Here is a 111,140-nt window from a genome sequence, read left to right as displayed (position 1 = left end):
CGGCTTCGCCGGCGGCCGTGAGGACGTCTGGGAGCCCGAGGAGGATGTCTACTGGGGCAACGAGACCACCTGGCTCGGCGATGAGCGCTATGTCGGCGACCGTCAGCTGGAGGACCCGCTCGGCGCCGTGCAGATGGGCCTGATCTACGTCAATCCGCAGGGCCCGAACGGCAAGCCCGACCCGATGGCCTCCGCCCGCGACATCCGCGAGACCTTCGCGCGCATGGCGATGAACGATGAGGAGACGGTGGCGCTGGCCGCCGGTGGTCACACCTTCGGCAAGTGCCATGGTGCGGGTCCGGAATCGCATGTCGGTCGCGAGCCGGAGGGCGCCTCGATCGAGGAGCAGGGCTTCGGCTGGACCAGCAGCTTCGGCACCGGCAAGGGCAAGGACACCATCACCAGCGGCATCGAGGGTGCTTGGACCAACAACCCGATCGTCTGGGACAATGGCTACTTCGACAACCTGCTGGGCTATGAGTGGGAGCTGACCAAGAGCCCCGCCGGCGCCTGGCAGTGGACGCCGAAGGACGCCAAGGCCGAGCGCACCGTGCCCGACGCGCATGACCCGAACCTGCGCCACAAGCCGATCATGACCACGGCCGACATGGCGCTGCGCACGGACCCCGCCTATCTGGAGATCTCCAAGCGCTTCCACGCCAACCCGGACCAGTTCGCCGATGCCTTCGCGCGGGCCTGGTTCAAGCTGACCCACCGCGACATGGGGCCGCGCGCCCGCTACCTCGGCAAGCTCGTGCCGGCCGAGGTGCTGGTCTGGCAGGACCCGATCCCGGCCGTCACCGCCCCCGTGGTGGATGCCGCCGACATCGCGGCGCTGAAGGCGCAGATTCTGGCCTCGGGCCTCTCCATCGCGGACCTCGTCTCGGTCGCCTGGGGTTCGGCCTCCACCTTCCGCGGCTCGGACAAGCGGGGCGGCGCCAATGGCGCGCGCATCCGCCTGGCGCCCCAGAAGGACTGGGCGGTGAATGAGCCCGCCAAGCTCGCCCGCGTGCTGGGCGTGCTGGAGGGTATCCAGGCCGGCTTCAATGCCAAGGGTGCGAAGAAGGTCTCGATGGCGGACCTGATCGTGCTGGGCGGCGGTGCGGCGATCGAGCAGGCGGCCAAGGCGGCCGGCGTCTCGGTCGAGGTGCCCTTCACCCCGGGCCGCGCCGATGCGCTGCCGGAGCACACGGATGTCGACTCCTTCGCGGTTCTCGAACCCAAGGCGGATGGCTTCCGCAACTTCGTGGGCGAGGAGAGCGGCCTCTCCCCCGAGGAGCGGCTGGTGGACCGCGCGCAGCTGCTCACCCTGACGGCGCCGGAGATGACGGTGCTGGTGGGTGGCCTGCGCGTGCTGGGCGCCAATCACGGCAGCGCGCCGCATGGCGTCTTCACGACGCGGCCCGGCGCGCTCACCAACGACTTCTTCACCAACCTGCTCGACATGGGCACGGCCTGGGCGCCTTCGGCGGACATGCACGGACTCTATATCGGGCGGGACCGCAAGAGCGGCCAGGTGAAGTGGACCGCGACGCGGGTGGACCTGGTCTTCGGCTCCAACTCGCAGCTGCGGGCGCTGGCCGAGGTCTTCGCGGTGGATGGCTCGCACCAGGCCTTCGTGCATGACTTCGTGGCGGCCTGGACCAAGGTGATGAACCTGGACCGCTTCGACCTGGCGTAAGCCGGGGCTGAGACCTCCAGAACGGGCCGCCGGGGGAGACCCCGGCGGCTTTTTTTTCGCCCGGCATGCATGACTTGGAAGTCATGCCAAGGCATAAGGCGTTAGCCGCGCATGAAAGACGCCGCGGCGTGAACCAGGAGCCCGGCCATGCGGCTTTTGTTCGTCGTCCCCGTCCTGCTCGCCGCGCCGCTCGTCGCGGAGGCCTCGCTTCTCCAGCCCGATCCGGCGCTGCGCGGCCTTTTGCCAAGCTTCGTCTCCGTCAGCGTCTCCGCCAGCGCGGAGAACCGGGGGCGCTGCGCCCTGCCGGAGGAGCTGGCGGGGCCGCTCTACACCACGCTCGTTCAGGCCGCCGCGAGACTGGGCCTCACGCTGCCCGCCCTGGCGGAGACGGAACGGGTCACGGCGGAGTGGCAGATCGCTAGTGGCGGCACGACCCGGGCCGCGCCGGATCAGCCCCCGGAACTGCCGATGCTGAGCGTCAACCTCACGCTCCAGGGCGTGGGCGAGGGTCGCTGCTTCTTCAGCGGCCACGCGGAACTCTCCGTCACCGTCTCCGGCATGATGGTGACCGCGCAGGGGCCACGGCCGCTCCCCTCGGTCGCGACGATCTGGCGGCGCGAATTGTCGCTCTGGGCGGTCGCCTCCCAGGGGCAGCTGGCGCTCAACCAGAACTTCACCGTGCTGGCGCGGGATCTCGCCCAGACGCTGCTCCCCTGAGCGGGGCGGCCTGTCAGATCCGGCCGGCCGCCGCGAGCGTGGCGCGCGCGGCCGCCTCCACCTCCAGCGGATCATCCGGCGTGCTGCGCGGCACGCGGCGGAAGCTCGCGCGGCGGCCATCATGCCCATAGGGGTCGGGGTGGATCGCGATCCGGCCCTCGGCGTCCGGCCACGCGGTCATGTAGGCCAGCACCACCTGCGCCTCCTGCAGCGGGTGCAGCTCGATGGTGCGGCCCGTCGCCACCTGTTCGTTCAGCTCCTCCACCGGCATGTCGAGCACCCAGGCGCAGAGGTCACGGATCGCCTCCACCCGCACGCAGCCATGCGAGAGGGCGCGGGCCTCGCGCGCGAAAAGGCCCGGGCGGTTGGTGCCGTGCAGGAAGATGCCGTCGGAATTGAGCAGCCCCAGGCGCAGCGGCCCGAGCGGATTGTTCGGCCCGGGCGGCTGGATCAGCCGGTTGCCGACCGCCTGGAAGCCCGCCGTGCCGCCGGCGCGCACCTCGGCCAGGATGCTGGGCGGCACATGCCAGGGCGGGTTGCAGCGCACCGAGGTGGCGAAGCTCATCAGCTGCGGCGTGCGGTTGCGCGGCGTGCCGACGATGACGCGCGAGCGCATGACGGGCCGGCCCGCCTCGAAGGCGACCATCTCCGCACCCGCGATGTTCACCAGGATGAGGCGCGGCGCGGCCCAGTCCATATCCATCTCCGACAGGCGATCCAGCGTGCGTTCCAGCGCCTGGGTGGCGCGCGGATGGGCTTCGCCGTCCAATGCGCGGCGCAGCGTCTCGGGAATGGGCAGCGCGCGGGCGGGCGCGGCCAGCGCGAGGAAGGGGGTGGCGAGCAGCAGGCGGCGGGAAGGGTTCATGCGCGTGACGGACCGATGGATGTCCGGACATGCTAGGGAACGACGCATCTGAATCTCAATGAAAATATGCATATCCGTACATCCGGCCAGGGACACCCGGCATACGAATGCGCCATGTTGTCCTTCGTGGCGCGTGTTAGGCTCGCCGCGCAACGAGGCTGACAACAAGGAAGGACAAGACCAATGGCCGATCTCATCATCATCGCATACGACAATGTCGCCACCGCGCAGGCCGCGCGCGCCAAGCTCGTGGAACTCCAGGGCCGCTACCTGATCGAACTGGGCGACGCCGTAGTGGCCGAGCGCGAGGCGGATGGCGAGGTGAAGCTGCACCAGCCGGTGAACCTGACGGCGGTCGGCGCCGCCTCGGGCGGCATGTGGGGCGCCCTGATCGGGCTGCTCTTCCTGAACCCGCTGCTGGGTGCCGCGGTGGGCGCGGGTGCCGGCGCGCTGAGCGGCAAGTTCACCGACCTCGGCATCAACGACCAGTTCATGAAGGACACGGCCGCGGCGTTGCCCGCGGGCGGGGCGGCGCTCTGCATCCTCGTGCGCAAGGTGACGGCGGACAAGGTGGTGCCGGAGATGGCGCAGTTCGGCGGCCATGTGCTGCAGACGAGCCTGACGAAGGAGCAGGAGGAACAGCTCGACGCCGCGCTGAAGCACGGCTGAGGGCGCCACCCGCATTCCCTGGCCGGCGTCTTGCCTCGCCAGGGGATGACCCGGTATCGCTCCCGCCGGAAATGCTGGAGCCGCGCCACGCCGCGCGGCCGCGAAGGGAGAGAACCGGATGGCTTCATCGCATCGCCTGATCGGCCGCCGCGCGGCGCTTGCCGGCGCCGCGCTCATGGGCATGGCGCCCGCCGCGCGGGCGCAGGGCGCGCCCGACCGACCGGTGCGCCTCGTGCTGGGCTTTCCGCCCGGCACCGCGCCCGATGTGGTGGCGCGCCTGCTGGCCGATGCGCTGCGCGAGGTCTGGCCGGCCGGTGTGGTGGTGGACAACCGCGCCGGCGCCGGCGGCCATATCGCGGCGCAGGAGGTGGCGCGCGCCGCGCCCGATGGCACCACGCTCTTCCTGGGCGAGCTCGGCACGCTCGCCATGGCGCCTTCCACCCATGCGCGGCTGAGCTACGACCCGGCGCGGGATTTCGCGCCGCTGGGCGAGGTGGCCTCGATCGGCTTCGCCTTCGTGGTGCCGGCCGCGCTGCCGGTCACGGACATGGCGGGCTTTGCCGCCTGGGCGCGCGGCCAGTCCCAGCTCTTCATGGGGACTTTCGGCGCCGGCACGCCGGGCCACTTCGGCGCGGCCATGCTCGCCACCCGCCTCGGCGTGAGCGCCGAGCCCGTGCATTTCCGCAGCACGGGCGAGGCGATGACGGCGATCCTGGGCGGCAATGTGCAGGGGATGTTCGGCACGGTGGCCCTGGTGGCGCCGCATGTGCAGGGCGGGCGGCTGAAGGCGCTGGCCGTGACCACGGCCGAGCCGGTGGCGCTGCTGCCCGGCGTGCCGACGATGGCGCAGGCGGGGATCGAGGGGCTGGGCTTCGTCTCCTGGTTTGGCGTGGTGGCGCCGGCCGCGACGCCCGAGCCGGTGCAGGCCATGCTGGAGGCCGGGCTGCGCCGCGCCATGGCGAGCCCCACGCTGCGCGCGCGGCTGCAGGAGGCGGGCTTCCGCCCCGGCACCGGCGAGCGCGCGGCCTTCGCCACGCAGATCCGCGAGGAGACGGCGCGCTGGGCCGAGGTGGTGCGTGTGACCGGCTTCCGCGCGATCGAGTAGCTCAGACGGCGTGGATCGCCACGCGCACCGAATCCGGGCGGCGTTCGCCCAGGCCCAGGAAGAGGCTGCGATGCAGCCAGGCATGCGCCGGCGAGGCGGTCTCGAAGGCTGGCGCGGTGCGGAAATAGACACGCTCGGGCGGCACGGGCTCGCCGCGCAGCAGCCGCGCCATGTCCTCGGGCGCGGCGTGGCGCAGGCCCCGATTGACGATGTAGACCAGCGCGCCATCGGTGAGCTTCAGCGTGTAGCGCGCCTCGATCTCGGCCACGCCGTCATCGCGGATCAGCTGGAAATCGGCGCCGCCGGGCAGCACCTCTCCGTTCAGGCGGGGGCCTTCGATGCGCCCGCCCAGGATGGGGATGATGCGCCGCTCGCCGCCCGGCACGCGGCCCACGCTCAGGGGAGGGCCGACGGCGACCTCCACCGTGCCGATCCATTCAAAGCCGGGTTGCATGATGCCGCGCCGCTCCCTCTCTCTGTGCATGTCCGCCTGGCCGGGGCTGGCGCGCGGTCTGCGCGATTATCCGGCGACCGAGGGCGCGGGTGAAGGGGTGTCGCGGGGCCCGGGCATTCAGATCAGGATCGACACCAGCGGCGTGATCGCAAGGAGGAGCAACGAAAAGACCAGACCATAGGCGAAGACACCGGCCCAATTCGGGTCCGAGTTCTTATTGTTGGAAGGTTGTTCCTTCGGAGAAGGGGGCAGCATGGTGCATCTTCCGTTGGCGGTACTGGAGCCGAGGAATGGGGCGCCGTCCGGGATGTTTCAATGCCGGGTGTACAAAAGCGGATCTATGCAAAGAGGGGACCGCGCGTGCCGAGCCCATGCCGGCGCCATCCCGCATGGCCGGATAGGAGATCTGAAGTGCCGGTGCGGGAAAATGGTGGGCGATGTAGGGCTCGAACCTACGACCCGCTGATTAAGAGTCAGCTGCTCTACCAACTGAGCTAATCGCCCGCCGTGGGGCGCCTTCTAAACAGCTTCGCGCGCTTGTCCAGCCCCGCCACGCATACCGGCCATGCCGAGCGGAATTTTTCCCGCCCCCTCGGGCTGCTCCTGCACATAGGTGGGCCAGGCGAGGCCCGTGACCTGGCCACGCAAACCCCGCAGCAGAGAGAGCCCTTCCTCCACCGGCACATGGAAGCGCGCGGTGCCCGGCGCGGGGTCGAGCTGGTGCAGGTAATAGGGCTTCACGCGGTGGCGCAGCATGGCGCGGAACAGGGCCTCCAGCGCGGCCGCGCTGTCATTCACGCCGCGCAGCAGCACGGATTGGCCCAGCAGCACCAGCCCCGCGCCATGCAGGCCGCGCAGGGCGCGCGCCGCGTCCTCCGCGAATTCCGCCGCGTGGTTGGCATGGACGCAGAGATAGAGCGGGCGCTCCAGCGTCAGCGCCGAGAGCATGCCGGGCGTGATGCGCGACGGGTCCGCCACCGGCACGCGGCTGTGGATGCGCAGCGTCTCGATGTGCGGGATGGCGGCGAGGCGCGAGAGAATCCGCCCCAGCCGCCGGGGCGAGAGCATCAGCGGGTCGCCGCCGGTCAGGATCACCTCGCGCACGGCGGGGGTGGCCGCGAACCAGTCGAGTGCGGCCTCCAGTTCCGCCTCGGTCAGCAGGCCGCCATCGGGGCCCACCGCCTCGCGCCGGAAGCAGAAGCGGCAATAGACCGGGCAGGCCAGCAGCGGCTTGAGCAGCGCGCGGTCCGGATAGCGATGCACCACACCCTTGATGGGGGTGAAGGGCGCGTCCGCCGTCGGGTCTTCCAGCTCATGTGGCGCCGTGACCAGTTCCTCCGCCTCCGGGAGGTATTGCGCCGCGATCGGCGCGCCCGCCTCGCGGATCAGGGCCGCCATGGCGGGTGTGACCGCGATGGAATAGCGCTCCGCCACCGCGGCCAGCGCGGGCACGGCGGCGGGCGCGATCAGGCCGGCTTCGGCAAGCTCCTCGGCGGTGCGCAGCGTGCGGGTCATGGCAGGCGAGGCTCTGCCCTGGTAAGGGCTGGCGCGCAATGCCCCACCCCGTCTGGCACCCCGAAAGCCTGGCCGCGCGCCTGCCCTTCCTCGACGCCCGCGCGCGGCTGACCGCCGCCACCCGCGCCTGGCTGACCCAGCGCGGATACCGCGAGGTGGAGACGCCCTGCCTCGTTCCCGCGCCGGGGATGGAGGTGCATCTGCGCGGCTTCCAGAGCCATTACGAACCGCATCTGGGGCAGGGGGCGCGCCGCGCGCTCTGGCTGCGCACCTCGCCCGAATTGGCCTTGAAGCGCCTGCTGGTGGGCGGCGCGGGCCCGGTCTTCGAGCTGGCGCGCGTCTGGCGCAATGGCGAGATCGGCACGCGCCACGCGCCGGAATTCACCATGCTGGAATGGTACCGCCCGGGCCACACGCTCGACGGCCTGATGGCGGAGACCGAGGCGCTGGTCCGCGCCCTCTGCCCGCCCCTCGTCGCGCATGAGGGGGTCACGACGGACCTCACGCTGCCCTTCGAGCGCATCACCTGCGCCGAGGCTTTCGCGCGTTACGCGGGCCTCGACCTGCTCGCCAGCATCCGCCCCGACGGCACGGGCGATGGCGCCGCACTCGGTGCGCGCGCGGATGAGAGCTGGGAGGAGGCCTTCTTCCGCATCCTGCTGGACCATGTGGAGCCGCATCTCGGCCGCGGCCGCGCGAGCTTCCTCACGCATTGGCCCACCCCTCAGGCCGCGCTCGCCCGCCGTGATCCGCATGACCCCCGCGTGGCGCTGCGCTTCGAACTCTTCGCCGGCGGCATCGAGCTGGCCAATGCCTTCGACGAACTGACGGATGCCGAGGAACAGGCCGCGCGCTTCGCCCATGACGTGGCCGAGCGCGAGCGGCTCTACGGCGCCGAAGCATCCTGGCCGGTGGACGCGGATTTCCTGGCGGCCCTGCGGCATGGCATGCCGGCGGGCAGCGGCATCGCGCTCGGCTTCGACCGGCTGGCGATGCTGGCCAGCGGCGCGCGCCGCATCGAGGATGTGCTCTGGCTGGCCGGCTATCCCTACGGCTGAGGCCGGCCGCTCAGCGGCAGATGAATTGCAGCACGCCCTGAACCTGAGCGGGCGTCACGGTGGTGGTCGCGGGCAGGTTCAGCACGCTCTGGCGCCGCGACGCATTGGCGTCCAGCTCCGTCTCGCGGGTGCCGGCGAGTGGTGTGCCGGGCAACTGGCCGACGCGGATGAAGACCAGCATCCCCTGGTTCGTCAGGTTCCGCAGGCCCACCGAGAAGATCCGCCGCGGCTCATTGTACTCGCGCGTGGCCGGCGCCTCCGTCATCGTCACCGGTTCCACCTGCAGGCGGCCGTCGCAATGCACCCCCTGCGCCTGGGCGGGGAGGGCGAGCGCGGTGGCGAGGAGGCTGGCGGTGAGGATGGCACGCATGGGAAAGGTTCCTTCTGTGTGACGGACAGCCTGCCAGCCGGGCCCGCCTCGCGCCAATCGCCGGAGGCGATCACGGGGTTCCGTCAGGCCGATCGGCGCCGCTCAATCCGCGCGGATGCCGGCACGGCGGATCACCTCGCCCCAGCGCGCCGTCTCGGCCGCCTGGAAGCGCGCGAGTTGCTCCGGCGTGCCGGGCAGCAGCTCGAACCCCGCATCGCCCAGCCGCTGGCGCGTGGCGGGCGCGTTGAGGATGCGCACGATCTCGAGGTTCAGCCGCGCAATGGCGGCGGGCGGGGAACCCGCGCGGGTATAGAGGCCGCTCCAGATCGAGCTGACGAGGTCCGGGTGGCCGAGTTCCGCCGTGGTGGGAACCTCGGGCAGCGCCGTGTGCCGCGTCCGCGCCATGGTGGCGACGGCCGCGACGCGCCCGCCGCGCAACTGCCCCAGCACGTCGGAGATGGAGGGAAACATCAGGCCGAGCCGGCCGCCCACCAGGTCATTCAGCGCCGGCGCCTGGCCGCGATAAGGCACATGCTCGAGCCGGAGGCCCATGGCATGGGCGAACATCTCGCCCGCCAGATGCGTGGGCGAGCCGATGCCCGAGGAACCGTACAGACCGCGCGCGGGTTCGGCGCGCAGGCCTGCGACGAGGCCCGCGAAGTCGCGCGCGGCCGGCGCCGGCCAGTCCGGGCCGATGGCAATGCATTGCGCGTAGTCCGAGACCAGGGTGATGGGCGCGAAATCCGCCACGGGGTCATAGGCCAGGCGCGGATAGAGCGAGGGATTGGCCGAATGCGTGCCCGTGGTGGCCATGAAGAGCGTGAGGCCATCGGGGGCCGCGCGTGCGGCTTCCGTGGCGCCGATGGTGCCGCCCGCGCCGGGGCGGTTCTCGATCACCACGGGCTGCCCCAGCGCCTGGGCGAGAGGTTCGGCGATGAGGCGGGACTGCACATCGGCGCTGCCGCCGGCGGGGAAGGGGACGATGATGCGCAAGGGCCGGTCCGGCCGCCATTCGCCCTGCGCCAGGGCGGGGGCGGCCAGCGGGGTCAGCAGCAATGCGCGTCGCTTCATGGGGCCTCGCGGAGGAAGGGCAGGACGATGCTGTCGAAGAGCGCGGGCTCGGTGCGGGAGAGCGCATGCCCGCCGCGCGGCACGAAGACGGCATAGGCGCCTGGCACCAGCGCCGCCATCTCTTCCGAGAAGTAGCGTGGCGTCAGGATGTCGTCATCGGCGCAGAGCACCATGAGCGGCGGCCTGAGGCGCGGCAGTTCGGCCCGCGGGTCGAAGGCGAGGATGGCGTCCAGCCGGCTGCCCTGCACCACCGGGTCGCCCAGCGCGCCGGCGGCGGCCGCCTCGTCGGCGGCGATCCGCGCCTCATTGGCGTTGATCCAATAGGGCGGGTGCAGCAGCAGGGTGGTGTAGCGGGCATAGGCATCGGCGCCCGCGCGCTCCATCAGGATCTTGCGCAGCGCGAAGACGCGGTGGCGATAGGCGTCGCCATGCGTCGTGCTGGCATAGACGACCATGCGCGAGATGCGCTGCGGCTCGGCCAGCGCCAGCGCCACGCCGATCGCCCCGCCCGTGGAATGGCCGAGATAGGCGGCGCGCGGCATGCCGGCCGCATCCATGACCGCGGCGAGGTCGGCGGCCATCTGCTCGACGGAGGCGACCGGCACGCGGGAGGAATTGCCCGTGCCGCGCTGGTCGAAGACGAGCACGCGGAACTCCCGCGCATAGGCCTCGAGCTGCGGCACCCACCAGCCATGGGTCCCACCAAGCCCGGCCGCCAGCACCACCGGCGGCGCATCGGGCGCGCCGCGCACATCCCACCAGATCTCGGCGCCGTCGCGCTGGACCTTGGGCATCACCCGGGCGTCCAGACCGGCGGCGCGACCGAGCCCACCTGCTCCAGGATGCGGCCGTAAGCCTCGGGCCGGCGATGCGCCGCGAAGTTGAAGATGGTGGTGCGGCCGAGGGTGCAGTCGTCCAGGTCGCAATCGGCGGTGATGAGCTCGTCGCCCCAGCTCGTCGCCTGGGCCATGATCTCGCCCTGCGGGTTCACGATGATGGAATGGCCGAACAGCTCATGCCCATCCTCCGTGCCGCCCTTGGCGGTGGCGACGCCGAAGCAGGCATTCTGATAGCAGCCGGCGCGGATGGAGAGGTGCGAATGCTCGACGCGCAGGTGGTGCGCCTCGAAGCCGCGATTGTCCATGTTGAGCGAGGGCGTGTTGTAGCCGAGCATGACGATCTCGACCTGCTGCAGCCCCATGACGCGCCACGCCTCCGGCCACCGCCGATCGTTGCAGATCATCATGCCGATATTGGCCTGCTGCTGCCCGACCGGCGCGCGGATCACGGGGAAGCCCAGATTGCCCACCTCGAAATAGCGCTTCTCCAGGTGCTGCACGCGGCGGATCGGGTCGTATTCCTTGTGCCCGGGCAGGTGGACCTTGCGATATTTCAGCACGATCTCGCCCGAGGGGTGGACGTAGATGGCGGTGTTGTAGCGGTGCCCGTCCGGCGTCTTCTCGGCATAGCCCAGGTGGAAGCCGATGCCGTATTTCCGCGCCGCCTCGAAGAGCGGCGCCGTCTCGTTCGACGGCATCGCATGCTCATACCAATGATCGGCCTTCGCGATGTCCTCCTCGTACCAGCGCGGGAAGAAGGTGGTCAGCGCCAGTTCGGGGAAGACGACGACCTCGACGCCACGGCGATGCGCGTGCTCCATCAGCCGCACCATGCGGCCCACCGCCACATCGCGGCCTTCGGCCTTCTGGATCGGGCCCAATTGGGCGGCGGCGAGGGTGACGCGGCGGGGCATGGCATGGCTCCTGGAGATGGCGCGCGCAGGATTGCGGCGGATGCGCCCCGCTGCAAGGGCGACCTCGCCCCCTTTGGCGGATTCCACTTGCATGCCATGGCCACGGGAATTCACGCTGCGCCGTCGAAGCTGGAAAGGGTTCCGCCGCATGGCCATCCGCCGCCGCCATCTGCCGCTCGTCGCCGCCCCCGCGCTCCTCTCGCTCGAAAGCCGACACGCCATGGCGCAGGACCCGAGGCGCGTCATCCGCTCGGTGCCGATCGGCGATTTGCGCGCACTGGACCCGATCTGGACCACCACCTACCTGACGCGAAACCACGGCTATCTCGTGTGGGACACGCTCTTCGCGATGGACGCGCAGAACCGCCCGCAACCGCAGATGGTGGAGGAGTTCGGCGTCTCGGGGGACCAGAAGGGATGGACCTTCCGCCTCCGCCCGGGCCTGCTCTGGCATGATGGCGCGCCGGTGCGCGCGGCCGATTGCGTGGCCTCCATCCGCCGCTGGGGTGCCCGCGACGGAATGGGCCGGGCGCTCATGCGCGTGACCGAGAGCCTGGAGGCGCGGGATGACCGCGTCTTCGTCCTCAAGCTCTCGCGTCCCGTGGGCTTCGTCCTGGAGGCGCTGGGCAAGATCGACAGCAACGTGCCCTTCATGATGCCGGAGCGCCTGGCGCGGACGGACCCGAACACCGCCATCACCGAGGTCATCGGCTCCGGCCCCTTCCGCTTCCTCCGCGAGCAATGGAACCCCGGCGCCCGCGTGGTCTATGAGCGCTTCCGCGAATATGTGCCGCGCTCGGAGCCGCCGAGCCAGGCGGCGGGCGGCAAGGTCGCGAAGATCGATCGCGTGGAAAGCCTCTACACGCCCGATGCCGCAACAGCCGCGAATGGCCTCACGACCGGCGAGTTCGACCTGCTGGAAAGCCCCGCACCCGATCTCGTGCCCCGCATGGCCCGCACGCGGGATGTGGTTGTCACGCCCAATGACCCGCTGGGCTACACGCTCTTCATCGTGCTGAACCACCTGCATCCGCCCTTCGACAAGGTGGAGGCGCGGCGCGCGCTCATGTCCGTCATCAATCAGCGCGATTACATGGTCGCGACCGTGGGCAATGACATTCCGTCGCGCGAATGCGGCGCGAATTTCGGTTGCGCAGGAGATGAGCCCGCGCAGTTCGACACGCTGGGCTGGCCGCGCATGACCGACGCCCAGGCGGCGGCCGCCTTCCGCGCGGCGGGCTATGACGGGCGGCCCATCGTGGTCATGAACCCGGCGGACAACGCGACGCTCAGCCCCTCGGCCCTGCTGACGGCCGATGCGCTGCGGCGGATCGGCGCGAATGTGGACCTGATCGCCATGGACTGGTCGGGCCTGGTGCAGCGCCGCGCATCGCGCAACCCGCCGGCGCAGGGCGGGTGGAACTGCTTCGCCACCAACGCCACCATCACCGGCATCCAGAACCCGCTGCTCAACGTCTTCGTCGGGAATTGCGACAGCGGCTGGTTCGGCTGGCCCTGCGATGCGCGCATCCCGGCCCTGAACGACGCCTGGACCTATGAGAACGATCCTGCCCGCGCGAAGCAGATCCTGAAGGAGCTGGAGCGGGTGCATGTCGAGAATGTGACGAACATCCCGCTCGGCCAGTATCGCAGCGTCATCGCGCATCGGCGCAACCTGCGCGGGCTGCTGCCTGGGCCGGCCCTCTTCTACTGGAACCTGGAGAAGGTCTGATGGCCCAGCCTGTTTTCCTGCGCGGCGTCGCCTGGGCGGCGCTGTGGGACGCCGCCGCGCAGCGCCAGACCTATGGGCGCGACCTCGACATCCTGATCGAGGGCGGCAAGGTCGCCAGCATCGCGCCGCATGCGGGCGATGCGCCACCGCCCGAGGGGGCGGAGGTGGTGGATGCCCGCCGCATGCTGGTCATGCCCGGCCTGATGAACATCCACACCCACCCGACGACGGAGCCCGCCTATCGCGGCGTTCGCGACGACCACGGCGTGCCCGAGCAGTTCATGAGCGGCCTTTTCGAACGCTCGCAGAGCATGCGGCTCGACCAGGCGGGCCAGGCGGCGGCGATGCGCCTGGCCTATGCCGAGATGCTGGCGGCCGGTGTCACCAGCGTGGTGGACCTCTCGCGCCCCTTCCCGGAATGGCTCGGGATCATGGCGGAGAGCGGCATGCGTGTCTGGGCGGGGCCGGGCTATGCGGCCGCGCGCTGGGGCATGTCAGCGCCGCAGACCGTCACCTGGCTCTGGAACCGCGAGGATGCCGTCAGGCAATTCGCCGCCGCCAAGCAGGTGATGAAGGAGGCCGAGGCGCATGAATGCGGGCGCCTGACGGGCATCGTCTTCCCGGCGCAGATTGATACCGTCGAGGAGGAGATGCTGCGCGAGAGCATCGCCTATGCCGCCGAGACGGGGCGGCCCTTCACCACCCACATCTCCCAGGCGGTGGTCGAGATCCATGAGATGATCCGCCGCCATGGCGAGACGCCGATCCAATGGGCGTCGCGCATCGGGCTGCTGACGCCGCGCAGCATCCTGGGTCATGCCATCTTCGTGGATGAGCATTCCTCGATCCGCTGGCACACCCGCACCGATATCGGACTGATCGCGGATAGCGGGGCGAGTGTGGCGCATTGCCCTTCGCCCTTCGCCCGATACGGCGAGCATCTGCAGGATTTCGGCAAGTATCGCGCGCGCGGCATCAACATGGGCTTCGGCACGGATTGCGCGCCCCACAACCTGATCGAGGAGATGCGGCTTGCCGTCATCCTGGCGCGCAATGCGGATCGCAACCTGCATGCGGCGGATGCGGGCAGTGTCTTCCATGCGGCGACGGTGGGCGGGGCGGATGCGGTGGGGCGGCCGGATCTGGGGAGGCTCGCACCCGGCGCCACGGCGGATGTGACGCTGGTGGACCTGGGCCACCCGCTGATGCAGCCGGCGCGCGATCCAGTGCGCAGCCTTGTCTTCCACGCGGCGGATCGCGCCACGCGGCGTGTCATCGTGGGCGGCGAGACGGTCTGGAAGGATGGGAAGCCGACGCGGCTGGACGTGACGGAAGCCGCTGGAACCCTCGCCGAGTCCCAGGCGCGGATGCTGCGGGACGCGGCCAAGCACGACTATGCCGGCCGCGATGGCGATGCGATCGCGCCGCTGAGCCTCTCCATGTGGCACGGCCGGAATGCGGCGGTGAACTAGGCCTTCACCGGATAGTCCGCGAGCTCGGGGCGCATCGCCTCGAGCACCCAGTCCACGAAGGCCTCGGGCAGGTCGAGGTAGAATTCGCGGTCGGAATAGGCGCCGACATGGGCGTCCAGGCCGCGCGCCTGCGCCCAGGTGGCCAGCGCGCGCAACGCGGCCTCCGGCGTGTCGCTCAGGAAGGAGACCTGGGAGCGCAGCTTGTCGGCGTCGCGGTGCGCCGTCTCGCTCCGGCTGAATTGCAGGTCGATGTTGCCGCCGGGCTGGCGCAGCCAGATGGAGCGGTCCGTCCGGCGCAGGATGACGAAAGCGAGCTGGTCGACGAACATCTCGACCACGGCCTCAAAGTGGCGCGCGGCGACCCGATGCGCGGTGTGGTTGAACCTCATGTTGACGGCATGAAGGCTTCGCCTTGCTGCCCCTCAGCTGCCGTGCGGCCCGCCTCCGCGGGCCTTGGCTTCGCGGCATGGGCCGCGGCGAGCATTCCCGCTCTCGGCCCTGCAGGCCGCAGACCGGAGCTTCGCAAGCTGTGCTTCATGCCGCCCTGAGCCCCGGCGCCTCATGGCCGCTGCGCGCCACATATTCGGTATAGCCGCCGCCATATTGATGGATGCCCTCCGGCGTCAGCTCCAGCACGCGATTGGAGAGCGCCGCCAGGAAATGCCGGTCATGCGAGACGAAGAGCATGGTGCCCTCATACTGCGCCAGGGCCGTGATCAGCATCTCCTTCGTCGCGATGTCCAGGTGGTTCGTCGGCTCGTCCAGCACCAGGAAATTGGGCGGGTCATAGAGCATGCGCGCCATCACCAGCCGCGCTTTCTCGCCGCCCGAGAGCACGCGGCAGCGCTTGTCGATGTCGTCGCCCGAAAAGCCGAAGCCGCCGGCCAGCGCGCGCAGCGAGGCTTGCGGCGCGCGGGGGAATTCCGCCTCCAGCGCCTCCAGCACCGTGTGCTCGCCATCCAGCAGCTCCATCGCGTGCTGCGCGAAATAGGCGAGCTTGACGCTGCCACCCAGCGCCACCGTCCCCGCATCCGGCTCGGTGGCACCCGTGACGAGCTTGAGCAGGGTGGACTTGCCCGCGCCATTCACCCCCAGCACCGCGCAGCGCTCGCGCCTGCGGATCAGCAGGTCCAGCCCGTCATAGATCACGCGGCTGCCGTAGCGCTTGGAGACGCCACGCAGGTTCACCACATCCTCGCCCGAGCGCGGTGCCGGCTGGAATTCGAAAGACATGGCCTGGCGGCGCTTGGGCGGGTCCACGCGCTCGATCTTGTCGAGCTTCTTCACCCGGCTCTGCACCTGGGCGGCATGGGAGGCGCGGGCCTTGAAGCGCTCGATGAACTTGATCTCCTTGGCCAGCATCGCCTGCTGGCGCTCGAACTGCGCCTGCTGCTGCTTCTCGGCCATGGCGCGCTGCTGCTCGTAGAATTCGTAGTCGCCCGAATAGCTGGTGAGCGAGCCGCCATCGATCTCGATGACCTTGTTGATGATGCGGTTCATGAACTCGCGGTCGTGCGAGGTCATCAGCAGCGCGCCCTCATAGCCTTGCAGGAACTGCTCCAGCCAGATCAGGCTCTCCAGGTCGAGGTGGTTGGAGGGTTCGTCCAGCAGCATCACGTCAGGGCGCATCAGCAGGATGCGGGCCAGCGCCACACGCATCTTCCAGCCGCCCGAGAGCTTGCCGACATCGCCGTCCATCATCTCCTGGCTGAAGGAGAGGCCGGCGAGGACTTCGCGGGCCTTCCCCTCAAGGGCATATCCGCCCAGCTCCTCGAAGCGTGCCTGCACCTCGCCGAAGCGCTCCAGGATCTCGTCCAGCTTGTCGGCCTGCTCGGGGTCGGCGAGGGCCGCTTCCAGCTCGGCGAGTTCGGCGGCCACGGTGCTCACATCGCCCGCGCCGTCCATGACCTCGGCCACGGCGCTGCGGCCCGCCATCTCGCCCACATCCTGGCTGAAGAAGCCGATGGTCACACCCCGGTCCACCAGCACCAGCCCCTCATCGGGCGGCTCCTCGCCCGTGATCATCCGGAAGAGCGTGGATTTGCCCGCGCCATTGGGGCCGACCAGGCCGATCTTCTCGCCGCGCTGCAGGCTGGCCGAGGCCTCGATGTAGAGAAGCTGCTTGCCGTTCTGCTTGCTGATGTTGTCGAGGCGGATCATGAGGGGGCCTGGGCTGGTTGCGGCGGGCTTATGCCATGCCGCGCCCGTCCTGGCACCCGCTAGGCGGGTGCGATCTTCTTCCAGGCCGCCATGCCGCCTTCGAGGTGCACGGCCTGGCCCAGCCCCGCATCCTGCGCCGCCTGCACCGCCATGGCCGAGCGCTCGCCGAAGGCGCAGAAGAAGACCAGCCGCTTGCCAGTGGCCGTCGCCAGCTCATGCAGCACGCCGCCCGCGCCGATATTCTCCGCGAGGTCGGGGTAGGGGGCGTGCAGCGCGCCGGGGATGCAGCCATGGCGCTCGCGCTCGGACTTCTCCCGCAGGTCGATCAGCACCGCACCGGGTTGGCCGACCAGCGCCCGCGCCTGCTCGGCCGTGACGGCCCAGCCGCGGCGCGCCACCTCCTCCTGGTGCAGGCCCTGGCGGAGATTGGCGGGCACCGCCACGTCCATCATCTTGGGGTTGGGCAGGTTCAGCCCCGCCATCAGCGCCGCGTATTCCTCCACCGAGCGCACCTGCAGGCGCGGGTTGTGGCGCCGCTCCTCGCCGATCGTGCTCACCGTGTCGCCCTTGTAGTCATGCGCGGGGAAGACCAGCGTCTCGTCCGGCAGTTTCAGCAGGCGGTTGAAGATGCTGTCATATTGCGCCCGCGCGTCGCCATTCTGGAAATCGGTCCGGCCCGTGCCGCGGATCAGCAGCGTGTCCCCCGTGAAGACGCGGTCGGGCAGGGTGAAGCTGTAGCTGTCATCCGTGTGGCCGGGCGTGTAGATCACGCCGAGGCTGATGCCCTCGATCGAAAGCCGGTCGCCGTCGGACACACGCATGGAAACCACGTCCACGCCGCTCTGCTCGCCCATCACCGTGATGCATTTCGTGTGGTCGCGCAGCGCGCCGAGACCGGTGATGTGGTCGGCATGGACATGCGTGTCCACCGCCTTCACCAGCTTGAGGTCCAGCTCCTCGATGAGCCTGAGGTAGCGCTCCACGCGCTCCAGCACGGGGTCGATGATCAGCGCCTCGCCCCCCGGCCGGCTGGCCAGCAGATAGGTGTAGGTGCTGGAGGTGCTGTCGAAGAGCTGGCGAAAGATCATGAAAGCCTCCCCGTTTCCGGGGAGGCTAACAAGAAAGGCCGATGGCCAGGAAGGCTTCAGGCCGCCTTGGCGAGGCGGCGGTACTGGGTCAGCAGGAACTCGGTGTAGCCATTGGGCTGCGCGGCACCTTCCAGCACCAGCGCGCAGGCCGCCTTGAAGGCCACACCGTCGAAATTGGGCGCCATCGGCGTATAGGCCGCATCGCCCGCATTCTGCTTGTCCACGATGGCGGCCATGCGCTTCATCGTCTCCATCACCTGCGCCTCGGTCACGATGCCGTGGCGCAGCCAATTGGCGATGTGCTGGGCGGAGATGCGCAGCGTCGCGCGGTCTTCCATCAGGCCGACATCATGGATGTCCGGCACCTTGGAGCAGCCGACACCCTGGTCGATCCAGCGCACCACATAGCCCAGGATGCCCTGGGCGTTGTTGTCCAGCTCGGCCTGGAGGTCATTGGCCGGCCAGTTGGTGTTGCTGGCGACGGGGATGTCCAGCAGTTCCGAGAGCTTGCCGCGGCGGCCGCCGGCGGCGATCTCGGCCTGGCGGGCGGCAACGTCCACCTGGTGGTAGTGCAGCGCATGCAGCGTGGCGGCGGTCGGCGAGGGCACCCAGGCGGTGTTCGCACCCGCCTTGGGGTGGCCCACCTTCTGCTCCAGCATCGCGGCCATGGCGTCCGGCATGGCCCACATGCCCTTGCCGATCTGCGCGCGGCCGCGCAGGCCGCAGAGCAGGCCGATATCCACGTTCCACTCCTCATAGGCCTTGATCCAGGCCGTGCCGCGCATGTCGTTCTTGCGTATCATGGCGCCGGCTTCCATCGAGGTGTGGATCTCGTCGCCCGTGCGGTCCAGGAAGCCCGTGTTGATGAAGGCGACGCGGTCCGCCGCCGCCTTGATGCAGGCCTTGAGGTTCACCGTCGTGCGGCGCTCCTCGTCCATGATGCCCATCTTGAGCGTCGCATGCGGCAGGCCCAGGATATTCTCGACCCGGCCGAAGAGCTCGACCGCCCAGGCCACTTCCTCGGGGCCGTGCATCTTGGGCTTCACGATATAGACGCTGCCGGTGCGGCTGTTGAGGCGCTTGCCGTTCAGGTCATGCAGCGCGATGGCCGAGGTGATGAGCGCGTCGAGGATGGTCTCGGGCACTTCGGCGCCGTTCCAGGTCACGCAATCGGCCATCATGTGGTGGCCGACATTGCGGACCAGCATGACCGAGCGGCCGGGCAGGGTGAGGGTGCCACCGTTGGGCGCGGTGTAGCTGCGGTCCTCGTTCAGGCGGCGGGTGATGGTCCGCCCCCCCTTCTCGAGATCGGCCGAGAGCTTGCCCGTCATCAGGCCGAGCCAGTTGCGGTAGACATCCACCTTGTCGGCGGCATCCACGGCGGCGACGCTGTCCTCGCAATCCTGGATGGTGGAGAGCGCGGATTCGAGCACCAGGTCGGAGACGCCGGCCGCATCGGCCTTGCCCACCTCGGTCGTGCGATCGATCCGCAGCTCCAGGTGCAGGCCGTTATGCGCGAAGAGCAGCGCACTGGGGGAGGCGGCCTCGCCCACATAGCCCACGAACTGCGCGGGGTTGCGCAGCGGCACGGCACCGCCGCCCTGCAGGGTCACGCTCAGCGCGCCGTCCTTCACCTGATACTTCAGCGCCTCGGCATGGCCAGCGCCCATCAGCGGCACGGCCTGGTCCAGCACCTTGCGGGCGAAGGCCACGACCTTGGCGCCGCGCGTCGGGTTGTAGCCGCGGCCGCGCTCGGCGCCATCGGCCTCCGGGATCGCATCCGTGCCATAGAGCGCGTCATAGAGGCTGCCCCAGCGGGCGTTGGCCGCGTTCAGCGCGTAGCGGGCGTTGTTCACGGGCACCACGAGCTGCGGGCCGGCCACCGCGCCGATCTCGGGGTCCACATTGGTGGTAGTGACGGCAAAGTCGGCCGGCTCAGGCAGCAGGTAGCCGATCTCGCGCAGGAAGGCCTCATAGGCGGCGGCATCGATCGGCTTCTGCGCGTGGTCGCGGTGCCAGGCGTCAATCTTCGCCTGCAGCGCGTCGCGCTTGGCGAGCAGGGCGGTGTTGCGCGGCGCGAGGTCGGCCAGCAGGCCCGACAGCCCGTTCCAGAAGGCATCGGCGGCGATGCCGGTCCCGGGCAGCACCTCGGTCTCGATGAAGGTTTTCAAGACGGGCGCGACATGAAGGCTCATCACCAAACTCCGAAGCGAAAAGGTCGCGCGCGGTTTACGCCAGATATGGTGCGGTGCGGAAGGGGTGGGACCCGTCTTGCGGCGCGGCGCGGCGCATTGGAGCATGCGAGGAGGAAACCCGCAGGAAACGCCATGTCCCTCCCTCCGCATGTCTCCCAGCATTGGATCGTCCGCAAGCCCGCCGCGCGGGGTGAAGGCGGCATGGTCGCCAGCCAGTCGCGCGATGCGGCCGAGGCGGGCGCCGAGATCCTGCGCGCGGGCGGCACGGCGGCGGATGCGGCGGTGGGTGCGGCCTTCGCGCTCGCGACCGTCGAGCCCTGGAACAGCGGCCTGGGCGGCATCGGCTTCACCCAGGTGATGAAGCCGGGCGGCCCGGCCGAAACCTTCGATTTCGGCCCCGTGGCGCCGAGGGGCCTCGACCCCTCCGCCTATCCGCTCACCGGCAAGCTGAAGAACGACCTCTTCGCCTGGCCCGAGGTGGTGGGCGACGTGAACATCCATGGCCCCAAATCGGCGCTGATTCCCTCGGCCGTCGCGGGTTATGCCGAGCTGCACCGGCGGCATGGCCGCATGCCGATCAAGGATGTGATGGCGCCGGCCGTGGCGTTGGCGAAGCGCGGGTTGAGCCAGGACTGGTTCACCACGCTGAAGGTGGCCAACAGCGCCTCGGTGCTGCGGATGTATGACGAGAGCGCCCGCATCTACCTGCCGAACGGCCTGCCGCCCGTGCCGCCCTACCAGGGCACGCCGGGCTTCTTCCGGCAGGGGAAGCTGGCCGACACGCTGGAGCGGCTGCAGCATGCGGGCCTCGCGGATTTCTACACGGGCGATGTCGCGGCCTCGATCGCGGCCGACATGAAGGCGATGGGCGGCTTCGTCACCGCGGAGGACCTCGCCGCCTGCGCCGCCGTGGTGCGCCCCGCGCTGGAGCGGAAATTCCGCGGCCGCAGCTGGATGCTGGCGAACGGCCTGACCGCCGCCCCCACCCTCTCGCGCCTCATGGAGCTGATGGAGAGCGCCCCCTATGCGGCGATTCCCGATGCCGCCTGGTACGCCCATCTCGCCCGCTCGCTCCGTGCCGCCTATGCGGAACGCCTGGCGGGCCTCGGCGATGCCGAGCCGAAGGGGGCGGATAGCTGCACGACTCATCTCACCGTGGCGGATCGCGACGGCATGATGATCGCGATGACGACCACGCTGCTTTCCTCCATGGGCTCGCGCATGGTCCTCCCGGGGACGGGCGTGCTGATGAACAATGGCGTGATGTGGTTCGACCCGACGCCAGGCAGTGCGAACGCCATCGCGCCCGGCAAGCGGCCTCTCTGCAACATGTGCCCGGTGATCGCGCTGGACGCGAAGGGCATGCCGGAATTCGCGGGTGGCGCATCGGGCGGGCGGCGCATCATGGCGGCGGTGTTCCAGGTCTTTTCCTACGCGCTGGATTTCGCGATGGAGGCCGAGGCCGCCTCGCACCACCCGCGCCTGGATGTCAGCGGGCCCGAGGGCGTCACCGCCGACCGCCGCCTGGGCGATGCGGTGATCGCCGCGCTGGCCGCCGATGCGCCCGTGGAGGTGGTGGAGCATGCGGTGATGCCGGTGAACTTCGCCTGCCCCAACATGATCCAGCAGAAGGCGGGCATGCGTGTGGGCGTGACGGACACCATGTCCCCCTGGTCGGCGGCGGTGGCGGAGTGATCCGCCCCGATGGCCGGGGGGCCGCAGGCCCGCAGGACTGAATCGGAGGCGCAAATGACACCGCTGTCCCTGCCGGAGGAGATCGTCCTCCTCACCTTCGATGACGAGACGGGGCGCAGCATCGGCCGGCAGGGCATCGCCGCTTCCATCGCGCTGGCGGGCGCGGTGATGATGGAGCTCGCCCTGGCCGGGCGCGTGGACACGGACCTGCACCGGCTGGAGGTGCTGGATGACAGCCCGACGGGCGACCCGGTGCTGGATGCCGGCCTGCCGCTGCTGCGCAGCGCGCCCGATTCGCGTGGCGCGCTGATGCTCCTGGCGCGGGAGGAGACGGGGCTGCGCCCGCGGGTGCTCTCGGCGCTCATCGCGCGCGGCCTGCTGAAGCAGGTGGAGGGCCGCGTCCTCCTGGTCTTTCCCGAACGACGCTACCTGAAGCCCGAGGACCGGCCGGAGCCGCGCGAAGTGCGCGCGCGCCTGCTCCGCAGCATCGAGACGGATGACATCCCCGAGCCGCGCGAGGCGCTGCTGGCGGGCCTGGCCCGCGCCACCGCGCTGCTGCCCCTGCTGCTGCCGCCCGCGCTGCTGGCGGCGCGGCAGGAGCGGATCCAGCTTTTGAACCGCATCGAGGCGCTGAACCGTTCGGTCGCCGAGACGGTTGGGGACCTCTATCTCTACCGGTTGCGATCCGCTTGACCGCAGCCTTCCCCGGGGCGGAAGATGCCAGGGAAGGCAACGCAAAAGGCGGGCACCTGAATGATCAGCAAGCGCAGCTTGTTCGGGGCGGCCGCGGCCGGCGGGCTTCTCGCGCGGCCCCATCTCGCCATGGCCCAAGGCCGGCCCGGCATCATCGGCAGTTTCGAAGCGGCCGAGCAGGCCTTCGTCTTCGGCCTGCCCATCGTGATGAACTACACGGTGATGTACGAATTCGCGATCGACCGGAACAGCGGTCAGTTCAAGGCGCCGTTCAACCAGATCTGGAACGACGCGCAGGTCTTCACCTGGCGGGACACGGCGGTGCCCACGCCGAACAGCGACACACCCTATTCGATGTCCTGGCTCGACCTGCGGGCGGAGCCGGTGGTCATCTCGGTGCCCGACGTCCCGGCGGGGCGCTATTTCTCGGTCCAGGTCTGCGACGGCAACACCTACAATGCCGGCTATGTCGGCAGCCGCAGCACGGGGCAGGAGGCAGGGTCCTGGATCATCGCCGGGCCGGGCTGGCAGGGCGCCACGCCGCCCGGCATCAAGGGCGTGATCCGCTCCACCACGCAGTTCGCGCTGACCATCTTCCGCACGCAGCTCTTCGGCCCGACCGACATGCCGAACGTCGTGGCGGTGCAGCGCGGCTACCGGGTGGAGCCGCTCTCCACCTTCCTGAGGCAGGCCGCGCCGCCGCCGGCACATGAGATCCGCTGGCCGCGCGTCTCGGCGGACCTCGCGAAGCACCATTTCTTCGACTACCTGTCCTTCGCCCTGCAGTTCAACGCGGCCCAGCCGAACGAGGCGGCCATCCGCGCGCGGATGGCGACGATCGGCATTGATGGCCGCGGCACCGCCATGCCGCATTCCTTCCTGGACCGGGTCGAGCTGCTGGGCGCCGCCTTCGAGGGCAATCGCAAGGTGGAAGCCGCGGTGGCTGCCGCCGGCGCCGCCATGAATGGCTGGCGCGTGACGCCCATCCCCGGCAGCCTGGAGGGCTACAACGGGGACTGGATGCTGCGCGCCGTGGCCGCCAAGGCCGGCATCTACGGGAACACGACGGAGGAGGCGACCTATCCCTTCACCCGCACCACGGCGATGGGCGAGGCGCTGGACGGCAGCACCGGCCGCTACACCCTGACCTTCGGGCCGAACCAGCTGCCGCCGGTGAACGCCTTCTGGTCGGTGACGATGTATCACGGCGGCAACCAGCTGCTCGTGCAGAACCCGATTGACCGCTACCTGATCAATTCGCCCATGCTCCAGGGCATGCGGCGCAACCCGGATGGCGGGGTGACCATCCATGTCCAGAAGGATGACCCCGGCGAGGCGCTGCGCGCGAATTGGCTGCCCGCGCCCAATGGGCCGATCTACCTCGTCATGCGCCTGTACTGGCCGAAGACCGAGACGCCCTCGCTCCTTCCCATCGGGCGCGGCGCCTGGCGACCGCCCGGGATCGTGAAGGTCGGCTGAGGCACCGGCCGCGGCATGCCGCTTGCGTAACCCTCTCCTGGAACCGCTCACCACCGCCTGACTGCATGATTTTTGTGCAATATCGCGGCGGGAGCCTGACGGAGAGATTACAGATGATGCATCGCCGCCAACTCTTGGGCGCCACCGCCGGCCTGCTGGCCGCGCCCGCCATCGCCAGCGCGCAATCCGGCGCCTGGCCGACCCGCGCCCCGGTGCGCCTGGTCGCGCAGTTCCCGCCGGGGGGCCTGGTGGACACCATCACCCGCCTCGTCGCCCCGCAGCTTTCGGCGGCCATCGGCCAGAACGTGCTGGTCGAGAACCGGGCGGGCGCGGGCGGCGTCATCGGCACCGACTACGTCGCGAAGCAGCCGGCCGATGGCTACACCTTCCTCATGACGCATGCCTCGGTGATGGTCTATTCGGCCGCCACCCTGCCGCGCCTGCCCTTCGACCCGATCAACGACTTCACGCATCTGGCCCATCTGGTCGAGGCGCCCTCCGTGCTGCTGGTGCGCGGCGACAGCCCGATCCGCACCATGCAGGACTATCTCCAGGCGGCGCGCACGCGGCCCACGCGCTATGGCTCCTCGGGCATCGGCTCGGCGCCGCACATGCTGGGCGCCATGCTGGCCGGGCAGGCGAACCTCACGCAGCTCGACCACGCACCCTATGCCGGCTCCGCGCCCGCCATGCGCGATCTCCTGGGCGGCCACATCGAGAGCCTGATCGACCCGATCACGACCAATGTGGAGGCGATGCAGAACGGCACGCTGCGCGCGCTGGCCATCTCGACGCCGCAACGCCTCACCGCCTTCCCGAACGTGCCGACCTTCGTGGAGCTGGGCTTCCCCGCCCTGGTGCAGACCCAGTGGGTCGGCATCTCGGGCCCGAAGAACCTGCCCGCGCCGATCGCCGAGCGCATCATCCGCGAGATGCCGGGCATCATGCGTTCGCCCACCATCGTGACGCGCACGACCGAACTGCAGACCATGCCGCGCGCGACGCTGCCGACGGGCGCGGATTTCGTGAACATCATCACGACCGAACTGGCCGCCGCGCGCCAGGTGGCGCAGCGCTACAACATCCAGGCCGCGGCCTGAAGCTTGCTGCGAGGCTGATGCACGTCCCTGGCGATGCCGCCAGGGACGATCAGTCTCCAACGAAAGGGGCGGGGCGCTTCTGCGCCCCGCCCCTCCATCGCCTCCGAGAGGGCGGCCCGGCGACGGGCCGCCCTCTTTTCGTCCCGCCTTACGCCGCCAGCGGCATGCGGTCCTGCCGGCACTTCATCAGCGGCTGGATCTTCTGGCCGAAGTCATCCATGCCTTTGATGAAGTCGTCGAAGCAGAGCATGATCCCGGCCACGCCGGGCATCGCCGCCACTTCATCCAGCATGCGCGCGCAGGAGGCATAGCTGCCCACGATGGTGCCCATGTTGAAGTTGATGGGGGAGGGGTTGCGCTGCACCACCGCCGCCATCGAGGTGTCCTGCGTGTTCACGTCCTGCGCCGCATGGCCCAGCAGATGCGCGAGTGCGGCGCGGTCCGCACCCTTCTCGTAGCTGTCCCACTTGGCCATGGCGGCCGCATCCGTCTCGTCCGAGATCACCATGAAGAGCATGTAGGCGCCGACGTCGCGGCCCGTCTTCTTCGCATGCTCCAGCACACGGGCGGGGACGGAGGCGGATTTCGTCGGCTCGTTCACGCCCTCGCCCAGGCAGAAGTTATAGTCGCAGTACGTGGCGCCGAACTCCATGCCGCGGTCGGACTGCCCCGCGCTGACGATCTTCACCGGCTTGCTCGGGCGGGGGCTCAGCTTGCACTTGTCCATCTTGAAATAGTCGCCCTTGAAGTCGCTCTCGCCCGTCTCCCAGAGCTCCTTCAGGATCTGCACATATTCGGTGCTGTAGTCGTAGCGCTTGCCGAAATGCGCATCGCCCGGCCACAGGCCCATCTGGCTGTATTCCACCTTGTGCCAGCCCGAGACGATGTTGATGCCGAAGCGCCCGCCCGAGATGCTGTCAATCGTGGAGGTCATGCGCGCGACGATCGCGGGCGGGATGGTGAGCACGGCGGTGGAGGCGAAGAGCTTGATCTTGCTGGTGACGGCGGCGAGGCCCGCCATCAAGGTGAAGCTCTCGAGGCCGTGGTCCCAGAACTCCGTCTTGCCGCCGAAGCCGTGCAGCTTGATCATCGAAAGCGCGAAATCGAGGCCGTAGCCCTCGGCCTTCTGCACCACCGTCTTGTTGAGCTCGAAGCTCGGCATGTATTGCGGTGCGTTTTCCGAAATCAGCCAGCCATTGTTGTTGATGGGGATGAAGACGCCGATATCCATGGGCAGACTGCCTTTCGCCTGAGAGGATTCGAGGGGCCGGAACGCCCGGCCCTGCCGCATTGCCAGCAATTCATGTGCCAGCGGTTGCCCTGGACAGACGAAGCGGCTGCGAACAACATCGCGGCAACCGATCGGAGGCCCCGCCCATGCAGCTCACCATGCCCGAGGAGATCATCCTCCTCCTCCTCGACGACAAGACAGGCCGGCCCATCGGCCTGCCCGCGCCCGCCGGCGACTACGCCATCGCCACCGCCATCCTCATGCAGCTTTCGCTGAATGGCAGCATTGATACCGACCTCGAGAAGCTGATGGTCACCAGCACCAAGCCCTCGGGCGACCCGGTGCTGGACGCGGCGCTGACCATGATCGCGACCACGCCCGGCCAGCGCGACAGCCGCCACTGGATCGTCGAGATCGGCCGCAAGACGGACCGCTTCCGCTCGCAGCTGCTGGAGAATCTCGTCGCCAAGGGCGTGCTGCGGAAGGAGGAGGGCCGCTTCCTCTGGGTCTTCCCGGACCGCCGCTACCCCAAGGCCGCCGAGGGCGAGCTGGATGTGATGGAGGTGCGCGCCCGCCTGCGCGCCGTGCTGCTGAGCAATGAGATCCCCGAGCCGCATGATTCGCTGATGATCGGCCTGGCGCGTTCCACCGGCATCATCCCCTTCATCCTGACCGCGCCCGAGCAGGAGAAATTCGCCAAGCGCGTGGACCAGGTGGCTGACCTTGAGGAACTGGGCCGCACGCTCTCCAGCGTCACGCGCGAGGTCTATGCGATGATGCTGGCCTTCGCCGGCTCGCACTGAGTGTGATGTCGGGCGGGGTTTCGGCCCCGCCCCAAAAAAGAACAAGTCTGGGAGCGCCCATGCCGCCCACCGCGCGCAGCATCCGCACGGCATCTACCGCGCGCATCCGCACGACCGACCCCGCGCGCATCCGCACGACCGACCCCGCGCGCATCCGCACGACCCACACCGGCAGCCTGCCGCGCCCGCGCGCCCTGACGCGCCTGCACGCGCGCCGCGCGCGCGGCGAGGCGGTGGACGCGGCCGAGGTCGCCGCCGCCGCGGCCGCCGCCGTCGCCGGCATCGTGCCCAAGCAGCGCGAAGCCGGCATCGACATTCCCAATGACGGCGAGCAGGGGCGCGAATCCTTCGTGCTCTACCTGCGAGACCGGCTGACGGGCCTGGGTGGTTCCAGCTCGCGCGGCGGCTTCCAGGACATCGAGGCCTATCCGGAGTTCAAGGCCGAACTGCAGGCCAGCATGGCGGGCCGCGAAGCCGCCAGCGTCACCACCAACCTGCCCGCGGCCATCGGCCCCGTGCGCTACATCGGCGAGGCGGCGATGGCGGCCGAATGCGCCCAGTTCCGCACGGCCCTTGGTGATGCGGAGGGCTTCATGGCCGCGCCATCGCCCGGCATCCTCGCCGCCATCGTGCAGAACCAGCATTACGCGACGGATGACGCCTATCTGGAGGCGCTGGCCACCGCGCTGGGGGCGGAATATCGCGCCATCCTGGATGCCGGCTTCACCTTGCAGATTGATTGCCCCGACCTCGCGCTGGAACGCCACGGTGCCTGGCAGGACAGGCCGCTCTCCGACTTTCTCGCCTTCTCCGAACGCGTCGTCGCCGCCATCAACCGCGCCATCGCGGGGCTGCCCCGCGCGCGCATCCGCATGCATGTCTGCTGGGGCAATTACGAGGCGCCGCATGACAGAGACGTGCCCTTCGAGGACATCTGGCCCGTCATCCGCCAGGCCGAGGTGGGTGGCTTCGTGCTGCCCTTCGCGAATCCCCGCCACGCGCATGAGCACCGCGTCTTCCGCCGCCTGCCGCTGGCGGACGACCAGATCCTGGTCGCCGGCGTGATCGACACGCTCACCCATTTCGTCGAACACCCGGAGGTGGTGGCCGAGCGGCTGGAGCGCATCGCGGAGAGCATCGGCGATCCGTCGCGCCTCATGGCCGGCACCGATTGCGGCTTCGACACCTCGGCCGGGCGCGGCCGCGTCGCGGCCGATGTCGTCTGGGCCAAGCTGCGCAGCATGGCCGAGGGCGCGCGTCTCGCCTCTGGCCGGCTCTTCGGCGCAAGGTGAGCCCATGTGCTGGATCTGCTCCGCAACAGGGGCCGCCACCGGGAGGAAACACAAGATGAAGCGCCGCAACCTGTTGATCGCCTCGGGCGCCGGCCTTGCCGCACCGGCCCTCGCGCAATCCCCCGCCGCCTGGCCGGGCGGCCGGCAGGTGCGCATCATCATCACCTATCCGCCCGGTGGGACGACCGATTTCGTGGCGCGCGTCGTGGCGCAGCGCCTGGGCGAGCAGACGGGGGCCAATTTCGTCGTCGAGAACCGCACGGGCGGCGGCGGCGTGGTGGGCTGGACGGCGGCGGTGCGCTCGCCCAATGACGGCACGGCCCTGCTGCTGACAGACAATTCGCTCGCCACCGCGCCGCCGCTGCACGCCAATCTCGGCTTCGACATCATGGCGGATTTCACGCCGATCTCGCTGCTGGTGGACTACCCGACCGTCTTCGTGGTGCCGGCCAGTTCGCCGGTGCGTTCGCTGCGCGACTTTGTGGAGGCCGCCCGCGGCCAGCCGGCGGATGCGAATTTCTATGGCTCGATGGGTGCCGGTTCCTCGCCGCATCTGTACACCGAATACCTGCAGGACATCGCCGGCATCCGGCTGACGCATGTGCCCTATCGCGGCATGGGCCCGGCCTTCACCGATCTGCTCGCCGGGCGCATCGGGCTGCTCATCGCCGCGCCGCCGACGGTGCTGGGCGCCATCCGCGACGGGCGGGCGCGGGCGATCGCCATCGGCACCCAGGGCGGGCGCATTCCCGCGCTGCCGGATGTGCCGACAGCGCGCGAGCTCGGCATCAACTTCAGCTATTCCTTCTGGTACGGCCTGCTCGGTCCGCGCGGCATGGAACCCGCGCTGGTCGCCCGCATCCAGGAGGAGATCGGCAAGGTGCTGGCCTCGCCCGAGCTGCGCGACCGCTTCGTGCAGCAGGGCGGCACGCCGGTCGCGGGTGATGGCGCGGCACTCCGCGCCGTGATGGAGAGCGACCTCGCGCGCTGGAGCGAGGTGGTGCGGGCCAAGAACATCACGCTCCAGAACTGAGGGCGGGCCTCACTCCGCCAGCGTGACGGCGCCGGGCAGGGGGCAGGCCGCGCCGGGCTCGGCCAGGCCATAGGCGCGCAGCGTCGCCCCCGGGCCGGCCAGCGCATGGCCGGTCCAGCCCACGCGCGTGTCCGGCACGGCGCCGCCCGTGGCCCTTGGCACATCCAGCCGGCGCAGCGGGCCGCGTGCGAAGCCCACGACCGCGCCCGCATCATTCACCAGCAGGATGCGGCCGAGCCGGGTGCGGCGCCCGCCGTCCCAGGCCCAGCCGCTCACCGTGGCGAAGGGCGCGGGGGCGGCGCCTTGCAGCCTGGCGCGGTCGAAGACGCCGAGGCAACGCCCTTCCGGCAAGAGGCGGAAGAGCGACCCGATGGGGCGCCCCAGCCACTCCCCTTCGCGGCCCGCATGGATGGAGAGGTTCCGCTCGCGCAGGCCCCGCATGCCGGGCTCCACCGCCTCGGGCAGCGGATAGACGGCGCGGAAGGCGTCATCATCCCGCACGCCGAGGAGCAGCGCCGTCTCGGCCGGGTAGCGCGCCGCGACGAAATGCTCGAGCGCGAGGAGGGAGCGCGGCTGCTGCAACGTCAGCGCCGCCGCCGCCGCCACCAGGGCGGCGGAGGCGGCGAGTGCGGGGAGCTTCCCGCGCCGATGCAGGATCACTTGGAAGGAGAGCAGCAGCAGGCACCAGAAGAGCAGCGCGGGCGTGCCGTAGCGTGGGCTGGTGGCCTGGATGTAGCCGAAGCCGTGCCGCCCCGCCGCCGTGACGCCCGCCGAGGCGAGGATGAAGGCGAGGCCCGCCAGCAGCGCGAATTCCACGGGGCTCAGCGCGCGCCGCCACAGCAGCGCCCGCAGGCCGAGCCCGGCGGCCAGCAGCATCCCCGCGCCGCCGATCACGATGGAGGATAGGAGGCCCCCGCCATCGGCCGTGATCGGGTGGCGCAGCATCTCGGCGAGTGGCCGGCCGAGGAACACCGCCATATAGGTCGCGACCCGCCAGGGCACGCGCAGGGCATCGAGGGGCGAGCTGTGATGCTCCGGCGAGACATGGCCCGCGATGAAGACCCCGAGCAGCAGGGCGCTCACCGCCGCATAGGCCGCGACCTGGCGCCAGGGCCGCCCGGCCAGCAGCGCGAGGGCGGCGGCGATGGGCAGGACGAAGACGCCATTGGCCATGGTCAGCGTGGCGGCCGCGCCCAGCAGGCAGGCGGCGAGCGTGGCGGCGAGGCCGGTGCCGCCCAGGAAGACGACGGCGAAACAGGCTGTCGCCAGCGCGTAGACGCCCACGAACTGCGTCTGGAAGCCCCAGGCGAGGTTCTCGTATTGCAGGCTGGAGAAGCAGGCGCAGAGCGCGAGGCCGAAGGCCACCACATCCGGCCGGCGCCACTCGCGATTGCCCGCGGTGACCATCCAGCCGAGCAGCAGGGCGTGACCCAGCTGGATCAGCAGGATCGTGCCGATGTTCACGGCATTGCCGCCGCCGAGCCTGAGATCCAGCAGGAAGCCGAGCTTGGGCAGGAAGATCAGGTGCTCGTTGTGGCGATGGAACAGCGAGTCCCGGAGAATCCCGGCCGTCGTGTAGTCGAGCTGGTCCATGAAGGGCATGGCGGTGTGCGAAAGCCAGATCCCGCGCAGCACCAGGATAAGGGAGAGCGCGGCGCCGGCCAGCGCGGCCGCCGAAAGGGCCAGCGCGGGCAGCGTCCAGCCGTCGCGCAGCAGGCGGGGGACGAGTTGGCGGAGCGCGTTCATGCGTCGCCCTTGCGCCGGAAGGTGAAGGCCTTGTGCATCGCGTAGCTGGTCAGCACGGTGCTGCCGACACCCGCCATATGCGCCAGCGTCTCGGCCTGCCAGGACCAGCCCAGCGCGGGCAGCAGCCAGCGCGCCAGCAGGATGGACACCGCCCAGACCTGGGCGGCGGCCACCGCATTGACCAGGATGAACCGCCCCGCCTCCTCCCGCGTGCCGCGGCCGGATCGCTCGAAGACGAAGCGACGCATCAGCAGATAGGCGGTGAGCATGCCCACGCCATAGGCCAGGATGATCGCGGGCGAGTACGGCATCACCTGGCTGAACAGGATGCGCGCGAGCACATTGGCGGCCGCCGCCGCGCCGCCCGAGAGGACGAAGCGGAGCAGTTCGGGTGTCAGTTGCATGCGTCCTCGGCCATGCGGCGGCCGAGGCGGATGCTCTCCGCGATGCCGCGATCCTCTGGGTAGTAGTAGCAGGTGTCGGCGATCTGCAGGCCGAAGATGGGCGTCTGCACGGGCGGCAGCGTGTCCAGGAAATTCGGGCCGCAGACCGGCTGGGCGTGGCGCAAGCGGCCGACCCGCGCCTCCACCAGGTCAGCGCGCGTGACCGCCGGGTTCACGCGGGCGATGCAGGCGAGCGATTCCGCGATGAGCTCCTCGTCGCTCCAGCCCCAGCGCGGCTGCGTCACCGGCATGTAGTAGGGGACGTAGACGATCGCGTCCTCGCCAGCCGCGGGGCGGAGGTTGCTGAACTCGATGATGCCGGGGATGGGGATGTCGTCCTCGACGATGTTCACCCAGAAATGCGGTGTGACGCGGCGCTTGAGGCGCAGCAGCACGCAGCAGACGCCGATGTTCTCGATGGCCGCGTATTGCGCGCGGAGCGCCTCGGGCAGGTCCGGCACCAGGCGCGGGATGAGGGGGGTGGGCACTGTGGAGATGACGTGATCGGCCGGCACCTCGCGCCCCGCGGCGGTGCGCACGCCGGTGACGCGGCCCGCCTCGGTCAGCACCTGGGCGGCGGGTTCGCCCAGCGCCACGCGGCCGCCCTTGCCCGTGATGTCGGCCATCAGCGCATCCACGAGCGTCTGCGAGCCGCCCTCGATATGGCCCAGCTCCTCCTGGAAGATGGAGCGGCGGGAGCGGCCGATGCGCCGCACGCGCGTCGCGATCCAGGAGGCGGAGACATGGTCCGCATGCTCGTAGAATTTCAGCGCCATGAGGCGCTTCCAGAGCGTGTCGTAGACCTCGCGGCCCGAGCCCGCCTCGATCCATTGCCGCGCGGTCAGCCGCTCGATGGCGGAGAAGTCGTTCTGCTTCGTGGTTAGGAACATCTGCAGCCCGGTGCGGAACTTCGCCGCCCAGGAGAGATGCGGGAAGCGCAGCAGCGAGACGGGATCGCCCCAGCGATGCAGCCCGCCGCGCATGAAATAGGCCATGGAGGTCGGCACCCAGCGCATCGCGTCGCCGAGGCCCAGTTCGCGCAGCAGGGAGAAGGTGGGTTCGTCGCTCTTGCAGACGAAATGGTAGAAACGCTCGATCGAGACGCCGCCGAGATCGAGATGCGCCGCCATGCCGCCCGGTTCGCGATCGGCCTCGATCAGCTCGACATCGGCGCCGAGCGTCGCGGCGCGCTGTGCCGCGGCAAGGCCCATGGCGCCGGCGCCGAGGATGACGATGCTGGGCATGCTCAGAACTCCAGGACCACGTCGCGGTAGCGCGGATCGGTGAAGGTGCGGCGCAGCGCGGCCTCGAGCCGTGTCGGCGTCACGCCGAACTCCGCCGGCCAGTCGGTGACGGGGAAGGTTTCGGGGATGACCAGCGCCTCCAGCTGCTTCACGGTGAAGGGAGGGTTGCGGTCGAACTTGGCGTAGAGCCAGAGCAGCGCCCAGAAGGCCGAATAGGGGATGTTCACGATGCGCGCGTGCGGCTTCACGATCCGGTGGATCATGCGGATCAGCTCGCCATAGGTGATGGTCTCGAGGCCCGAGATGTCATGCGTGCCGCCATGCTGGTGCATGAGGCAGCTTTCGATCACCGCGCAGAAGTCGTCGGCGTAGAGCGGCTGGCGCAGGTAGTCGCCGCGGCCGGGGATGGGGAAGACCGGCGTGCGGTCCATGAAGCGGCGCAGCCAGCCCAGATGCTTGCGGTCGAACCAGCCGAACATCAGGGTCGGCCGCAGCACGGCGCAGGGGATGCCGCTCCCGAGGTAGAGCTTTTCCTGCAGCGTCTTGGTCTCGACATAGAGATCCTGCGCGCGGGAATTCACGACGGAGGAGGAGATGCCGACCATGTAGGGCACCTGGGCACGGGCCATGGCCTCCAGCACGCGCTCGGTCGCGGCCACGTTGTTGGCGATGTATTCGGCGCGGTCCAGGCCGCCGATCTGCGCCTGGTTGACCACGACGGCATCGGCGCCGGCGAAGGCTGCCTCCCAGGGGCCGGGTTGCGAGAGATCGGCCTCGATCACCTCCATCCCCGGATGCAGGCGGCGCAGGATGGCGGTGTTGGCCGGGTGCTTGTCCATGCCGACGAGCGTGAGCCCCGGCGTCTCGATGAGCCGCGCGACCAGGTTCTGCCCGACCAGGCCGGCCGCGCCTGTGATGATGATGCGCTGGCTCATTCAGATGTCGAGCCTGTTGAAGATGCGGGCGGGCAGGTGGCGGATGATGAGCATGATCAGCCGCCAGCGCCCGGGCGCATAGACGATGGGCCCGCCCTTGTCGGCCGCGCGGCGGATGATGCGCGCCACCTCCTCCGGCTCGGCCCAGCTGCCGCCCGTGCGGTCCATGCCGGCCGTCATGGCGGTGCGGGTTGGGCCCGGCTTCACCAGCACGGCGCGGATTCCGGGCGGCGCGCCGGGGCGGCCGAAGCGATGCGCGATGCCCTCCATCAGCGCCGCGATGCCGGCCTTGGCCGCGCCATAGACGAAGTTCTTGCGCCGTCCGCGATCGCCGGCGACGGAGCCCAGCACGACCAGGCTGCCACGCCCCTGCGCTTCGATCAGCGCGGCGGCGGCGAGCGCCCAGAGGGCGGCGGAGGTGAAGTTCACATCCAGCGTGCGCCGCGCCGTGGCCGGGTCGCGCTCATCCCCGGCCTGCGGGCCCATCAGGCCGTAGGCGAGCAGCACATCGTCCAGCCCGCCCAGCGCGTCGCGCATCTCGGCGAGGCGGGCGGCGGGATCGCTCTCGGCCGCGAGGTCGAGCATGAAGAGGGGGGCGGCGGCGGCGCCACGCGCCAGCAGATCCGCCGCCACCGCCTCCAGCCGCGCGGCATCCCGCCCGGCGAGGCCGATGACGGCGCCCTCGGCGGCATAGAGCCGCGCGGTCGCGACGGCGATGCCCGAGGTGCCGCCCAGGATGAGGATGCGCCGCGTCATGGCTGCGACACCCGGCGCCAGAAGGCCGAGGAGAAATGCGGGTCCATGTGCTCTTGGAATCCTTCCCAGGCGGGGTATCCGGCTTGGAACATGGCAGCCGGCATGCGGCCATCCTTGGCGGGGTAGAGGCGGCCGCCGGCCTCGCGCACGATGGCGTCGAGCCGCGCCAGCAGGGCGAGCGTCGGCGCGCCGCGATGGGCGAAATCCAGCGCCAGCGTGCTGCCCTCCATCGGGAAGGAGAGCAGGCCGGGCGAGGGCAGGGGGCCGAAGGTCTTGAGCACGGCGAGGAAGGAGCCCTCACCGGCTTCGGCGATGGCGCGGAGCATGGCGCGCGTCGCCTCGCGCTGGGCGGCGGGCGGCACCACGCTCTGGTACTGGAAGAAGCCACGCTTGCCATAGAGGCGGTTCCACGCGGCGATGCCGTCCAGCGGATAGAAGAAGGGCAGGTAGGGCACCTGCCGCGGCCGGCCGGAACGCCGCCGCCCCATGGCCAGGTAGAGCGCGTTGAAGGCGCCGAGCGTCAGCCGGTTGAGCGCGAAGCCCGGCGCGTCCATCGGCATGCGGAGCAGCTTGGGCGGTTCCAAGGCGGAGAGGCCGCCCGCCCCCGCATGCCGCCCGCGCGAGAAGATGCCGCGCCCGAGCGCCGCGCCCTTCGCCAGGCAATCCACCCAGGCAACCGTGTAGTCCCATCCGGCGGAGGCTTCGGCCAGGCGGAAGAAGCCGTCGAGATCCTCGAAGACCTCGTCCTCCACCTCCATCAGGGAGCTGGCGATGGGCAGCAGCTCCAGCTCCACCCAGGTGATCAGGCCGGTGAGGCCGAGGCCGCCCACGGTGGCGGCGAAGAGCGGATCGCCGGGCCGCAGCTCCCGCTCGGTGCCGTCCGAGCGCAACAGGCCCATGGCGCGCACCCAGCGGCCGAAGCTGCCCGCGCCATGGTGGTTCTTGCCATGCACGTCATTCGCGATGGCGCCGCCCAGCGTGACATGGCGCGTGCCGGGCGTGACCGGGAGGAAGAAGCCACGCGGCACCATCCAGGCCAGGATTGCGGCGAGGCTGAGCCCCGCCTCGGCCCGGAGGAGGCGCGTGGCGGGGTCGAATGCGATGGCGCGGTCCAGCGCGGCCGTCAGCAGCACTGCGCCTTCGGGGTTCAGCCCGCTGTCGCCATAGGAGCGGCGCAGCCCCATGGGCAGCACGCCATGCGCCGGCCGCGCCGCCACCGCCGCGCGGAGCGTGGCCGGCAGCTCATCCCGCCAGGACGGCGTGAAGGCGAGCTGCGGCGCGCGGAGGGTGCGGCCCCAGCTGGTCAGCGCCGATGTTTCGAGGCCGCGCGCCGTGCTCATAGCGCAAGCAGATAGGTGATTCCGACCGTGACACCCAGGCCCCAGCTCGTCCGGTCGCGGATGGCGAAGCTCACCGGGTCGTCCAGCATCTCGCCGCGATGGGAGAGCAGCCAGATGCGCCCCATCCAGATGGCGATCAGCAGCGGTTGCGCCCAGAGCCACCAGGGGTCGGCATAGGGAACACGCAGAAAGGCATCATGCATCAGGTAGAGCACGAGGATGATGAGCGAGCCCAGCGCCGCGGCGACGCCTGCCACCAGCGTCAGCTCCCCATCGGCCGGGCGGTACCCGCGCGCGGCGAGTGCCGCGGCCCCCTCGGGCCCCGCGCGCAGGATCTCGGTGTGGCGCTTCGCGGTGGCGAGCGAGAAGAAGAAGAAAAGCGCGAAGGTCATCAGGTAGCCCGAGACCGGCTGGCCGAGGGCGGCGACGCCCACCAGGATGCGAAGGCCGAAGAGCAGCGCGATGATCAGCGTGTCCAGCAACGGCACGCGCTTCAGCCCGAGGGAATAGGCGAGCGTCAGCGCCAGGTAGGCGGCAAGGCCCAGGAAGAGCGGCACGGAGACGAGAAGCCCCGCCAGCAGCGCGACCAGCACGCCGCCCACCCCGGCCAGGAGCGCCGTGCGGATCGGGATGCGCGCCCCCGCGATCGGGCGGTGGCGCTTGGACCAATGGGCGCGGTCGGCGCGCAGGTCCGAGAGGTCGTTCAGCAGGTAGGTCGAGGAGGTGAGCAGCAGCAGCAGGGCGAAGGCGAGCAGCGCCTCCATCACCTGCGCCATGTCGCGCCAGCCCTGGCCAAGGATGAGCGGCACGAAGACCATCAGGTTCTTGGACGCATGGTGGAGCCGACCGGCGCGCAGCCAGTCGCGCCAGTTGGCCGGTTCACCCGCGAATTCCGCGACCACGGGCGGGCCGAGCCGGCGCGCGGCCCCGGCGGTGCCGGGGGTGGCGCCGACCAGCACGATGCCCGACGCATGGCGCCAGACGGCGAGGTCGGCCGGGCTGTCGCCCGCATAGATGAAGCCCTGGGGGAAGAGTTGCACCAGGGCGGCGGCCTTCGCCTCGCCCTTCAGATTGTGGTCGCGAGAGCCGATCACGCTCTCGAAGAGGCCCAACTCCGCGGCCACGGCATCGGCCACCGATTGATGCGCGGCGGTGCAGAGATGCAGCGCATGGCCCTCGGCGGCGCAGGCGCGCAGCCATTCGAGGAGATCCTCGCGCACGGGCAGTTCGGCGACCTCGGGCGGCACGCCCTCGGCCAGGGCGGATTTTACCGCGAGCCGGCCGCGCGGCAGGGCCAGCAGGGCGGCGGCGGCGGTCGCGGGGCGGTGGAAGAGGGCGCGGACGAAGCTCTCATCCAGAGTGTCGGTGCGCAGCAGCGTGTGGTCCAGGTCCACCACGATGGGAAGCCGGTCAGACATGGCCGGGAAGCTCCGGCCTGCCGGATCGCGGCGCAGGCCTGGCCGCGCCGCGGCGCGACCCTGTCAGCGGACATGGCACGCCCTCGCGCCCAAGCGCGCCATGTCGTGGCAGGGTCATCATGAGATGACTTGCGTGTAGCTGTGTGGACTTCACGCCGTCAAGACGAGAAGTCCGCCGGGGCCGGGCCTCGGCTCGGGGCGCTCAGCCCCGGGGCAGTTCCTGTTCGACGAGGGCGCTGAAGAAGCCCACGCCATAGGGCGCCGCATCGTCGTTGAAGTCGTATTTCGGGTGATGCACCGGCACGCCGCCCTTCCCGTCGGGCGCCTTCTGGCCAAGCTTCACGAAGGCGCCCGGGCGCTTCTCCAGCATGTAGGAGAAATCCTCGGCCCCCATGATGGGCGGGCGCTTGCGGATGATGCCCTCGGGCGCGAAGACCTTCGCCGCGGCCTGGGCGGCCAGTTCCGTCTCGCGCTCATGGTTCACGGTCACCGGGTAGCCCGACTTCCACTCGACGGCGATCTCCGCCTCGAAAGCCTCGGCCACCGAAGCCGCGATGCGCTTGATGTGGCGCTCCATCGCGGCGCGCGTTTCCTTCTTCAGCGTGCGGATCGTGCCCTTGATCTCGGCCGTCTCGGGAATGACGTTGGACGCGCTGCCGGCGTGGAACATGCACAGGCTGAGCACCGCGCTGTCCAGCGGGTCCACCCGGCGGGAGACGATGCCCTGCAAGGCGACGACCAGTTGCGAGCCGATCAGCACCGGGTCGATCGCCATGTGCGGCCGCGCCGCATGGCCGCCCAGGCCGCGGATCCTGAAGGTGACCGTGTCGGCCGAGGCGAGGATGGGGCCGGAGACGATCGCCGTCTCGCCCAGCGCCAGCGAGGGGTCGTTGTGGATGCCGTAGACGCTGTCGCAGGGGAAGCGCTCGAACAGGCCCTCCTCGACCATGACGCGGCCGCCGCCCGGGCCTTCCTCGGCCGGCTGGAAGATGAAGTTCACGGTGCCGTCGAAATTGCGCGTCTCGGCGAGGTATTTGGCCGCGCCCAGCAGCATGGCTGTGTGCCCGTCATGGCCGCAGGCATGCATCCTGCCGGGCGTCTTGCTCGCATGCGGCAGGCCGGTTTCCTCCGTCATCGGCAGGCAGTCCATGTCGGCGCGCAGGCCGATGGAGCGGCCGGAACTGCCGTTCCGCAGCACGCCGACCAGGCCCGTGCCCGCGATGCCGCGATGCACCTCGATCCCCCAGGAGGCGAGCTTCTCGGCCACCAGGGCGCTGGTCGCGTGCTCCTCGAAGCCGAGTTCCGGATTCGCATGGATGGTCTGGCGCCATTCGGCGATCTCGGGTGCCATGGCGGCGATGCGGTTATTGAGCGGCATGGGGCGGGGTCCTTGTCTTTGCATGAGTGTCGGGCGCGCGTCCCATGACGTCAAACCCCGGTTGACCCCTCGGGCAATCCTTCCTCTCCTGCACCCCAAGATCGGGAGACGCCGCCATGTCCTTGCTGCTGGCCCTGGACCAGGGCACAACCTCGACCCGCGCCATCGCCTTCGACGCGACGCTGGCGCCGGTCGCCACCGCGCAGGTGGAGTTGCCTCAGCATTTCCCGGCCCCCGGCTGGGTGGAGCATGAGCCGGAGGACATCGCGGCGCATGGCCTTTCGGTGCTGCGAGAGGCGCTGGCCAGGACGGGCCGCCCGCTGCGGGACGTGGCCGGCATCGGCATCACCAACCAGCGCGAGACGACCCTGCTGTGGGAGCGCGCCACGGGCCGGGCCGTCGGCCGCGCCATCGTCTGGCAGGACAGGCGGACGGCCGCGACCTGCGAGGCGCTGAAGGCGGCAGGGCATGAGGCGCTGGTCCGCGCGAGGACCGGCCTGCTGCTCGACCCCTATTTCTCCGCCACCAAGCTCGCCTGGCTGCTGGACCACACGCCGGGCGCGCGGGCAGCGGCAGAGCGGGGCGAGCTCTGCTTCGGCACGGTGGAGAGTTTTCTCCTGTTCCGCCTGACGGAAGGACGCGTGCATGCGACGGACGCCACCAACGCCTCCCGCACCATGCTCTTCGACATCCACCGCGGCAGCTGGGATGCCGAGCTGTGCGACCTCTTCCGCGTGCCCATGGCGATCCTGCCGCAGGTGCGCGATTGCGCTGCACATCTGGGTGAGACGCGGCTGCTGGGGGGCAGCATCCCCATCCTCGGCGCGGCGGGCGACCAGCAGGCGGCCACCATCGGCCAGGCCTGCTTTGCGCCGGGCATGATGAAATCGACCTATGGCACGGGCTGCTTCGCCCTGCTGGTGACGGGGGAGGAGGCGGTGCCCTCCAACAACCGGCTGCTCACCACCGTGGCCTGGCAGCTGGGCGGCCGCCGCGCCTATGCGCTGGAGGGCTCGATCTTCATGGCCGGGGCCACGGTGCAATGGCTGCGCGACGGGCTCGGCATCATCCAGCAGGCGAGCGAGGCGGATGGCTGGGCCGCGCGCGCCAACCCGGCCGAGCGCGTGCATCTGGTGCCGGCCTTCACCGGCCTCGGCGCGCCCTGGTGGGATGCGGCGGCGCGCGGTGCGATCCTGGGCCTGACCCGCGCCTCCGGCCGCGCCGAGATCTGCCGTGCCGCGCTGGAGGCGGTGGCGCTGCAGACGGACGACCTGCTGGACGCGATGCGCCGCGACTGGCCGGGGATGAAGGAGACGGTGCTGCGTGTGGATGGCGGCATGGCGAAGAGCGACTGGACCATGCAGTTCCTGGCCGATCTGCTGGGCGCGCCGGTGGACCGGCCCGTGGTGACGGAAACCACCGCGCTGGGGGCCGCCTATCTGGCCGGCCTCCAGGCCGGGCTGCTGCCCTCGCCCAGCGAGGCGCCGACGCATTGGCGGCTGGAGCGGCGCTTCCAGCCGAACATGAGCCGCGCCGAGGCCGCCGAGCGCCGCGCCGCCTGGCAGGATGCGGTGCGCCGGACGCGATCCGCATGATCTTCGAACGCTTCGGCATCACCCCGATCATCAACGCCTATGGCACCAACACGCGCCTTTCGGCGGGCCCCCTCAGCGATGAGGTGGCCGGGGCCATGCGCGAGGCGGCGACGGCGAGCGTGGACATCCTGGACCTCCAGGCCGCCGCCTGCCGGGAGATCACCCGCGCCACGGGGGCGGAGGCGGGTTTCGTCACCTCCGGCGCCTCGGCCGCCCTGCTGCTGGCCGCCGCCGCCTGCCTTGCGCGGCTGGATGCGGGGGCGATGAACCGGCTGCCGGCGACGCGGGAGGGGCGCTGCGAGTTCCTGATCTCCCGCAGCCAGCGCAACATGTATGACCGCGCGATCGAGACGGCGGGCGGGCGGCTTGTCGATGTGGGCATCCCGGATCGCGTCTCGGGTGCCGGCGTGCGTGACGCGAGTGCCGCGGAATTCGCCGATGCCATCACGCCGCTGACGGCGGGCATCCTGCATGTGGCGCAGCCCCATGCGCAGCCGCCGCTGCCCGGGATCGTGGCCGTGGCCCGGGCGGCGGGCGTGCCCGTGATCGTGGATGCGGCGGCCCAATTGCCACCTGCGGAGAACCTCCGCCGCTTCATCGCGGAGGGCGCGGACCTTGTCGCCTTCTCCGGCGGCAAGGCGATCGGCGGGCCGCAGGCTTCGGGGATTCTGGCCGGGCAGGGGGCGCTGGTGGCCTCGGCGCTGGCGCAGATGCTGGACCTGGACCTGCCTGCGGCGCAGTTCCGCCCACCGGCCGAGTTCCCGGCGCTCTCGCAACTCGCCTTCTTCCCGCGCACCGGCATCGGCCGCTCCTGCAAGGTGGGGCGGGAGGAGGTGATGGGGCTGCTGGTCGCACTCCGCCGCTTCACGGAAGAGGATGCCGCAACGCGCCGCGCCCGCTGGCTGGCGCGGCTCGCCGCCGTGCGCGCCGCCTCGGGCCTGGAATTCGAGGAAGGCGCGTCGGGCGAGGTGCCGCTGCTGTGGCTGCGCGTGCCCGATGCGCCCGCCATCGAGGCGCGGCTGCGTGCGGGTCGCCCCGCCGTGCATGTGAACCCGGCGCTGCTGGCCGAGGGAATCCTCACCATCAACCCCATCAGCCTGCATGAGCGGGATGCGCCGCGTCTCGGCGAATTGCTGCGCGCGGCCCTTGCCGGGTGACGCGGGCCGGCGAAGACTGGCGCCCCAGGGAGATGACAATGGACCGCTTTCTCGTCGGCAATGGCGCGGGTTTCTCGGGCGATCGCGTGGATGCGCCGCTGCCGGTGCTGCGCACCCTGATCGCCAGTGGCCTGCCCTCGGCCATGTTCTTCGAGACGCTGGGCGAGCGCACCGTGGCACTCGCCCATCTGGAGAAGCGCCGCGACCCGGAGGCGGGCTACGAGCCCATGCTGGAGCGGCTGCTGGACCCCATCCTGGCACCCGCGAAGCAGCACGGCATCCCGCTGCTCGGCAATTGGGGCGCGGCCAATCCGCCCGCCGCCGCGCGCGCTGTGGCGAAGCTGGCCCTCGCCCAGGGGATGCCGGATCTGCGCATCGCCCTCGTCGAGGGGGATGACGTGACGGGCCTCGTCGCCGGCGGGCAATTGCCGGTGCATGAGGCGGATGCGGGCCTCGACATGGGCGCCTGGCACCTCATCGCCGCCAATGCCTATATCGGCGCGGAGCCGCTGGTGGAGGCGCTGGCGCAAGGCGCGGACGTGGTTGTCGCCGGCCGCACCAGCGACCCGGCCCTGGCCATCGCGCCGCTCGCGTATCACTTCGGCTGGCGCGCCGATGACTGGGAGAAGCTGGCGCTGGGCGCGGCCGCCGGCCACCTGCTGGAATGCGGCAGCCAGGTGACGGGCGGCGTCTTCTGGGACCCGGGCTTCAAGGACATCCCGGACCCCGCGAATATCGGCTTCCCGATCGCCGAAGTGACGGCCGAGGGCGGCCTTGTCATCACCAAGGCGGCGGAGACTGGCGGCCTCGTGGATCTGCGCACGGTAAAGGAGCAGCTTCTCTATGAACTGCATGACCCCGCGCATTACATCACGCCCGATGTGGTGCTCGACATCACCGGCTGCACGGCCGAGCAGGTGGGGAAGGATCGTGTGGCGGTGCATGGCCTGCGCGGCCATCCGCGCCCCGACACACTGAAGGTGACGGCGAGTTTCGAGGGCAGCTGGCTGGGCGAGGGCGAGGTCTCCGTCGCCGGCCCCAATGCGCTCGCCCGGGCGCGGGCCACCGCCGATGTGCTGCTCCAGCGCATGAAGCTGCGCGGTCTGCAGGTGCGGGCGCGGGTGGACCTGATCGGCGTCGCCAGCGTGCATGACAGCGATGATGGCGCGCTCTGGCGCGGCTATGACGGGCCGGAGCCGCCCGAGATCCGCATCCGCCTCGCCGTCGAGGCCCGCACGCGCGACGATGCCGACCAGGCCTCGCGCGAGGTGCTGGCGCTGCTCTGCTGCGGTACGGCGGGCACCGGTGGGGCGCGCTGGCGCGTGACGCCGCGCATCCTGACGCAGAGCCACCTGGTGCTGCGCGAGCGGGTGCCGGTGAAGGTTTCGGTGCGGACGGCGCGGGAGATCCTGGCATGATCGAGGTTCCGCTGCATGCCGTGGCGCACAGCCGCGCGGGCGACAAGGGCAACCGCCTCAACATGTCGCTCATTCCCTACCGGGCGGAGCTGTATCCCATCCTCGCCGAGCAGGTGACGGCCGAGCGCGTGCTGGAACTCTTCCGCCACCGCGGTGCCACGGGCTGCATCCGGCATGACCTGCCGCTGCTCCAGGCCTTCAACTTCGTGGTGGATGAGGTGCTGGAGGGGGGCGTGAATGGCAGCCTGAACCTGGATGGCCATGGCAAGACCCATTCCTTCCGCCTGCTGGCGCTGACGGTGCGCGTGCCCGAGGCGCTGTTGCGGCGTTAACCGCCCGCTAAGGCGCGCCCATCACTCTCGCCCTGCCGGCAAAAGGGCCGGCATGCGAGGGGCATCATGCGACCAGAACGGCTCGAGGCTTTGCGTTTCGCGGGATATGCGCCCCGCACCCTGCTCGATGTGGGGGCCCATCTCGGGCATTTCACGCAAGGCCTGCGGCAGGCCTTCCCCGATTGCGTGCCGACATTGGTCGAGCCCAACCCGCACTGCCTGCCGGCACTCTCCGCCACGGGGCATGAGGTTCTGGGCTTCGCCGCGAGCGACCAGGATGGCGAGGCGGAGCTGTTCCTGACGCGGGAATGGCTGCAATCCACCGGCACCTCCCTGTACCGTGAGAACACGCATTTCTTCCGCGACGAGGTGCTGCTGCGCACGCCCGTGCCCAGGCGCAGGCTGGATGACGTGCTGGCCGGCCGCCGCTTCGATCTGGTGAAGATCGACACCCAGGGGGCCGAGCTGGACGTGCTGCTGGGCGGCCAGGCGGTGCTGCGGCATGCGGACTACATCCTGATCGAGGTCTCGCTCGTCGAATACAACCAGGGTGGCGCGCGGGCGGAGGAGGTCTTCGCCGCGCTCTCCGCGCTGGGTTTCCGCAGCGCGGAGGTGGCCGAGTTTCACCGCCTGCGCGGCGTGCGGGACGGCGCGTTGCTACAGCTGGATTTCCTCTTTGAGCGCGAGGTGCCGCGCCCCTCCCAGGCGCTGCGCGGCCCGGTGGCGGGGCTGCCCGCCTGGCTTGCGGAGCGGCGCGCGCGCTGCGGCGATTTCAAGGTTCTGGCGGTGGGCGAGGGGGCGTTCGAGGCCGATGTGGCCTTCGGCGCGCCGGGCGCGCCGCTCATCATTGCGGGTGATCCGGCGCGGATGCGGGATTGGGAGGCGCTGCTGCGCCTGGCCGCCCGCCAGGGGCGCTTTCCTTATGCGGTGGCGCGGCTGCCGCCCGCGCGCATGGCCGAGGCCACGTTGCTGCTCGACATGCTGCCGCGCGTGGCCGCGGCCGGCGTGGTGGAGGCCGTGCCCGGCCAGAACTGGCATTGGGAGGAGGCGGAAGGCGGGCTGCGCCTCGCCCCAGGCCGGCGTGCCATGGCGCCGGTCCTGCAATGGCGCGGCGCGATCGGTTTCGAGGTGCCGGCAGTACGAAAGGCGGCGTGAGGCACGGAAAAAAACTTCGCGCGATTCACGAAATGTAAGCCTTCGCCTGGGAGTTTCGTGATGCGGGAGTGGTGTTTCCAGAGAGCACCCCTCGGAGAAGCTGACAGCAAGACGCTGTGTTCCGCTCTCTCTGGAAAAGGAATGCGCCATGTCCATCTCGCTGCTCTCGACCAACCAGATCCGCGCGCTGACGACCACTTCGGTGGCGGCGCTCTCGACCACGCAGATCAGCGCGCTGACCACGACCCAGATCGGTGCGCTCAGCAGCTCTGCCGTCGAGACGATGAGCGCCACGCAGATCGGCGCGCTCTCGACCTCGCAGGTGCGGGGGCTGACCGCGACGCAGATCCCCTATCTCGCCGCGCAGCTCAGCTTCAGCGGCGACCAGCTCGCCGTGCTGGGCGAGTTCCAGGTGCGCGCGCTGACGACGACGCAGCTCTCAGGCCTGGATGCGACCAAGGTCGCGGCCCTGACCACCTCGCAGATCCGCGCGCTGACGACGACGCAGCTGGGCGCCCTGACCGCGACCGACATCGGTGAGTTCACCAGCACGCAGGTGCGCGCGCTCACGGTGAGCCAGGTGGGCGCCCTGGCCTCCACCCAGGTCGCCGCGCTGAGCACGACGCAGCTGTCGGGGCTCACCGCGTCACAGGTTGGCGGGCTGACGGCGACGGGGGTTTCCGCGCTGGACGCGACGCAGATGGGTTCGCTGAGCACCACGCAGATCGGCGGCGTGACGGCGACGCAGATCCGGGGCCTGAACGCGACGGATGTCGGTGAGCTTTCGGCGACGCAGGTGGGCGCGCTGAACGCGTCGCAGATCGGGGCGCTGAGTGCGACGAACCTCTCTGCGCTGGACGCCACGCAGATGGGGGCACTGAGCGGTACGCAGCTGCGCGGTCTGTCCAACACGCAGGTGCAGGGTCTGACGACGACCGATGTCGGTGAGCTGAGCGCCACGCAGGTGGGCGCGCTGACCGCGTCGCAGATTGGTGCGCTGGGCGCGACGAACCTCTCTGCGCTGGATGCCACGCAGGTGGGTGCGCTGAGCACCACGCAGGTGCGTGGTCTGACCAACGCGCAGGTGGGCGGGCTGTCCACGACGGATGTGGGTGAGTTGAGCTCGACCCAGCTTGGTGCGCTGAGTGCCACGCAGCTGGGCGCGATGGGCACGACCAATTTGTCGGCTCTGTCGGCCACGCAGATGGGCGGGCTGACGGCCTCGCAGATTGGTGGGCTCTCCTCCACGGCGCTCTCGGGCTTTGACGCCACGCAGATGGGGGCGCTGAGCAGCACGCAGCTGCGCGGGATCACGGCGACCCAGATGGGCGGGCTGAATGCGACCGATATGGGCGAGCTGAGCGCCACGCAGGTGGGTGGGCTCGCGGCTTCGCAGATCGGCGGGCTGAGCGCCACGGCCTTCGCGGCGCTGGACGCGACGCAGATGGGTTCGCTGAGCACCACGCAGATCGGCGGCGTGACGGCGACGCAGATCCGGGGCCTGAACGCGACCGATGTCGGTGAGATTTCGGCGACGCAGGTGGGCGCGCTGAACGCGTCGCAGATCGGGGCGCTGAGTGCGACGAACGTCTCTGCACTGGACGCCACGCAGATGGGGGCACTGAGCGGCACGCAACTGCGGGGTCTGTCCAACACGCAGGTGCAGGGTCTGACGACGACCGATGTCGGTGAGCTGAGCGCCACGCAGGTGGGCGCGCTGACCGCGTCGCAGATTGGTGCGCTGGGCGCGACGAACCTCTCTGCGCTGGATGCGACGCAGGTGGGTGCGCTGAGCACCACGCAGGTGCGTGGTCTGACCAACGCGCAGCTGGGTGGGCTGTCCACGACGGATGTGGGCGAGTTGAGCTCGACCCAGCTTGGTGCGCTGAGTGCCACGCAGCTGGGCGCGATGGGGACGACCAATTTGTCGGCTCTGTCGGCCACGCAGATGGGCGGGCTGACGGCCTCGCAGATTGGTGGGCTGTCCTCCACGGCGCTCTCGGGCTTTGATGCCACGCAGATGGGGGCGCTGAGCAGCACGCAGCTGCGCGGGATCACGGCGACCCAGATGGGCGGGCTGAACGCGACCGATATGGGCGAGCTGAGCGCCACGCAGGTGGGTGGGCTCGCGGCTTCGCAGATTGGCGGGCTGACGGCGACGGGGGTTTCCGCGCTGGACGCGACGCAGATGGGTTCGCTGAGCACCACGCAGATCGGTGGCGTGACGGCGACGCAGATCCGGGGCCTGAACGCGACCGATGTCGGTGAGCTTTCGGCGACGCAGGTGGGCGCGCTGAACGCGTCGCAGATCGGGGCGCTGAGTGCGACGAACGTCTCTGCACTGGACGCCACGCAGATGGGGGCACTGAGCGGCACGCAGCTGCGCGGTCTGTCCAACACGCAGGTGCAGGGTCTGACGACGACCGATGTCGGTGAGCTGAGCGCCACGCAGGTGGGCGCGCTGACCGCGTCGCAGATTGGTGCGCTGGGCGCGACGAACCTCTCTGCGCTGGATGCGACGCAGGTGGGTGCGCTGAGCACCACGCAGGTGCGTGGTCTGACCAACGCGCAGCTGGGTGGGCTGTCCACGACGGATGTGGGCGAGTTGAGCTCGACCCAGCTTGGTGCGCTGAGTGCCACGCAGCTGGGCGCGATGGGCACGACCAATTTGTCGGCTCTGTCGGCCACGCAGATGGGCGGGCTGACGGCCTCGCAGATTGGTGGGCTGTCCTCCACGGCGCTCTCGGGCTTTGACGCCACGCAGATGGGGGCGCTGAGCAGCACGCAGCTGCGCGGGATCACGGCGACCCAGATGGGCGGGCTGAACGCGACCGATATGGGCGAGCTGAGCGCCACGCAGGTGGGTGGGCTCGCGGCTTCGCAGATTGGCGGGCTGACGGCGACCAGCCTTTCCGCGCTGGACGCGACGCAGATGGGTTCGCTGAGCACCACGCAGATCGGTGGCGTGACGGCGACGCAGATCCGGGGCCTGAACGCGACGGATGTCGGTGAGCTTTCGGCGACGCAGGTGGGCGCGCTGAACGCGTCGCAGATCGGGGCGCTGAGTGCGACGAACCTCTCTGCGCTGGATGCCACGCAGATGGGGGCACTGAGCGGCACGCAGCTGCGCGGTCTGTCCAACACGCAGGTGCAGGGTCTGACGACGACCGATGTCGGTGAGCTGAGTGCCACGCAGGTGGGCGCGCTGACCGCGTCGCAGATTGGTGCGCTGGGCGCGACGAACCTCTCTGCGCTGGATGCCACGCAGGTGGGTGCGCTGAGCACCACGCAGGTGCGTGGTCTGACCAACGCGCAGCTGGGTGGGCTGTCCACGACGGATGTGGGTGAGTTGAGCTCGACCCAGCTTGGTGCGCTGAGTGCCACGCAGCTGGGCGCGATGGGGACGACCAATTTGTCGGCTCTGTCGGCCACGCAGATGGGCGGGCTGACGGCCTCGCAGATTGGTGGGCTGTCCTCCACGGCGCTCTCGGGCTTTGACGCCACGCAGATGGGGGCGCTGAGCAGCACGCAGCTGCGCGGGATCACGGCGACCCAGATAGGCGGGCTGAACGCAACCGATATGGGCGAGCTGGATCAGACCCAGATCGGCAGCCTCGCGGCTTCGCAGATCGGCGGGCTGAGCGCCACGGCCTTCACGGCGCTGGATGCGACGCAGATGGGTTCGCTGAGCACCACGCAGATCGGCGGCGTGACGGCGACGCAGATCCGGGGCCTGAACGCGACCGATGTCGGTGAGCTTTCGGCGACGCAGGTGGGCGCGCTGAACGCGTCGCAGATCGGGGCGCTGAGTGCGACGAACGTCTCTGCACTGGACGCCACGCAGATGGGGGCACTGAGCGGCACGCAACTGCGGGGTCTGTCCAACACGCAGGTGCAGGGTCTGACGACGACCGATGTCGGTGAGCTGAGCGCCACGCAGGTGGGCGCGCTGACCGCGTCGCAGATTGGTGCGCTGGGCGCGACGAACCTCTCTGCGCTGGATGCGACGCAGGTGGGTGCGCTGAGCACCACGCAGGTGCGTGGTCTGACCAACGCGCAGCTGGGTGGGCTGTCCACGACGGATGTGGGCGAGTTGAGCTCGACCCAGCTTGGTGCGCTGAGTGCCACGCAGCTGGGCGCGATGGGGACGACCAATTTGTCGGCTCTGTCGGCCACGCAGATGGGCGGGCTGACGGCCTCGCAGATTGGTGGGCTGTCCTCCACGGCGCTCTCGGGCTTTGATGCCACGCAGATGGGGGCGCTGAGCAGCACGCAGCTGCGCGGGATCACGGCGACCCAGATGGGCGGGCTGAACGCAACCGATATGGGCGAGCTGGATCAGACCCAGATCGGCAGCCTCGCGGCTTCGCAGATCGGCGGGCTGAGCGCCACGGCCTTCGCGGCGCTGGACGCGACGCAGATGGGTTCGCTGAGCACCACGCAGATCGGCGGCGTGACGGCGACGCAGATCCGGGGCCTGAACGCGACCGATGTGGCGGAGCTGAGCGCCACCCAGGTGGGCGCCCTCAGTACGTCCCAGATCGGGGCGCTGAGTGCGACGAACCTCTCTGCGCTGGACGCCACGCAGATGGGGGCACTGAGCGGCACGCAGCTGCGCGGTCTGTCCAACACGCAGGTGCAGGGTCTGACGACGACCGACCTGGGTGAGCTCTCTGCGACGCAGGTGGGCGCCATGACGGCGTCGCAGGTGGGCGCATTGAGTGCCACCAGCCTCTCTGCACTGGACGCGACGCAGGTGGATGCGCTGAGCACCACGCAGGTGCGTGGGCTGACCAACGCGCAGCTGGGCGGGCTTTCCACGACGGATGTGGGCGAGTTGAGCTTGACCCAGATCGGCGCGCTCTCCGTCACGCAGCTGGGCGCGCTGGGCACGACCAACCTCGCCAGCCTCTCCGAGACCCAGATGGGCGGCCTCACCGCCTCGCAGATCGGCGGGCTGACGGCGACCACGCTCTCGGGCTTTGATGCCACGCAGATGGGGGCGCTGAGCAGCACGCAGCTGCGCGGGATCACGGCGACCCAGATGGGCGGGCTGAGCGCCACCGATATCGGTGAGCTGGATCAGACCCAGATCGGCAGCCTCGCGGCTTCGCAGATCGGCGGGCTGAGCGCCACGGCCTTCACGGCGCTGGATGCGACGCAGATGGGTTCGCTGAGCAACACGCAGATCGGTGGCGTGACGGCGACGCAGATCCGGGGCCTGAACGCGACGGATGTGGCGGAGCTGAGCGCCACGCAGGTCGGCGCGCTTGGCGTCTCGCAGATTGCGGCCTTCTCCGCCACCAGCCTTTCCGCCCTGGATGCCACCCAGGTGGGGGCGATGAGCACGCTGCAGCTGCGGGGCATCACCACCACCCAGGTGCAGGGCCTCTCCAGCTCGGATATCGGGGAATTCTCCGAGACCCAGCTCTCCTCGCTGAGCGCGTCGCAGATCGGCGCGCTCACCACCACGGTGATCGGCGCGCTGACCACGACGAACATGGAGCCGCTGACCTCGACCCAGATCCGCGCCCTGAGCACCACGCAGATCGACCAGCTCTCCACCACCAACATCGCGGCGCTGAGCGATACCCAGCTTGCCGGCTTCGATGCCACCCAGGTGGGCAGCATGTCGGATGAGCAGATCGCGGCCTATCTCCGCCTGTGAGGCTGAACAGAGGAGGACAGGATGTCCGAGACCATCGCCATGACCCTGGCAGCCCTGGTGGCGGAGGCGCAGCGCCTCGCCACCGCCGGTGAGCGCGCGGCGGCCAGTCGGCTCTATGCCGGCTGGATCGCGGCGCACCCGGCCGACCCGCAACTCTACATCGCCCGCTTCAACCATGCCTGCCTGCAAAGCGAGATGGGCGAGGCGGAGGCTGCGCGGGAATCGCTCCAGGCCTGCCTCGCGCTCAACCCCGATTTCCTGCCGGCCAGCATCAACCTGGGCGGCCTGCTGGAGCGCGCGGGCCAGGTGCCGCAGGCGATCGAGCAGTGGCAGGGGGTGGCGCAGCGCGTCGTCGCCGTCACCGGGGCGGCCATCGCCTACAAGCTGACGGCGCTGAAGCAGATCGCCCGTGTCTTGAGCGAGCACCACAAGCCCGCCCTGGCCGAGGCGACGCTGCGCCAGTGCCTGGAGCTCCAGCCTGAGCAGCGCGACGTGATCGAGCAGTTCATGGCGCTGCGCCTCGTGCAATGCGCCTGGCCGGTGCTGCCGCCGGGCGATGCGGCGGAACGGCGGCGCCTGCTGCGCGGGACGAGTCCGCTCTCCATGCTGGCCTATACGGACGACCCTTGGCTGCATCTGGGCCTCGCCCATCACTATGCCCGCTGCCTGGTGGATGAGACGCGTGATCTCTCGCGGCATGACCGCCGGGATGCGCCCATCGCGCTGCAAGGCCGGCGGCTGCGCATCGGCTATGTCTCCTCCGACCTGCGCGACCACGCGATCGGCACGCTGATGGCGGAAGTGTTCGAGCTGCATGACCGCGCGCGCGTCGAGGTCACGGCCTATTACTGCGGCCCGCCCTCCGCCGCGCCGCTCCAGGCGCGGATCAAGGCCGCCGTCGAACATTGGGTGGACATCCGCGACCTGGATGATGACGCGGCCGCCGAGCGCATCGCGGCCGATGGCATCGATATCCTGGTGGATGTGAACGGCTATACCCGCGATGCGCGCACCGCGCTTTTCGCGCGGCGGCCGGCGCCCGTGCAGGTGAACTGGCTCGGCTATCCCGGAACACTGGGCACGCCCTGGCACCAGTACATCATCGCCGATTCCTGGATCATCCCGCGTGAGGCGGAGGCGCATTATTCCGAACGCGTGCTGCGCCTGCCCTGCTACCAGCCCAATGACCGCAAGCGCGTGATCGCGGAGACGCCGAGCCGAGCTTCGGCCGGCCTGCCGGAGCAGGGCTTCGTCTTCTGCTGCTTCAACGCCTCGCAGAAACTCTCCCGTTTCACGCTGGAGCGCTGGATGCAGATCCTGCTCGCCGTCCCCGGCAGCGTGCTCTGGCTGCTGGATTCCGGGGAGGAGATGCGGGCCAACCTCCGCGCCTTCGCCGCCGCGCGTGGCGTGTCCGAGGGGCGCCTCGTCTTCGCGCCCAAGATCCACAATCCGGACCACCTGGCGCGCTATCGCCTGGCCGACCTTTTCCTGGATTCCGTGCCCTATGGCGCCCACACCACGGCGTCGGACGCGCTCTGGCTCGGTGTGCCGGTGCTGACATTGTCGGGCCGCGGCTTCGCCTCGCGCGTCTGCGGCAGCCTGGTGCGCGCGGCGGGCCTGCCGGAGATGGTCTGCGACACGCCCGATGACTATGTGCGCCGCGCCATCGCGCTCGCGGGTGACCCGGCGGCGCTGGCCCGCCACCGCGAGACCCTGGCCCGCAAGCGCGATCGCTGCGACCTGTTCAACATGGAGAAGCTGGTGAAGCGCCTGGAGGCGCTGTTCCACCAGGCCGCGCGGGCGCATCAGGGCAGCCGCACGCCGGAGCCGCGGCTCGACAATCTCGACGCCTATCTCGAGATCGGCGCCTCGCTCGACCATGAGGCGGAGGAGATGCTGGCGCTGCCTGATCTGGACGGCCTGTATCGCGCGCGGCTCGCCCGCCGCCATGCGGTGCGGCCCATGCCGGCGGATGGGCGGCTCTGGTCCTGATCAGGCCGCCGTCGGCAGGCTCGCCATGTCGAAGCCGTGGAAGAGCGAGAGGAAGAGGAACGGATTGGGCTGCCAGCGCGGATACATCACGTTGTTGATGTCGGCAGTGGTGTCGAACCAGCCGAAGCGCGCCGGGCTCGCGTTCCAGCAGGCCTGGAGCCCGCATTGGTCGATCCAGCGCGTGACATGCGGCGCGGCCAGGGCCGCTTCGAGATAGGCCTGCAACTCGGCCAGGTAGGCCCGGCCGCCTTCGGTCGGGAAGGCCAGCAGCAGGTTTGCGGTGATGTGGCTGCCGAAGGCGGTGCTGGCCTCATTGCGGTTGAGCACGATGTCGCAGCCCTCGAAGCGGTCGAGAAGCGCCGACACGCCGCGCTGCAGGACGCTGTCAATGTCGGAGACGAGGACGGGCAGGCGCAACTCCGCCAGCACGCGGCGCGTCAGGGCGAAGCGCGTGCATTGGAAATGGGCCACCGGCAGGGCGCGCGGACCGCCGCTGTCATGGCATTGCGTGGCGACGCGGGCGGGCGCGAAGTCATCCGCGCTGTAGAGGATGCGGGGGTCGGGCATGTCCATCAGCCGGATCAGCTCGGTCAGCTGTCCGGCGCCGCCGATCACATGCACCAGGATCACGCAGGGAAGATCGGCGTGCCGGAGGATGGAGCCGAGATAGGCGCGGCCATAGAGGCGGAGATAGGCGGGGTCGGCGGCCACCAGGAAGGCGAGCTTCGCGCCGCGGGCCTGCCGCCGCGCCCGGGCCCAGTCGAGCGGTACGCCTTCGGCCCGGTGCAGCTTGCTGACGGGCGGCAGGGGCGTGTCGCGGCCGAGCAGCGCGGCATCGGCCGCCTCGGCGAGGTGGCGGTAGTGGCGCGCCCAGTGGCGCGGCTCGCCCTCGGGCAGTTCCATCGGATCGACGCCCCGCGCGGCGGCGACAAGCGCCTGCACGGCGGCGCGCCCGGTGGCATCCAGCGGGTGGAGCAGATGCAGGCTGATGGCGCGGTGCGCCTCATGCAGGCGGCGCAGCGGATGGACCGTGCCCGGGGGAGCGAGGGCGAGGGCGCTGCGCGCGGCCCGTTCCGCCGCGGCGTCGCCCTCCGCCTCGGCCTGCTCGAGGCGGATCAGGTTGGCGCCCACATGGGCGGGGTCGCAGGCCAGCAGGGCGCGGGCGAAGCCGGCGGCGCGGGCCGTCTGGCCAAGTTGGCGGTTGCAGGCCATCGCCGCTTCCAGCACGGCGCTGTTGTCCGGCTGGAGATCTGCCAGCGCCGTGGCGAGGCGCTCGGCCGCCGCGATGTCGCCCGTCGCGATGGCCAGGTTGAAGTCCTGCAGCGCGCCCATGGCCGCGCCGGCGCCGCCCAGCGCCAGGGCCTCAGCCCAGGCCTCGTCCCCGATGAGGCGCTCGATCAGCGCCGCACGGGCGGGGGGATGCGTGGTGGCCAGGAGGCGCCGCAGGGCCAGCGCCTCGGCGGACGGGAGGGTGGCGGCGAGGGCCTCGAGGGCCGCCGCATCCTGGAGGGGCAGCGCGTCGGGTGCGAGGCGCCGCGCCAGGAGGAAGCCTGCCAGCGGGGCCAGCGCGTGGCCGGCGAGCCGCCGCGCGACATCCGGCGGGAGCGGCGCCTCGCGCGGCCAGGCGATCCAGCGCGCGTCGAGATCGGCCTCCTCCAGGGCGGAAGGGTCGCTCAACCAGACGAGGTCGGCCGGGGTGCCGGCGGGGAGGCTGGCTAGTCCCGGCGGTGCGGGGCCGCGCCGCGTGACGCGAGGCGGGTGGTCAAGCCGCGCCAGGAGGGGCGCAAAGGGGCAGGGGGGTGGGACGGGTTCGGCCATCCTGGCGCTTCTCCTCGGCTTCTGTGCGGGAGAGGATGGCAAGGCGCGGTTAATGAAGGGCAAAGGCCGGGCGGCAAGGCTTTCTTTACCGCGATGTCCCTATGCAGGCGGCATGACGCTTCGTCCGCCCCGATCGCCCGTGCCTGGCCTTGCGGCCTGGGCGGGGGCAGCGCTGCCGCTCCTCGCCGCACGCCCCGCCGCCGCCTCGCCCTGGGAGGCGATCCCGCCGGAGGCGTTGGCCATGGGGCTGGGCGGGTTCTGCTTCCTGGCGGGCGTGGTTCTGACCTTGCTCGCGCTGCGCCGCCGCCACACGCCGCCGGGCCTGAGCCCCGCCGAGCTGGAGGAGATGCGGCGTTCCGTCACCGCCTTTGCCGGCACGTTGCGGGAGGGCACCGCGGTGCTGTTGCAGCAGCAGCGCGAGACGCTTGCTGCGGTGGAGCAGGTGGCGGCGCACAGCCAGCAGCTCATCGCCCTGATCGCCACCGCGGAGGAGCGCAGCGCCAATGCCACGGCGCGCGCCGAAATCCTCGCCACGCGCGTGGCCCGCAGCGCCGCCGCCGAGGTGAAGGCGAGCGTGGAGAGCCTGACCGCCATCTCCGCCCGCATCGAGTACCAGGCGCGCGGGCTGGAGGAGGCTATTCGCCCCCTTGGCTCATCTTTTGGCGCTCGCGCAGCTTGAGGCGCTCCATCTCGGGCACGGCCTGGCCGGCGGCGACGAAGGCCTGCTTCAGCGCCTGGAGATTGGGCGCGAAGATGCCCTCGCGATTCTGGTAGCACCATTCGCGGCTCTCGGCCGGCATGCGCAGCGAACCCTGGAAGCGCGGCATGACCCAGCGGGCAAACAGCTCGTAGCTGCGCAGCGTCTGCTCGCGATCGGCCCATTCATGGCTGCGGAAGAGGATCCCCCCCGCGCCGCCCTCGCTGAAGCCGATCAGCCGCTCGATGCCGCGGGCCACCGTGTCGGGGCTGCCCACCAGTGTGGTGCCGGCCTTGAGGCCATCGCCCAGCGGGTCCTCGGTGCGCGTCGGCGGGCGGCCCAGCGTCTCGCCGAAATAGGTCTCGGTTTCCAGGCGCTCGCCCACGCGGCATTCGCGCATCGCGCGTTCGTCATCCTCGGCGCAATGCATGTTGACGACGAGGCGCCAGTTCTTCCGGTCCATGGTCTGGCCATGCTTGGCCGCCTCGGCCTCCGCCATGCGCCATTGCTCGGCGAGCTTCTGCGGCCCGCCCGGCAGGCCGGCGCCGAGGGAGATGAGGCCCAACCCATGCCTGGCGGCGGCCAGCGCGCCGGAGGGCGTGGTGGATGAGGCGACCGAGATGGGGAAGCGTGGGTAGGTATACGGCGCCAGGTGCAGCCGCGCCTCGCGCAGCTCGAACCAGTCGGTCTTCATCGTCACCGGGCCATCGCAGGCGAGCAGCCGCATGATGGCCTGGAGCGATTCCTCCATGCGCGGGCGCTGCGTGTGCGCCTCGATCCCCATCATGTAGGCGTCGCTCACCAGTGCGCCGGGCCCGCAGCCCAGCATGACGCGGCCGCGCGTCATGTGGTCGAGCTGCACGAAGCGCTGCGCCACCAGCAGCGGGTGGTGATAGGGCAGGCTGGTGACGCCGGAGCCAAGCCTGATGTGCTTCGTGCGCTCGGCGGCGGCGGCGATCATGATCTCGGGGCTCGCGATCGTCTCCCAACCGGCGGAATGATGCTCGCCGATCCAGGCCTCGTCATAGCCGAGCTGGTCGAGCGCCACGAGCAGGTCGAGGTCGCGGCCTAGGGCCAGCGTCGGGTTGTCGCCCAGGCGGTGGAAGGGGGCGAGAAAAATGCCGAAATTCAAGCCTGCATGGGCCATGGGAGGTTCCTCGATCGTTGGGCGGAGCGTGGCGCGGCGCTTACCGCTTGGCAACCACCAGGGCCACGCCAATGACCGCCACCGCCGTGCCCGCGATGGCGAGCCAGGCCATTTCGTCGCCCAGCACCATCCAGGCGATGAAGGCGGCCAGCGGCGGGACCAAAAAGAAGACGGATGAGGCGCGCGCCGCTTCGCCATGGCGGAGCATGGCAAACAGGATGGAGAGCGAGATCAGCGAATTGACGAAGACCATGTAGCCGAGGCCGATGAAGAGCTCCGGCGCCCAGTCCACCACCATCGTCTCCGTGACCCAGGCGACCGGAATGCTCGCCGCCAGCGCCACGCTGCACATGACGAGGTTGGCGGTGACGAGATGTGTGGGGCGGCCCGATTTGCGCTCCAGTAGCGCGCCGGCCGTCATCACCGAGAGCGCCAGCAGGGCAAATCCCAGGCCGATCCAGCCGCTCGCCGCGAAGCCGGAGCCTGAGCTGATGACCATGGCGGCCCCTGCCATGCCGAGCATGAGGCCGATCCAGCCGCGCAGCCCCACCGGCGGATCGCCCACCACGGCGGGGGCCAGCAGCGCCACCAGCACCGGCTGCAGCCCGATGAGCAGCGCGATGGTGCCCGGCCCCATGCCATTCGCCATGGCGAGGTTCATCGCGGCGAAATAGGCGAACTGCACCAGGAGCCCCATGCGGATGAGGTGCATGAGCGTGGCGCGCTCCAGCCGGGGCGGGCGCAGCACCGCCCAGAGCGGCAGCAGCACCGTGACCACCGTCAAATAGCGCATGACCTGGAGCGTCATGGGCTCCGCATGGGGCAGGCAGAGCTTGATGGCGGTGAAGCCACCCGACCAGAGCGAGACGAAGAGGAAGGGCGCCGCGGTCAGCCAAGCCGGCCGCGGAGCCTTCTCGGTCGTGGCTGGACTCAAGGTTGCGCCGTGCGCAGCGCCGAAGGCCCACCCTCCACCGCCACGCGGCCCGGCAGCGGCGTCAGGCGCTGGCCGTCGAATCCGAAACCTTGGATCTCGCGCTCGATCATGTTCTGAACATAGACACGCGTGCCGTCGCGGTTGAAGGCCACCCCCTGGCCCCAGCTGCCCATCTCGGCCTCGGCCACGCGCACGAGGCGCCCCTCCTCGATGCGGAGCATGACAAGCTTGCCGCGGCCGTAGAGCGGGTGGCTGGTGGCGCGCGCCGAGCCGTTGATCACCACCACCGCCACATGGCGGTTGTCGGGGCTGACCTGGATGCCCTCCGGCGTCGGGCCCACGCTGATCGTGTCTGTGACACGGAAAGGCTCGGCGGTGAGGGAGATGAGGCTCACCGTATCGGCATCGCCCGAGACACGCCCGAGATTGGCCACCGCCGCCCAGCGGCCGTCACCCGTGATGCCGAAGCCGTAGGGCCGGATGCCGACGGTGATGTCGCGGCCAGCCAGCGTCACGTTCTCGCCCTCCACGCGCAGCACGCTCACCATGAAGTCGCCGTCGCGTGTGACGAGGGCGTGGCGGCCATCGGGCGTGAACTGCACATGGCTGACGCCCGAGGCGGCGGGGCCGATGGTGACCGTGCCGATGGGGGCGAGCCGTCCATCGGCGATGCGGAAGACGCTGACCGTGCCGGCATTGCGGTTCGCCACCAGCGCGAGGTTCCCCGCGCGGTTCACCGATACGCCCGAGGCGCCGGCGCCGGCTTCCAGGGTCTGCACCACGGCGGGCGGCGTGGCGCGGAGGTCGATCACCGAGAGGCGGTTATCGGGGACAGTGCGCGCCGGATTGGCCGGGTCCAGCTTCTGCGCCGAGGCGACGAGGCCCAGGCGCTCATCCGGCGTGATGGCGACCGAGGTGGGCGGGCCCACCACCGAATGCGGCGCCGGCACCGTCGCCACCACGCGGGGCGGATGGCTTCCCAGATCGAGGATGGTCACATTGTCGGCCGGCGGATTCGGCACGATGCGGACCGCGCCATTCTGCGACACCGCCTTGCTGTCATTGCCGGAGAGGGCGAGCTGCGCGAGGGCGGGCGGGGCCGCGAGCGTCGCCGCGCAAAGGGCGGCGAGGGTGAGCTGCTTCATCTCTGTTCCTCCTCTGGGGTCTCTCGCCCCATCCGGGGAGCCTAGAGCCGGATCGCGGGGGAGCGCCACTGCGCTTGACGCGGCGGTCCCCTGCAGCGGCATGATATGCCGCATGCGCCAGATCGCCCTCGGCCTCGCCGCCTTGCTGCTCCTAGCCCCGGCCCCCGGAGCGCGCGCCAATGACAGCATGGCCGTGATCGGCATCGGTGGCCTCGCGCTCCTCCGCAGCGAGGCGGTGCGCCTCGACCGGCAGGAGCTCTTCATCAGCCGCGAGCGGGTGCGGGTGGACTACCTCTTCACCAACACGACCGATCGCGACATCGACACGCTGGTGGCCTTCCCGCTGCCGGACTTCACCCATTCGCCGGTGGAGCGCGTGCCCGACTACCGGCGGGCGCTGGATTTCCGCACCCTGGTGGAAGGCCGGCCCGTCACCTACGAGCTGGTCCAGCGGGCGCATTTCCAGGGCCAGGACATCACCGGCCGACTGCAGGCGCTGGGCCTGCCGCTGGTGGGTGGCGACGAGTTCGAGCGCCGCGTGAACGATCTGCCCGAGCCGCAACGCGCCGCCCTGCTGCGGGAGGGGCTGGTGCAGGGCGCCTTCGAGCAGGGCCGCGCGAATATCGACGAGCCGCTCTGGACCGTCAGCACCAGCGTCACACGCCGCCAGGTGTTTCCGGCCGGGCGCAGCCTTGCGGTGCAGCACAGCTATGTGCCCTTCGCCGGCGGCACGGTGGATGCGCGCTTCGCGCCCGCGCGGCGTGCCTCGCCGGAATTCCAGGCGCTCCGGGCGCGGTATTGCGTGGAGGACGGGTTCCTCGCCGCCTTCGACCGCCGCACCCGCCCGGGCGGGCAAGCCGGCCTCTATGGCGAGATCTGGCTGCAATACCGGCTGACGCCCGGCGCCAATTGGGCGGGGCCGATCGGCGAGTTCCGCCTTGTGGTGGACAAGGGCGATCCGCGCTGGCTCGTCAGTTTCTGCGGCGAGGGGGTGCGACGGCTGGATGCCCGGCGCTTCGAAATGCGACGGACCAATTTCACGCCCATGCGCGACCTCGACATCCTCATCGTGGACTTCCCCTTCCCCTGAGACGGCGCCTCCGCGGCAGCGGGAAAGCCCTTGAGCGGGCGCGGGGTTCAGGGCAGAAGGTTCCGAGGAAACAAGCTCCAGGGAGGCCCCAAGGCCCATGACGACACGTCGCACCACGCTGCTGGGCGCGCTCGCCGCCCCCGCGCTCGTCGCGGCATCTCGCGCCGGCGCGCAGACGCCCGAGATGACGCTCCGGCTGCACCATTTCCTCCCGGCCGTCTCCAATGTGCATCGCCATTTCCTGATGCCCTGGGCGCAGAAGATCAGCGCGGAAAGCCAGGGCCGGCTGCGCGTGCAGGTCTTCCCCGCCATGCAGCTGGGCGGCGCGCCGCCGCAGCTCTACGATCAGGCGAAGGATGGCGTGGTGGACATCATCTGGACGCTGCCGGGCAATACGCCCGGCCGCTTCCCCTCCATCGAGGTGATCGAGCTGCCCTTCGTCGCGCACAAGCGGGCCAGTGTGAATTCGCGCGTGGTGCAGCAGCTCTACGAGACGCGCTTCCGCCAGGAATTCGCCGACACGCACATCATCTGCGCCTGGGCGCATGATGCGGGCGTCATCAATTCGCGCCGCGAGGTGCGCCGGCAGGAAGACCTGGCGGGGATGAAGCTGCGCTTCCCGACGCGCCAGGCGGGCGAGGCGCTGCGCGCGCTGGGGGCAGCCCCCATCGGCCTGCCCATCCCGCAGGTGCCCGAGGCGCTGGCGCAGGGCGTGATCGACGGCGCGGTGGTGCCCTGGGAGGTGGTGCCCTCCATCCGCCTGCACGAGACGCTGCGCAACCACACGGAATTCGCGGGCAGCCCGACCTTCTATGTGGCGAGCTTCGTGCTGGCCATGAACAAGACGAAGTATGACGGCATGGCGCCTGACCTGAAGCGCGTGCTGGACGCCAATTCCGGCCAGGTGGCCGCCGCCATGGCCGCGAAGGTCTGGGACGAGCAGGGCCCGGTGGTGGAGGAGATGGTCCGCCGCCGCGGCAACGCCATCATCGAGCTCTCGGCCGAGGAGACGCAGCGCTGGCAGCGCACGACGCAGCCCGTGGTGGACAATTGGGTGCGCGCCATGGGTGAGCGCAACATCCAGGGTGCGGCCCTGCTGGAGGAGACGCGCGCGCTGATCGCCCGCTACGGGCAGGGCGTGACCTGAGCCAGGCGCCTTCCACCCGCGGACCCGTCGGCCGGCTCGCCGCCACGCTTGCCATCTGCGGGGGCGTGGTGCTGCTGCTGACGGCCTTGCTCACGGTGGTCTCCGTCACCTTGCGCTGGCTGACCAGCCAGCCGGTGAAGGGGGATTTCGAGCTGGTCTCGCTGGGCTCCGGCCTCGCGGTGCTGAGCTTCCTGGCCTGGGGCAGCGTGACGCGGGCGAATATCCTGGTGGACAGCTTCACCACCTGGCTGCCGGCGCGGCTGAACGGCGTGATTGATGCCTTCTGGTCACTCGCCTGGGCGGCGGTGACGCTGCTCATCGCCGAGCGCATGGCGCAGGGCATGATGGATACCTGGCGCAACGGCATGCGGACCATCGGCCTGCTGGCGCTGCCCTATTGGTGGGCCATCGGCATCGGCGCCTTCTGCTTCGCGCTGGCCGGCATCGCGGCCCTGCTCACCATCCCGCGCCTGCTGAAAGGGCGCGGCTGATGGCGCCCGAATTCGCACTCGCCTTGACCGGCTTCGCCGGGCTGATGGTGCTGATCATCCTGCGCGCGCCCATCGCGCTCGCCATGCTGATCGCGGGGGCCGCGGGCTATGTGCATGTGCTGGATCAGGCGGCGCTGTTCAATTACCTCAAGACCACGCCCTATCACCTGTTTGCCAATTACACGCTCAGCGTCATCCCGCTCTTCATCCTGATGGGCGCGCTGGCCGAGCGCGGTGGGCTGGCGCGGGACCTGTTTGCCGCGGCCAATGCGCTGCTGGGCCGCCGGCCGGGTGGGCTGGCCATGAGCGTGATCGGCGCGAGTGCGGCCTTCGGCGCGGTCTGCGGCAGTTCGGTTGCCACCACGGCCACCTTCGGCCGCGCGGCGCTGCCCGAGCTGCGCCGCTACGGCTATGAGCCGGGCTTCGCGACCGGGACCATCGCGGTGGGCGGCACGCTCGGCATCCTGATCCCGCCCTCGGTCATCCTCGTGGTCTATGCGATCAGCACCGAGCAGAACATCGCCAAGCTCTTCATGGCGGCGCTCATCCCCGGGCTGATGGCGACCGCCTTCTACCTGGCCGCCATCTGGCTCTGGATGAAGCTGCGGCCCGAACTCGGTCCCCCCGCGCCCCCGCTGGAGCCGGGCGAGCGCGCGCGCGCCCTCCGCAACGTGATCCCGGTCTTGATCATCGCGGTGCTGGTGGTGGGGGGCATCTATGGCGGCGTCTTCACGCCGACCGAGAGCGCGGCCGTGGGCTGCATCGGAGTGCTGGCGGTGGGCCTCGCGCGGGGCAGCCTGCCGCTGCGCGAGATCCGCGCCGCCCTGCTCGCCACCGCCGAGACGACGGCGATGATCTTCGCCATCCTGCTGGGCGCGGAGGTGTTCAACGCCTTCCTGGCCCTCACCCAGGCGCCGGACCTGCTGGCCATGTGGGTGACGGACCAGGATTTCCCGCCCTATGGCGTGCTGGTGGCCCTGCTGCTGACCTATATCATCCTGGGGGCGGTGATGGATGAGCTGGCGATGATCCTGCTCACGCTGCCGGTTTTCTTCCCCGTGGTCACCGCGCTCGATTTCGGCATGACGACGGAGGAGACGGCGATCTGGTTCGGCATCCTGGTCCTCGTCGTCGTCGGCATCGGGCTGACGGCGCCGCCCATCGGCCTCAATGTCTTCGTGATCTCCGCCATCGCGCGCGACATCCCGATCGCGCAGACCTATCGCGGCGTGCTGCCCTATCTGGCGACCGATCTGCTGCGCCTCGTGCTCTGCGTGCTCTTCCCCGCCCTCAGTCTTTGGCTGGTGCGGCTTCTGACCTAGGATATCCGCATGTCCGACCCCATCCCCTATGCCCGGCCCGCGCCCGGCAGCCAGCCGCCGCTGGACAGCCCGGCCTATCGCAGCACGCAGTCCAGGGCGCCCTTGCTGACGCCGATCCGCGCGCCGCACACGCTGACGGAGGCGAGCTCGCCGCGGCTCACGCCCGCGCATTATCCGGTCCAGGCCGATATGTCCGTGCATGGTGGCAAGGCCGCGATGGGCGAGCGCATCATCGTCGCCGGCCGCGTGCTGGACGAGGCGGGGCGGCCCGTCGCGAACAGCATGGTCGAGGTCTGGCAGGCCAATGCCGCCGGCCGCTACCACCATGCGCGCGACGATCATGACGCGCCGCTCGACCCGAATTTCGAGGGGCATGCCCGCATCTACACCGATGCCGAGGGGCGCTACCGCTTCACCACCATCCGCCCCGGCGCCTATCCCTGGCGCAACCACCACAATGCCTGGCGGCCGGTGCATATCCATTTCGGCCTCTTCGGCCAAGGCTTCGCCCAGCGCATGATCACGCAGATGTATTTCCCGGGCGACCCGCTTCTGCCGCTCGATCCCATCTTCAACACCACAGCCGACGATGCCGCGCGCCAGCGCCTGATCGCCAGCTTCGACCTCGATGTGACCGAGCCCGAATGGGCGCTGGGCTACCGCTTCGACATCACGCTGCGCGGCCCGGCGGCGACACCCTTCGAGGACGGGGATCACCACTGATGGCGACCGCCCACCAGACCGCCGGCCCCTATTGGCACCTGATCGACTTCCCCGCCTGGGCGGATGTGCTGCGCGCCGATGGCCCCAATGCGGGCGCTCAAGGCGAGCGCATCGTCATCGAGGGCACCATCACCGATGGCGATGGCGCGCTCGTCACCGACGCCATGGTGGAGATCTGGCACGCCGACCCCGCCGGCCGCTACGACGCCGAATTCCAGGGCTTCGGCCGCTGCGCGACGGATGCCGAGGGGCGCTTCCGATTCACGACGCTCAAGCCCGGCCCGGTGCCCGGCCGCGGCAACACGCTGCAGGCGCCGCATGTGCAGATCGCGATCTTCGCGCGCGGCCTGCTGAGCCACCTCACCACCCGGCTGTATTTCGCGGGCGAGGCTCTGAACGAGACCGACCCGCTTCTGGCCCTGGTGCCGGCCGAGCGCCGCGCCACCCTCATCGCCGAACCCGTCTCTCCCGGCACCTGGCAGCTCGACATCCGGCTGCGCGGCGGGGCCGAAACCGTCTTCCTGGACATCTGACATGCCCGTGAACCCCGCCGATTCCCCCGTCCTGGGCGTGCTCTACGGCACGGATGCCATGCGCGCCGCGATGAGCGAGCGCGCCTTCCTCCAGCGCATGCTGGATGTGGAGGCGGCGCTGGCCCGTGCGCAGTCGCGCCTCGGCATCGTGCCGGCCGAGGCGGCGTCCGCCATCACGCTGGCCGCCCAGGTGGACAAGCTCGACCTCCAGGCGCTGGGCGATGCCACGCGCAACACCGGCTATCCGGTGGTGGGCCTGGTGAAGCAGCTCACCGCGCTGGCCGGCCACGACGCCGGCCGCTGGACGCATTGGGGTGCGACCACGCAGGACATCATGGACACGGCCGTGGTGCTGCAGATGCGCCAGGGCCTGGCCCTGATCCGCGCCGAGCTGATCGCGGTGATCGGCGGCTTCGCTTCCATGGCGCAGCGCCACCGCGGCACCATCATGGCCGGGCGCACCCATCTCCAGCACGCGCTGCCGGTCACCTTCGGCTACAAGGTGGCGGTCTGGCTCTCGCCGCTGATCACCATGCTGGAGCGGCTGGAGCAGCTGCGCCCGCGCGTGGAGCGCGTGCAGTTCGGCGGCGCCGCCGGCACCCTCGCCTCGCTGGGCGACCAGGGCCTCGCCGTGCAGCGGGAGCTGGCGGCCGAGCTCGGCCTCGGCTGCCCGGATATCCCTTGGCATGTGGCGCGCGATGGCTTCGCCGAGGCGGTCTCCTTCCTGGGCCTCGTCTGCGGCGCGCTCTCCAAGATCGCGACCGATGTGATGCTGCTGATGCAGACCGAGGTGGCGGAGGTGAACGAGCCGCATGTGACCGGCCGTGGCGGCTCCTCCACCATGCCGCAGAAGCGCAACCCGATCGCCTGCGAGTACATCCTGGCCCAGTCGCGCGGCGTGCATGCGCTGGTGCCGCAGATGATGGCCGCCATGGCGCAGGACCTGGAGCGCGGCACCGGCCCCTGGCAGGCGGAGGCGCTGGCCATCGGCCAGGCCTTCAACCTGACGCATGGCGCGCTCTCCCAGGCGCGCTTCCTGGCCGAGGGGCTGGTGGTGGACCCCGCGCGCATGCTGCGGAACCTCGCGGCGACCGGCGGGCTGATCGCGGCCGAGCAGGTGATGATGGGCCTGGCCCCCGTGCTCGGGCGCGGCGAGGCGCATCACATCGTCAACCGCGCCTGTGACCTCGCCATCGCCCAGGGCATCCCGCTGGTGACGGCGCTGGAGCAGGACCGCGAGATCGCCGCGCGGGTGGAGCCGGCGCGGCTGCGCGCGCTGTGCAATCCCGAGAACTACCTCGGCAGCGCCACCCGCTTCGTGGACCAGGTGCTGGCGCGACTGGCGGCGCGCTGAGATGCCCCGCGCGCCGCTGACCGGGCCGAGCCTCTGGAGCGGCGCGGAGATGGCGGCGCGGACCGACTGGATCTGGCACTGGCGCGCGGAGGAATTGGCGGAGCTGCTGGCCTGTGGCCGCGCCATGCTGGAACGCGGCCGCCCTGTCGAGAGTTTCCGCCGCGCCGAGGTGCCACTGCCCGTCACGGCGCCGCGCCTGGCCGCGATCCAGCGCGACCTGGAGGAGGGCTGCGGGATCGTGAACCTGCGCGGCCTGCCCATCGCGGAGACGACGCCCGATCTGCTGCGCGCCATCCTCTGGGCCATCGGCCTGCATCTGGGCGTCGCGCTCTCGCAAAGCAAGCTGGGCGAACTGCTGGGCGAGGTGCGCGACACGGGCGAGGTTCCGGGCCAGCCGGGCAGCCGCGGCTACCGCACGGGCGGGGCGCTGCGCTTCCACACCGACCGCTGCGACGTGGTGGCGCTGCTCTGCTGCCGGCAGTCGGAAGGCGGGGGCGACAGCCTGATCGTCTCCACGGCCGCGATCCACAACGTCATGCTGGAGCGCGCCCCCGGCCTGCTGGAGCTGCTCTTCCAGCCCTGGCCGATCAGCCGCCAGCAGGAGCAGCGGCCGGGCGAGGCGCCCTGGTATTGGAACAGCGTTTTCGCCCTGCATGAGGGCCGCTTCACCAGCCAGTACAGCCGCAGCTTCATCGAATCCGCCCAGCGTTTCCGGGATGCGCCGCGCCTGACCGAGGCGCAGTGGCAGGCGCTGGACCTGCTGGGCACGCTCTCGGCGGAGCTTGCGCTGCGCACGCGAATGGAGCCGGGCGACATCCAGCTGCTGAACAATCACGTGACGCACCATGCGCGGACCGAGCTGGTGGACCCGGAGCGGCAGCGGCTGGTCTATCGGCTCTGGCTCTCGCTCCCGAACAGCCGGGAATTGCCTGCAGCCGCCGGCGTGCTCTGGGGCGCGACGGCCGCGGGTGCGGTGCGCGGCGGCGTGGTGGCGGCCGCGGGGTATCGCAGCATTTTCGAACTCGCCTGAGCCGGAGCGGCGATGCGGGGGCCGCGCCGCTCCGCCCAAAAGAAAAGGCCGTGATCAGCCTGGGCTGAGCACGGCCTTGTTCGGGTGCCTTGCGGCCTCAGCCGCGCTCGGCCATCGGCTTGTAGTCGCGGGCGCCGGCGCCGGTGTAGATCTGCCGCGGGCGGCCGATGCGCTGGCTCGGATCCTCGATCATCTCCTTCCACTGGCTCACCCAGCCCACGGTGCGGGCGACGGCGAAGATCACGGTGAACATCGAGGTCGGGATGCCCATCGCCTTGAGGATGATGCCCGAATAGAAATCCACGTTCGGGTAGAGCTTGCGCGAGATGAAGTAGTCATCCGTCAGCGCGATGCGCTCCATCTCCATCGCCATGTCCAGCAACGGCTCGTCCTTGATGCCGAGCTCGGCCAGCACCTCGTGGCAGGTCTCCTTCATGATCTTCGCGCGCGGGTCGAAGTTCTTGTAGACCCGGTGGCCGAAGCCCATGAGCTTCACGTCGGAGTTCTTGTCCTTCACCTTCTCGATGAAGGCCGGGATCTTATCCGGCGTGCCGATCTCGGCCAGCATCTTGAGCACCGCCTCGTTCGCGCCGCCATGGGCGGGGCCCCAGAGGGCCGCGATGCCGGCCGCGATGCAGGCGAAGGGGTTGGCGCCCGTGGAGCCGGCGAGGCGGACCGTCGAGGTCGAGGCGTTCTGCTCATGGTCGGCGTGCAGGACCAGGATGCGGTCCATCGCGCGCTCCAGCACCGGCGAGACCTCATAAGGCTCGGCCGGCACGGTGTTGAGCATGTAGAGGAAATTGGCCGCGTAGCTCAGGCGGTTCTGCGGATACACGAAGGGCTGGCCCAGCGCGTACTTGTAGGCCATGGCGGCGATGGTCGGCACCTTCGCGATCAGGCGGAAGGCCGCCACCTCGCGCTGGCGGGCGTCATTGATGTCGAGGTTGTCGTGATAGAAGGCGGCGAGCGCGCCGACCACGCCGCACATGATGGCCATCGGGTGCGCGTCGCGGCGGAAGCCGTCGAAGAAGCGGCGGATCTGCTCGTGCACCATCGTGTGATAGGTGACGTCCTTGCGGAACTTCTCGAGCTCGGCCGTGTTCGGCAGCTCGCCATTCATCAGCAGGTAGCAGACCTCGATGAAGTCCGACTTCTCCGCCAGCTGCTCGATCGGGTAGCCGCGATACATCAGCACGCCGGCATCGCCGTCGATATAGGTGATCTTGCTCTCGCAGGATGCCGTCTCGCCGTAGCCGGGGTCGTAGGTGAAAATCCCGAGGCTCGAATAGAGCTTGCGGATGTCGGCCACCTGCGGGCCCAGCGTGCCGCCCAGCAGCGGGAGCTTGGTGCTGCTGTTGCTGCCCTCGATGGTGACGGTGATCGAGCCGTTCGTGCTCATGGTGCGACATCCTCAACGGGTTGGTGCGCGGGGCGTGGACCGCCCCCGCGCGATGTTGCATCGCAGTGTAGGCAGGTCAGCGCCGTTGTCTATCCGACTCTCGACGGTCGGCTTTTGCCGTCTTGCGATGCCGGAGCTTGGCGCGGGGCCTCACACGGGGCCTTCCGCCCGCCCGGGGGCAGGCGTCAGTGGCCGCGGCGCCAATGCGCGGGCGGTTCGAAGCCGCCGGTCCAGAGGCCACGCTGCGCCTGGCGCGCGGCCGTCTCGTACTGGGCGAGGACCGGGACGGCGCCGGAATCGGCCAGCGCCCAGCCGGCCGCCACCATGGAGGCATTGAGGTCGATCGTGCCGGCGCGGCAGGCGCCCAGCGCGCGGCCGAAACGGTCACGCCCGGCGACGCGGCAATCCACGCCGCGCTCCCCCACCAGTTCGGCCAGGACGGCGGCAGCGGCGGTGCCGCAATCATAGAGGCGGCCCTGCGCGTCGGTGCAGAACTGCCCGCGCTCCGGCGCCTCGACGCCGTACAGGCGCAGCATGCGATCACCGAGGCGCAGCGTGTCGCCATCCACGATGCGGATCTGCGCGTTGGGCGTGGACCAGTCCTGGCTGCCGGGGGCCGAGCCCATCAGCTGGCCGGGAAGGCCGAGTGCCACGAGGCCCCCGCCCAGGAGCGCCGTGGCCCCCACCATGACGGCACGGCCCCAACGACGGGGCGAGCGGGCGGGTTTATAAATTTTGCGTCGACGCATGAGTCATTTGGTTAAACCACGATGAAGGGGGCTGGCAACCCACTTGTTTCGCCATATTACAAATCGTGGTTTTCCGGTGACTTCCAGAAGGGGCCCGCCTTTCGCAGGCCTTTCCAGGCGGCGAGCGCCGCGACTCGGCTGCCTTCCGCCCGCCCCGCGGCGAAGCCGGTGACGGTGCCGATGGCGAATCCGCCCGCCCCCCGCCCGGCCAGCCGCCGCGCCAATTGCCCCGCAACGGTCGCATCATTGGCGAGACCCAGCGCCTCCTGCAGCTCCGCGAGCCGGCGGGTGAATCGTCGGGCGGCGCGGCCGGGCCAGAGGGCGGCGAAGGGCTCGGCGGCATAGCGCAGGCGCTTGCCGTCCAGGCGCATCTCATGCAGGGCGGTCGCGTCCAGTTCCTCCATGGCGGCGCCTGCCCGCTTCAGCCGCTTCCAGCGCTTGCGCAGCACCCCGGCGGCGAAGGGCGCGAGGGGCGGGTCGGGCAGGGGGGGCGGATGCAGGAGGCCGAGTCGCATCCCTTGCAGGATGGCGGCGCGGAAACCTGGCGAGGCCAGGAATTGGCCGAGCGCCGCATAGGCGGCTTCGCGCTCGCGCCCGGCCGCGGCGAGCAGGCGCTTGACGCGGGGCTCGCCCTCCAGCGCGGCGAGCGTGCCGGGGCCGATTCCCGTCAGGAACACGTCCCAGTCGCGCGCGGCCCCCAGCGCCTGGGCCACGTTGCGCAGCTCGGCATCCCATTCGCGCCAGGCCGGCCCCTCCAGCACGGGCCGGAAGATCCTGAGCAGGGAGCGCAGGCGGCGCAGCGCCACGCGGGTCTGGTGCACGCCGCGCGGTCCGGCGGCGAGGCGGCAGCCCGGCGCTTCGGCCAGGATCACCTCGAGCAGGTGGGCGAGGGCGGCGCGGAGGGCGGCATGCGTCGTTGCCGCGCCGGCCAGGCTCGCCGGGCCCTGTCGGCGGGGGCGCGGTGCGCGGCCCTCGGCGAGCGCCAGCGCCGTTTCGTCCAGGCTGTGGGGCGCGGGGAGCAGGGGGAGCGTCTCCGCGAGCTCGGCGGCGAGGGGCAGGATGGAAGCGGGCTCGCCCTCCAGCACCAGGCGTGCGACCCGCCGGCCCTGCCCACCCGCTTCGAGACGGCCCTCGATCCAGGTGACGCCGGGCGCCAGGGTGGCCCGGCGGCCGGTGAAGTGGGCGATGGGCTGGGCGGAGGGCTCGGGCGGAATGGGCTCGGGCGGCGGCAGGGTGCCGGGCCAGCTCGGCTCGCCTTCGGGCGGCAGGGGGGTGACCGTGTGCCAGGCGCGGTTGTGGCGGGTGAGCAGGGCGGCGCCCTCGCCCCCTGCGCGCAGCCAGGTGACGCGACGCGACTGCCAGCGCGGCGCGGCGAGGCGGGGATGAACCGGGCAGCGGGGCGGCGGCGCCCCCGGTGTTTCCCAGGGGGCCAGTTCGAGGATCAGGCCGCCACCTCCGGCAGGTCCCTGGGCGCGAGGAAGCGCACCAGCCTGCCCCCGCCGTCCTGCAACTGCCCCCAGGGGCCGGCGATGGTGAATTCGGCCAGCGCGCCGGTGGGGTAGCCCTCGCTCAGGCGCCGTGCATGCACGCCGCCAAGGGCGGCGCCCGCCGCGCCAAGCAGCGCGAGGCCGAGTTCATGCAGGCCGGGATTGTGGCCGATGAGCAGGACCGAGCGCGCCGTCTCCGGCATGGTCCGCAGCGTCTCCATCAGCCGCTGCCAGGGGGCGAGGTAGAGGTCGTCCATCACCTCGATGATGGGGGAGCTGTCCATGGGCTGCAGCGCCTCCAGCGTCTGCAGCGTGCGCCGCGCCGAGGAGACGAGGACGATGTCCGGGGCCAGGCCGAGTTCCTGCATGTGCAGCGCCATGGCGGCCGCCGCCTGCCGCCCGCGCGCATTCAGCGGGCGGGCGTGGTCGGAGAGCATCGCGTCATCCCAGGAGGATTTGGCGTGCCGGAGCAGCAGGAGCTGGCGCATCGCGGGATGATGATGGCACGGCTCCGCCCCGCTGTCCCACCCCCTTCTCGGGCCCTGGCGCAGGATCGGGGCTTCCCGAATGGGCGGGGGCCCCCACCTCTGCGGCCTCTCTGGGCGCGTATGGAGTTTTCATGACGGAGCGGGTCTTGATCCTGGGGGCCACGGGCGGCGTGGGGGCGGCGCTCGCGCGGCGGGTGGCGGCGCGCGGGGCGCGGCCGGTGCTCCTGGCGCGCGACGCCGGGCGGCTGGCCGCGCTGACGGCGGAACTCCCGGGGGCGGCGAGCGTGGTGGCGGATGTAACGGATGGCGCGGCGCTGAAAGCGGCGATCCAGGGGCTGGGCGCGCCGCTGTCCGGCCTCGCCTTCTGCGTGGGCTCCATCCTGCTGAAGCCGGCGCTGCGCACCACCGAATCCGATATGCTGGACGCCTTCCGGCTGAACGCGGTGGCGGCCGCGCTCGCGGTGCAGGCGGCCGCCCCGGCGCTGGCGGGCGGCAGCGTGGTGCTGTTCAGCACGGTCGCTGCGCGCACGGGCTTTACCAATCACCTCGCCATCGCGGCGGCCAAGGCGGCGGTTGAGGGGATGACGGTGGCGCTGGCCGCCGAACTGGCGCCTTCCATCCGCGTCAACTGCATCGCGCCCAGCCTGACGCGGACGGCCATGGCCGAGCCGTTGACGCGCAACCCGGCCATGGCGGAGGCGATCGCCAAGCTGCACCCGCTGCCCCGGCTGGGAGAGCCGGATGACATCGCGGCCGTGGCGGATATGCTGCTCTCGCCCGCCGCCGGCTGGATCACGGGGCAGGTGATCGCGGTGGATGGCGGGCGCTCCACCCTCCGCACCAAGGCCGGATGATCATGATCGCACGACGCAGCTTGCCGGTTCTCCTCGCGGCCACCCCGGCCTTGGCCCAGGCGGCGGGCGATTACCGCTGGCGCGTCATGCGCAACGGCACCGCCATCGGCACGCACAACATCAGCTTCACCGAGCGCGGGGGGGAGCGCACGGCAGTCTCCGAGAATATCGTCACGCCGCGCGTCATGGGTGTCGTGGTCTATCGCTACGAACACCGCCTGACGGAGGTCACGCGCGGGGGGCGCTTCGTCTCGGTGCGATCGAGCCTCAACCGCAACGGCACCATCACCGAGGTGGAGGCCCAGGCCACAGCCTCCGGCGTCACGCTGCGCGGCCCCGAGGGCGCGCTGAACCTGCCGGCCCAGGCCGCGCCGCTCGCCTGGTGGGAGCCGCAACGCTTCGGCGGCGCCGTGCCGCTCTTCGGCACCACCACGGGCAAGCCGCTCGACCTGCGCTGGACGCGCGAGGCGGTGGGGGGCGGCATGCGCTGGCGGACGGCGGGCGAGATCGAGGCGGTGCTGGAATTCGACGCCGCGGGCCGCTGGACCGCCTATCAGGTGAAGGGCGACGACGGCAGCACCGTGATCTATGCCGCAACCTAGCTTACGGATCGTTCTGGGCGACCAGTGCTCGGCCTCGCTCTCCGCGCTGCAGGATCTCGACCCCGCGCGGGACGTGGTGCTGATGATGGAGGTGCGCGGCGAATGCACCTATGTGCCGCATCACCCGCAGAAGATCGCGCTCATTCTCTCCGCCATGCGGCATTTCGCGCGCGCGCTCCGGGCGCGGGGCGTGCGGGTGGACTACGTCACGCTCGATGATCCGGCGAACACGCACGGCTTCTCGGGCGAGGTGGCCCGCGCCGTGGCGCGGCACCACCCGGTGCGCATCGTGGCGACCGAGCCCGGCGAATGGCGCGTGCGGCAGGAGATGGAGGGGTGGGAGGCCGCGCTCGGCCTGCCCGTCGAGATCCGGGAGGATACGCGCTTCCTGGCGGATCTCGGCGTCTTCCGCCGCTGGGCGCAGGGCAAGAAGCAGCTCCGGATGGAGTTCTTCTACCGCGAGATGCGCCGCGCGACCGGCTTCCTCATGCAGGGCGACAAGCCCGAGGGCGGCGAGTGGAACTACGATGCCGAGAACCGCAAGCCGCTGCCCAAGGGCCTCGTGCCCCCCGCGCCCCCGCGCTTCGCGCCGGATGACATCACGCGGGAGGTGATGGCGCTCGTCACCCGCGAATTCCCCGCGCATTTCGGGCGCCTGGACGGGTTCAACTGGCCGGTGACGGCCGCGGAGGCGAAGCGCGCGCTCGAAGCCTTCCTCACCGACCGCCTGCCGCGCTTCGGCGACTACCAGGATGCCCTGGCGGAGGGCGAGGCGACGCTGTTCCACAGCCTCGTCTCCACCAGCCTCAATATCGGCCTGCTGCTGCCGGGCGAGGTCTGCGCGGCGGCGGAGGAAGCCTACCGGAAGGGCCGCGTGCCGCTGAACGCGGCGGAAGGCTTCATCCGGCAGATCCTGGGCTGGCGCGAATACGTGCGCGGCCTCTACTGGTTCAAGATGCCCGCCTATGGCGCGACCAACGCGCTCTCCGCGCATCGCCCGCTGCCCGGCTTCTACTGGCGGGGCGATTCTGGCATGCGCTGCATGGATGCGGCGATCGGCCAGACGCGGGACCTGGCTTACGCGCACCACATCCAGCGCCTGATGGTGACGGGCAATTTCGCGCTGCTGGCGGGGATTGATCCGCTGCAGGTGCAGGAATGGTACCTCGCCGTCTATGCCGATGCCTTCGAATGGGTGGAACTGCCCAATACCCATGGCATGGCGCTCCATGCCGATGGCGGCGTGATGGCGAGCAAGCCCTATGCGGCGAGCGGCGCCTATATCAACCGGATGGGCAATCATTGCGGCCGCTGCCGCTACGACGTGAAGCGCGCGACGGGCGAGGGCGCATGCCCCTTCAATTTCCTCTATTGGGACTTCATCGCGCGGCACGCCTCGGATTTCGCCGGAAATCCACGCATGGCCATGCCGCTCACCGGCTTGCGGAAGATGGCGCCGGATAAGCTCGCCGCGATGCGGGCGGAGGCGACCGAATTCCTGGACAGAACGTCATCCTTGCCTTGACCTGCCGCCCCCTGCGCGGTTGATAAGGATGCAACGCAGGAGAGTTCCGCAGATGCCCCATACCCCCCGCCGCAGCCTGGTCCTGGGGGCGCTCGGCGCCCCGCTGCTCGCAGCACCTGCCCTGGCCCAGGCCTGGATGCCGAGCCGCACCGTCCGCATCGTCGTCCCCATCGCGCCGGGCGGCGCCAATGACATCATCGCCCGGCTGATGGCCGAGCGCCTGACGCCCCTCCTGGGCCAGACCGTGGTGGTGGAGAACCGGCCGGGGGCCGGCGGGAATATCGGCGCGCAATCGGTGATCCAGGCCGAGAAGGATGGCCATACCTGGCTGCTCACGTCGGCCAATGTGCTCACGGCCAACACCTATCTCTACGGCAACCGCATGCCCTTCGTGCCGCTGCGCGACTTCACGCCCGTGACGCGCGTGGGGATTGGCACGCTGCTCTGGGTGGTGAACGCCCAGCGCCCCTGGCGGACCTTCCAGGAGCAGATCGAATTCGCCCGCCGCAATCCGGGCCGCGTCACCATGGGCAGCAGCGGCACGGGCACCATCAGCCATCTGTTTTTCGAGCGCGTGAAGCGGCAGACCAATGCGGACATGACGCATGTGCCCTATCGCGGCGGCGGCCCGGCCATCCAGGACCTGATCTCCGGCAATATCGACATGATGTTCGACGTGATGCCCGCCCTCCTGCCGCATGTGCGCGAGGGCCGGTTCCGCGCGCTCGCCGTCGGCAGCGCCGGCCGCGTGGACTACGTGCCCGAGATCGCCAATGTGCCGAGCATGGGCGAGCTGCTGCCCGGCTCGGGCATTGACGCGCTGAACTGGTGGTGCGTCGTGGCCGCGACCGGCACGCCCGAGCCCGCGATCGCGACCATGCATGACGCGATCCGCCGGGTGCTGGCGGTGGAGGAGGTGCGCACGCGCCTGCTCAGCCTCACCATCCAGCCCATGCCGGATGCGACGCCGGCCGCCTTCGGCGAATTCTGGCGTTCGCAGGTGCCGGTCTGGCGCGAGCTGGTGGAAGCCTCGGGCGCCGTCGCGGAGTGATCCTGCCTGGGGTTTGACGCAGGGGCGGCGCGGCGGAATGCTGCGCCCGAACCCAAGCTGAGGAACGCCCATGGCCCGCTCGATCGAATGGATGAAGCTCACCGCCGCCGAGGTGCAGGCGGCGGCCGCGGAGGACGCGCTTCTCATCGTCCCCGTCGCCTCGTTGGAGCAGCACGGGCCGGCGCTGGTGACGGGCACCGACATCATCCTGGGCGGCAATGTCGCGCTGGAGACGGCGCGCAAGCTGTTGGAAGCCGGCCACCCGGCCCTCGTCACCCCCGTGGTCTGGCATGGCCTGGCCGAGCACCACATGGCCTTTGGCGGCACCGTGACGCTGGATAGTGCCACCTTCCAGGCGGTGCTGCGGCATGTCGTGAAATCCGCCGCGCGGCATGGCTTCAAGCGCGTGTTTCTCATGAACGGCCATGGCGGCAATGCCGAGGCGATCGGCACGGCGGCGACGGACCTCGCGGTGGAATTCGGCATCCGGGTCGGCGGCGGCACCTATTGGCACATGGTGCCCGAGGTGATCGCGCCGCTGCTGGAGGACCAACCGGGCCTGATGCATGCCTGCGAGGCCGAGACCTCCATGGTGTGGAACCTGCTGCCTGAGGGTGTCAGGCCCGACCGCCTGCCGGAGGCGCATGGGCCCTCCTCCTCGCGCGCGCCGGGGCAGCCGGCGGGCCTGCTGATGCGGCGCAGCTTCAAGGAAATCACGCCCACGGGCGTGGTGGGGGATGCGCGCCGCGCGAGCCCGGAGAAGGGTGCCGCGCTGCTGGATGCCATCGCGGCCAAATGCGCCGAGTTGCTGGCGAACCCGGCGATCTGGGGCCGTTAGGCGACCAGGAAGCGCTGCTCGGGCAGAGGCAAATCCACCCAGGAAAGGTGGCCGCCCTTGCCCGAGCCGGTGTCCATGAAGATCGCCCGGCCGCCCATGCGGCCGCGCGTCTCCCACGGGCGGCCATCGCGCGAGCGCTGGTCATGCCCCACATAGACGGTGAGGCCGGGCGGGATCGCGTCCACCCAGTGCAGCACGCGCTCCGGGTAGCCCTCCTGCGTCGTGCCGCCCGTCACCTGGCCGAAGAGCGCGCGGGAGGTGAGGGCATCGGGCTTGCGCGCGCCGGCCTCGCGGGGCGGGGCCTGCAGCAGCATGCCCTTGTGGAAGGCGGCATGGACGAAGAAGAGCGGGCCCAGGCGCCACCAGGCCGGGGCTTGCGCGATTTCCTCGACCGCGCGGGCGGCCAGGGCCGGTCCGTCGGGCGCGGCGTGCAACTGCTCCAGCGTGCGCGGGGTGGCCTCGGCCGGGCTGCGGACGCGCGCGCCGGTCAGCGCGCGGCGCAGCTTGTGGTCATGGTTGCCGAGCAGGAAGAGGCCGGCCTCGTCATCCAGCAGGTTGAAGATCAGGCGCAGGACGCCGGGCGAATCCGGGCCGTAATCAGTGAGGTCGCCCAGTTGCAGAAGGAAGAGGCCCTCCTCGGCCGCGCCACGGATGGCGGTGGCCAGGGCCGCCGGCTCGCCATGCACGTCGCCCACCACGCGCAACCCGGAGAAGCCGCGGGCGCGCAGGCTTGCCGGGTCGAGCTTCATGCTGCGGCGCCACGCATTTCGGCATAGGCGGCCAGCGCCCGGGCGCGGCCCTTCGCATGATCCATGACGGGGCGCGGGTAGTCCACGCCCAGGCGCAGATTGGCCCCGCGCAGGATGATGTCCGGCGCCTCCCAGGGCTTGTGGATGTACTTGGCCGGCAGCCCAGCGATCTCGGGCACCCAGCGGCGGACATAGGCGCCGTCGGCGTCGAATTTCTCGCCCTGGAGGACGGGGGCGAAGACGCGGAAATAGGGCGCGGCATCGGCACCGCAGCCCGCCACCCATTGCCAGGAGGCGGCGTTGGAGGCGAGGTCCCCATCCAGCAGCGTGTCCCAGAACCAGGCCTCGCCCGCCTGCCAGGGTTGCAGCAGGTGCTTGACCAGGAAGGAGGCGGTGATCATCCGCACGCGGTTGTGCATCCAGCCCGTGCGCCAGAGCTGACGCATGCCGGCATCCACGATGGGATAGCCGGTCAGGCCGCGCTGCCAGGCCCGCAGCAGCTTGTCATCGGGCTGCCAGGGGAAATTGGCGAAGCCCTCCTGCAAGGGTGCTTCGGGCAGTTCGGGGCGGTGCCAGAGCAGGTGATAGGCGAATTCGCGCCAGAGGATTTCCTTGAGGAAGGTGGCATCGCCCGTGACACCTGCCGCGCGCGCCGCGTGCCAGACCTGCCGCGGGCTGATCTCGCCGAAGCGCAGATGCGGGCTGAGCCCGGAGGTGCCGGGGATGCCGGGGAGGTTGCGCGTGGCATCGTAGCGGGTGATGGCCTTGAAAGCCTGGAGGCGGGCGGCCGCGCCCGCCTCGCCCGGCTGCCAGTGGGCGGGGAATTCGTGCGCCCAGTCCAGCTTGGGCAGCAGCTCCAGCGCATCGAGCGGCAGGCCCGGATACGCTGAGGCGTTCAGGCGCTCGGGGGCGGGCAGGGCCGGCGGCGGCTCGCCGATGGCGAAGAGCGCGCGGGAGAAGGGCGTATAGACCGAATAGGGCTTGCCCGTGCCGGTGCGGATGCGGTGCGGCTCATGCAGCAGCGACGAGGTGTGCAGGGTGAGCTTGCGGCCCTGGCCTTGCAGTGCCTCGGCGATGGCGGCATCGCGGTTGCGGGCCCAGGGCTCGTAGAGCCGGCCGGCGATGACCTCGCTGGCGCCGATGGCCGCGGCCAGCTGGGGGATGATGCGCGTGGCCGGGCCGCGCGCCAGGTGCAGCGTGGCGCCGCGCGCTGCCAGATCGGAGGTCAGCGAGGCCAGCGAATGATGCAGCCACCAGCGCTGCGCGCCGCCATGCGCCCAGGCGCCGGCGGCTTCGTCATCCAGGATATAGACGAAGAGCGCCGGCCGCCCGTCGAGGGCGGCGAGGGCGGGATTGTCGGCGAGGCGGAGATCCTGACGGAACCAGAGCAATGCGGGGGCGGTCATGGCCCCCATATGGACCCGCCGGGCCCAGGCGCAAACCGCCCGCGGAGGATCAGTCGGCGTAGCCCGGGTCGGTGCGATCGAGCACGCGCTTCAGCGCGGCGAAGTGGTACTCGGGGCCGCTCATGCTGTGCGTCGGGTCCTGCCAGGCGGCCTGGGCCTTCATCTTCTCCAGCACCTCGGCCTTCACGAAGCGGCGGCGGGCATTGGTCCACATGGAGAAGAGCTGCGTGCGCGCCGCGCGCTCCAGGAAGTAGAGGCGGTGATAGGCCTGCGCCACCGACTTGCCGGTGACCACCACGCCGTGATTCGCCAGCATCAGGAGGGGCTTGCCCTGCATCAGGGCCGCCATGCGCTCGCCCTCCTCATGCTCGAGGGCGAAGCCGTTGTAGTCGTAGTCGTAGGCGATGCGGTCGTGGAATTGCAGCGCGTTCTGGCCCGTCATCTCCAGCGTCATGTCCTCGAGCTGCGAGAGCGCCGTGATGTAGGGCATGTGCGTGTGCAGCACGCATTCGGCGCCGGTGATGGCGTGGATGGGCGCATGGATGCAGATGGCGGTGCGGTCGGCGGGGCCGGAGCCCTCCAGGATCGTGCCGTCGAAGGCGACCTCGATCAGGTTGCTGGCCGTGACCTCGGACCAGTGCAGGCCGAAGGCGTTGAGGTAGAAGCGGCCCGGGCGTCCTGGAACCAGCAGGGTGAAGTGGTTGTCGATCGCCTCGTGATAGTCATGCATCACGGCCAGGCGATGCGCGGCGGCCATGTCGATGCGGGCCTGGCGGCGCTGCTCGGCGAGGATTTCGGCAGCGGGGTCCTGGGTGGTGGACATGGGCGCAACTCCTGGCAGGGGTGCGTCATCTTCCATGCGCGGCGGGGCGTTGCAAGTTCAGTCGCCGCGGGTGGGGGTGATCTGTGCCACCTGGGCATCCACCGGCAAGGCGGGGCGCAGGCCATGGCCCAGGCCGCCCGCCAGGAGCACGGCGGTGGTCTGCGGCGCGGGGATGCGCGAGGCGGCATCGGCGTTAGGCGCGAGCGCGATCAGGGCGGCGGCGGCGAGGAGGATCTGGCGCATGGGAATGTCTCCGAAGGGGTGAAGCTCTGTTGAGCGGAAGATGCGCCCGCTCTGTCGCAGGGTGATCCTTGCCTGTGTCTCATCTGTCGCGCGGTTGAGAGTTCCGGACCTTTGCGGTATTGCGATGCACAAAGATCAAGGTTGAGGCTCATCGCATGGAACGCATCCTGGAGGGGCAAAGCGCCCTGATCACCGGCTCGACGAGCGGCATCGGCCTGGGCATCGCCCGGCTCTATGCCGAGGCGGGTGCGAAGGTGATGCTCAACGGCTTTGGCAAGCCCGAGGACATCGCGGCGGCGCGCGCCGAGATCGGCACCCTCATGGGCGTGGCCGAGGCCCCCTACAGCGCCGCCGACATGTCCAAGCCCGCCGAGGTGCGCGGCATGGTGGCCGCCGCCGAGGGCGCGTTCGGCAAGCTCGACATCCTGGTGAACAATGCGGGGATCCAGTTCGTCTCGCCCGTCCAGGATTTCCCGGCCGAGAAGTGGGACGCGATCATCGCCATCAACATGAGCAGCAATTTCCACGCGATCGCGGCGGCGCTGCCGGGAATGCTGGGGCGCAATTACGGCCGCATCATCAATGTGGCGAGCGCGCATGGCCTGGTGGCGAGCCCCTACAAGACTGCTTACGTGGCCGCCAAGCATGGCGTGGTGGGGCTGACGAAGTCGGTGGCACTCGAGATCGCGCAGGCGAATGTAACCTGCAATGCCATCTGCCCCGGCTTCGTCCGCACGCCGCTGGCGGAGGCGCAGGTGCCGCCGCTCGCCGCGAAATTCGGCGTGACCGAGGAGGTCGCGCTGAAGGATCACCTGCTCGCCAAGCAGCCCTCCAAGCGCTGGATCGAGGTGGAGGAGGTGGCGCGCATGGCGCTCTGGCTCGTCGGCCCCGGTTCGGGTGGCGTGAATGGCTCGGCGCTATCCATCGATGGCGGCTGGCTCGCGGCCTGATGGACGCGACCCCCTCCGTCGCGACGCCGGCGGTCATCCAGAAGACCACGCGCCGCGTGAACCTCGCCTTGCAGGGCGGCGGCACGCATGGCGCCTTCACCTGGGGCGCACTGGAGCGTCTGCTGGAGGAGGAGCGGATCGAATTCGACGGCCTCTCCGGCACCTCGGCGGGCGCCATCAATGGCGCGGTGCTGGCGCTCGGCCTGCTGGAGGGCGGGCGGCAGGGGGCGAAGGACGCGCTGAATCGCTTCTGGCGCGCGCTGGGGGCCAAATTCGCCGTCTCGCCGCTGAAGGCCACGCCGATCGAGAAGGCGCTCTGGGGCTGGGATCTGCAATACAGCCTCGCCTGGAACGCCTTCGACACCATGACGCGCGTCATGTCGCCCTATCAGTTGAACCCCTTCCCGATGGAGTTCAACCCGCTGCGCAAGGCGCTGGACCAGAGCCTGGACCTCGCGCGGCTGCGCGCGGACAAGAACGCCGTCCGCCTCTTCATCTCCGCCACGAATGTGCGGACGGGCAAGCCCAAGGTCTTCACCCGCAGCGAGATCACGGTGGATGCGTTGCTGGCCTCGGCCTGCCTGCCCAACGTCTTCAAGGCCGTCGAGATCGACGGCGAGGCCTATTGGGATGGCGGCTATCTCGGCAATCCGGCCCTCTGGCCGCTCTATCACGAGCGCATGGCCGCCGACATCGTGCTGGTGCAGCTGAACCCGCTGCTGCGGCCGGAATTGCCGACCACGACGTCGGACATCATGAACCGGCTGAACGAGATCAGCTTCAACGCCTCGCTGATGAGCGAGATGCGCGCCATTGATTTCGTGCAGCGCATGCTGGAGGCGGGGCGGCTGGAGCAGCCGCGCTATCGCCGCATCTTCCTCCATTCCATCGAGGATGAACCGCGCATGCGCGCCTTCAAGCTCAGCACCAAGTTCAATGGCGACTGGGATTTCCTCCAGACGCTGCGCGACTATGGCTGGGAGGCGGCGGATCTCTTCATCCGCGAGAGCCTGGACAAGGTGGGGCGCGAGAGCACGCTGGACATCCAGCGCTATCTGTAGCGCCCATGACGCCGGAGGAGATCGCCGCACACATGCTGCGGGACTTCTCCGGCACCGAAGCGCATGAGAGCTGGGGCGAGACCAGCCTGTTCGTCCATCCGGGCGGCCGTTTCGCGCGCGGCGCCTATTTCCTCACGCTGAAGGCGAAGGACGGGGAAAATGACCGCGCCTCGGCGCTCGATCGGCCGGGCGTGTTCCGCCTGAGCTTCGGCCTCCCGCGCGCGGCCTTCCTGCCGCTCTTCGGCCGCCCGCCGGCGCGGCCGGGCCAGGGCGGCGTGATCGAGGGGCCCTGGGATTTCAAGCAGACGGGCCTGTTGCTGCCGCACCCGGTCTATGGCTGGGCAAGCTGGGTCTGCATCCTCAACCCCGATACGGCGATGATCGGCGAGTTGATGCCGCTGATCCGCCTCGCGCATGGCAAGGCGCTCAGGACCTTCGAGCGGCGGGCGCGGTCGGAATGAGGCGCGCGGGCTCGCCGCGCCGGAGCAGGACGATGGCCGCCTGGCGGTGACGGCGGGCGAGGCGGGCCAATTCGCGCAGCGGCAGGGCGACCAGCAGCATCTCCTCGCGCCAGCCGCGCAGCGCGCCGACGCCCGTGACGAAGCGCGCGCCGCGCAGATCGCGTGTCAGCCGCATCTGGGCGGCCGCATTCCAGCGCGATGGCATGAGCCGGCTCATCGGGTTCCAGCCGGTGATGAAGCCGGCCTCGCGCACGGCATGGCGCGCCATCCAGCGATCAGCCGCCGCGCTGTGGCGGCCGATGCGGACCCGGACCTCGCCGGCCTGGTAGAGCGTGCGCCGATAGGCCTCGGCCCGCGTCACGCGAGCTGCAGGAGCTGCCCCTTGAGATAGGCGCTCTCGGGCAGCATGGGGTGCACCGGATGGTCGGGCCCGGCGCCGACGCTTGCAAGAAGCCGCGCCTCGCGCCGCGCCCGCCACACGCCTTCCGCCACGGCGGCGGCGAATTCCGGGGGCGCCGCGTGATGCGAGCAGGAGGCGATGAAGAGGAAGCCGCCCGGATTCACCAGCTGCGCGCAGATCCGCGCGAGGCGCTGATAGGCGCGCAGCGCCGCCGGGATGTCCTTGCGGGATTTGGCGAAGGCCGGCGGGTCGGCCACCACCACGTCGAAGCGCTCGCCCGCGCCGATCATGCGTTCCAGCGTCTCCAGTGCCTCGCCGCGGCGGGCGGTGACGCGGTCGGCCAGGCCATTCGCGGCGGCTGAGGCCAAGGCCAGGTCGAGCGCGGGCTGGGAGCGGTCGAGCAGCGTGACCTGGCGCGCGCCGGCCTTCGCCGCCATCAGGCCGAAGCCGCCGGTGTGGCAGAAGGCGTCGAGCATGGTGGCGCCCTGGGCCAGGGTGGCGACGCGCGCGCGGTTCTCGCGCTGGTCGAAGAACCAGCCGGTCTTCTGGCCCGAGAGCAGGTCCACCGCGAAGGCGAGGCCGCCCTCCTCCACGCGCGCCTCGGCCTCGCTGCCATGCAGCAGCTTCGTCTCCAGCGCCAGGCCTTCCAGGCCGCGCACCGCGCTGTCATTGCGGGCGAGGATGCTGCGCGGGTTGAGCAAGGAACGCAGCGCCTCGACGATGAGCGGAGTGGCGGCCTCCATGCCGGCGGTGTTGGCCTGGATCGCCACCACGTCATCGAAGCGATCAATGATCAGACCGGGCAGGCCGTCGGCTTCCGCATGCACGAGGCGGCAATGTCGCGCCACGCCCAGGCGCTCGCGCAGCGCCAGCGCGCGGCCGATGCGGGCGGTGAACCAGGCGGCGTCGGGTGCGGTGGTGGCGCTGCGGTCCAGCACGCGCGCGGCGATCAGGCTGTGCGGGTTGAAGTGCCAGATCCCGTGCTTCACCCCGTCATCGCCTTCGAGCCGCACGGCGCTGCCCGGGGGCAGGGCGCGGGCCGCGGCATCCATCACGATCTCGTTGGAGTAGGCCCAGGGGTGGCCGGATTTCACGCGGCGGTCGCGGCCGGGCTGCAGGCGGAGAAGCGGGGTCATGCCGGCTTATCGCGCACTCCCACCGCCAGCGCCACCGCGCCCACGGTGCCGGAAAGAGCCAATGCCTCACGCCAGCCAAGCGGTTCGCCCAGGATCAGGCCGGCGCCCAGCACGCTCAGCACGGGCGCCAGCAGCGTGCCGATGGCCGCCGTGGAGGCGGGCAGGCGGGCAAGGGCCCCGAACCAGGTGAGGTAGGACATGCCCATGGAGAAGATCATGAACCAGCCGAACCAGAACCAGACCGGGCCGGAGACGAGGCTGGGTTGGAACGTCTCCAGCAGGGGGGCCAGGAGCGCCATGGGCAGGCAGCCGATCGCCATCTGCCAGGCGAGTGCGGTGATCGGGTGCAGCACCAGGGGCCGCCGTTTCGAGAGCACGGCGCCCAGCGCGAAGAGCAGCGCGGAGGCGAGGATGAAGAGCAGCCCCGGCAGCTTGGCGAGGCCGAGCTCCACGCCGCGCCCGGCAAACAGGATGAGGATGCTGCCGAACCCCAGCACCAGACCCGCGATGCGCCGCGGACCGGGCTTCTCGCCCAGGATGGGCCAGGCGAAGAGCGCGGCCCAGACGGGCATGGTGTAGGCCAGGATCGCGGCCTCGGAGGCCGTCAGCCAGCGTAAGGCCAGCGTGCCGAAGGCCATCCAGGCGGTGATGTTGAGCAACGCGAACAGCATGAGGCGCGGGCGTTGTTCACGGGGCACGTGCAGCCTCACGCGGAAGGCGAGCGCGCCCGCCGCCAGCACCACCGCCAGCGTCGCCGTGCCGATGGCGCGCATGGTGAGCGGCGGCAATTCCGTCAGCAGGAACTTCATGATCGGCCAGGTGGCGCCCCAGTTCACCGCCGTCAGCATCAGGAGCAGCAGGCCCAGCTGGCGCTGGTTCATGCGCGCCGCCTTGTGGCGAGCAGCACGCCCGCCAGCGTGAAGCCCAGCGCCGACCATTCGCGCAGGCCGAGCGGCTCGCCCAGCAGGAGGCCCGTGGCGAGCACGGCGACGATGGGCACCAGCAGCGTGCCGATGGTGGCTGTCGAGGCCGGCAGCCGTGCCAGCGCGCCGAACCAGGCGAGATAGGCGATGCCCAGCGCCACGATGGCCATCCAGCCCATCAGTAACCAGCCGAGCGGCGAAAGCTCGCCCAGGCGCACCGTCTCCAGGAAGGGCGAGAGGAGGAAGAGCGGCAGGCAGCCCAGGCCCACCTGCCAGACCATCGCGGCGACCGGGTGCATGGGCAGCGGCAGGCGCTTGGCCAGAACCGCACCCAGCGCGAAGAACATGGCGGAGCCCAGCAGCAGCAGCATCCCCGGCAGCTTGGCGAGGCCCACATCCAGGCCGCGCCCGGCGAAGAGGATGACGACGCCGCCAATGCCCAGGGCAAGGGCCAGCAGCTTGGTCAGGCTCGGCTTCTCGCCCAGGATGGGCCAGGCCAGCAGCGCGGCCCAGACCGGCATGGTGTAGGCCAGCGTGGCGGCTTCCGCCGCGCTCAGCCAGAGCAGGCCCACGGTGGCGAGGCCCATCCAGGCCGTGACGTTCAACGCCGAATAGAGCGCGAGCCGCCCCCAGAGCGGGCGCGGCACGGAAAGCCGCACGCCAAAGGCGAGCGCGCCCAGGCCAAAGACGAAGGAGGAGGCGAGGCCGGCATAGGAGCGCGCGGCGAGCGGCGGCATCTCGCGCAGCAGCAATTGCAGGGCGGGCCAGTTGGAGCCCCAGCCCAGGCCGGTCAGGACAAGCAGCAGCAGGCCGGTGGTTCTTGGGCTCACAGGCGCGAGCTTAGGGGAAACCTGCGCGGGCGCGCACCTCTCCTGGGCTCATGCCACTTGCGCGCAGGGCGCGCAGCGTGGGCGCCCGGTCGCGCTTGGCGAGGCGCTTGCCGGCCTCGTCGGTGATGAGGCCGTGATGGGCGTAGAGTGGTTCGGGCCAGCCCATCAGCGCCTGGAGCAGGCGGTGGATGTCGGTCGCGTCCAGCAGGTCCTCGCCGCGCGTGACCAGGGTTACACCCTGCTCCGCGTCATCCTGCGTGACGCAGAGGTGGTAGGAGGCGGGGATGTCCTTGCGGGCCAGCACCACATCGCCCTGCGCCTCGGGCACGCAGCGGCGCGGGCCGTGGAGGAGGTCGGTGAAGTGCAGCGGGCCGGTCTCGGCCAGGGCGCGCGCGACATCCAGGCGCAGCGCGTAAGGGCGGCCGGTGGCGAGGCGCGCCTCGGCCTCCGCGGCGGGCAGGTGGCGGCAGGTGCCGGGGTAGATGGCGGCGGGGCCATGCGCGGCGGCGATGGCGGCGGCGATGTCGCCGCGCGTGCAGAAGCAGGAGTAGAGCAGGCCGCGGCTGCGGAGCGACTCCAGGCTCGCGCGGTACTGGGCCATGCGGGCGGATTGCACGCGCACCGGCTCCTCCCAGGCCAGGCCCAGCCAGTTCAAGTCCTCGCGGATCGCCGCCGTGAACTCCGGGCGGCAGCGCGTGGCGTCGATATCCTCGATGCGCAGCAGGAAGCGGCCGCCAGACTGCTCGGCCAGGCGCGCGGCAAACAGCGCGGAATGCGCGTGACCCAGGTGCAGATGGCCCGTGGGCGAGGGCGCGAAGCGCGTGACGCAACCGGGGGGCAGGGCGAAGGGCATGGAGGGCATCATGTGACGCAAGGATGAAAGCCGTTAATGGCGTCTTGCGGCAATGCAGCAAGGGTGCCATGCATTCACCCCAGTTGTTGGCGGCGCACCGAATCCGGGAGCCTGGCCGCACCCGGGACGGGAACCATCTCCGCCATCACGGCAGTGAGAGGAGCTTGGTTTGCCTGACGGCAGTCTCATCCCTCAGATCAACGGCCCCGGCGGCTTTCCCGCCCTGGTGCTGAACGCGGATTTCCGCCCGCTCTCCTATTTCCCGCTCTCGGTCTGGTCCTGGCAGGATGCGGTGAAAGCGGTGGTGCTGGACCGCGTCTCGGTGCTCAGCGAATACGAGACGGAGGTGCATTCGCCCTCCTTCGCGCTGCGCCTGCCCTCGGTCATCGCGTTGCGCGAATACATCCCGGCGGCGCGGCGGCCCGCTTTCACGCGCTTCAACGTCTTCCTGCGCGACCGCTTCGAATGCCAGTATTGCGGCGATGGCCTGCCCGCGCATGAGCTGACCTTCGACCACGTGATCCCGCGCTCGCGCGGCGGGCGGACCAGCTGGGAAAACGTGGTCGCCGCCTGCGGGCCCTGCAATCTGCGCAAGGGCAGCGCGCTCCCGCGCGAGTGCCACATGCTGCCCCGGCAGGTGCCGCGCCAGCCGACGAGCTGGGAATTGCAAGAGAATGGGCGGAGCTTCCCGCCCAACCACCTGCATGAGAGCTGGCGCGACTACCTGTATTGGGACAGCGAGCTGGAGCAGGGCTGAGCATTTTCAAGCCGCGCGGCTTCGCGCGGCGACTCGGAAAATGCGACCAGAAAAGCTTGCCCTGCTCCTCTCGGCTCAGGCGGCGACTTCGACGAGGACGAGTTCCGCCTCGTCATTGGCGACGATCACCACCTCGCGCTCGCCCTCGATCGCCGCACCGTCGCGCAGGCCGAGCGGCTGGCCGTTCACCGTCGCACTCCCCTTGGCCGGCACCAGATAGGCGGCGCGGCCAGGGGCGAGGGTGAGCGTCAGCGACTGGCCCTTGGCCAGCGTCGTCGCCATCACCGCCGCATCGGCGTTGATGGGCAGGGCGCCCGCTTCGGCATCGCCGGGGCGGCCGCCGGCCAGCACCTCGAACTTCGCCTCGCGCGCGGCCTTGGGGAAGGTCTTGGCCCCCCAATTGGGCTTGGCGCCGCGCACATCCGGCAGGATCCAGATCTGGAAGATCTTCGTCGTCCCGGGTTCGAGGTTGTATTCGCTGTGCACCACGCCCGTGCCGGCGGACATGATCTGCACGTCGCCCGCCTCGGTGCGGCCCTCATTGCCCATGTTGTCGCGGTGCGTGATCGCGCCCTCGCGGACATAGGTGATGATCTCCATGTCGCGGTGCGGATGCGGGTCGAAACCCGTGCCGGCGGCGATCTCGTCATCATTCCAGACGCGCAGGCGCCCCCAGCCCATGCGGGAGGGATCGTTGTAATGGCCGAACGAGAAGTGGTGGCGGGCGTTGAGCCAGCCGAAATTGGCATGGCCCAGCGAGTTGAAGGGGCGGATGTCAATCATGGAAGTGGATCCCGACGCGCCGGTTTGTGGCTGCGTTCGTCACCCCAGATAGGGCGGCGGCGCGGCATTTCCATGCGCGCCGCCTGATCGTCGTCATTCAGCGGGGTGATGAAGCCGTGCTCACCGGCACATCAGAACCGGCACGTCGGCATTCTCCAGCACGTGGCGCGTGACCCCGCCCAGGATGAGCTGGCGCAGGCGCGAATGGCTGTAGGCGCCCATGCAGAGCAGGTCGGCCTCGAAGTCGCGCACCGCGCCCAGCAGGCCCGCGCCCACATCCTTGGTGATGGGCTTGAACTGCATCGCCTCGGCCTGGATCTCGTGCCAGTGAAGATAGGCGAGGATGCCCTCCACCTTCGGCCCGCGGCGCTGGTAGTCATCGGCGTAAAGCACGCGGCGCGCATCGGCGCGGTGCAGCCAGGGCAGGGCGGCGGCCATGGCGGCGGCGCTTTCGGCCGTGCCGTTCCAGGCGCAGCAGATGCGGGTGCCGATGGTGGCGGGTGCGACGCGCGGCGCGATCAGCACCGGGCGGCCGGAATCGAACAGCACGGCATGCAGCGCATCCGAGCTCGAGACATCCTCGCCCGCCTCGGGGTGCGGCACCACGGCCATGTCGTAGAGACGCGACTGCTGGGCGACGATGTCCTCCTCCCGCCCCGCGATGGATTCGAAGGACAGGGTGGGCCCGCCTGATTTCAGCGCCGTCTCGGCGGAGTGCGCGATGGTGACGTCGCCGGCGGTGGCCGCGAAGCGTTCGAAGAGGGCGCGGACGCGGCTGGCGCGGTCGCCGCTTTCGCGTTCGGTCGCGGCCATCATCTCCTCGATCATGGCGCCCGAGAGGCCTTCGCCGGCCAGGGGTGCCACATCGCGCGCATCGACGCGAACATGCAGGCAATGCACATGCGCGCCCCAGATGCGCGCCACCATCAGCGCGGTGGCCAGCGCCGCTTCCCCGGCGGCGGTCCCGGTCATCGGCAGCAGCAGGCGGCGATAGGCCATGGTCTTGATCCCTCAACCGGTTGTTGGGGCAACGTTATGGCGAAGGCCGCGGGGGCAAGTCCAGTATCTTGCGGGCAACCTCCTCCGGCGCCGCGGTCGCGTCCAGGCGGTGCCACGTGATCTCGCCCGCCTCTCGGGCGGCGGTTGTGGCGAGCACCTCGGGCGTCGCGTCCGAGGCATCGCCCTGGCGGGCCGCGATGCGCGCGGCGAGGAATCCGAGCGGCGCTTCCAGCCAGAAGCCGGTGAAGCCATGGCCCAGCGCCGCCAGGGCGTCGCGCTCCGGCGCGCGCTGGAAGACGGCGTCGGCGATGACGGCGTGGCCGGCGGCGAGCGCCTGCGCGGCGAGGTCGTTGAGTGCGGCGAAGACGGCGGCGCTGGCCTCCGCACTGTAGGCTGTGGGCGGCAGGCGCGTCTCGGGCGCGACACCCGCCTGGCGCTTCCGGATCTCGTCGCTGCGCAGGATCACCGCACCCGGTGCCGCGCCGAGATCGGGCGCGAGACGGCGCGCGAGATGGGATTTGCCGGTGCCCTGCAATCCACCGACCGCGACAAGGCGGGCGGGCCCGGGCGTGAGATAGGCCTGCGCCGATCGCAGCATCGGCAGCCCATCCTGGCCGGAACGTGCCGCGACATGCGCGCGGATCAGCGCGCGCAGCGAGAGCCAGAGCGGCAGGCCCCGCAGCAGCGCCACATCGCCGGTGCGGGCGACATAGCGGTTCAGCACGCGGTTGGCGGCGGCGCGGCTGTCCTTCCGGTCGAGGTCCATCAGCAGGAAGGCGAGGTCGTAGCCGACATCGATCGTCGCCAGCGCCTCGTCGAATTCCAGCGCGTCGAAGGGGGTGGGGCGGCCCTCGATCAGGCAGATATTGCCCAGGTGCAGGTCGCCATGGCAGCGGCGCAGGAAGCCCGTCGCGGCGCGTTCGGCGAGCCAGGGGGCAAGGCGTTGCTCGGCGGCCAGCGCGGCCGCGGCCCAGGCGCGCACCGTGGCCTCGGGCAGGCCGGCGGAGAGAGCAGCCTCGCGGTTGCCGGTGATGACGCGCTCCATGCGGCCATCCCCTTCGCGCCGCGGCGCGGCGGCGTGCAGACCGACGACGGCATCGGCCAGCGGATCGAGAAGCTCCGGCCGCAACGGGCCGTCGAAGAAGGCCTCGGGCGGCAGGCGCGTCATGCGCAGCACCCATTCGATGGGATCGCCCTCGCCGCCCAGGCGCAGCGCGCCATTCGGGCCGCGCGTGAGGGGTTCGGCGCCGAGATAAAGGCCCGGCGCATGCGGCGCGTTCAGCGCGTGCTCGAACTTCGTGAGGCGCTCGCGCTCGGCCAGGGTGGTGAAGTCGAGGAAGCCGAAATCCACCGCCTTCTTCAGCTTGAAGGCCTCCCGCTCACCCAGGAAGACGGCGGAGATATGCGTCTCCACCGGCTCGCGGCCGACAAGGTGCCGCAGGAAGGCGGCCGCCTCGGCCTGGGTGGCGGGAATGGCCATCAGGGATAGAGCGCCTCGGTGCGCCAGCCGCCCTCGCTGGCCGTGAAGATGCGGCGCTCATGCAGGCGGAAGGGCATGTCGCGCCAGAACTCGATGCGCTCGGGCAGGAGGCGGAAGCCGGACCAGAAGGGCGGACGCGGAATCTCGCTGACGCCGAACTTCACCGTGTATTCCGCGACCGCCTTCTCCAGCGCCCAGCGCCCTTCCAGCGGGCGGGACTGGCGCGATGCCCAGGCGCCGATGCGGCTGCCGCGCGAGCGGGAGGCGTAATAGGCATCGGCCTCCTCGGCCGTCACCGGCTCGATCCGGCCTTCGACGCGCACGCTGCGGGTCAGCGTCTTCCAGTGGAAGCACAGCGCCGCGAAGGGGTTGGCCGCGAGTTCCCCGCCCTTGCGAGATTCAAGATTGGTGTAGAAGACGAAACCGCGAGGATCATGGCCCTTGAGCAGCACCATGCGGGCGGAAGGGCGGCCGTCGGGCGTCGCCGTGGCGAGGCACATGGCGTTCGGATCATTGGGTTCGGTCCGCGTCGCCTCGGCCAGCCATTCGGCGAAGAGGGCGTAAGGGTCTTCGGTCATTTTCTGTTCCACTGGGGCGCTTTTCCTATGGGGCCTTGCCCGGTTGTGGGGCATGTGCCACCACCATCTGGCCCCCGCAACCGGATCACGGAACCCCATGAAGGACGATTCTGCCCCCTCCTTGCCCACGGGAACCCTGATGCAGGGCCGCCGCGGCCTGATCATGGGCGTGGCCAATGACCGCTCCATCGCCTGGGCCATCGCGCGCGCCTGCGCCGCGCAGGGCGCGGAACTGGCCTTCACCTACCAGGGTGAGGCGCTGGAGAAGCGCGTGCGCCCGCTGGCGGCCAGCGTGGGCAGCGATTTCGTCGTGCCCTGCGACGTCTCCAGTGATGACGACATGGACGCCGCCTTCGGCGCCGTCGAGGAGCGCTGGGGCAAGCTCGACTTCTTCGTCCATGCGGTGGGCTTCGCCGACAAGCAGTATCTGCGCGGCCGCTTCCTGGACACGCCGCGCGAGGCCTTCCTGCAGGCGCTCGACATCTCCTGCTATTCCTTCGCCGCCACGGGCCGCCGCGCCGCCGCGCTGATGAGCGAGGGCGGATCACTGCTCACGCTCAGCTACCTCGGCGCGGAGAAATGGGTCCCGCACTATAATGTGATGGGCGTCGCCAAGGCGGCGCTGGAGGCCAGCGTGCGTTACATGGCGGCCGATCTCGGCCCCGATGGCATCCGCGTGAACGCGATCAGCGCGGGCCCGATCAAGACGCTGGCGGCCTCGGGCATCGGCGATTTCCGCTACATCCTGAAGTGGAACCAGTACAATGCGCCGATGGAGCGCAATGTGACGCTGGAGGAAGTGGGCGGTGCGGGCCTCTACCTGGTGAGCCCGCTCTCCACCGGCGTCTCGGGCGAGGTGCACCACGTGGATTGCGGCTACCACATCGTCGGCATGAAGAACCCCGACGCGCCCGACCTCACCATCGAAAAGGGCTGAGATGGCGGTCCGGCGCCTCGCTCCGCGGGACGCCGACGCCTATCGCGCGCTGCGCCTGGAGGCGCTCCGCGTCGTGCCTTCCGCCTTCGGGCGGGCCCTCGCGGAGGAAGCGGCGAAGCCGCTTTCCTGGTTCGGCGAGACGTTGGCGCGCGCCGCCGTGTTCGGCGCCGAGGATGCGGCGGGCGGACTCATGGGTGTGCTCGCCTTCCAGCGCGATTCGATGCTGAAGCGCGCCCATATCGGCCATCTCTGGGGCATGTATGTGCGTCACGCCGCGCGCGGCCAGGGGCTGGGCGTGGCGCTGCTCGCCGCCGCGATCGCGCATGCGTGCACCGAGGTGAGCGTGGTGCAGCTCCTGGTGGGCGAGGCGAATCAGGCGGCGCGCGGCCTTTATGAGCGCGTGGGCTTCAGCGTCTATGGCCGGGAGGCGGCCTCGCTGCGCGTCGATGGCGTGGATGCGGTCACGCTGCTTATGGCGATGACGCTGGACTGAGCCTCAGCGCCCCCCGCGCAGCCCCTCCAGCGTCGCCTGCATGCCGCTGGCCTCCACCTCGAAATGCCGAAGCGCGAAGCCGGCCATGCCGAGGGCGATCTCCCGCTCGCCCATCACCACAAGGCCCACGCCCTCGATGCGTTCGAGCAGCGCTGCCTCCTCGTCGTCATGGGCGCGCACGGCGGCAGGCAGGCCCGGATTGGTGGCACGGGCCAGCTCCAGCACGCGGCGGCAGCCGAAGGCGTCGGGCAGGGCGAGGACGAGAAGCCGCGCCGATTCCGGGCGGGCGGCGGCCAGCACCTCGGCCTGGGCCGCATCGCCCCACACCACAGGGATCCCCTCCCGCCGAAGCGCCACGGCGCGGGCATGGTCCGCCTCGATCACGACGATCGGGATGCCATGCGCGGTGAGGCCCCGTGCCACGACGCGGCCCACGCGGCCGAAACCAACGATCACCGCATGGCCGGAGAGGCCAGGCGGGGGAGAGGGGAAGGCCCGGGCCCCGGCGCGGCGTGTCTCCCACGCGCGGTAGCGCCGATCCCCCACGGCCCGCGCCGCGACGCGCTCGGCCAGGCGCAGTGTGAGCGGGGTGAGCACGATGCTCAGGGCGGCGGCCGCGAGCATCGGCCCGCGCACCGTCTCGGGCAGCAGGCCCTGGCCGATGGCGAGCGCGGCCAGCACGAAGGAGAACTCCCCGATCTGCGCCATGCTGCCCGCCACCACGGCGGCCGTCGGCAGGGCGACGCGCAGCCCCACCAGAAGCGCCAGGATGGCGAAGCCGGTGCCCAGGAGCACGACGAGAAACACCCCGAGCGTAAGGAAGGGCGCGGCCAGCACCGCCAGCGGGTCCACCAGCATGCCGACCGAGACGAAGAAGAGGGCGACGAAGACGCGCTGGAGGGGCGCCGTCTCGGCTGCCGCCTGATGGCCGAGCGGGCTTTCGGCCAGCAGCACGCCGGCGAAGAAGGCGCCCAGCGCCGGCGAGACGCCGAAGAGCGCCGAACTGCCGAAGGCGGTGCCGAGCGCCACCACGACAACGGCGAGCGTAAACAGCTCGCGCGAAGCGGTGGCGGCGACGAGGCTGAGCAGCCGGGGCAGCAGGACGCGGCCCGCCACGGCCATGACGAGCAGGAAGGCCGCAAGCTCGGCCGCCGTGCGCAGCAGGGCGGGGCCGAGGCCCGCGCCATCGCTGCCGCGCGCCAGCGCCGGCAGCAGGACGAGGGCCAGCACCACCACCAGGTCCTGCATGACGAGCCAGCCCAGCGCGAGGCGGCCCGCATCGCCGCCGAGCCGACCGCGCTCCTCCAAGGTGCGCGTCGCGACGGCCGTCGAGGAAATGGCCAGAGCGAGGCCCAGCACCACCGCCGAACCCGTGCCCATGCCGAAGGCGAGATGGCCGAGCAGGGCGCCCAGCGCGGTCCCGATGGCGATCTGCGCGATGGCGCCCGGCACGGCCACGCGCCAGACCGCCAGCAGGTCCCGTGGCCGGAAATGCAGCCCGACGCCGAAGAGCAGCAGCGCCACGCCGATCTCGGCCATGGCGGAGGTGACGCCCGCATCCGCCACGAAGCCCGGGGTATAGGGACCGACGACCAGGCCGGCGGCGAGATAGCCCAGCAGCGGCGGCACGCGCAGCAGCCGCGCCGCGAGGCCGAGCGCGAAGGCGAGCGCCAGGGCGATGACCAGGGTCGCGAGCAGCGGGGCCGTGTGGTGCATGGAGGGAGCGTAACGCGGGCCGGGCCCCACCGCGATGGGGGGTCAGGGCATGCGCCGCCCGCGCTCGCGCTGCTGGGCGCAGCGGGCGGGGTCGCTCAATTCGCGGCGCAGCGCCCGGCAATCGGGCGGGCCCACATCGCTCCAGCGGGCGCAGCGGCCATCGGGCTTGCGCCAGCCCGGCCCGCCGCAGAGGCCGCAGCCGGCATGCTCGCCATCACGAGGGTAGAGCCGGCAGATCTCCGTCACCTGCGCCGGCGCGGGGCTCGCGAGGGAGAGCAGCAGGAGGATCAGCGCGGCGCGCATGGCCGCCCCTGATGGCGCATCCGGCCACTCTGCGCTAGTTGCGCCTCACCATGTCGCACAACAGCTTCGGCCATCTCTTCCGCGTCACCACCTGGGGCGAGTCGCACGGGCCGGCCATCGGCTGCGTGGTGGATGGCTGTCCGCCCGGACTGCCGCTGGATGAGGCATGGATCCAGCCCTTCCTCGACAAGCGCCGGCCGGGCTCGGGCAAATATGTGACGCAGCGGCAGGAGCCGGACCAGGTCCGCATCCTCTCGGGCGTCTTCGAGGGGCGCACCACCGGCACGCCCATCGCGCTGGTCATCGAGAACCAGGACCAGCGCAGCAAGGATTACGGCGAGATCGCGAAGAGCTTCCGCCCCGGCCATGCCGACATCGCTTATGAGTGGAAATACGGGCTGCGCGATTATCGCGGCGGCGGCCGCGCTTCGGCGCGGGAGACGGCGATGCGCGTCGCCGCTGGCGCGATCGCGCGGCGCGTGCTGGGCGAGGGCGTGGTGATCCGCGGCGCGCTCACGCAGATCGGGCGGGACCGCGTGGACCGCGCCGCCTGGGACTGGAGCCAGACCGAGCAGAACGAATTCTGGTGCCCGGACGCCGCCGCCGCCCTCCGCTGGGAGGCGCTGCTGGCGGGCGTCCGCAAGGCGGGCAGCTCCATCGGCGCCGTGATCGAGGTGCAGGCCGAGGGCGTGCCGGTGGGCCTGGGCGCGCCGATCTATGGCAAGCTCGACGCCGACATCGCGGCGGCGCTCATGTCCATCAACGCCGTGAAGGGGGTGGAGATCGGCGATGGCTTCGCCGCCGCCGAGCTCTCCGGCGAGGAGAATGCCGACGAGATGCGGATGCGCCAGGATGGCTCGGTCGAGTTCCTGGCGAATCACGCGGGCGGCATGCTGGGCGGCATTTCCACCGGCCAGCCCATCGTCGCGCGCTTCGCGGTGAAGCCCACCTCCTCCATCCTCACGCCGCGCCAGGCGGTGACGGTGGAGGGCCTGAACACCGACATCCTGACCAAGGGGCGTCATGACCCCTGCGTGGGCATTCGGGCCGTTCCCGTGGGCGAGGCGATGCTGGCCTGCGTGCTGGCCGATCATCTGCTGCGCCATCGGGCACAAAACCCGGGGGCGCCGGTCATCGGCCGCCTGCCGCTCGGTTGAGTCGGGTTGAGAAACTGCAACGAAACCGCTAAAACTTCCAAACAGGGCATGGTTGGCCCAACCCCTGATCGCATCGAGAGCCCATGACACACCCGGAGCCCAAGCCCGACCCGGCCGCCGTGCAGGCCTTCGTCGCCCTCGCGGGCGGGGCGGCCTGGCGCAAACGGATGGCGGATCTGGGCGCGCGGCTGCAGCCGGGCTCGCTCTCGAGCCGGGCGATGCAGCAGCGCCATGCGCTGGAACTGATCCTGGCGCGGCTCTCCAAGCCGGAACTGCTCGCCAAGGCCGGCCGTGCCGAGCGCCGCGTCCTGGCCTTCGCGCGTGAGGCGGCGGAGGTGGCGAAATCCCTGCCGGCCGGTCCGCGCGCCCGGCTGAAGGCTCTGGTGGGTGACGGTCTTTCCGGCGATGCCACGCTGGTGCCCTTGTTCCACCTGGTCCGCACGGCCGCCCTGCTGCGCGCCCGCGGCTTCGAGGTCTCCTTCGACGGGCTGCTGCACGGCACCGCGCATGACCTGCTGATCCGCCGCGACGGTGCCGAGGCCGAGGTGGTGTGCGAAACCGTCTCGGCCGAGGAAGGCCGGCCCCTGCACAAGGGTGACTGGGCCCAGCTGGTGGACCGGGTGAACCCCGAGCTGCAGACCTGGCTCGCCGCCCATCCGGGCCGCTACATCCTGAAGATGACCCTGCCCGAGGGGGTGACGGACCAGACGCAGCTCTCCGAACTGCATGGCCGGATTTCCACCATGCTTGCCACCGAGAAGCGGCAGGATTCCAGCGCGGATGCCATCCTGAAGCTCGACCCGCTGGTGCTCGCCGGCGCCCAGGCGGCGAGCGATCCGCAGCGGGCGCTGCCCGCGCGCCTGCGCGAGGTCTTCGGCGTGGAGGCGCATCTGGCCGTGACCGCCGACCCGAGCAGCGGTTCGGTCATGGTGATGGCGGCGCGGGCAGGGCGGGAGAACGAGATCTCGCTGGCCGTGAAGCGTCGCGTCTCGGCGGCGGCCAGCACGCGCTTCACCGGCACGCGGCCGGGCATCGTCGCCGTGTTCCTCGATGATCTTGAAGCCGCCGAATGGCACGCCCTGCGCGACACGCTGGAGCTGGAGGGCCTGATCCGCCGTTTCCTGACGGAGCCCGAGGCGAAGCTGGTGGTGGCCGTGACCTGCACGACGCGGCAGGAATTCTTCGCGCTGGGCGATTGCGCGCCGGAGGGCGAGCTGCGCTTCCGCAATCCGGGGCATCCGGCGGCGAAGAGCGTGGGCCTGGCCCCTGCCATCAGCAGCAACTGAGGGGCTCCGCCCCTCAAACTCCCCGGCAGGAACCTCAGGTTCCTGCACCTCCGACAAGTCAGGGTGCAGGGAACGAGTTCCCTGCTGGGGGAGTTTGAGGGGGCAAAGCCCCCTCATTCCCGTTCAGGACAAAGTCGTCAGATCCTGGAACCAGTGCTGCGCCGGCACATAGCCGCGCACCGCCCGCCCGGCCGCCTTCGGGTTGGTGTCGTGCACGACGAAGACCCACAGCGCCTCGTTCACCGCCTTCTCATGCGCGCGCTGCATGAGGCGGTTCTGTTCCTGCTCGTCGAAGCTGTTCATCGCGGCGTTCAGGATCTGGTCCATCTCCGCATCGCGGTAATGGCCGTAATTCACCCCGCGCGGAGCGATCTGGTCCGAGTGGAAGAAGCGGATGAAGGCGTAGAGCGGGTCGCTCGTCAGATAGGCCACGTTGTTCGCGGTGATGTTTCCGGCGCGGCTGATCTCGCCCAGCGCGCCCTGGCGCCAGGCGGTGTAGAGCACCTCCAGTTCCACCACCTGGAACTCCACCTGGATGCCCACCTCGCGCCAGGCCGACTGGATGTACTCGTTCATCGGCATGGAGAGCATCTGGCCTGAGCCGCCCGAGGGCACGATGAAGCGCGTGCGCAGCGGGTTGCGCGGCGAGAAGCCGGCCTCGGCCAGCAGGCGGCGCGCCTCGGCCGGATCATGGCGGATGCGGAAGGTGGGATTGCCGAACCAGGGCGAGGTCGGGTCCACCACGCCGACCGCGGGCTTGGCGAGGCCGCCCAGCAGCGCCACCACTTCGTCGCGGTTGATGGCGAGGTTGGCGGCCTGGCGCAGGCGCAGGTCCCGCCAGGGCGAACCCTCGGCGAGGCTGAGGTGGTAGTTCCAGACATGCGGCGTCACATTCTCGATGATGCGCGCGCCGGCCTGGCGCAGGCGGGGCAGCAGGTCCGGCGCCGGGCTTTCGATGATGTCCACCTGGTTGGTCAGGATGGCGTTGGTGCGGGTGACCGTCTCCGGCGCGACGATGAGGATGATGCGATCGAGCTTGGGCGCGCGGGCCGGGTTCCAGTAGGTGGGGTTGCGGACCAGCTCGGCGCGCTCGCGCGGGACGAGGCGGGCGAGGCGGAAGGGGCCGGTGCCGGAGGGCTCGTTGGCGAAGCGCTCCCAGCTGCGGCCCAGGCGCTCGTACTGCGCCGGCGAGGAGATGAGGAACCAGAGCATCTGGTAGGGGAAGAAGCTGTCCACCGTGCGGGTGGTGACCTCCACCGTCATGTCGTCCAGCTTGCGATAGCTGGCGACGGAGGGCAGGCGGGGGCGGACCTGGGCGGCCTGGCGGTTGTCGAAATGCGGCGCCTGGGCGTTCAGCACCTTCTCGAAATTCCAGATCACGGCATCGGCGTTGAAGGGCGAGCCATCATGGAAGGTGACGCCCGGGCGCAGGCGGAAGACCCATTTGGTGCGGTCGGACGGCAGCGCCTCCCAGGAGGTGGCGAGGCCGGGGACAAGCTTCCCGGGGCGATCGGCGACGTCCATCTCCCAGGCCACGAGGGGGTCATAGAGCGTGTGGCCGGTGAACTGATAGGCGCCGGCGCCGCGGTCGGGCTGGCCGGTGGTCTGGGGGATGTCGGCCATGGAGATACCGTAGCGAAGGACGCGTTCACCGCCCACAGTTTGGGCATGCGCCTCCATTTCCGCCCATGAAAAGGGCAAAGTGACTGCGTATGCGGCACCCGTCAGGGCCAGAAGATCACGACGGGAGAAGGAATTCGATGACATTCAGGAAAGACCCCGGTTGTTGCCTGCGGGGCGCAGAGCAAGACCGGGGCCAGACCGGGGAGGTTCAGCCGAAGCGAGAGATCCAGTTCACGAAGCCTGCACTCGCGCCGAGCAGCACCAGCGCGAGGACCGGGTGGCCCATCTTGGGGGCGCGGGTGCCCTCGGGCATGGGCTTGCTGCCGATCATCATGGCCTGCACCAGGTCATGCCCCAGGCTCACGCGGTACCAGACGACCGCCGCGATATGCAGAAAGATCACGATGCCGATGACGTTGATCAGGCGGATATGGATCCAGCCCGCCCAGTCGCTGGTCGCGCCGCTCACCTGTTGGGCCAGCGGGCCGCGGGTGAAGATCTGGTCGTCCACGAAGAGGCCGGTGACGGCCTGGGTCAGCAGCAGCGAGAGGATCACCACCACCATCCAGCCGCCGGCCGGGTTGTGCGTCAGCTCGCGGTCCGGGCCGGGATCGCGCTTCACATGCCCAAGATGGGCGATGGCCGCGAAGGGCGAGCGCAGGAAGGTCATGAAGCGCGCGGGCTCGGAGCCGACCAGGCCCCAGAGGATGCGGAAGATCACCAGCGTCAGCAGCGTGTAGCCGCTGAGCATGTGCAGATCCATCTTGTGCGCGCGGGCGGTCAGGTAGGATGTCGGGATCAGGATGACGATGGACCAGTGCACCAGCCGCACCCAGCCATCCCAGACTTTCACGCGGGTCTCGTTCATCTCGCATCCTTTGCGTCTCGCGATGCAGCATAGCTTCCCACGGGGGGAGTGAGGCAAGTTGGCCGCATGCTTCCCGATTCGATGACCGAAGCCGCGGCCCCGCTGGCCGCGCTGGCGCTGGCGATGGCCTGGGCCGGGCTGCAGCGCTGGCGCGGCCGGCCGATGACGGCGGGGCTCGCCCTGGCGCTGGCGGCGGCGCTCGGCGTGGTGCTGCTGCTGGGGGTGATGCTGCCCTCGGCCCGGCAATTGCCCGAGCGGCTACCCATCCTGGCCCTGGTGGCCGCCCTGTTGGCGCTGCCACTGGCCTGGGGCCGGCGCGGCTGGCTGGCCGCGCTGCTCGGCCTGCTGGGGGCGGCGTTCACCGGATGGTGGATGGCTGGCGGCCCGCTGACCGAGGCCGATCTGCTGCGCGCGGCGCCGGCCGGCCTCGCGCTGCTGCTGCTGGTGCCGCTGGTGCAGATCGAGGCCGCGCCGCCCTGGCGTGGCGTGCTGGCGGCGTTGGCGTTGCTGGCGGGGCTGCTGGCGTCCGGCATCCCGGGGCCCTGGGTGATGCTGGGGCTGATCCTGCTCTCGGCCGCCTTCGGTCAGCAGGTGGCGGGGGGTGGGGTCATGGTGGAGACCGCGCGGCTGCCCTTCGCCATGCTGCTGGCGGCCCTGCTGGCCGGGCCCTTGCTGGCGCGCGGGGCGGCGGCGGATTGGGCGGCGGCGATGGCGCCCTTGGCACCCCTGCTGCTGGGGCCGCGCCTGGTCGGGCGCCTGAAGGGCTGGCGGGCTCGCGCCGTCATCGTGCTGCTGGCGGCGCTGCCGGTGGCGGCGGCCTGGGGCCTGACGCGGCTGGGATAGAGCCTGATGCGTGAAGGCGGCATCGCCGGAACTCTGAATCAGGCTCTCGGCTGAACCCCTCGTCACCCGGCCCGCGTGGCTGCTAGGCTCCGACCTTCCCAAACCCAGGAGCCCAACCATGCCCGATGGAAACACCTCGCAGATCGGCCGCTTCGGCAGTGGCCAGGCGGTGCGCCGCATCGAGGATCGGGCGCTGCTGGCCGGGCAGGGGCAGTTCACCGATGATTTCGCGCCGGCGGGCCTGGCCCAGATGGTCTTCCTGCGCTCGCCCCACGCGCATGCGAAGCTGGTGTCCATCAACACCGAGGTGGCGCGGGCCTTGCCGGGGGTCGCCGCCATCCTGACCGGCGCCGATCTCGTCGCCGCCGGCGTGAAGCCCATGTATGTGGCGCTGCCCTTCAAGCGGCCGGATGGCTCTGCGCTCACCGCCCCTCCGCGCCATTGCCTCGCCGTGGATGAGGTCCGCTTCGTGGGCGAGCCGGTGGCCGCCATCATCGCCGAGACGCTGGGCCAGGCGCGTGACGCCGCCGAGGCGATCGAGGTCGAATATGCCGAACTGCCGGCCGTGATCGGCCCGGGCCGCGCCGCCGCCCCCGGTGCGCCCATCGTCTGGGATGGCGCCCCCGGGAACATCGTGGCCGAAAGCCGCTATGGCGACGCCGCCGCCGCCGAGGCCGCCTTCGCGAAGGCGGCGCATGTCGTCGGCCTCGATATCGAGAACCAGCGCCTCGCCCCCGTCTCCATGGAGCCGCGCGTGGCGCTGGGCGAGTATGACGCGGCGAGCGGGCGCATCACGCTGCGCCTCTCCAGCCAGATGCCCTCCGGCGTGCGCGACGCGATCTGCAAGGAACTGCTCGATATCCCGACCGACAGGCTGCGCGTGCTGGTGGGCGATGTGGGCGGCGGCTTCGGCATGAAGACCGGCCTGAACCCGGAGGAGGGCGTGGTCGCCTTCGCCGCGCGGATGCTGGGCCGGCCGGTGAAATGGGCCTCGACGCGGATGGAGGATTTCCTCTCCGCCCTGCATGGCCGCGCCACCGAAAGCCGCGCCGAGATGGCGCTGGATGCGAATGGCCGCGTGCTGGCGCTGCGGGTGCGGACGCTGGCCGATATGGGCGCCTATCCGCGCAATGCGAGCGTCGCCATCCAGCTTCTGGTCGGCCCCTGGGTCTCCACCAGCATCTACGACATCACGCTGGTGGACTTCACCTTCCAGGCGCTGCTGACCAACACCGCCCCCACCGGCCCTTACCGCGGTGCCGGGCGGCCCGAGGCGATCTACCTGATCGAGCGCCTCTTCGACACGGCGGCGCGCAAGATGGGCGTGGACCCCGCGGAAATCCGCCGCCGCAACATGATCGCCCCCAGCGCCATGCCCTACAAGAACGCCATGGCGATGACCTATGACAGCGGGTCCTTCGAGCGCATCCTCGACCAGGGCCTCGCGCTCGCCGACTGGAAGGGCTTCGCGGCGCGCGAGGCGGCCTCCAAGGCGGCCGGGCGCCTGCGCGGGCGCGGCATCGCCACCTTCCTGGAATGGACCGGCGGCAATGTCTTCGAGGAGCGTGTCACCATCGCGGTCAAGGGCGATGGCGGCATCGAGATCTACGCCACCACCCAGGGCATGGGGCAGGGCATCGCCACCAGCTACGCGCAACTCGCGGTGGACGTGTTTGGCGTGGAGCTGGAGCGGATTCAGGTCGTCTTCGGCGACAGCGATCGCGGCAGCGGCTTCGGCTCGGCCGGGTCACGCTCGCTCTTCACCGCGGGCTCGGCCGTCAAGCTCGCCGCCGACAAGACGGTGGACGAGGCGCGGGACCTGGCGGCCGAGGCGCTGGAGACGGCCGCGGCCGATATCGAGTACCGCGCCGGCGCCTTCACGGTGGCCGGCACCGACCGCGCCATCGGCCTGTTTGACCTCGCCGCGCGCCAGCCCGAGGGGCGCATCTTCATCGACCACACCAGCAGCGTCTCCGGCCCCACCTGGCCCAATGGCTGCCATATCTGCGAGATCGAACTGATCCCGGAGACGGGCGAGGTGGTTATCGCCTCCTATGCCTCGGTGAATGATGCCGGCCGTGTGGTGAACCCGATGATCGTGGAGGGGCAGGTCGTGGGCGGCGCGCTGCAGGGCATCGGCCAGGCCATGTGCGAGCATGTGATCTACGACGCCGAGACCGGCCAGCCGCTGACCGCGAGCTTCATGGATTACTGCCTGCCGCGGGCCGACATGGTGGCCGACTACGCGACGAAGCTCGACACCGGCATCCCCTGCCTGACCAATCCGCTCGGCGTGAAGGGCGTGGGGGAGCTCGGCACCATCGGGGCCACGCCGGCCGTGATGAACGCGGTGGCCGATGCGCTGGCGCGGCATGGCAGGCCGGCGGCGGCGGACCGCCTCCGCATGCCGCTGACGGCCGAGCAGGTCTGGACGCTGCTGCGCTGAGGCTGGCCGGGAGGATGATGATGCGTCCCGGCGGTGCCGCCGCGATCCATCACGCTCCAGCTCAGCGCGCGCCCACGCCCTCCAGCCGCTCCAGATGCGGATCGAGGGCGAGGGCGAAGCGCACCATCTCGGTCAGCAGGGAGACGGCGGTGGTGCGGGGCGGCTCCTCCCGCTCCAGCGTCACGCGGTGGTCGGGCGTCAGGCGCAGTTCCCACCCCTCCGGCATTTCGGCGGGCAGGGCGGCGACGGCGCGGGCCGTGAAATGGCGATCCGCCCCCGGTTCGGCCGTGGAGGGGATGCGCCCGGCGATGGCGCTGAGGCGCAGCGCATCCGCCTGCAGTCGGGCCTCGCATTTGCGGCCGCGCCAGGCGAAGCGGATGGCCGGGCTGAGCCCGGGGGCGCGTGGCGCCAGCGTCCCATCCGCCGCGACGGCGAAGGGGCCCAGCGTCAGCGAGGCGGATGCGGGGGAGGGGTGCGTCTTCATGCGACACACAACTTGCCGCGAAAGTGTGAAGAGAGGATAAACCGGGCGATGTCTCTCGCGAACAGCCTCTCCCTCGTCCTCGCCCCGCCGCACCCGGCCGGGCGTCCCTTCATCTATGCCGGCGCGGGCGTGGCCCTGCTGGGCGGGCTGCTGCTCGGCTCCTGGCTGTTCTGGCTGGGCACGGCCTTCACGCTCTTCTGCCTCTATTTCTTCCGCGACCCCAAGCGCGTGCCGCCGGCGCGGCATGACCTCGTCCTCGCGCCGGCCGATGGCCGGGTCGTCCTGGTCGGCCCCGCCATCCCGCCAGCCGAGCTCGAGATGGGCGATACGCCGCGCTGGCGCGTCGCCATCTTCCTCTCGGTGCTGGATGTGCATGTGAACCGCAGCCCGGTGCAGGGCCGCATCTCCCGCATCTCCTACCGTCATGGGAAGTTCATGGATGCGAGCCTGGAGAAGGCCTCGGAGGAGAATGAACGCAATGCGCTCCGCTTCGACCTGCCGGACGGCCGGGACCTCGCCTGCGTGCAGATCGCGGGGCTGGTCGCGCGGCGCATCGTCTGCACGGCGCATGAGGGGGACCGGCTGATGGCGGGCGAGCGCTTCGGCATCATCCGCTTCGGCAGCCGCACCGATGTGTATCTGCCCATCGGCGTGAAGCCTCTCGTCCTCGTCGGCCAGACCATGATCGGCGGCGAAAGCATCCTGGCGGAGCTGGCGTGACGCGCGCCGGGCTGCGCAGCCGGCTGGGGCGCTTCCAGAGCCGCGCCCGGCCGCGCTATCGCGGGCCGTCCTTCAACCGGCTCATCCCGAACCTGCTGACCATGATGGGGCTCTGCGCGGGCCTTGTCGCCATCCGCTTCGGGCTGGAGGGGCGCTTTGCCCAGGCGGCGGCCTTTATCGTGGCGGCCGGCGTGATCGACGGGCTCGATGGCCGCATTGCGCGGCTGCTGAAGGGCACGTCCCGCTTTGGGGCGGAATTCGACAGCCTGAGCGACTTTCTCTGCTTCGGCGTGGCGCCCGGGCTGATCCTCTATCTCTGGGCGCTGAACGAGGCGGGGCCGATCGGCTATATTCCCGGCATGATGTTCGCGGTGTGCAGCGCGCTGCGCCTCGCCCGCTTCAACGCGGCCAGCATCGCCGAGCCTGGCGCCATCCCCATCGTGAAGCCGGCCTACGCCTATAATTTCTTCACCGGTGTGCCGGCACCGGCAGGTGCGGGGCTTGCCCTGCTGCCGCTCTTCGCCTCGCTTGGCTTCGCCGAGTGGGGGTGGACCGGCATGGCCGAGGCAGTGCGGCACCCGGTGTTCAGCGCCGTCATGCTCTTCCTGGTGGGCGGGCTGATGGTGAGCACGCTGCCCTCCTGGTCGTTCAAGAACTTCAAGGTGCCCTCCAACATGGTGCTGCCGCTGCTGCTGGGCACGGGCGGCTATATCGCCTTCCTTGTGACCGAGCCCTGGGCCGCGCTCTCGTTGGGCGGCCTGCTCTATTTCGGCATGCTGTATTTCTCCGCCCGCTCCTTCGCGCGGCTGAAGCGCGAGGCGGAGGCGATGCGCGACAGCGCGGAGGCCGAGCCCGCCAAGGCGCCGGCCGCTTGAAGATCCTCGGCGTCGAGGTCGCGGCCGGCCCCTTCCGGAACCTGCCCGAGGGCGCCTTCGGCCTATGCCTGGACCCGGAGGCGCCGAACCGGGACGCCGCGAGCCTGACCCTCGACATCGTGGATTACGGCCTGCCCGACCCGGCCGCCCTGCGCGCCACCCTGGATGCGCTGCGCGCCGCCATGGCGGCGGAGTCCGGACGGCTGTTCTATGTGGGCTGCCGCGCCGGCCTCGGGCGCACCGGCACGGTGCTGGCCTGCCTCGCCGCCGAGGCGGGTGTCGAGGGCGATCCGGTGGCCTGGGTGCGCGCCCAGCATGACCCGCGCGCGGTGGAGACACCCGCGCAGGAGGAATTCGCCCGCGCCTGGGTCAGTTGTGGCAGGTGATCCGGAGCGCGTCGCGCAGCGCCGCCTCTGAGGCGCGTTGCTGCGTGAAGCCCAGCTCGATCCGCAGGGTCTGGCGCTGCTGGATCTGGAAGGCATAGACCGCGCCGGGCGGCGGCGTCAGCAGCGGCAGCGGGAAATGGTAGGAGAAGCTGCGCGTCCTGGCGCCGGCATTGTAGACCATCAGCCGGTAGCTGAACCCCGTCGCCTCGGGCACGATCACGATGGGCTGGAGCTGCAGGGCCGCGGGCCCCACGCAGTTGCGGTTGGGTTGCGCCAGGGCGGGGCCGGGGGCCATCAGCGCCACGAGGAGCAGAAGGCGCCGCACCGCTTTGGCTACCGGCCCAGCATCAGCCCGATGGGCACCATGTCCGCGATCACCTGGCCGGTGAAGGGCGTGAGCACGGCGCGGGCCGCTTCCAGCGCCTCAGGCGGGGGTGGGGGCGGGGAAGCCAGGTAGGGCCGCATGGCATCGGCCTCCCGGCTCGCGGCCTCCAGGGCCTTCCGCCGCAGCGCCGCGACCTTGCCCATGCCGAAGAGCGGCGAGAGCGCCATGTAGAGCGGCGTCAGCAGCGCCGGCCAATGCGCGAGATGCAGGTAGAGGGTCGGGATGATGCCCTCGGCATGGGCATGCAGCCGGGCGAGCGCCAGCACGCCGCGCTGCGCCTCGGGCGAGAGGGCGTCGAAGCGCGGCAGTGGCGGGGGCTTGGGCAGCATCTCGGGGGGCGCGGCGGCGGGCACCGGCGCCGGCGCAGGGCCAGCCGGGCCGCGCAGCAGCGCCGTCAGCAGGATGAGGTTGCTGAGGTTGCCGCGGTTGTAGAGCGCCGCGATCGCCGCCGCTTCCGGCCCCATGGCCAGGCGCGGCAGCGGCTCGAGGGCCGCCATCAGCCGCGCCGTGGCGGCCGGCAGCAGCGGGGTTGCGGGCGCGATGCTCTCCCAGGCCCAGGGCAGCACGCCCGGCAGCGTCGCGAAATGCCGCCAGATCAGGTTGACCATCGGCAGGCCATAGGCCCGCCGCAACTGGCCGTAGATGGCCTCCACCTCGGGGCGCGCGTCGGCCTCCCTGATCTCGGCGAGCATCACTTGCGGCGCTTCTCCACCAGCACGCCCGCGTCATGCAGCTTCGCGATCTCCTCCGCCGAGAAGCCGAGGCGCGCCAGCACCTCCTGCGTGTGCTGGCCGAAGCGGGGGGGGGGCGCGCGGGTGCCGCCCGGCGTGCGGCTGAGCTTGATGGGCGTGCCGAGGCCGACGAAGCCGTCCTTCTCGGTCACCATCTGGCGATGCGCCGTGTGGGCGGCGGCCATCGCCTCATCCACGCCGAGCACGGGGCCGGCGGGCAGACCCGCGGCCAGCATGCGCTGGCAGAGATCGTGGCCGTCCTCATCCGCGAAGCGCGCGTTCAGGATCTCGGTCAGGGCCGCCTTGTTGATGACGCGCTGGCCGTTGGTGGCGAAGCGCGGATCGGTGCCGAGGCCATCGAGGCCGAGGAAGGCGCAGAACTTGCGGAAGGTCGGGTCATTGCCGCAGCCCACGAAGATCTCGCAGGTCTTCGTCGTGAACTTGGCATAGGGTGCCAGGTTCGGGTGCGGGTTGCCGGTGGCGACGGGCCGCTTGCCGTTCAGGAAGTAGTTGGCGGCATGCGGGTGCAGCAGCGCCATGCCGCAGTCGTGCAGCGTCATGTCGCAATACTGGCCGCGGCCGGATTTCTCGCGCTCGACGACGGCCATCAGGATGGCGATGGCGCTGAACAGGCCGGTCGCGATGTCCACGATGGGCGTGCCGAGGCGCGTGGGGCCGGAATTCTCCGTGCCGTTGATGGACATGAGGCCCACCATCGCCTGGAGGATGGCGTCATAGCCCGGGAAGCCGCCGAGCGGACCGGTCGCGCCGAAGCCCGAGACGCGGCAATGGATCAGGCGCGGGAAGCGCTTGGAGAGCACCTCCTCGTAGCCCAGGCCCCATTTCTCCATGCTGCCCGGCTTGAAGTTCTCGACCAGGATGTCCGCGCCCTCGAGCAGGCGCAGCAGCACCTCGCGCCCCTCGGGCTTGGAGAGGTCGAGGCCGACCGAACGCTTGTTGCGGTTCACGCCGATGAAGTAGCTGGCGTCGCCATCCGCGTTGAAGGGCGGGCCCCAGTCGCGCACCTCGTCGCCCTGGGGCGGTTCGAGCTTGATGACCTCGGCGCCGTGGTCGCTCAGGATCATGGTGCAATAGGGGCCGCCCAGCACGCGGGTGAGGTCCACCACGCGCAGGCCGGAGAGCGCGCCGGGGCCCGGCGCATTCCCCGCGCCGATGGGCGCGACGGGGGTTGGCATGTCCATGGCGAATCTCCTCGGGGCGCACTGTCGTTTCGTCCCGGAAGATGCGCCATCGGGCGCGTTTTGTCGAACCGCCGGGGGTCAGGCCCGGCGCGTCACCGGGCCCTTCACGAAGCCCTCGATGTCATCCACCAGCGAGAGGCTGCCGGGCAGGATGCCCATGCCCGGCATGACCGTCATGTGATCTCGCAGCGGGTAGCGGCGGAGTTGCGCCGGGTTGCCGGCCTGGCGCAGGTCTTCGGCGAAATGGATGGCGTTGGGCGGCCAGACGATGGCGTCCAGCATGCCCTGCACCAGCAGGCTCGGCGGCAGGTTGGCGGTGACGAAGGCGTTGGGCGTGCGCTCTTCGCGCGTCGTGCCCTCGAAGAGGCTGAAGAGCAGCGGGTAGCGCGTGGGCCAATGCCCATAGGGACCGGCGACGCCGACAAAGCCGCTGAGCGGGTGGCGGTCGCTCTCCGCGACACCCAGCGCCTGGTGGACGAGCTGCGGCCGCACCTGGAGCATCGCGCCCATCCAGCCGCCGGCGGACCAGCCGGCCGCCACCACCTCGCCCCGTGCCGCCCCATGCTCATGCCCGTGGCGCGTGGCCCAGGCGACGGCGCCCGCCGCATCCTCCAGGATGCCGGCATGGTTGGTCTCGGGGTAGAGGCGATAGCCGGCGGCGATGCTGGTGATGCCGCGCGCGGCGAGGTGGCTGCACAGCGTCTCGACCATCGCCTCGCAGCGGCTGCCGAATTGCCAGAAGCCGCCATGGAAGAAGACGAGCGCGGGGCGCGGCGCGGGTGCCGGGCCCAGGCGCGGCAGGGCGGCGGGGTAGACATCGAGCCGCTGCGACGGATGATCGCCATAGGGGATGTCACGCCGGGCGGCGATGTTGAGATGGGTGAAATCCGCCGTGCCATCGGGGCCGGGGGCCGCGCAGGCGGCGAGGCTGGCGGCGGCGCCGGCCAGCATGGCGCGGCGAGGGAGACCTTGTGTCATCGGGCTGCACTCCTTGCGGGGAGGCAGCCGGATGCGGCATCCGGGTTAAGGCTTCGCTGACGCCGTCAGTCGTCGAAGCCCACGAAGCGCACGAAATTCCCGTTCGGCTCGCGGTCGGAGGTCACGCTGTTGGCCGCGAAGCTCTCCTCCGGCCAGCCCAGCGCGATGCAGGTCATGATCACCTGGTCTTCGGGGATCTGCGCCTCCTCGCGCACGATCTCGGAGCGCATGATGCCCTGGCCGTTCACCACGGTGCCGAGGCCGCGATCCCAGGCGGCGAGGCAGATGCCGTAGCTCAGCGCGCCCAGGTCGAAATGCACGACGGCGCCTGGATCGAGCACGCGGTCATAGGTCAGCACGAGGGAGACCGGCGCGTCGAATTGACGGAAGCCGCGCATCACCCAGTCCTGGCGCATCGGCTTGTCGTCGCGGGCGATGCCCATGGCGCCGAAGAGCTTCACCGCGATCGCCACCTGGCGGGCGCGATGCACGCCCTCGTATTCGCCATGGCTGACGATGTCCCGGTTCGCCTTGGCGCCCCCGGCCATGGTCTGCATGTTGCGCTGGCGGACGCGCTCCAGCGGGGCGCCGGCCAGCACATGGACGTGCCAGGGCTGGGTGTTCATCGAGGAGGGCGCGCGCTTCGCCACCTCGATGATCTCCTCGATCAGCGCGCGGGGCACCGGGTCGGGCTTGTAGCCCCGCACGCTGCGGCGCGTGCGGGCGAGGGTCTCGTACTCCACGCCTCAGGCCGCGCGCTTGCGGCCGAAGACGCGGGCGCAGAAATCCGGATAGGTCTCCAGCATCTCGTCGCAGACGGCGCCGCGCAGCAGGGCGAGTTCCTCCTCGGTCGGCGCCGGGGTTTCGCCCACGTCATCGGCCACGTCGAAGTCGAAGCCGGTCATGGCGCGGATGCTCTCCAGCGTCTCGCCCGCATGGATGGAGGCGAGCGAGAAACGGCCGCGCTCGGGGTGGAAGTGGAAGACGCAACGCCCCGTCACCAGCGCCTGGGCATGGCCGCGGCGATAGACGCCGGGCTCGGAGATGCCGGGGGCGGAGATGTGGGCCACGCGGTCCACCAGCACACGCGGGCTGTGCTCCTCGCGGAACAGGATGGTGCGGCCGGTCATGAAATACATGAAGGCCGAGCCGAAGCTGCCCGGGAAGCGCACCTCCATCCCCGGCCAGTCGCCCGTGCCGATGAGGTTGAGGTTGGCCTGGCCGTCGATCTCGCCGCCGCCCAGGAAGAACAGGTCCACGCGGCCCTGGCCCGTCAGGTCGAAGAGCTCGCGCGAGCCATCGGTGAAGGGGTTGCCCGTGCGCTTGTGCAGGAGCGAGAGGCGCAGCGGCGCGCCCTGCTTCACGCAGAGCCAGCAGGCCGCGGCCGGGATGGGCGAGGCGGCGCCGACGGCGATGTGCGAGGTCGGCACCGCGCGGATCAGCCGCGCGATGCAGACGGCGAGAAGTTCCTCAGTCCGGTAGCTGGCTGGCGCCGGCCGATTCAGCTTTTCGGTGCTTGGGCCCGAGGGGCCCTGCGCCCTCAAATCATCGGCGGCGCTCATTCCGCGGCCACCGCCTGGCTGCCGAAGACATGTTCCGCGCACCAGGCGGCGAAGCCGGCCTCGGTCTTGGCCGCGCGGGCGTAGTCCATGATGTATGGCGTGTCGAAGCCGTATTCGTCGAGCAGGGCGGAGGGGTGCGCGCCGCGCTCGGCGATGGCGTAGCCCGAGATGTAGGTGGCGTTGATGGCGCCGGGGCAGAGGCGCTCATCCTCCAGGAAATTGCCCTCCACCACGCGCTCGACGGTGACCAGCGCGCGCTTGCTGGCATGGGCCACGGTCGCGCATTCACGCCGCCGCCCGACCCAGACATTGCCGGCGCTGTCCGCCATCACCGCGTGGAAGACGGCGACATCGGGGTTGAGCGCGGGCAGCAGGGTGATCTTCTCGCCGGTGCCGAAGGGACTCTCGATCACCTTCCAGTCGGGGCGGTTGGCCAGGATGTCGCTGCCGATCAGCCCGCGCAGCGGCATGAAGGGTACGCCCTTCTCGGTCGCCTGCAGCATGGTGTGCATCGCGGGGCAGGTGGCGTCCAGGATGCGCAGCTTCCCTTCCTTCAGCGCGGCCGAGAAGCGCGGCGCGAAGCCGGCCTCGCCGAGTGTTACCGCGCTCGTCTCCACCTGCTCCACACAGCCCGCGCCGATCAGGATGTCGGTCGCGAAGCCGGAGATGGGCACGCCCACCAGCCGCAGGCGCTTTGCACCCCGCCGGATCAGCGCCTTGGCGAGGGCGACGGAGGGGAGGGAGTTGTCGGGCGGCAGCGCGATCATCGCCCCATCGGGGATGCTCGCCGCCATCGCGTCCAGGCTCATCAGGGTCATCGGGCGTTCCTTCCTGGGGGCGAGGCTAGAGCATGATCCGCTGAGGTGGAATCACCGAAGCGGTGAATCATTCTCTCAGCAAAAAAGGCTAGACCGGTTGGGTTCAGGCTTCCAGCCACGCGCGTGTCGCGGATTTCAGGAATGCCGTGTCCTCGGCGAAGCCCAGCGGGTTGCCCGCGCGGTGGCCGTTGATGCTGGGGATGACGCGCATGTCACCATGGCGCAGATGCGGCAGCTCGGCCGCATTGTCGGCCACGCGGAAATAGAGGTCCGTCTCGCCCGGCATCAGCAGGACGCGGGCCTGGATGGCGTTCAGCGCGCGCGCGAGGTCCCCTCCATAAAGCGGGTTGGCGCTGATGTCGCCCGCATCCCAGCAGCGCGCCTGGGCGTAGAGGTTCGCCGCATCACGCGCGGTCCAGCGCGCCTCCCACTGGTTGACCAGGAAGGCCTCGAGGCTTGGCTCGCTCACGAGGTGGCGGCCGGCGCGATAGAAATCCTGGCTCAGCGCCCAGCTCGCATAGATGCGGCCATAGGCGCGAAGGGCCGCCATGGGCGGGGCGGAAAAGCGGCCGCCGCCGATATGCTCGGGGGCGGCTTCCAGCACCGCCATCAGGCTGCGGAGGAAGACCTGGTTGTGCACGGCGGTCCGCGCGCTGCCGCAGATGGCGACGATGCGCTCCACCGCCTCGGGGAAGATCGCGGCCCAGTGATAGGCCTGCTGCGCCCCCATGGACCAGCCATAGACGCAGGCGAGGCGCTCCACGCCGAACTGCTCGGCCAGCAGCCGCCGCTGGGCGCGGACATTGTCCCAGGAGGTGACGAGGGCCGGGTAGTCCGGATCGTTCGACGGGCTGGAGGAAAGGCCATTGGCGAACATGTCGGGCTGGATGATGAACCAGCGCGTGGGGTCCAGGATGCCGTCGGGCCCGATCAGCCATTCCAGCTCCTGGTGCTGGGCGGAATAGCTGGTGGGATAGAGGATGACGTTGTCCCGCTTGGGCGAGAGCGTGCCATGCGCCTTCCAGCTGAGTTTCGCGCCGCGGAACACCTCGCCCGAGAGGGTGGTCACGTCGCCCAGGGCATGCAGGCCCGTCTGGATCGGCCAGCTCATCGCAATCTCCCTCTCTGCGGCACGACTGATGTAGCCGAGGCGGCGCCCGGGGGGATAGGGTCGTGCGCATGCCCGCCATCCTGCACACGGAGCGCCTGATCCTGCGGCCGCCGACCGAGGCCGATGGGCCCGAACTCGCCGCCATCAACGGGGATGCGGCGGTGATGCGGCATTTCCCGAGCGCCCTGGACCTCGCCGCGAGCGAGGCCTTCCGCGAACGCATCGGGCGGCATTTCGCCGAGCATGGCTACGGCTTCTGGGCGGTGGAGCGGCGGGATGCGCCGGGCGTGGTGGGGCTGGTGGGCCTGCTGAACATCCCCTGGACGGCCTGGTTCACCCCCGCGGTCGAGATCGGCTGGCGAATCGCGGTCGCGCATCAGCGCCGGGGTTATGCGGAGGAGGCGGCGCGGGCGGCGCTGGCCTTCGGCTTCGGCACGCTCCGCCTGCCGGAGATCGTGGCCTTCACCATCCCGGCCAATGAACCCTCCTGGCGGCTGATGGACAGGCTCAGCATGGCGCGGGCGGGTGAGTTCGACCACCCAAACCTGGCCGAGGGTCACCCCATGCGCCGGCATCTGCTCTATCGCTTCCGGGCGGGGTCGGAAAATTCTGTTCGGCCGGCGTAACCCTCCCCCGTCGCCCATCGTAACCGGGCAGGCGCTTTCGGGCCCGGCATCGGGCCGGGCGGGCGCGGCCGAGGATGCCGGTGTCACGTCCGACCTTGTCTGGGATGGCCTCGCCAGCATGAGCGAGGCGGAGGAGCGACCGGCGCGCGATGCCCGCTGGTCCGTCCTGATGGCGCGCGCCCAGGCGGGCGATGCGCGCGCCTATGACGCGCTGCTGCGCGAATGCCTGCCCCTGCTGCGCGCCATCTGCCGGCGCCGGCTGAGCGATGCCGCCGAGGCGGAGGATGCGGTGCAGGACACGCTGCTGACGCTGCACCGGGTGCGCGCCACCTATGACCCCGCGCGGCCTTTCCGCCCCTGGATCGCCGCCATCGCCGAGCGGCGGGCGCTGGACCGGGGCCGCGGCGTGGCCCGCGGCCTTTCGCGCCACACGGTGCTGGAGGCGGCCGAGCATGTGGGGGCGGAGGGCGATGCCGAGCGGCGGCTGGATGCGGCGGAGCTCCGCGCGGCGGTGGGGGAATTGCCGGCCTCGCAGCGCACAGCCCTGCAATTGACCAAGATCGAGGCCCTGTCGCTCGCGGAAGCCAGCGCGCGTTCGGGCATGTCCATGGGGGCGTTGAAGGTCGCCACCCACCGGGCCATCCACAGCCTGCGCCGCAAGCTCGGCAAGGAATCATGACGATGCGGACCGAAGAGCTGATCACCCAGTTGAGCCGCGGCCTCAGGCCGGTGCGGCGCCTGCCGTCGCCGCTGGCCATGCTCGGGCTGTGGTGCATGTTCTGCGCGGGCGTGATCGGTGCTGCGCTGCTCGTCTCCGGCCTGCGCGCCGATTTCGCGGCCTGGCTGATGGAGGGGTTCGATCTCTATCACCTGATGTCGGCGGCGCTGGTGGCGCTGACGGCCGGCTATGCCGCCTTCCAGCTCGC

106 protein-coding genes and 1 tRNA gene (2 of these 107 running past the window's edge) are annotated in these 111,140 nt (G+C 70.5%); 51 read left to right on the top strand and 56 right to left on the bottom strand.

What is annotated here, in order from left to right:
• A protein-coding gene (gene katG, locus ACQ860_RS06050; RefSeq protein WP_431302513.1) for a catalase/peroxidase HPI crosses the window boundary here: on the top strand, positions 1-1,681 show its 3' portion. The gene continues 524 nt to the left of window position 1, outside the view; the window shows 1,681 of its 2,205 coding nt (coding positions 525-2,205); its start codon lies beyond the left edge, outside the window; its stop codon occupies positions 1,679-1,681.
• A 147-nt stretch (positions 1,682-1,828) separates the two neighbouring features.
• Complete coding sequence (locus ACQ860_RS06045; RefSeq protein ID WP_431302512.1) at positions 1,829-2,398, top strand: hypothetical protein; 570 nt, start codon at positions 1,829-1,831, stop codon at positions 2,396-2,398.
• Positions 2,399-2,411: 13 nt separating this feature from the next.
• Here the strand turns inward: ACQ860_RS06045 and ACQ860_RS06040 are convergent, their stop codons facing one another.
• Entirely contained in the window at positions 2,412-3,263 is an 852-nt protein-coding gene (locus ACQ860_RS06040) for a L,D-transpeptidase family protein (RefSeq protein ID WP_431302511.1), read from the bottom strand.
• Between the two features lie 183 nt (positions 3,264-3,446).
• Here ACQ860_RS06040 and ACQ860_RS06035 point away from each other — a divergent pair, with 183 nt between their 5' ends.
• Both ACQ860_RS06035 and ACQ860_RS06030 read left to right on the top strand, forming a co-directional pair.
• Complete coding sequence (locus ACQ860_RS06035; RefSeq protein ID WP_431302510.1) at positions 3,447-3,932, top strand: DUF1269 domain-containing protein; 486 nt, start codon at positions 3,447-3,449, stop codon at positions 3,930-3,932.
• Between the two features lie 118 nt (positions 3,933-4,050).
• A complete protein-coding gene (locus ACQ860_RS06030; RefSeq protein WP_431302509.1) occupies positions 4,051-5,037 on the top strand; it encodes a Bug family tripartite tricarboxylate transporter substrate binding protein in 987 nt (328 codons plus the stop codon).
• Position 5,038: 1 nt separating this feature from the next.
• On the opposite strand, the gene ACQ860_RS06025 is transcribed toward ACQ860_RS06030, so the two are convergent.
• The 4 genes from ACQ860_RS06025 to ACQ860_RS06010 all read right to left on the bottom strand — a co-directional run bounded on the left by ACQ860_RS06025 (position 5,039) and on the right by ACQ860_RS06010 (position 7,006).
• Complete coding sequence (locus ACQ860_RS06025; RefSeq protein ID WP_431302508.1) at positions 5,039-5,491, bottom strand: DUF3237 domain-containing protein; 453 nt, start codon at positions 5,489-5,491, stop codon at positions 5,039-5,041.
• Between the two features lie 117 nt (positions 5,492-5,608).
• Positions 5,609-5,746, bottom strand: coding sequence for a hypothetical protein (locus ACQ860_RS06020; protein ID WP_431302507.1), 138 nt, complete (start codon positions 5,744-5,746; stop codon positions 5,609-5,611).
• Positions 5,747-5,919: 173 nt separating this feature from the next.
• Positions 5,920-5,995: transfer RNA gene (locus tag ACQ860_RS06015), tRNA-Lys, on the bottom strand.
• Positions 5,996-6,010: 15 nt separating this feature from the next.
• Positions 6,011-7,006, bottom strand: a complete 996-nt coding sequence (locus ACQ860_RS06010; RefSeq protein ID WP_431302506.1) for a lysine-2,3-aminomutase-like protein — start codon at positions 7,004-7,006, stop codon at positions 6,011-6,013.
• A gap of 38 nt (positions 7,007-7,044) precedes the next feature.
• Here ACQ860_RS06010 and epmA point away from each other — a divergent pair, with 38 nt between their 5' ends.
• The gene (gene epmA / locus ACQ860_RS06005) at positions 7,045-8,064 is read left to right on the top strand and encodes an EF-P lysine aminoacylase EpmA (RefSeq protein ID WP_431302505.1); all 1,020 of its coding nucleotides are present in this window, start codon (positions 7,045-7,047) and stop codon (positions 8,062-8,064) included.
• Positions 8,065-8,074: 10 nt separating this feature from the next.
• Here epmA and ACQ860_RS06000 read toward each other — a convergent pair whose 3' ends face one another.
• The 4 genes from ACQ860_RS06000 to ACQ860_RS05985 form a co-directional block, all read right to left on the bottom strand.
• A complete protein-coding gene (locus ACQ860_RS06000; protein ID WP_431302504.1) occupies positions 8,075-8,434 on the bottom strand; it encodes a hypothetical protein in 360 nt (119 codons plus the stop codon).
• Positions 8,435-8,536: 102 nt separating this feature from the next.
• Positions 8,537-9,505, bottom strand: coding sequence for a Bug family tripartite tricarboxylate transporter substrate binding protein (locus tag ACQ860_RS05995; protein ID WP_431302503.1), 969 nt, complete (start codon positions 9,503-9,505; stop codon positions 8,537-8,539).
• Positions 9,502-10,299, bottom strand: a complete 798-nt coding sequence (locus ACQ860_RS05990; RefSeq protein WP_431302502.1) for an alpha/beta fold hydrolase — start codon at positions 10,297-10,299, stop codon at positions 9,502-9,504. Before ACQ860_RS05990 ends, ACQ860_RS05995 begins: the two co-directional genes overlap by 4 nt.
• Complete coding sequence (locus ACQ860_RS05985) at positions 10,299-11,258, bottom strand: N-carbamoyl-D-amino-acid hydrolase (RefSeq protein WP_431302501.1); 960 nt, start codon at positions 11,256-11,258, stop codon at positions 10,299-10,301. The genes ACQ860_RS05990 and ACQ860_RS05985 overlap by 1 nt, the downstream gene beginning before the upstream one ends.
• Positions 11,259-11,406: 148 nt before the next feature.
• Here ACQ860_RS05985 and ACQ860_RS05980 point away from each other — a divergent pair, with 148 nt between their 5' ends.
• Positions 11,407-12,990: an ABC transporter substrate-binding protein gene (locus ACQ860_RS05980; RefSeq protein ID WP_431302500.1), complete on the top strand. Its 1,584-nt coding sequence runs from the start codon at positions 11,407-11,409 to the stop codon at positions 12,988-12,990.
• On the top strand, positions 12,990-14,462 hold the full coding sequence (locus ACQ860_RS05975; RefSeq protein WP_431302499.1) for an amidohydrolase family protein: 1,473 nt from the start codon (positions 12,990-12,992) through the stop codon (positions 14,460-14,462). Before ACQ860_RS05980 ends, ACQ860_RS05975 begins: the two co-directional genes overlap by 1 nt.
• Here the strand turns inward: ACQ860_RS05975 and ACQ860_RS05970 are convergent.
• From ACQ860_RS05970 to ACQ860_RS05955, 4 genes are all read right to left on the bottom strand, one after another.
• Positions 14,459-14,851, bottom strand: a complete 393-nt coding sequence (locus ACQ860_RS05970) for a hypothetical protein (RefSeq protein WP_431302498.1) — start codon at positions 14,849-14,851, stop codon at positions 14,459-14,461. The two genes, ACQ860_RS05975 and ACQ860_RS05970, sit on opposite strands and share 4 nt — an antisense overlap.
• Positions 14,852-14,996: 145 nt before the next feature.
• Positions 14,997-16,622: an ABC-F family ATP-binding cassette domain-containing protein gene (locus tag ACQ860_RS05965; RefSeq protein WP_431302497.1), complete on the bottom strand. Its 1,626-nt coding sequence runs from the start codon at positions 16,620-16,622 to the stop codon at positions 14,997-14,999.
• A 59-nt stretch (positions 16,623-16,681) separates the two neighbouring features.
• The gene (locus ACQ860_RS05960; protein ID WP_431302496.1) at positions 16,682-17,710 is read right to left on the bottom strand and encodes an MBL fold metallo-hydrolase; all 1,029 of its coding nucleotides are present in this window, start codon (positions 17,708-17,710) and stop codon (positions 16,682-16,684) included.
• 56 nt (positions 17,711-17,766) lie between these two features.
• Positions 17,767-19,905, bottom strand: coding sequence for a malate synthase G (locus ACQ860_RS05955; RefSeq protein WP_431302495.1), 2,139 nt, complete (start codon positions 19,903-19,905; stop codon positions 17,767-17,769).
• A gap of 132 nt (positions 19,906-20,037) precedes the next feature.
• Here ACQ860_RS05955 and ACQ860_RS05950 point away from each other — a divergent pair, with 132 nt between their 5' ends.
• The 4 genes from ACQ860_RS05950 to ACQ860_RS05935 all read left to right on the top strand — a co-directional run bounded on the left by ACQ860_RS05950 (position 20,038) and on the right by ACQ860_RS05935 (position 24,872).
• On the top strand, positions 20,038-21,600 hold the full coding sequence (locus ACQ860_RS05950) for a gamma-glutamyltransferase (RefSeq protein WP_431302494.1): 1,563 nt from the start codon (positions 20,038-20,040) through the stop codon (positions 21,598-21,600).
• A gap of 54 nt (positions 21,601-21,654) precedes the next feature.
• Positions 21,655-22,293: a GOLPH3/VPS74 family protein gene (locus ACQ860_RS05945; RefSeq protein WP_431302493.1), complete on the top strand. Its 639-nt coding sequence runs from the start codon at positions 21,655-21,657 to the stop codon at positions 22,291-22,293.
• 60 nt (positions 22,294-22,353) lie between these two features.
• On the top strand, positions 22,354-23,772 hold the full coding sequence (locus ACQ860_RS05940; RefSeq protein WP_431302492.1) for a DUF1254 domain-containing protein: 1,419 nt from the start codon (positions 22,354-22,356) through the stop codon (positions 23,770-23,772).
• A gap of 113 nt (positions 23,773-23,885) precedes the next feature.
• Positions 23,886-24,872, top strand: a complete 987-nt coding sequence (locus ACQ860_RS05935; protein WP_431302491.1) for a Bug family tripartite tricarboxylate transporter substrate binding protein — start codon at positions 23,886-23,888, stop codon at positions 24,870-24,872.
• Positions 24,873-25,020: 148 nt separating this feature from the next.
• On the opposite strand, the gene rutA is transcribed toward ACQ860_RS05935, so the two are convergent.
• Complete coding sequence (rutA, locus tag ACQ860_RS05930; RefSeq protein WP_431302490.1) at positions 25,021-26,103, bottom strand: pyrimidine utilization protein A; 1,083 nt, start codon at positions 26,101-26,103, stop codon at positions 25,021-25,023.
• A gap of 146 nt (positions 26,104-26,249) precedes the next feature.
• Here rutA and ACQ860_RS05925 point away from each other — a divergent pair, with 146 nt between their 5' ends.
• The 3 genes from ACQ860_RS05925 to ACQ860_RS05915 are packed head-to-tail and all read left to right on the top strand — an operon-like array spanning position 26,250 to position 29,231.
• Positions 26,250-26,906, top strand: coding sequence for a GOLPH3/VPS74 family protein (locus ACQ860_RS05925; RefSeq protein ID WP_431302489.1), 657 nt, complete (start codon positions 26,250-26,252; stop codon positions 26,904-26,906).
• Positions 26,907-26,965: 59 nt separating this feature from the next.
• A complete protein-coding gene (locus ACQ860_RS05920; protein ID WP_431302488.1) occupies positions 26,966-28,198 on the top strand; it encodes a hypothetical protein in 1,233 nt (410 codons plus the stop codon).
• Between the two features lie 55 nt (positions 28,199-28,253).
• Positions 28,254-29,231 (top strand): Bug family tripartite tricarboxylate transporter substrate binding protein, encoded by a 978-nt coding sequence (locus ACQ860_RS05915; RefSeq protein ID WP_431302487.1) that lies wholly within the window; start codon positions 28,254-28,256, stop codon positions 29,229-29,231.
• Between the two features lie 9 nt (positions 29,232-29,240).
• On the opposite strand, the gene ACQ860_RS05910 is transcribed toward ACQ860_RS05915, so the two are convergent.
• From ACQ860_RS05910 to ACQ860_RS05875, 8 genes are all read right to left on the bottom strand, one after another.
• Entirely contained in the window at positions 29,241-30,977 is a 1,737-nt protein-coding gene (locus ACQ860_RS05910) for a hypothetical protein (RefSeq protein ID WP_431302486.1), read from the bottom strand.
• Entirely contained in the window at positions 30,974-31,381 is a 408-nt protein-coding gene (locus ACQ860_RS05905) for a GtrA family protein (RefSeq protein WP_431302485.1), read from the bottom strand. Before ACQ860_RS05905 ends, ACQ860_RS05910 begins: the two co-directional genes overlap by 4 nt.
• On the bottom strand, positions 31,372-32,664 hold the full coding sequence (locus ACQ860_RS05900) for an NAD(P)/FAD-dependent oxidoreductase (protein ID WP_431302484.1): 1,293 nt from the start codon (positions 32,662-32,664) through the stop codon (positions 31,372-31,374). The genes ACQ860_RS05905 and ACQ860_RS05900 overlap by 10 nt, the downstream gene beginning before the upstream one ends.
• 2 nt (positions 32,665-32,666) lie before the next feature.
• Positions 32,667-33,599 carry an NAD-dependent epimerase/dehydratase family protein gene (locus ACQ860_RS05895; protein ID WP_431302483.1) on the bottom strand — a complete coding sequence of 311 codons (933 nt, stop codon included), beginning with the start codon at positions 33,597-33,599 and terminating at the stop codon, positions 32,667-32,669.
• Entirely contained in the window at positions 33,600-34,355 is a 756-nt protein-coding gene (locus tag ACQ860_RS05890) for an SDR family NAD(P)-dependent oxidoreductase (protein ID WP_431302482.1), read from the bottom strand. It lies immediately after the preceding gene.
• Positions 34,352-35,695, bottom strand: a complete 1,344-nt coding sequence (locus ACQ860_RS05885; RefSeq protein WP_431302481.1) for an FAD-binding oxidoreductase — start codon at positions 35,693-35,695, stop codon at positions 34,352-34,354. The genes ACQ860_RS05890 and ACQ860_RS05885 overlap by 4 nt, the downstream gene beginning before the upstream one ends.
• Positions 35,692-37,113, bottom strand: a complete 1,422-nt coding sequence (locus ACQ860_RS05880; RefSeq protein WP_431302480.1) for a UbiA family prenyltransferase — start codon at positions 37,111-37,113, stop codon at positions 35,692-35,694. Before ACQ860_RS05880 ends, ACQ860_RS05885 begins: the two co-directional genes overlap by 4 nt.
• A 202-nt stretch (positions 37,114-37,315) precedes the next feature.
• Positions 37,316-38,491 carry a M20 aminoacylase family protein gene (locus tag ACQ860_RS05875; protein WP_431302479.1) on the bottom strand — a complete coding sequence of 392 codons (1,176 nt, stop codon included), beginning with the start codon at positions 38,489-38,491 and terminating at the stop codon, positions 37,316-37,318.
• 116 nt (positions 38,492-38,607) lie between these two features.
• Between ACQ860_RS05875 and glpK the strand changes: the two genes are divergently transcribed.
• The 7 genes from glpK to ACQ860_RS05840 all read left to right on the top strand — a co-directional run bounded on the left by glpK (position 38,608) and on the right by ACQ860_RS05840 (position 51,808).
• Complete coding sequence (gene glpK / locus ACQ860_RS05870; protein WP_431302478.1) at positions 38,608-40,086, top strand: glycerol kinase GlpK; 1,479 nt, start codon at positions 38,608-38,610, stop codon at positions 40,084-40,086.
• The gene (locus ACQ860_RS05865) at positions 40,083-41,243 is read left to right on the top strand and encodes a hypothetical protein (RefSeq protein ID WP_431302477.1); all 1,161 of its coding nucleotides are present in this window, start codon (positions 40,083-40,085) and stop codon (positions 41,241-41,243) included. The genes glpK and ACQ860_RS05865 overlap by 4 nt, the downstream gene beginning before the upstream one ends.
• A 38-nt stretch (positions 41,244-41,281) precedes the next feature.
• The gene (locus tag ACQ860_RS05860) at positions 41,282-42,661 is read left to right on the top strand and encodes an acyclic terpene utilization AtuA family protein (protein WP_431302476.1); all 1,380 of its coding nucleotides are present in this window, start codon (positions 41,282-41,284) and stop codon (positions 42,659-42,661) included.
• Complete coding sequence (locus tag ACQ860_RS05855; RefSeq protein ID WP_431302475.1) at positions 42,658-42,993, top strand: AtuA-related protein; 336 nt, start codon at positions 42,658-42,660, stop codon at positions 42,991-42,993. The genes ACQ860_RS05860 and ACQ860_RS05855 overlap by 4 nt, the downstream gene beginning before the upstream one ends.
• Before the next feature lie 90 nt (positions 42,994-43,083).
• Positions 43,084-44,148, top strand: a complete 1,065-nt coding sequence (locus ACQ860_RS05850; RefSeq protein WP_431302474.1) for an FkbM family methyltransferase — start codon at positions 43,084-43,086, stop codon at positions 44,146-44,148.
• A gap of 148 nt (positions 44,149-44,296) precedes the next feature.
• Positions 44,297-49,816 (top strand): hypothetical protein, encoded by a 5,520-nt coding sequence (locus ACQ860_RS05845; protein WP_431302473.1) that lies wholly within the window; start codon positions 44,297-44,299, stop codon positions 49,814-49,816.
• A gap of 21 nt (positions 49,817-49,837) precedes the next feature.
• On the top strand, positions 49,838-51,808 hold the full coding sequence (locus ACQ860_RS05840) for a hypothetical protein (RefSeq protein ID WP_431302472.1): 1,971 nt from the start codon (positions 49,838-49,840) through the stop codon (positions 51,806-51,808).
• On the opposite strand, the gene ACQ860_RS05835 is transcribed toward ACQ860_RS05840, so the two are convergent.
• Complete coding sequence (locus ACQ860_RS05835) at positions 51,809-53,485, bottom strand: hypothetical protein (protein ID WP_431302471.1); 1,677 nt, start codon at positions 53,483-53,485, stop codon at positions 51,809-51,811.
• 253 nt (positions 53,486-53,738) lie between these two features.
• Here ACQ860_RS05835 and ACQ860_RS05830 point away from each other — a divergent pair, with 253 nt between their 5' ends.
• A complete protein-coding gene (locus ACQ860_RS05830) occupies positions 53,739-54,305 on the top strand; it encodes a hypothetical protein (protein WP_431302470.1) in 567 nt (188 codons plus the stop codon).
• On the opposite strand, the gene ACQ860_RS05825 is transcribed toward ACQ860_RS05830, so the two are convergent.
• The 3 genes from ACQ860_RS05825 to ACQ860_RS05815 are packed head-to-tail and all read right to left on the bottom strand — an operon-like array spanning position 54,262 to position 57,549.
• Positions 54,262-55,470 carry an LLM class flavin-dependent oxidoreductase gene (locus tag ACQ860_RS05825; RefSeq protein ID WP_431302469.1) on the bottom strand — a complete coding sequence of 403 codons (1,209 nt, stop codon included), beginning with the start codon at positions 55,468-55,470 and terminating at the stop codon, positions 54,262-54,264. The two genes, ACQ860_RS05830 and ACQ860_RS05825, sit on opposite strands and share 44 nt — an antisense overlap.
• A 40-nt stretch (positions 55,471-55,510) precedes the next feature.
• Positions 55,511-56,404 (bottom strand): DMT family transporter, encoded by an 894-nt coding sequence (locus ACQ860_RS05820; protein WP_431302468.1) that lies wholly within the window; start codon positions 56,402-56,404, stop codon positions 55,511-55,513.
• On the bottom strand, positions 56,401-57,549 hold the full coding sequence (locus ACQ860_RS05815) for a lactonase family protein (RefSeq protein ID WP_431302467.1): 1,149 nt from the start codon (positions 57,547-57,549) through the stop codon (positions 56,401-56,403). Before ACQ860_RS05815 ends, ACQ860_RS05820 begins: the two co-directional genes overlap by 4 nt.
• Before the next feature lie 112 nt (positions 57,550-57,661).
• Between ACQ860_RS05815 and ACQ860_RS05810 the strand changes: the two genes are divergently transcribed.
• The 8 genes from ACQ860_RS05810 to ACQ860_RS05775 all read left to right on the top strand — a co-directional run bounded on the left by ACQ860_RS05810 (position 57,662) and on the right by ACQ860_RS05775 (position 65,239).
• Entirely contained in the window at positions 57,662-58,639 is a 978-nt protein-coding gene (locus tag ACQ860_RS05810; RefSeq protein ID WP_431302466.1) for a DUF4424 family protein, read from the top strand.
• A 97-nt stretch (positions 58,640-58,736) separates the two neighbouring features.
• Entirely contained in the window at positions 58,737-59,786 is a 1,050-nt protein-coding gene (locus ACQ860_RS05805; RefSeq protein ID WP_431302465.1) for a TRAP transporter substrate-binding protein, read from the top strand.
• A 68-nt stretch (positions 59,787-59,854) separates the two neighbouring features.
• Positions 59,855-60,277: a TRAP transporter small permease gene (locus tag ACQ860_RS05800; RefSeq protein WP_431302464.1), complete on the top strand. Its 423-nt coding sequence runs from the start codon at positions 59,855-59,857 to the stop codon at positions 60,275-60,277.
• Positions 60,277-61,599: a TRAP transporter large permease gene (locus ACQ860_RS05795; protein WP_431302463.1), complete on the top strand. Its 1,323-nt coding sequence runs from the start codon at positions 60,277-60,279 to the stop codon at positions 61,597-61,599. Before ACQ860_RS05800 ends, ACQ860_RS05795 begins: the two co-directional genes overlap by 1 nt.
• A 9-nt stretch (positions 61,600-61,608) precedes the next feature.
• Complete coding sequence (gene pcaH / locus ACQ860_RS05790) at positions 61,609-62,322, top strand: protocatechuate 3,4-dioxygenase subunit beta (protein ID WP_431302462.1); 714 nt, start codon at positions 61,609-61,611, stop codon at positions 62,320-62,322.
• A complete protein-coding gene (pcaG, locus tag ACQ860_RS05785; protein WP_431302461.1) occupies positions 62,322-62,855 on the top strand; it encodes a protocatechuate 3,4-dioxygenase subunit alpha in 534 nt (177 codons plus the stop codon). Before pcaH ends, pcaG begins: the two co-directional genes overlap by 1 nt.
• A gap of 1 nt (position 62,856) precedes the next feature.
• Positions 62,857-64,209 (top strand): 3-carboxy-cis,cis-muconate cycloisomerase, encoded by a 1,353-nt coding sequence (gene pcaB / locus ACQ860_RS05780; protein ID WP_431302460.1) that lies wholly within the window; start codon positions 62,857-62,859, stop codon positions 64,207-64,209.
• Position 64,210: 1 nt separating this feature from the next.
• Positions 64,211-65,239 (top strand): TauD/TfdA family dioxygenase, encoded by a 1,029-nt coding sequence (locus ACQ860_RS05775; protein WP_431302459.1) that lies wholly within the window; start codon positions 64,211-64,213, stop codon positions 65,237-65,239.
• Positions 65,240-65,336: 97 nt separating this feature from the next.
• On the opposite strand, the gene gltA is transcribed toward ACQ860_RS05775, so the two are convergent.
• The 4 genes from gltA to ACQ860_RS05755 all read right to left on the bottom strand — a co-directional run bounded on the left by gltA (position 65,337) and on the right by ACQ860_RS05755 (position 69,362).
• On the bottom strand, positions 65,337-66,638 hold the full coding sequence (gltA, locus tag ACQ860_RS05770; RefSeq protein ID WP_431302458.1) for a citrate synthase: 1,302 nt from the start codon (positions 66,636-66,638) through the stop codon (positions 65,337-65,339).
• Positions 66,639-66,823: 185 nt separating this feature from the next.
• Positions 66,824-67,327 (bottom strand): thermonuclease family protein, encoded by a 504-nt coding sequence (locus ACQ860_RS05765; RefSeq protein ID WP_431302457.1) that lies wholly within the window; start codon positions 67,325-67,327, stop codon positions 66,824-66,826.
• Between the two features lie 116 nt (positions 67,328-67,443).
• Entirely contained in the window at positions 67,444-68,472 is a 1,029-nt protein-coding gene (locus ACQ860_RS05760; protein ID WP_431302456.1) for a CHAD domain-containing protein, read from the bottom strand.
• Positions 68,473-68,828: 356 nt separating this feature from the next.
• Entirely contained in the window at positions 68,829-69,362 is a 534-nt protein-coding gene (locus ACQ860_RS05755; RefSeq protein WP_431302455.1) for a SixA phosphatase family protein, read from the bottom strand.
• A gap of 131 nt (positions 69,363-69,493) precedes the next feature.
• On the opposite strand from ACQ860_RS05755, the gene ACQ860_RS05750 reads away from it, so the two are divergent.
• The 5 genes from ACQ860_RS05750 to ACQ860_RS05730 all read left to right on the top strand — a co-directional run bounded on the left by ACQ860_RS05750 (position 69,494) and on the right by ACQ860_RS05730 (position 74,232).
• Complete coding sequence (locus ACQ860_RS05750; protein ID WP_431302454.1) at positions 69,494-70,216, top strand: SDR family NAD(P)-dependent oxidoreductase; 723 nt, start codon at positions 69,494-69,496, stop codon at positions 70,214-70,216.
• 20 nt (positions 70,217-70,236) lie between these two features.
• Positions 70,237-70,818 (top strand): DUF6134 family protein, encoded by a 582-nt coding sequence (locus ACQ860_RS05745; RefSeq protein WP_431302453.1) that lies wholly within the window; start codon positions 70,237-70,239, stop codon positions 70,816-70,818.
• Positions 70,805-72,343: a cryptochrome/photolyase family protein gene (locus ACQ860_RS05740; protein ID WP_431302452.1), complete on the top strand. Its 1,539-nt coding sequence runs from the start codon at positions 70,805-70,807 to the stop codon at positions 72,341-72,343. Before ACQ860_RS05745 ends, ACQ860_RS05740 begins: the two co-directional genes overlap by 14 nt.
• 52 nt (positions 72,344-72,395) lie before the next feature.
• The gene (locus ACQ860_RS05735; RefSeq protein ID WP_431302451.1) at positions 72,396-73,394 is read left to right on the top strand and encodes a Bug family tripartite tricarboxylate transporter substrate binding protein; all 999 of its coding nucleotides are present in this window, start codon (positions 72,396-72,398) and stop codon (positions 73,392-73,394) included.
• 70 nt (positions 73,395-73,464) lie between these two features.
• The gene (locus ACQ860_RS05730) at positions 73,465-74,232 is read left to right on the top strand and encodes a creatininase family protein (RefSeq protein ID WP_431302450.1); all 768 of its coding nucleotides are present in this window, start codon (positions 73,465-73,467) and stop codon (positions 74,230-74,232) included.
• Here the strand turns inward: ACQ860_RS05730 and ACQ860_RS05725 are convergent.
• Genes ACQ860_RS05725 through ACQ860_RS05710 form a run of 4 tightly spaced genes read right to left on the bottom strand, consistent with a single transcriptional unit; the run spans position 74,229 to position 77,453 of the window.
• A complete protein-coding gene (locus ACQ860_RS05725; protein ID WP_431302449.1) occupies positions 74,229-74,981 on the bottom strand; it encodes a metallophosphoesterase in 753 nt (250 codons plus the stop codon). The genes ACQ860_RS05730 and ACQ860_RS05725 overlap by 4 nt on opposite strands.
• A complete protein-coding gene (locus ACQ860_RS05720; RefSeq protein WP_431302448.1) occupies positions 74,978-76,396 on the bottom strand; it encodes a cryptochrome/photolyase family protein in 1,419 nt (472 codons plus the stop codon). The genes ACQ860_RS05725 and ACQ860_RS05720 overlap by 4 nt, the downstream gene beginning before the upstream one ends.
• A gap of 40 nt (positions 76,397-76,436) precedes the next feature.
• Positions 76,437-77,210, bottom strand: a complete 774-nt coding sequence (locus ACQ860_RS05715) for a class II aldolase/adducin family protein (RefSeq protein ID WP_431302447.1) — start codon at positions 77,208-77,210, stop codon at positions 76,437-76,439.
• Between the two features lie 57 nt (positions 77,211-77,267).
• Positions 77,268-77,453, bottom strand: coding sequence for a hypothetical protein (locus ACQ860_RS05710; RefSeq protein ID WP_431302446.1), 186 nt, complete (start codon positions 77,451-77,453; stop codon positions 77,268-77,270).
• 155 nt (positions 77,454-77,608) lie between these two features.
• Between ACQ860_RS05710 and ACQ860_RS05705 the strand changes: the two genes are divergently transcribed.
• Genes ACQ860_RS05705 through ACQ860_RS05695 form a run of 3 tightly spaced genes read left to right on the top strand, consistent with a single transcriptional unit; the run spans position 77,609 to position 79,925 of the window.
• Complete coding sequence (locus ACQ860_RS05705) at positions 77,609-78,403, top strand: 3-hydroxybutyrate dehydrogenase (protein WP_431302445.1); 795 nt, start codon at positions 77,609-77,611, stop codon at positions 78,401-78,403.
• Entirely contained in the window at positions 78,403-79,464 is a 1,062-nt protein-coding gene (locus ACQ860_RS05700; protein ID WP_431302444.1) for a patatin-like phospholipase family protein, read from the top strand. The genes ACQ860_RS05705 and ACQ860_RS05700 overlap by 1 nt, the downstream gene beginning before the upstream one ends.
• Before the next feature lie 5 nt (positions 79,465-79,469).
• Positions 79,470-79,925, top strand: a complete 456-nt coding sequence (locus ACQ860_RS05695; RefSeq protein WP_431302443.1) for a DUF6194 family protein — start codon at positions 79,470-79,472, stop codon at positions 79,923-79,925.
• On the opposite strand, the gene ACQ860_RS05690 is transcribed toward ACQ860_RS05695, so the two are convergent.
• From ACQ860_RS05690 to gluQRS, 5 genes are read right to left on the bottom strand one after another with little or no spacing between them, the layout of a single operon-like run.
• On the bottom strand, positions 79,891-80,286 hold the full coding sequence (locus ACQ860_RS05690) for a DUF3293 domain-containing protein (RefSeq protein WP_431302442.1): 396 nt from the start codon (positions 80,284-80,286) through the stop codon (positions 79,891-79,893). The genes ACQ860_RS05695 and ACQ860_RS05690 overlap by 35 nt on opposite strands.
• Positions 80,283-81,461 (bottom strand): class I SAM-dependent rRNA methyltransferase, encoded by a 1,179-nt coding sequence (locus tag ACQ860_RS05685; protein ID WP_431302441.1) that lies wholly within the window; start codon positions 81,459-81,461, stop codon positions 80,283-80,285. Before ACQ860_RS05685 ends, ACQ860_RS05690 begins: the two co-directional genes overlap by 4 nt.
• A complete protein-coding gene (locus ACQ860_RS05680; protein ID WP_431302440.1) occupies positions 81,458-82,342 on the bottom strand; it encodes a DMT family transporter in 885 nt (294 codons plus the stop codon). Before ACQ860_RS05680 ends, ACQ860_RS05685 begins: the two co-directional genes overlap by 4 nt.
• On the bottom strand, positions 82,339-83,214 hold the full coding sequence (locus ACQ860_RS05675) for a DMT family transporter (protein ID WP_431302439.1): 876 nt from the start codon (positions 83,212-83,214) through the stop codon (positions 82,339-82,341). The genes ACQ860_RS05680 and ACQ860_RS05675 overlap by 4 nt, the downstream gene beginning before the upstream one ends.
• Positions 83,215-83,224: 10 nt before the next feature.
• The gene (gene gluQRS / locus ACQ860_RS05670) at positions 83,225-84,067 is read right to left on the bottom strand and encodes a tRNA glutamyl-Q(34) synthetase GluQRS (protein WP_431302438.1); all 843 of its coding nucleotides are present in this window, start codon (positions 84,065-84,067) and stop codon (positions 83,225-83,227) included.
• Positions 84,068-84,236: 169 nt separating this feature from the next.
• On the opposite strand from gluQRS, the gene ACQ860_RS05665 reads away from it, so the two are divergent.
• A complete protein-coding gene (locus ACQ860_RS05665; RefSeq protein ID WP_431302437.1) occupies positions 84,237-84,824 on the top strand; it encodes an HNH endonuclease in 588 nt (195 codons plus the stop codon).
• A gap of 75 nt (positions 84,825-84,899) precedes the next feature.
• Here ACQ860_RS05665 and ACQ860_RS05660 read toward each other — a convergent pair whose 3' ends face one another.
• The 4 genes from ACQ860_RS05660 to pdxH form a co-directional block, all read right to left on the bottom strand.
• On the bottom strand, positions 84,900-85,607 hold the full coding sequence (locus ACQ860_RS05660) for a pirin family protein (RefSeq protein ID WP_431302436.1): 708 nt from the start codon (positions 85,605-85,607) through the stop codon (positions 84,900-84,902).
• 120 nt (positions 85,608-85,727) lie between these two features.
• A complete protein-coding gene (locus tag ACQ860_RS05655; protein WP_431302435.1) occupies positions 85,728-86,606 on the bottom strand; it encodes a universal stress protein in 879 nt (292 codons plus the stop codon).
• A gap of 34 nt (positions 86,607-86,640) precedes the next feature.
• Positions 86,641-88,086, bottom strand: coding sequence for an AAA family ATPase (locus tag ACQ860_RS05650; RefSeq protein WP_431302434.1), 1,446 nt, complete (start codon positions 88,084-88,086; stop codon positions 86,641-86,643).
• A complete protein-coding gene (pdxH, locus tag ACQ860_RS05645; RefSeq protein ID WP_431302433.1) occupies positions 88,086-88,718 on the bottom strand; it encodes a pyridoxamine 5'-phosphate oxidase in 633 nt (210 codons plus the stop codon). Before pdxH ends, ACQ860_RS05650 begins: the two co-directional genes overlap by 1 nt.
• Positions 88,719-88,803: 85 nt before the next feature.
• Here pdxH and fabI point away from each other — a divergent pair, with 85 nt between their 5' ends.
• Both fabI and ACQ860_RS05635 read left to right on the top strand, forming a co-directional pair.
• Positions 88,804-89,601 carry an enoyl-ACP reductase FabI gene (gene fabI / locus ACQ860_RS05640; protein ID WP_213609374.1) on the top strand — a complete coding sequence of 266 codons (798 nt, stop codon included), beginning with the start codon at positions 88,804-88,806 and terminating at the stop codon, positions 89,599-89,601.
• A gap of 1 nt (position 89,602) precedes the next feature.
• Positions 89,603-90,094 (top strand): GNAT family N-acetyltransferase, encoded by a 492-nt coding sequence (locus ACQ860_RS05635; protein WP_431302432.1) that lies wholly within the window; start codon positions 89,603-89,605, stop codon positions 90,092-90,094.
• A 3-nt stretch (positions 90,095-90,097) separates the two neighbouring features.
• Here ACQ860_RS05635 and ACQ860_RS05630 read toward each other — a convergent pair whose 3' ends face one another.
• Both ACQ860_RS05630 and ACQ860_RS05625 read right to left on the bottom strand, forming a co-directional pair.
• Positions 90,098-91,810 carry a cation:proton antiporter gene (locus ACQ860_RS05630; protein ID WP_431302431.1) on the bottom strand — a complete coding sequence of 571 codons (1,713 nt, stop codon included), beginning with the start codon at positions 91,808-91,810 and terminating at the stop codon, positions 90,098-90,100.
• A 42-nt stretch (positions 91,811-91,852) separates the two neighbouring features.
• Positions 91,853-92,113, bottom strand: a complete 261-nt coding sequence (locus ACQ860_RS05625) for a hypothetical protein (RefSeq protein WP_431302430.1) — start codon at positions 92,111-92,113, stop codon at positions 91,853-91,855.
• 50 nt (positions 92,114-92,163) lie between these two features.
• Between ACQ860_RS05625 and aroC the strand changes: the two genes are divergently transcribed.
• Together aroC and ACQ860_RS05615 are read left to right on the top strand one after the other, a co-directional pair.
• Positions 92,164-93,270 carry a chorismate synthase gene (aroC, locus tag ACQ860_RS05620; RefSeq protein ID WP_431305726.1) on the top strand — a complete coding sequence of 369 codons (1,107 nt, stop codon included), beginning with the start codon at positions 92,164-92,166 and terminating at the stop codon, positions 93,268-93,270.
• Positions 93,271-93,353: 83 nt separating this feature from the next.
• Complete coding sequence (locus tag ACQ860_RS05615; RefSeq protein ID WP_431302429.1) at positions 93,354-94,556, top strand: hypothetical protein; 1,203 nt, start codon at positions 93,354-93,356, stop codon at positions 94,554-94,556.
• A 123-nt stretch (positions 94,557-94,679) separates the two neighbouring features.
• On the opposite strand, the gene ACQ860_RS05610 is transcribed toward ACQ860_RS05615, so the two are convergent.
• Complete coding sequence (locus tag ACQ860_RS05610; RefSeq protein ID WP_431302428.1) at positions 94,680-96,179, bottom strand: ABC transporter substrate-binding protein; 1,500 nt, start codon at positions 96,177-96,179, stop codon at positions 94,680-94,682.
• 208 nt (positions 96,180-96,387) lie between these two features.
• Positions 96,388-97,047: a cytochrome b/b6 domain-containing protein gene (locus ACQ860_RS05605; protein WP_431302427.1), complete on the bottom strand. Its 660-nt coding sequence runs from the start codon at positions 97,045-97,047 to the stop codon at positions 96,388-96,390.
• Between the two features lie 66 nt (positions 97,048-97,113).
• Between ACQ860_RS05605 and ACQ860_RS05600 the strand changes: the two genes are divergently transcribed.
• Both ACQ860_RS05600 and ACQ860_RS05595 read left to right on the top strand, forming a co-directional pair.
• The gene (locus tag ACQ860_RS05600; protein ID WP_431302426.1) at positions 97,114-97,890 is read left to right on the top strand and encodes a hypothetical protein; all 777 of its coding nucleotides are present in this window, start codon (positions 97,114-97,116) and stop codon (positions 97,888-97,890) included.
• Between the two features lie 118 nt (positions 97,891-98,008).
• Entirely contained in the window at positions 98,009-100,336 is a 2,328-nt protein-coding gene (locus tag ACQ860_RS05595) for a xanthine dehydrogenase family protein molybdopterin-binding subunit (protein ID WP_431302425.1), read from the top strand.
• Positions 100,337-100,397: 61 nt separating this feature from the next.
• Here the strand turns inward: ACQ860_RS05595 and ACQ860_RS05590 are convergent, their stop codons facing one another.
• Positions 100,398-100,820: a hypothetical protein gene (locus ACQ860_RS05590; RefSeq protein WP_431302424.1), complete on the bottom strand. Its 423-nt coding sequence runs from the start codon at positions 100,818-100,820 to the stop codon at positions 100,398-100,400.
• A gap of 48 nt (positions 100,821-100,868) precedes the next feature.
• On the opposite strand from ACQ860_RS05590, the gene ACQ860_RS05585 reads away from it, so the two are divergent.
• Genes ACQ860_RS05585 through ACQ860_RS05575 form a run of 3 tightly spaced genes read left to right on the top strand, consistent with a single transcriptional unit; the run spans position 100,869 to position 102,801 of the window.
• Positions 100,869-101,540, top strand: coding sequence for a phosphatidylserine decarboxylase (locus ACQ860_RS05585; protein ID WP_431302423.1), 672 nt, complete (start codon positions 100,869-100,871; stop codon positions 101,538-101,540).
• On the top strand, positions 101,537-102,415 hold the full coding sequence (locus ACQ860_RS05580) for a CDP-alcohol phosphatidyltransferase family protein (protein ID WP_431302422.1): 879 nt from the start codon (positions 101,537-101,539) through the stop codon (positions 102,413-102,415). Before ACQ860_RS05585 ends, ACQ860_RS05580 begins: the two co-directional genes overlap by 4 nt.
• Positions 102,412-102,801, top strand: coding sequence for a protein-tyrosine phosphatase family protein (locus ACQ860_RS05575; protein WP_431302421.1), 390 nt, complete (start codon positions 102,412-102,414; stop codon positions 102,799-102,801). The genes ACQ860_RS05580 and ACQ860_RS05575 overlap by 4 nt, the downstream gene beginning before the upstream one ends.
• Here ACQ860_RS05575 and ACQ860_RS05570 read toward each other — a convergent pair.
• From ACQ860_RS05570 to ACQ860_RS05535, 8 genes are all read right to left on the bottom strand, one after another.
• The gene (locus ACQ860_RS05570) at positions 102,785-103,126 is read right to left on the bottom strand and encodes a hypothetical protein (RefSeq protein ID WP_431302420.1); all 342 of its coding nucleotides are present in this window, start codon (positions 103,124-103,126) and stop codon (positions 102,785-102,787) included. The two genes, ACQ860_RS05575 and ACQ860_RS05570, sit on opposite strands and share 17 nt — an antisense overlap.
• A gap of 8 nt (positions 103,127-103,134) precedes the next feature.
• Positions 103,135-103,878: a hypothetical protein gene (locus tag ACQ860_RS05565; RefSeq protein WP_431302419.1), complete on the bottom strand. Its 744-nt coding sequence runs from the start codon at positions 103,876-103,878 to the stop codon at positions 103,135-103,137.
• Positions 103,878-105,119, bottom strand: coding sequence for a CaiB/BaiF CoA transferase family protein (locus tag ACQ860_RS05560; protein WP_431302418.1), 1,242 nt, complete (start codon positions 105,117-105,119; stop codon positions 103,878-103,880). The genes ACQ860_RS05565 and ACQ860_RS05560 overlap by 1 nt, the downstream gene beginning before the upstream one ends.
• A gap of 78 nt (positions 105,120-105,197) precedes the next feature.
• The gene (locus ACQ860_RS05555) at positions 105,198-106,097 is read right to left on the bottom strand and encodes an alpha/beta hydrolase (protein WP_431302417.1); all 900 of its coding nucleotides are present in this window, start codon (positions 106,095-106,097) and stop codon (positions 105,198-105,200) included.
• 65 nt (positions 106,098-106,162) lie between these two features.
• A complete protein-coding gene (locus ACQ860_RS05550; protein ID WP_431302416.1) occupies positions 106,163-106,840 on the bottom strand; it encodes a nitroreductase in 678 nt (225 codons plus the stop codon).
• A gap of 3 nt (positions 106,841-106,843) precedes the next feature.
• Positions 106,844-107,659, bottom strand: coding sequence for a CoA synthetase (locus ACQ860_RS05545; RefSeq protein WP_431302415.1), 816 nt, complete (start codon positions 107,657-107,659; stop codon positions 106,844-106,846).
• Positions 107,656-108,477 (bottom strand): CoA transferase subunit A, encoded by an 822-nt coding sequence (locus ACQ860_RS05540; protein WP_431302414.1) that lies wholly within the window; start codon positions 108,475-108,477, stop codon positions 107,656-107,658. Before ACQ860_RS05540 ends, ACQ860_RS05545 begins: the two co-directional genes overlap by 4 nt.
• A 103-nt stretch (positions 108,478-108,580) precedes the next feature.
• The gene (locus ACQ860_RS05535) at positions 108,581-109,588 is read right to left on the bottom strand and encodes an alpha/beta fold hydrolase (RefSeq protein WP_431302413.1); all 1,008 of its coding nucleotides are present in this window, start codon (positions 109,586-109,588) and stop codon (positions 108,581-108,583) included.
• A 68-nt stretch (positions 109,589-109,656) separates the two neighbouring features.
• On the opposite strand from ACQ860_RS05535, the gene ACQ860_RS05530 reads away from it, so the two are divergent.
• The 3 genes from ACQ860_RS05530 to ACQ860_RS05520 form a co-directional block, all read left to right on the top strand.
• On the top strand, positions 109,657-110,214 hold the full coding sequence (locus ACQ860_RS05530) for a GNAT family N-acetyltransferase (protein ID WP_431305725.1): 558 nt from the start codon (positions 109,657-109,659) through the stop codon (positions 110,212-110,214).
• Positions 110,215-110,332: 118 nt separating this feature from the next.
• A complete protein-coding gene (locus ACQ860_RS05525; RefSeq protein WP_431302412.1) occupies positions 110,333-110,893 on the top strand; it encodes an RNA polymerase sigma factor in 561 nt (186 codons plus the stop codon).
• A protein-coding gene (locus tag ACQ860_RS05520; protein ID WP_431302411.1) for an NrsF family protein crosses the window boundary here: on the top strand, positions 110,890-111,140 show its 5' end (the start). Its footprint extends 403 nt past the window's final position; the window shows 251 of its 654 coding nt (coding positions 1-251); the start codon lies at positions 110,890-110,892; the stop codon falls past the right edge of the window. Before ACQ860_RS05525 ends, ACQ860_RS05520 begins: the two co-directional genes overlap by 4 nt.

This window comes from Sediminicoccus sp. BL-A-41-H5 (assembly GCF_050632405.1).
Lineage (GTDB): Bacteria > Pseudomonadota > Alphaproteobacteria > Acetobacterales > Acetobacteraceae > Roseococcus.
This window is presented reverse-complemented; position numbering and strand designations above follow the sequence as displayed.

Bases quoted from the DNA above. Each gene is read 5' to 3' on its own strand.
- epmA (WP_431302505.1), top strand. From the start codon at position 7,045: ATGCCCCACCCCGTCTGGCACCCCGAAAGCCTGGCCGCGCGCCTGCCC.
- ACQ860_RS05600 (WP_431302426.1), top strand. From the start codon at position 97,114: ATGCTTCCCGATTCGATGACCGAAGCCGCGGCCCCGCTGGCCGCGCTG.
- ACQ860_RS05615 (WP_431302429.1), top strand. From the start codon at position 93,354: ATGACACACCCGGAGCCCAAGCCCGACCCGGCCGCCGTGCAGGCCTTC.
- pcaH (WP_431302462.1), top strand. From the start codon at position 61,609: ATGTCCGACCCCATCCCCTATGCCCGGCCCGCGCCCGGCAGCCAGCCG.
- ACQ860_RS05885 (WP_431302481.1), bottom strand. From the start codon at position 35,695: ATGAGCACGGCGCGCGGCCTCGAAACATCGGCGCTGACCAGCTGGGGC.
- ACQ860_RS05730 (WP_431302450.1), top strand. From the start codon at position 73,465: ATGGCCCGCTCGATCGAATGGATGAAGCTCACCGCCGCCGAGGTGCAG.
- ACQ860_RS05805 (WP_431302465.1), top strand. From the start codon at position 58,737: ATGACGACACGTCGCACCACGCTGCTGGGCGCGCTCGCCGCCCCCGCG.
- ACQ860_RS05985 (WP_431302501.1), bottom strand. From the start codon at position 11,258: ATGCCCCGCCGCGTCACCCTCGCCGCCGCCCAATTGGGCCCGATCCAG.
- ACQ860_RS05700 (WP_431302444.1), top strand. From the start codon at position 78,403: ATGGACGCGACCCCCTCCGTCGCGACGCCGGCGGTCATCCAGAAGACC.
- ACQ860_RS05940 (WP_431302492.1), top strand. From the start codon at position 22,354: ATGATCAGCAAGCGCAGCTTGTTCGGGGCGGCCGCGGCCGGCGGGCTT.
- ACQ860_RS05920 (WP_431302488.1), top strand. From the start codon at position 26,966: ATGCCGCCCACCGCGCGCAGCATCCGCACGGCATCTACCGCGCGCATC.
- ACQ860_RS05590 (WP_431302424.1), bottom strand. From the start codon at position 100,820: ATGAAGACGCACCCCTCCCCCGCATCCGCCTCGCTGACGCTGGGCCCC.
- ACQ860_RS05905 (WP_431302485.1), bottom strand. From the start codon at position 31,381: ATGCAACTGACACCCGAACTGCTCCGCTTCGTCCTCTCGGGCGGCGCG.
- rutA (WP_431302490.1), bottom strand. From the start codon at position 26,103: ATGGATATCGGCGTCTTCATCCCCATCAACAACAATGGCTGGCTGATT.
- ACQ860_RS05720 (WP_431302448.1), bottom strand. From the start codon at position 76,396: ATGGGGGCCATGACCGCCCCCGCATTGCTCTGGTTCCGTCAGGATCTC.
- ACQ860_RS05765 (WP_431302457.1), bottom strand. From the start codon at position 67,327: ATGGTGGGGGCCACGGCGCTCCTGGGCGGGGGCCTCGTGGCACTCGGC.
- ACQ860_RS05585 (WP_431302423.1), top strand. From the start codon at position 100,869: ATGTCTCTCGCGAACAGCCTCTCCCTCGTCCTCGCCCCGCCGCACCCG.
- ACQ860_RS05740 (WP_431302452.1), top strand. From the start codon at position 70,805: ATGCCGCAACCTAGCTTACGGATCGTTCTGGGCGACCAGTGCTCGGCC.
- ACQ860_RS05945 (WP_431302493.1), top strand. From the start codon at position 21,655: ATGACACCGCTGTCCCTGCCGGAGGAGATCGTCCTCCTCACCTTCGAT.
- pcaB (WP_431302460.1), top strand. From the start codon at position 62,857: ATGCCCGTGAACCCCGCCGATTCCCCCGTCCTGGGCGTGCTCTACGGC.
- ACQ860_RS05595 (WP_431302425.1), top strand. From the start codon at position 98,009: ATGCCCGATGGAAACACCTCGCAGATCGGCCGCTTCGGCAGTGGCCAG.
- ACQ860_RS05715 (WP_431302447.1), bottom strand. From the start codon at position 77,210: ATGTCCACCACCCAGGACCCCGCTGCCGAAATCCTCGCCGAGCAGCGC.
- fabI (WP_213609374.1), top strand. From the start codon at position 88,804: ATGCAGGGCCGCCGCGGCCTGATCATGGGCGTGGCCAATGACCGCTCC.
- ACQ860_RS05540 (WP_431302414.1), bottom strand. From the start codon at position 108,477: ATGACCCTGATGAGCCTGGACGCGATGGCGGCGAGCATCCCCGATGGG.
- ACQ860_RS05685 (WP_431302441.1), bottom strand. From the start codon at position 81,461: ATGACCCCGCTTCTCCGCCTGCAGCCCGGCCGCGACCGCCGCGTGAAA.
- ACQ860_RS05970 (WP_431302498.1), bottom strand. From the start codon at position 14,851: ATGAGGTTCAACCACACCGCGCATCGGGTCGCCGCGCGCCACTTTGAG.
- ACQ860_RS05910 (WP_431302486.1), bottom strand. From the start codon at position 30,977: ATGAACGCGCTCCGCCAACTCGTCCCCCGCCTGCTGCGCGACGGCTGG.
- ACQ860_RS05525 (WP_431302412.1), top strand. From the start codon at position 110,333: ATGAGCGAGGCGGAGGAGCGACCGGCGCGCGATGCCCGCTGGTCCGTC.
- ACQ860_RS05725 (WP_431302449.1), bottom strand. From the start codon at position 74,981: ATGAAGCTCGACCCGGCAAGCCTGCGCGCCCGCGGCTTCTCCGGGTTG.
- ACQ860_RS06045 (WP_431302512.1), top strand. From the start codon at position 1,829: ATGCGGCTTTTGTTCGTCGTCCCCGTCCTGCTCGCCGCGCCGCTCGTC.
- gluQRS (WP_431302438.1), bottom strand. From the start codon at position 84,067: ATGCCCTTCGCCCTGCCCCCCGGTTGCGTCACGCGCTTCGCGCCCTCG.
- ACQ860_RS06035 (WP_431302510.1), top strand. From the start codon at position 3,447: ATGGCCGATCTCATCATCATCGCATACGACAATGTCGCCACCGCGCAG.
- ACQ860_RS05965 (WP_431302497.1), bottom strand. From the start codon at position 16,622: ATGATCCGCCTCGACAACATCAGCAAGCAGAACGGCAAGCAGCTTCTC.
- ACQ860_RS05935 (WP_431302491.1), top strand. From the start codon at position 23,886: ATGATGCATCGCCGCCAACTCTTGGGCGCCACCGCCGGCCTGCTGGCC.
- ACQ860_RS05880 (WP_431302480.1), bottom strand. From the start codon at position 37,113: ATGTCTGACCGGCTTCCCATCGTGGTGGACCTGGACCACACGCTGCTG.
- ACQ860_RS05530 (WP_431305725.1), top strand. From the start codon at position 109,657: ATGCCCGCCATCCTGCACACGGAGCGCCTGATCCTGCGGCCGCCGACC.
- ACQ860_RS05830 (WP_431302470.1), top strand. From the start codon at position 53,739: ATGACGCTTCGTCCGCCCCGATCGCCCGTGCCTGGCCTTGCGGCCTGG.
- ACQ860_RS05980 (WP_431302500.1), top strand. From the start codon at position 11,407: ATGGCCATCCGCCGCCGCCATCTGCCGCTCGTCGCCGCCCCCGCGCTC.
- ACQ860_RS05875 (WP_431302479.1), bottom strand. From the start codon at position 38,491: ATGCCGCTCAATAACCGCATCGCCGCCATGGCACCCGAGATCGCCGAA.
- ACQ860_RS05950 (WP_431302494.1), top strand. From the start codon at position 20,038: ATGTCCCTCCCTCCGCATGTCTCCCAGCATTGGATCGTCCGCAAGCCC.
- ACQ860_RS05975 (WP_431302499.1), top strand. From the start codon at position 12,990: ATGGCCCAGCCTGTTTTCCTGCGCGGCGTCGCCTGGGCGGCGCTGTGG.
- ACQ860_RS05990 (WP_431302502.1), bottom strand. From the start codon at position 10,299: ATGCCCAAGGTCCAGCGCGACGGCGCCGAGATCTGGTGGGATGTGCGC.
- ACQ860_RS05605 (WP_431302427.1), bottom strand. From the start codon at position 97,047: ATGAACGAGACCCGCGTGAAAGTCTGGGATGGCTGGGTGCGGCTGGTG.
- pcaG (WP_431302461.1), top strand. From the start codon at position 62,322: ATGGCGACCGCCCACCAGACCGCCGGCCCCTATTGGCACCTGATCGAC.
- gltA (WP_431302458.1), bottom strand. From the start codon at position 66,638: ATGAGCACGAACGGCTCGATCACCGTCACCATCGAGGGCAGCAACAGC.
- ACQ860_RS06010 (WP_431302506.1), bottom strand. From the start codon at position 7,006: ATGACCCGCACGCTGCGCACCGCCGAGGAGCTTGCCGAAGCCGGCCTG.
- pdxH (WP_431302433.1), bottom strand. From the start codon at position 88,718: ATGCCCCACAACCGGGCAAGGCCCCATAGGAAAAGCGCCCCAGTGGAA.
- ACQ860_RS05865 (WP_431302477.1), top strand. From the start codon at position 40,083: ATGATCTTCGAACGCTTCGGCATCACCCCGATCATCAACGCCTATGGC.
- ACQ860_RS05955 (WP_431302495.1), bottom strand. From the start codon at position 19,905: ATGAGCCTTCATGTCGCGCCCGTCTTGAAAACCTTCATCGAGACCGAG.
- ACQ860_RS05610 (WP_431302428.1), bottom strand. From the start codon at position 96,179: ATGGCCGACATCCCCCAGACCACCGGCCAGCCCGACCGCGGCGCCGGC.
- ACQ860_RS05915 (WP_431302487.1), top strand. From the start codon at position 28,254: ATGAAGCGCCGCAACCTGTTGATCGCCTCGGGCGCCGGCCTTGCCGCA.
- ACQ860_RS05750 (WP_431302454.1), top strand. From the start codon at position 69,494: ATGACGGAGCGGGTCTTGATCCTGGGGGCCACGGGCGGCGTGGGGGCG.
- ACQ860_RS05560 (WP_431302418.1), bottom strand. From the start codon at position 105,119: ATGGACATGCCAACCCCCGTCGCGCCCATCGGCGCGGGGAATGCGCCG.
- ACQ860_RS05535 (WP_431302413.1), bottom strand. From the start codon at position 109,588: ATGAGCTGGCCGATCCAGACGGGCCTGCATGCCCTGGGCGACGTGACC.
- ACQ860_RS05845 (WP_431302473.1), top strand. From the start codon at position 44,297: ATGTCCATCTCGCTGCTCTCGACCAACCAGATCCGCGCGCTGACGACC.
- ACQ860_RS05695 (WP_431302443.1), top strand. From the start codon at position 79,470: ATGACGCCGGAGGAGATCGCCGCACACATGCTGCGGGACTTCTCCGGC.
- aroC (WP_431305726.1), top strand. From the start codon at position 92,164: ATGTCGCACAACAGCTTCGGCCATCTCTTCCGCGTCACCACCTGGGGC.
- ACQ860_RS05680 (WP_431302440.1), bottom strand. From the start codon at position 82,342: ATGAACCAGCGCCAGCTGGGCCTGCTGCTCCTGATGCTGACGGCGGTG.
- ACQ860_RS05840 (WP_431302472.1), top strand. From the start codon at position 49,838: ATGTCCGAGACCATCGCCATGACCCTGGCAGCCCTGGTGGCGGAGGCG.
- ACQ860_RS05775 (WP_431302459.1), top strand. From the start codon at position 64,211: ATGCCCCGCGCGCCGCTGACCGGGCCGAGCCTCTGGAGCGGCGCGGAG.
- ACQ860_RS05925 (WP_431302489.1), top strand. From the start codon at position 26,250: ATGCAGCTCACCATGCCCGAGGAGATCATCCTCCTCCTCCTCGACGAC.
- ACQ860_RS05855 (WP_431302475.1), top strand. From the start codon at position 42,658: ATGATCGAGGTTCCGCTGCATGCCGTGGCGCACAGCCGCGCGGGCGAC.
- glpK (WP_431302478.1), top strand. From the start codon at position 38,608: ATGTCCTTGCTGCTGGCCCTGGACCAGGGCACAACCTCGACCCGCGCC.
- ACQ860_RS05960 (WP_431302496.1), bottom strand. From the start codon at position 17,710: ATGATCTTTCGCCAGCTCTTCGACAGCACCTCCAGCACCTACACCTAT.
- ACQ860_RS06040 (WP_431302511.1), bottom strand. From the start codon at position 3,263: ATGAACCCTTCCCGCCGCCTGCTGCTCGCCACCCCCTTCCTCGCGCTG.
- ACQ860_RS05755 (WP_431302455.1), bottom strand. From the start codon at position 69,362: ATGCGCCAGCTCCTGCTGCTCCGGCACGCCAAATCCTCCTGGGATGAC.
- ACQ860_RS05995 (WP_431302503.1), bottom strand. From the start codon at position 9,505: ATGAAGCGACGCGCATTGCTGCTGACCCCGCTGGCCGCCCCCGCCCTG.
- ACQ860_RS05625 (WP_431302430.1), bottom strand. From the start codon at position 92,113: ATGCGCGCCGCGCTGATCCTCCTGCTGCTCTCCCTCGCGAGCCCCGCG.
- ACQ860_RS05815 (WP_431302467.1), bottom strand. From the start codon at position 57,549: ATGAAGCAGCTCACCCTCGCCGCCCTTTGCGCGGCGACGCTCGCGGCC.
- ACQ860_RS05545 (WP_431302415.1), bottom strand. From the start codon at position 107,659: ATGAGCGCCGCCGATGATTTGAGGGCGCAGGGCCCCTCGGGCCCAAGC.
- ACQ860_RS05900 (WP_431302484.1), bottom strand. From the start codon at position 32,664: ATGCCCAGCATCGTCATCCTCGGCGCCGGCGCCATGGGCCTTGCCGCG.
- ACQ860_RS06020 (WP_431302507.1), bottom strand. From the start codon at position 5,746: ATGCTGCCCCCTTCTCCGAAGGAACAACCTTCCAACAATAAGAACTCG.
- ACQ860_RS05660 (WP_431302436.1), bottom strand. From the start codon at position 85,607: ATGATTGACATCCGCCCCTTCAACTCGCTGGGCCATGCCAATTTCGGC.
- ACQ860_RS06025 (WP_431302508.1), bottom strand. From the start codon at position 5,491: ATGCAACCCGGCTTTGAATGGATCGGCACGGTGGAGGTCGCCGTCGGC.
- ACQ860_RS05555 (WP_431302417.1), bottom strand. From the start codon at position 106,097: ATGACACAAGGTCTCCCTCGCCGCGCCATGCTGGCCGGCGCCGCCGCC.
- ACQ860_RS05895 (WP_431302483.1), bottom strand. From the start codon at position 33,599: ATGAGCCAGCGCATCATCATCACAGGCGCGGCCGGCCTGGTCGGGCAG.
- ACQ860_RS05860 (WP_431302476.1), top strand. From the start codon at position 41,282: ATGGACCGCTTTCTCGTCGGCAATGGCGCGGGTTTCTCGGGCGATCGC.
- ACQ860_RS05890 (WP_431302482.1), bottom strand. From the start codon at position 34,355: ATGACGCGGCGCATCCTCATCCTGGGCGGCACCTCGGGCATCGCCGTC.
- ACQ860_RS05825 (WP_431302469.1), bottom strand. From the start codon at position 55,470: ATGGCCCATGCAGGCTTGAATTTCGGCATTTTTCTCGCCCCCTTCCAC.
- ACQ860_RS05655 (WP_431302435.1), bottom strand. From the start codon at position 86,606: ATGGCCTATCGCCGCCTGCTGCTGCCGATGACCGGGACCGCCGCCGGG.
- ACQ860_RS05630 (WP_431302431.1), bottom strand. From the start codon at position 91,810: ATGCACCACACGGCCCCGCTGCTCGCGACCCTGGTCATCGCCCTGGCG.
- ACQ860_RS05635 (WP_431302432.1), top strand. From the start codon at position 89,603: ATGGCGGTCCGGCGCCTCGCTCCGCGGGACGCCGACGCCTATCGCGCG.
- ACQ860_RS05735 (WP_431302451.1), top strand. From the start codon at position 72,396: ATGCCCCATACCCCCCGCCGCAGCCTGGTCCTGGGGGCGCTCGGCGCC.
- ACQ860_RS05810 (WP_431302466.1), top strand. From the start codon at position 57,662: ATGCGCCAGATCGCCCTCGGCCTCGCCGCCTTGCTGCTCCTAGCCCCG.
- ACQ860_RS05705 (WP_431302445.1), top strand. From the start codon at position 77,609: ATGGAACGCATCCTGGAGGGGCAAAGCGCCCTGATCACCGGCTCGACG.
- ACQ860_RS06030 (WP_431302509.1), top strand. From the start codon at position 4,051: ATGGCTTCATCGCATCGCCTGATCGGCCGCCGCGCGGCGCTTGCCGGC.
- ACQ860_RS05650 (WP_431302434.1), bottom strand. From the start codon at position 88,086: ATGGCCATTCCCGCCACCCAGGCCGAGGCGGCCGCCTTCCTGCGGCAC.
- ACQ860_RS05710 (WP_431302446.1), bottom strand. From the start codon at position 77,453: ATGCGCCAGATCCTCCTCGCCGCCGCCGCCCTGATCGCGCTCGCGCCT.
- ACQ860_RS05565 (WP_431302419.1), bottom strand. From the start codon at position 103,878: ATGCTCGCCGAGATCAGGGAGGCCGACGCGCGCCCCGAGGTGGAGGCC.
- ACQ860_RS05795 (WP_431302463.1), top strand. From the start codon at position 60,277: ATGGCGCCCGAATTCGCACTCGCCTTGACCGGCTTCGCCGGGCTGATG.
- ACQ860_RS06000 (WP_431302504.1), bottom strand. From the start codon at position 8,434: ATGCGTGCCATCCTCACCGCCAGCCTCCTCGCCACCGCGCTCGCCCTC.